This window comes from Streptomyces sp. MAR4 CNX-425 (assembly GCF_048656465.1).
In the GTDB taxonomy this organism is placed as follows: Bacteria; Actinomycetota; Actinomycetes; order Streptomycetales; family Streptomycetaceae; genus Streptomyces.
In genome coordinates this window covers 339,838-425,354 of sequence record NZ_JBMDLF010000007.1, presented here as the reverse complement: position 1 = coordinate 425,354, position 85,517 = coordinate 339,838, and the positions used below count along the sequence as shown (strand labels likewise).

62 protein-coding genes and 1 tRNA gene (1 of these 63 running past the window's edge) are annotated in these 85,517 nt (G+C 75.1%); 32 read left to right on the top strand and 31 right to left on the bottom strand.

Features of this window, described 5'->3' with window-relative positions; all coding sequences use genetic code 11:
• Positions 1 to 198 precede the first annotated feature (198 nt).
• Positions 199 to 678, top strand: a complete 480-nt coding sequence (locus ACHZ99_RS21935; protein WP_420306382.1) for a phospholipase — start codon at positions 199 to 201, stop codon at positions 676 to 678.
• Positions 679 to 825: 147 nt separating this feature from the next.
• On the opposite strand, the gene ACHZ99_RS21930 is transcribed toward ACHZ99_RS21935, so the two are convergent.
• Positions 826 to 2,598: a TIGR03767 family metallophosphoesterase gene (locus ACHZ99_RS21930; RefSeq protein ID WP_420306381.1), complete on the bottom strand. Its 1,773-nt coding sequence runs from the start codon at positions 2,596 to 2,598 to the stop codon at positions 826 to 828.
• A 376-nt stretch (positions 2,599 to 2,974) separates the two neighbouring features.
• Between ACHZ99_RS21930 and ACHZ99_RS21925 the strand changes: the two genes are divergently transcribed.
• From ACHZ99_RS21925 to pepN, 3 genes are all read left to right on the top strand, one after another.
• Positions 2,975 to 6,310 carry a S8 family serine peptidase gene (locus tag ACHZ99_RS21925; RefSeq protein ID WP_420306380.1) on the top strand — a complete coding sequence of 1,112 codons (3,336 nt, stop codon included), beginning with the start codon at positions 2,975 to 2,977 and terminating at the stop codon, positions 6,308 to 6,310.
• A gap of 233 nt (positions 6,311 to 6,543) precedes the next feature.
• The gene (locus ACHZ99_RS21920; protein WP_420306379.1) at positions 6,544 to 7,581 is read left to right on the top strand and encodes an aspartate-semialdehyde dehydrogenase; all 1,038 of its coding nucleotides are present in this window, start codon (positions 6,544 to 6,546) and stop codon (positions 7,579 to 7,581) included.
• A gap of 191 nt (positions 7,582 to 7,772) precedes the next feature.
• Positions 7,773 to 10,355 carry an aminopeptidase N gene (gene pepN, locus ACHZ99_RS21915; protein ID WP_420306377.1) on the top strand — a complete coding sequence of 861 codons (2,583 nt, stop codon included), beginning with the start codon at positions 7,773 to 7,775 and terminating at the stop codon, positions 10,353 to 10,355.
• 164 nt (positions 10,356 to 10,519) lie between these two features.
• Here pepN and ACHZ99_RS21910 read toward each other — a convergent pair whose 3' ends face one another.
• Entirely contained in the window at positions 10,520 to 11,302 is a 783-nt protein-coding gene (locus tag ACHZ99_RS21910; protein ID WP_420306376.1) for an SDR family NAD(P)-dependent oxidoreductase, read from the bottom strand.
• 332 nt (positions 11,303 to 11,634) lie between these two features.
• Between ACHZ99_RS21910 and ACHZ99_RS21905 the strand changes: the two genes are divergently transcribed.
• Positions 11,635 to 13,479 (top strand): DUF7507 domain-containing protein, encoded by a 1,845-nt coding sequence (locus ACHZ99_RS21905; protein WP_420306375.1) that lies wholly within the window; start codon positions 11,635 to 11,637, stop codon positions 13,477 to 13,479.
• Between the two features lie 55 nt (positions 13,480 to 13,534).
• Here the strand turns inward: ACHZ99_RS21905 and ACHZ99_RS21900 are convergent, their stop codons facing one another.
• Complete coding sequence (locus ACHZ99_RS21900) at positions 13,535 to 14,950, bottom strand: RNA polymerase subunit sigma-70 (RefSeq protein ID WP_420306374.1); 1,416 nt, start codon at positions 14,948 to 14,950, stop codon at positions 13,535 to 13,537.
• A 156-nt stretch (positions 14,951 to 15,106) separates the two neighbouring features.
• Between ACHZ99_RS21900 and ACHZ99_RS21895 the strand changes: the two genes are divergently transcribed.
• Positions 15,107 to 15,910: a VOC family protein gene (locus ACHZ99_RS21895; RefSeq protein ID WP_420306373.1), complete on the top strand. Its 804-nt coding sequence runs from the start codon at positions 15,107 to 15,109 to the stop codon at positions 15,908 to 15,910.
• A 97-nt stretch (positions 15,911 to 16,007) separates the two neighbouring features.
• Here ACHZ99_RS21895 and ACHZ99_RS21890 read toward each other — a convergent pair whose 3' ends face one another.
• From ACHZ99_RS21890 to ACHZ99_RS21875, 4 genes are all read right to left on the bottom strand, one after another.
• Positions 16,008 to 16,232, bottom strand: coding sequence for a hypothetical protein (locus ACHZ99_RS21890; RefSeq protein WP_420306372.1), 225 nt, complete (start codon positions 16,230 to 16,232; stop codon positions 16,008 to 16,010).
• Positions 16,233 to 16,279: 47 nt separating this feature from the next.
• Entirely contained in the window at positions 16,280 to 17,926 is a 1,647-nt protein-coding gene (locus ACHZ99_RS21885) for an alpha-L-fucosidase (RefSeq protein ID WP_420306371.1), read from the bottom strand.
• Positions 17,919 to 20,075, bottom strand: coding sequence for a 4-alpha-glucanotransferase (locus ACHZ99_RS21880; protein WP_420306370.1), 2,157 nt, complete (start codon positions 20,073 to 20,075; stop codon positions 17,919 to 17,921). The genes ACHZ99_RS21885 and ACHZ99_RS21880 overlap by 8 nt, the downstream gene beginning before the upstream one ends.
• Before the next feature lie 134 nt (positions 20,076 to 20,209).
• On the bottom strand, positions 20,210 to 20,431 hold the full coding sequence (locus ACHZ99_RS21875) for a hypothetical protein (RefSeq protein WP_420306369.1): 222 nt from the start codon (positions 20,429 to 20,431) through the stop codon (positions 20,210 to 20,212).
• 564 nt (positions 20,432 to 20,995) lie between these two features.
• Between ACHZ99_RS21875 and ACHZ99_RS21870 the strand changes: the two genes are divergently transcribed.
• Positions 20,996 to 24,133, top strand: coding sequence for a beta-N-acetylglucosaminidase domain-containing protein (locus ACHZ99_RS21870; protein WP_420306368.1), 3,138 nt, complete (start codon positions 20,996 to 20,998; stop codon positions 24,131 to 24,133).
• Positions 24,134 to 25,056: 923 nt separating this feature from the next.
• On the opposite strand, the gene ACHZ99_RS21865 is transcribed toward ACHZ99_RS21870, so the two are convergent.
• Together ACHZ99_RS21865 and ACHZ99_RS21860 are read right to left on the bottom strand one after the other, a co-directional pair.
• The gene (locus tag ACHZ99_RS21865) at positions 25,057 to 25,359 is read right to left on the bottom strand and encodes a hypothetical protein (RefSeq protein ID WP_420306367.1); all 303 of its coding nucleotides are present in this window, start codon (positions 25,357 to 25,359) and stop codon (positions 25,057 to 25,059) included.
• Positions 25,360 to 25,361: 2 nt separating this feature from the next.
• Positions 25,362 to 25,544 (bottom strand): hypothetical protein, encoded by a 183-nt coding sequence (locus ACHZ99_RS21860; RefSeq protein ID WP_420306365.1) that lies wholly within the window; start codon positions 25,542 to 25,544, stop codon positions 25,362 to 25,364.
• Positions 25,545 to 25,709: 165 nt separating this feature from the next.
• Between ACHZ99_RS21860 and ACHZ99_RS21855 the strand changes: the two genes are divergently transcribed.
• Complete coding sequence (locus ACHZ99_RS21855; protein ID WP_420306364.1) at positions 25,710 to 26,450, top strand: XRE family transcriptional regulator; 741 nt, start codon at positions 25,710 to 25,712, stop codon at positions 26,448 to 26,450.
• On the top strand, positions 26,450 to 26,947 hold the full coding sequence (locus ACHZ99_RS21850) for an NUDIX domain-containing protein (RefSeq protein ID WP_420306404.1): 498 nt from the start codon (positions 26,450 to 26,452) through the stop codon (positions 26,945 to 26,947). Before ACHZ99_RS21855 ends, ACHZ99_RS21850 begins: the two co-directional genes overlap by 1 nt.
• A 167-nt stretch (positions 26,948 to 27,114) precedes the next feature.
• On the opposite strand, the gene ACHZ99_RS21845 is transcribed toward ACHZ99_RS21850, so the two are convergent.
• The 7 genes from ACHZ99_RS21845 to ACHZ99_RS21815 all read right to left on the bottom strand — a co-directional run bounded on the left by ACHZ99_RS21845 (position 27,115) and on the right by ACHZ99_RS21815 (position 35,122).
• The gene (locus tag ACHZ99_RS21845; protein WP_420306363.1) at positions 27,115 to 28,152 is read right to left on the bottom strand and encodes an N-acetylglucosamine kinase; all 1,038 of its coding nucleotides are present in this window, start codon (positions 28,150 to 28,152) and stop codon (positions 27,115 to 27,117) included.
• Positions 28,143 to 29,408 (bottom strand): 6-phospho-beta-glucosidase, encoded by a 1,266-nt coding sequence (locus tag ACHZ99_RS21840; RefSeq protein ID WP_420306362.1) that lies wholly within the window; start codon positions 29,406 to 29,408, stop codon positions 28,143 to 28,145. The genes ACHZ99_RS21845 and ACHZ99_RS21840 overlap by 10 nt, the downstream gene beginning before the upstream one ends.
• On the bottom strand, positions 29,405 to 30,313 hold the full coding sequence (locus tag ACHZ99_RS21835; RefSeq protein ID WP_420306361.1) for a carbohydrate ABC transporter permease: 909 nt from the start codon (positions 30,311 to 30,313) through the stop codon (positions 29,405 to 29,407). The genes ACHZ99_RS21840 and ACHZ99_RS21835 overlap by 4 nt, the downstream gene beginning before the upstream one ends.
• Positions 30,313 to 31,260: a carbohydrate ABC transporter permease gene (locus ACHZ99_RS21830; protein ID WP_420306360.1), complete on the bottom strand. Its 948-nt coding sequence runs from the start codon at positions 31,258 to 31,260 to the stop codon at positions 30,313 to 30,315. The genes ACHZ99_RS21835 and ACHZ99_RS21830 overlap by 1 nt, the downstream gene beginning before the upstream one ends.
• A complete protein-coding gene (locus tag ACHZ99_RS21825; RefSeq protein ID WP_420306359.1) occupies positions 31,260 to 32,606 on the bottom strand; it encodes an ABC transporter substrate-binding protein in 1,347 nt (448 codons plus the stop codon). Before ACHZ99_RS21825 ends, ACHZ99_RS21830 begins: the two co-directional genes overlap by 1 nt.
• A 106-nt stretch (positions 32,607 to 32,712) precedes the next feature.
• Positions 32,713 to 33,918 carry an ROK family transcriptional regulator gene (locus ACHZ99_RS21820; RefSeq protein WP_420306358.1) on the bottom strand — a complete coding sequence of 402 codons (1,206 nt, stop codon included), beginning with the start codon at positions 33,916 to 33,918 and terminating at the stop codon, positions 32,713 to 32,715.
• A 175-nt stretch (positions 33,919 to 34,093) separates the two neighbouring features.
• Positions 34,094 to 35,122: a mechanosensitive ion channel family protein gene (locus tag ACHZ99_RS21815; RefSeq protein WP_420306357.1), complete on the bottom strand. Its 1,029-nt coding sequence runs from the start codon at positions 35,120 to 35,122 to the stop codon at positions 34,094 to 34,096.
• A gap of 354 nt (positions 35,123 to 35,476) precedes the next feature.
• Here ACHZ99_RS21815 and ACHZ99_RS21810 point away from each other — a divergent pair, with 354 nt between their 5' ends.
• From ACHZ99_RS21810 to ACHZ99_RS21740, 15 genes are all read left to right on the top strand, one after another.
• Positions 35,477 to 36,013: an HNH endonuclease gene (locus ACHZ99_RS21810; RefSeq protein WP_420306356.1), complete on the top strand. Its 537-nt coding sequence runs from the start codon at positions 35,477 to 35,479 to the stop codon at positions 36,011 to 36,013.
• 316 nt (positions 36,014 to 36,329) lie between these two features.
• Entirely contained in the window at positions 36,330 to 37,835 is a 1,506-nt protein-coding gene (locus tag ACHZ99_RS21805) for a hypothetical protein (protein WP_420306355.1), read from the top strand.
• Positions 37,836 to 37,903: 68 nt separating this feature from the next.
• The gene (locus ACHZ99_RS21800; RefSeq protein WP_420306403.1) at positions 37,904 to 38,875 is read left to right on the top strand and encodes a glutamate ABC transporter substrate-binding protein; all 972 of its coding nucleotides are present in this window, start codon (positions 37,904 to 37,906) and stop codon (positions 38,873 to 38,875) included.
• A 93-nt stretch (positions 38,876 to 38,968) separates the two neighbouring features.
• Positions 38,969 to 40,282: a hypothetical protein gene (locus ACHZ99_RS21795; protein ID WP_420306402.1), complete on the top strand. Its 1,314-nt coding sequence runs from the start codon at positions 38,969 to 38,971 to the stop codon at positions 40,280 to 40,282.
• Between the two features lie 28 nt (positions 40,283 to 40,310).
• Entirely contained in the window at positions 40,311 to 42,923 is a 2,613-nt protein-coding gene (locus ACHZ99_RS21790) for a tetratricopeptide repeat protein (protein WP_420306354.1), read from the top strand.
• Between the two features lie 11 nt (positions 42,924 to 42,934).
• A complete protein-coding gene (locus ACHZ99_RS21785) occupies positions 42,935 to 44,320 on the top strand; it encodes a protein phosphatase 2C domain-containing protein (protein ID WP_420306353.1) in 1,386 nt (461 codons plus the stop codon).
• A 122-nt stretch (positions 44,321 to 44,442) separates the two neighbouring features.
• Complete coding sequence (locus ACHZ99_RS21780) at positions 44,443 to 45,798, top strand: vWA domain-containing protein (protein WP_420306352.1); 1,356 nt, start codon at positions 44,443 to 44,445, stop codon at positions 45,796 to 45,798.
• Positions 45,799 to 45,826: 28 nt separating this feature from the next.
• Positions 45,827 to 46,846 (top strand): FHA domain-containing protein, encoded by a 1,020-nt coding sequence (locus ACHZ99_RS21775; RefSeq protein ID WP_420306351.1) that lies wholly within the window; start codon positions 45,827 to 45,829, stop codon positions 46,844 to 46,846.
• A 319-nt stretch (positions 46,847 to 47,165) separates the two neighbouring features.
• Complete coding sequence (locus ACHZ99_RS21770; protein ID WP_420306350.1) at positions 47,166 to 47,891, top strand: ABC transporter ATP-binding protein; 726 nt, start codon at positions 47,166 to 47,168, stop codon at positions 47,889 to 47,891.
• A complete protein-coding gene (locus tag ACHZ99_RS21765) occupies positions 47,888 to 48,955 on the top strand; it encodes an ABC transporter permease (protein ID WP_420306349.1) in 1,068 nt (355 codons plus the stop codon). Before ACHZ99_RS21770 ends, ACHZ99_RS21765 begins: the two co-directional genes overlap by 4 nt.
• A 132-nt stretch (positions 48,956 to 49,087) precedes the next feature.
• Positions 49,088 to 50,236 (top strand): epoxide hydrolase family protein, encoded by a 1,149-nt coding sequence (locus ACHZ99_RS21760; RefSeq protein WP_420306348.1) that lies wholly within the window; start codon positions 49,088 to 49,090, stop codon positions 50,234 to 50,236.
• An 87-nt stretch (positions 50,237 to 50,323) separates the two neighbouring features.
• A complete protein-coding gene (locus ACHZ99_RS21755; protein WP_420306347.1) occupies positions 50,324 to 50,728 on the top strand; it encodes a globin in 405 nt (134 codons plus the stop codon).
• A 133-nt stretch (positions 50,729 to 50,861) separates the two neighbouring features.
• The gene (locus ACHZ99_RS21750) at positions 50,862 to 54,293 is read left to right on the top strand and encodes an FtsX-like permease family protein (RefSeq protein ID WP_420306346.1); all 3,432 of its coding nucleotides are present in this window, start codon (positions 50,862 to 50,864) and stop codon (positions 54,291 to 54,293) included.
• Between the two features lie 59 nt (positions 54,294 to 54,352).
• Positions 54,353 to 57,199 carry a hypothetical protein gene (locus ACHZ99_RS21745; RefSeq protein ID WP_420306345.1) on the top strand — a complete coding sequence of 949 codons (2,847 nt, stop codon included), beginning with the start codon at positions 54,353 to 54,355 and terminating at the stop codon, positions 57,197 to 57,199.
• Between the two features lies 1 nt (position 57,200).
• Positions 57,201 to 58,247, top strand: a complete 1,047-nt coding sequence (locus ACHZ99_RS21740) for an ABC transporter ATP-binding protein (protein ID WP_420306344.1) — start codon at positions 57,201 to 57,203, stop codon at positions 58,245 to 58,247.
• Here ACHZ99_RS21740 and ACHZ99_RS21735 read toward each other — a convergent pair.
• The 7 genes from ACHZ99_RS21735 to ACHZ99_RS21705 all read right to left on the bottom strand — a co-directional run bounded on the left by ACHZ99_RS21735 (position 58,234) and on the right by ACHZ99_RS21705 (position 68,443).
• Positions 58,234 to 59,004, bottom strand: a complete 771-nt coding sequence (locus tag ACHZ99_RS21735) for a hypothetical protein (protein WP_420306343.1) — start codon at positions 59,002 to 59,004, stop codon at positions 58,234 to 58,236. The two genes, ACHZ99_RS21740 and ACHZ99_RS21735, sit on opposite strands and share 14 nt — an antisense overlap.
• A complete protein-coding gene (locus tag ACHZ99_RS21730; protein WP_420306401.1) occupies positions 59,001 to 59,447 on the bottom strand; it encodes an acyl-CoA thioesterase in 447 nt (148 codons plus the stop codon). Before ACHZ99_RS21730 ends, ACHZ99_RS21735 begins: the two co-directional genes overlap by 4 nt.
• A 43-nt stretch (positions 59,448 to 59,490) precedes the next feature.
• On the bottom strand, positions 59,491 to 61,155 hold the full coding sequence (ettA, locus tag ACHZ99_RS21725; protein ID WP_420306342.1) for an energy-dependent translational throttle protein EttA: 1,665 nt from the start codon (positions 61,153 to 61,155) through the stop codon (positions 59,491 to 59,493).
• A 376-nt stretch (positions 61,156 to 61,531) separates the two neighbouring features.
• Entirely contained in the window at positions 61,532 to 62,944 is a 1,413-nt protein-coding gene (locus ACHZ99_RS21720; RefSeq protein WP_420306341.1) for a Cys-Gln thioester bond-forming surface protein, read from the bottom strand.
• A 433-nt stretch (positions 62,945 to 63,377) separates the two neighbouring features.
• A complete protein-coding gene (ssb, locus tag ACHZ99_RS21715; RefSeq protein ID WP_420306340.1) occupies positions 63,378 to 63,887 on the bottom strand; it encodes a single-stranded DNA-binding protein in 510 nt (169 codons plus the stop codon).
• Positions 63,888 to 64,004: 117 nt separating this feature from the next.
• Positions 64,005 to 66,179: a GTPase gene (locus tag ACHZ99_RS21710; RefSeq protein ID WP_420306400.1), complete on the bottom strand. Its 2,175-nt coding sequence runs from the start codon at positions 66,177 to 66,179 to the stop codon at positions 64,005 to 64,007.
• A 479-nt stretch (positions 66,180 to 66,658) separates the two neighbouring features.
• On the bottom strand, positions 66,659 to 68,443 hold the full coding sequence (locus ACHZ99_RS21705) for a dynamin family protein (protein ID WP_420306339.1): 1,785 nt from the start codon (positions 68,441 to 68,443) through the stop codon (positions 66,659 to 66,661).
• A 294-nt stretch (positions 68,444 to 68,737) separates the two neighbouring features.
• Here ACHZ99_RS21705 and ACHZ99_RS21700 point away from each other — a divergent pair.
• Positions 68,738 to 68,810: transfer RNA gene (locus ACHZ99_RS21700), tRNA-Arg, on the top strand.
• Between the two features lie 85 nt (positions 68,811 to 68,895).
• Here the strand turns inward: ACHZ99_RS21700 and ACHZ99_RS21695 are convergent.
• Positions 68,896 to 69,927: an MBL fold metallo-hydrolase gene (locus ACHZ99_RS21695; RefSeq protein WP_420306338.1), complete on the bottom strand. Its 1,032-nt coding sequence runs from the start codon at positions 69,925 to 69,927 to the stop codon at positions 68,896 to 68,898.
• Positions 69,928 to 70,053: 126 nt separating this feature from the next.
• On the opposite strand from ACHZ99_RS21695, the gene ACHZ99_RS21690 reads away from it, so the two are divergent.
• The 4 genes from ACHZ99_RS21690 to ACHZ99_RS21675 all read left to right on the top strand — a co-directional run bounded on the left by ACHZ99_RS21690 (position 70,054) and on the right by ACHZ99_RS21675 (position 75,265).
• Complete coding sequence (locus tag ACHZ99_RS21690) at positions 70,054 to 70,920, top strand: helix-turn-helix domain-containing protein (protein WP_420306337.1); 867 nt, start codon at positions 70,054 to 70,056, stop codon at positions 70,918 to 70,920.
• Positions 70,921 to 71,052: 132 nt separating this feature from the next.
• The gene (locus ACHZ99_RS21685; protein ID WP_420306399.1) at positions 71,053 to 73,011 is read left to right on the top strand and encodes an FAD/NAD(P)-binding protein; all 1,959 of its coding nucleotides are present in this window, start codon (positions 71,053 to 71,055) and stop codon (positions 73,009 to 73,011) included.
• Positions 73,008 to 74,423: a lyase family protein gene (locus ACHZ99_RS21680; protein ID WP_420306336.1), complete on the top strand. Its 1,416-nt coding sequence runs from the start codon at positions 73,008 to 73,010 to the stop codon at positions 74,421 to 74,423. The genes ACHZ99_RS21685 and ACHZ99_RS21680 overlap by 4 nt, the downstream gene beginning before the upstream one ends.
• A 242-nt stretch (positions 74,424 to 74,665) precedes the next feature.
• The gene (locus ACHZ99_RS21675) at positions 74,666 to 75,265 is read left to right on the top strand and encodes a hypothetical protein (RefSeq protein WP_420306335.1); all 600 of its coding nucleotides are present in this window, start codon (positions 74,666 to 74,668) and stop codon (positions 75,263 to 75,265) included.
• Positions 75,266 to 75,336: 71 nt separating this feature from the next.
• Here ACHZ99_RS21675 and ACHZ99_RS21670 read toward each other — a convergent pair whose 3' ends face one another.
• The 3 genes from ACHZ99_RS21670 to ACHZ99_RS21660 form a co-directional block, all read right to left on the bottom strand.
• A complete protein-coding gene (locus ACHZ99_RS21670; RefSeq protein WP_420306334.1) occupies positions 75,337 to 75,753 on the bottom strand; it encodes a VOC family protein in 417 nt (138 codons plus the stop codon).
• 10 nt (positions 75,754 to 75,763) lie between these two features.
• Entirely contained in the window at positions 75,764 to 76,138 is a 375-nt protein-coding gene (locus tag ACHZ99_RS21665) for a helix-turn-helix transcriptional regulator (RefSeq protein WP_420306398.1), read from the bottom strand.
• 73 nt (positions 76,139 to 76,211) lie between these two features.
• The gene (locus tag ACHZ99_RS21660) at positions 76,212 to 78,593 is read right to left on the bottom strand and encodes an ATP-binding cassette domain-containing protein (protein ID WP_420306333.1); all 2,382 of its coding nucleotides are present in this window, start codon (positions 78,591 to 78,593) and stop codon (positions 76,212 to 76,214) included.
• Positions 78,594 to 78,813: 220 nt separating this feature from the next.
• Here ACHZ99_RS21660 and ACHZ99_RS21655 point away from each other — a divergent pair, with 220 nt between their 5' ends.
• Positions 78,814 to 79,839, top strand: coding sequence for a DUF3500 domain-containing protein (locus tag ACHZ99_RS21655; protein WP_420306332.1), 1,026 nt, complete (start codon positions 78,814 to 78,816; stop codon positions 79,837 to 79,839).
• Between the two features lie 101 nt (positions 79,840 to 79,940).
• Here the strand turns inward: ACHZ99_RS21655 and ACHZ99_RS21650 are convergent, their stop codons facing one another.
• Positions 79,941 to 80,963 carry a glycosyl hydrolase gene (locus ACHZ99_RS21650; RefSeq protein ID WP_420306331.1) on the bottom strand — a complete coding sequence of 341 codons (1,023 nt, stop codon included), beginning with the start codon at positions 80,961 to 80,963 and terminating at the stop codon, positions 79,941 to 79,943.
• A gap of 262 nt (positions 80,964 to 81,225) precedes the next feature.
• Here ACHZ99_RS21650 and ACHZ99_RS21645 point away from each other — a divergent pair, with 262 nt between their 5' ends.
• Positions 81,226 to 81,822: a flavodoxin family protein gene (locus ACHZ99_RS21645; protein ID WP_420306329.1), complete on the top strand. Its 597-nt coding sequence runs from the start codon at positions 81,226 to 81,228 to the stop codon at positions 81,820 to 81,822.
• 245 nt (positions 81,823 to 82,067) lie between these two features.
• A complete protein-coding gene (locus ACHZ99_RS21640) occupies positions 82,068 to 82,553 on the top strand; it encodes a pyridoxamine 5'-phosphate oxidase family protein (protein WP_420306328.1) in 486 nt (161 codons plus the stop codon).
• Positions 82,554 to 82,613: 60 nt separating this feature from the next.
• Here ACHZ99_RS21640 and ACHZ99_RS21635 read toward each other — a convergent pair whose 3' ends face one another.
• The 3 genes from ACHZ99_RS21635 to ACHZ99_RS21625 all read right to left on the bottom strand — a co-directional run.
• Positions 82,614 to 83,567 (bottom strand): phosphotransferase family protein, encoded by a 954-nt coding sequence (locus ACHZ99_RS21635; RefSeq protein ID WP_420306327.1) that lies wholly within the window; start codon positions 83,565 to 83,567, stop codon positions 82,614 to 82,616.
• Positions 83,568 to 83,675: 108 nt separating this feature from the next.
• On the bottom strand, positions 83,676 to 83,873 hold the full coding sequence (locus tag ACHZ99_RS21630; RefSeq protein WP_420306326.1) for a hypothetical protein: 198 nt from the start codon (positions 83,871 to 83,873) through the stop codon (positions 83,676 to 83,678).
• Between the two features lie 98 nt (positions 83,874 to 83,971).
• Positions 83,972 to 85,517, bottom strand: the 3' portion of a protein-coding gene (locus ACHZ99_RS21625) for a BTAD domain-containing putative transcriptional regulator (protein ID WP_420306325.1). The gene runs 1,013 nt beyond the window's last position; the window shows 1,546 of its 2,559 coding nt (coding positions 1,014-2,559); its start codon lies off the right edge, out of view; the stop codon is at positions 83,972 to 83,974.

The following is an 85,517-nucleotide window of genomic DNA, read 5'->3' as shown; positions in this document are numbered from 1 at the left end:
GCTCAAGACGGCGCCGCTAACGTCCCTGGCGTGCTGTCCGGGGCGCACGGCTCATGGGGGTGAAGAGTCGTACTCCCGCGATTCCCGGCGCATCAGTGAGCGGCGTCTGATGCGTGCGGCCGCAAGAGCGGAGGGTCGTTCAGCCGCCAACAGAGAGATGTGGCTACGGAAGGGAAGTCTGTGAGTAAAGTTCGCAAATTGGCGGGGGCCGCAATAGCCGGAGCGGTCACCCTCTCGGTGATTTCTCCGGCTGCGGCGGATTCCTCCGTCGCGGTAAGCGCATCCAAGAAGGAGAAGCTGAAGTATCTAGGCGTGTACACGCTCGCCGACAACGACGAGAGCCGGCAAATGTACTGGACTGCTCTGGACCGCTTCACGCGGCTAGGCAAGAACCCGTTCAAGTTCGACTGGTCGACCGACTACTGCTCAGGCTCTCCCGACAAGCCAGGCGGCTTCAATTTCAAGGACCCGTGTCGGCGTCACGACTTCGGGTACCGGAACTACAAGAAGCTCAGGGCGTTCTCGGAGAAGAACAAGGCGCGTGTCGACACGATGTTCCTCCACGACATGCGTCGTATATGCAGCGTACAGCCGGGCTTCTACAGTTGGCAGCGGGACGGCTGCCGGAAGACCGCCCAGAAATACTACTCGGCGGTCAGGGTCGTGGGCTATCTGTGAGGCGCTCGTCCTCGGGTGGCACTGTCGGATTCATGTGAGTGCCCCCGCCGTTGGGTCCACCGGCTTGTACCGCGACGAGTCTGACACCCTGCACCTGGACGGCAAGGCGGCCTGCCGGGAGCGTGACCCCGCGGGCCCCCCGCGGGGTCAACGGGCCCGTAGCAGCTCCGTGTTGCGGTCGGTCTCCGTGCCCGCCAGGGCGCGGCGGCGCGGGGAGTGGGGGGCGTTGAGCGCGAGTTCGCGGTAGAGGGACGCCAGGCCGGTCTGGTCCAGTTCGCCGGCGTCGGCGCGGTACGGGGCCGCCGACTCGATCAGCGTCGTGAACAGCGACAGCGTGCCGTCGCCGTTGTCCGCCAGCTCCACCACCCGGGCCAGCTGCGGGAAGTCCACGTGCGAGGCCGTGGTGATCTCCCAGAGGCCGCCGCCCTCGCCGCCGTGGGCGGTGATCTGGTTGCGGTGGCTGTGCCCGTTCACCCACGCGACCACGTTGCGGTGGGCCAGCAGCACGTCCAGCAGCTCCGGCCCGGTGTGCCGCTCGTCGTCCGGCCGGAAGGGGTCGGGCGTCGTGTTGTCCATCGACTTGCTGGTGTGGTGGCTGAAGACGATGACGTACGCGTCCCGGTGCTCCGTCAGCTTCCGCGCCAGCCAGCGCAGCTGCGCCGTGCCCACCGAGCCGCGGTAGTCGCCGCCCTGGTCGGTGGTGTCCAGGCTGATGCCGACGACGCCCGGGCCGGCCCCGCTCAGCGCGAAGTCGTAGTACAGCTCGCCGGACACGCGGTTGTCGTCCGTGTAGCCGTGGCCCACCGGCCCCGCCCCGGTGAAACGGTCCTGCAAGTGCGCGGCCACGTACTCGTGCGACGTGAACGGCACCCGCCGCTCGTCCGGCGTGACCTTGCGCATCAGGTGCCGCTTCGCCCGCAGCATCCCGGCGAACGCCTCGCCGCGCGGGTCGGTGTGCGACCGCAGGGCGTCGAACAGCGGCGCGGCGACCGACTCCGGCAGCGTCATCAGCTTCCGGTCGCCGACCGCGTACTCCGCGAAGAACGGCTGCCGCGCCGCGTAGCAACCACCGGGCAGCAGGTCGTGGTTGCCGACCGTGGAGTACCACGGCAGGTGCAGCCCCGGGCTGGTGACCTCCCGGATCGCCGCCCGGAGGTAACCGTCCACGCGGGGGAACCCCAGCGCCTTGTCGGCGTCGCGCAGCCGGCTCTCCGGGTGCCAGTAGCGGTCGACGCCGCTGTCCTGCACGCCCTCGTACGCGGTCGGGTCGCCGCTGTTGGGGACGATCCGCCCGCCGCTCATCGCGGTGAGGAACCACTCCAGCTCCAGCGAGCTGTTGTTGTCGGTGTTGTCGCCGGTGGTCACGGCGCAGCCGAGGGCGATCCCGGTGGCGGGCCCGACGGTCAGCGAGTTGACCCGCTCGATGAGCGCGACCGCGCCCGGCACGCTCAGCGCCTCCTGCGGGCGCCAGCCGTCGCCCACGCGCTCGCGGAAGTACTCGGAGCGCAGCGGCGTCTGCACGTCCACGATGTGCAGGTCGGTGAGCTGCACGAAGGCGGCGAGCGGGGTGCGGCGGTCCGCGCGGCGGGGGGCGGCGGGGCCCAGTTCGGTGCGGACGACCCGCGGCCAGCCCGCGCCCTCGGCCAGCCGCCGGTAGCTCCCGCTGCCCACGGCCGCCGCCGTCGTACGGACCGTGGTGCCCGCCGACGACGGCGCCGGCGGGCGGCCGGGCACCAGCCCGCGGGCGCCGGCGCGCGCGGCGAGCGCCGGCGGCCCAGCCGAACTCGCGGTCGCCCGCGGCTGGCCCGGGCCGAGGGCCAGGCCGAGCCCGGCGGCCATGCCCGTGGCACCCGCGGCGCCCAGGAGGACGGCGCGCCGGCGGGGGCCCGGGGGCCTGGGGGACGTGCTTTCGCGGTGCATCGGCGCTCCTGAGGGGGACGAGCGGGAGGCTTCGACGCGGGTGCAGAGCAGCGGGGCACCCGTACACTCGGAGCCTTGGCACGCCGGGTGACCTGCTACTTAACGCAACCGGAACGGCGGCGGCCGGGAAGCCCACAAATACCCCCACCGGCCGAAAGCACCGCGCAATGGACACGCGATCCTCGCCCGTTCGAGTGGCCACGGTCACCGTGGGTTCATCGCGGCGGAAACGTGCCGCGCACCCCCTCCTGGCGGCTTTCCGCCAACGCCGCAATCCGCCACCCGCAAGTCACCCCGCGCGCGCGTGACTTGCTGATAGATATGCGGACAGCCGGCACCGGATGCCGGTATCCACACAGGTGGGGGTTCACCAGAGATGACGATCTCTCCCAGACGTACACCCGGTCCCATACCGGGGGGCGGACGGCCACGGGCCGCCGCCCGAATAGCCCTCGCTGCCGGGCTGGCCGTCGCGCTCACGGCGACGGGCCAGTCGATGGCAGCGGCCACCCAGGCCGCGGAGGGCGACCCGGAACCGCACCGGCCGAAGGCCGGGGCGGACAAACTGGGCGCGAACGATGCCGAACTGCTCGCCGAGGCGCAGGCCGCGGGCGACAAGAACGTCACGCTGCTGGTCGCCGTCGAGCCGGGTGAGACGACCGAGGTCGCCGACACCTTCCGCGGCGTACGCGGCGCCTCCGTCGGCCGGACGCACGACAAACTCGGCTACGTCCGCGCCACCGTGCCCACGGGCCGCGCCGACGCCGCGATCGACAAGGCCGCGAAGCTGTCCTCGGTGCACGGCATCGATCTGAACGAGGAGATCGAACTGCCCGATCCGCGGCCGGTCGCCGACCGCGCCAAGGGCGACAAGGGCAGCACGGGCAGCGGCGCGCAGGGCGCGTACCCCGGGCCCGACCGCTCGACGCCCCGCAAGAACCCGTACCAGCCGGCCCACGAGACCGGCGCCGTCGACTTCGTGCGGCAGCACCCGAAGGCCGACGGCCGCGGCATCACCATCGGCATCCTCGACTCCGGCGTCGACCTCGACCACCCCGCGCTGCGCCGGACCACCACCGGCAAGCGCAAGATCACCGACTGGGTGACGGCGACCGACCCGATCGTGGACCGCGACGCCACCTGGCGGCCGATGGTCACCGACGTCTCCGGCCCGTCGTTCGTCTACCGGGACCGCGAGTACACCGCCCCGCGCGGCGACTACTCCGTCAGCATCTTCAGCGAGAACGCCACCCTCGGCGGCGAGATGCAGGGCGACCTGAACCGCGACGGCGACACCACCGACTCCTGGGCGCTGCTGTACGACGCGCAGGCCGGCACCGTCCGCGTCGACCTCGGCGACGACGGCAACTTCCGTAACGACCGGCCGATGGCCCCGTACGGCGAGGACCACAAGTTCTCCTACTTCGGCGCCGACGACCCGGCCACGGCGATCGCCGAGGCGATCCCGTTCGTCGTGGAGATCCGCCGGGACGTGCCGATGGACCCGTACGGCGGGGACTGGATCGGCAAGAAGGAGGACTTCGTCAACATCGGCGTCGTCGAGGGCGCGCACGGCACCCACGTCGCCGGCATCACCGCCGCCAACGGGCTCTTCGGCGGCCGGATGGACGGCGCCGCGCCCGGCGCCAAGATCGTCTCCTCCCGGGCCTGCACCTGGAGCGGCGGCTGCACCGCGGTCGCGCTCACCGAGGGCATGATCGACCTGGTCGCCAACCGCGACGTCGACATCGTCAACATGTCGATCGGCGGCCTGCCGCCGCTCAACGACGGCAACAACGCCCGCACCGAGCTGTACAACCGGCTCATCGACACCTACGGCGTGCAGCTCGTCATCTCCGCGGGCAACAGCGGCCCCGGCGCCAACACCATCGGCGACCCCGGGCTGGCCGACAAGGTCATCAGCGTCGGCGCGGGCGTCTCCCGGGGCACCTGGGCGGCGAACTACGGCAGCCGCGTGACGAAGAAGTACCAGATGATGCCCTTCTCCTCGCGCGGCCCGCGCGAGGACGGCGGCGCCACCCCGACGATCACCGCCCCCGGCGCGTCGATCAACACCATCCCCACCTGGCAGGCCGGCGCGCCCGTCCCCGAGGCCGGCTACGACCTGCCGCCCGGCTACGGCATGCTCCAGGGCACCTCGATGGCCTCGCCGCAGACCGCGGGCGCCGCGGCGCTGCTGCTGTCCGCCGCCGAGCGGGAGGGCATCGACGTCACCCCGAACGCCCTGCGCACCGCGCTGACCTCCACCGCCGACCACATCCGCGGCGTGCAGACGTACGCGGAGGGCGCCGGCCTGGTCGACGTCGTCGACGCCTGGGACTCCCTGGAGGACGGCGCCTCGGCGTACGAGTACAAGGTCGAGGCGCCCGTCGACACCGTGCTCGACGGCCTCCTCGAAACGCCCGGCACGGGCACCGGCGTCTACGACCGCGAGAGCGGCCCGGCGCGCGGCGAGTCCGAGACGTACGAGATCACCCTCACCCGCACCTCCGGCCCGGTCCGCGCCACGCGGCACGAGCTGGAGTGGCGCGGCAACGACGGCACGTTCCGGCTGCTCGGCGACGACGACGTCAGGCTGCGCCGCGGCAAGCCGGTGACCGTCGAGGTGAAGGCGAAGCCGCGCTCGGCGGGGCTGCACAGCGCGGCGCTGCTGGTCGACGCCAAGCGCACCGAGGGCATCGACCACCGGGTGCTGACGACCGTGGTCTCCGCGCGGGAGCAGGCGGCGCCGTCGTACGCGTACCAGGTGTCCAACAAGGTCCAGCGCAACGCCTCGCGCTCGTACTTCGTGCGGGTCCCCGAGGGGGCGAAGACCCTGGAGGTGGCGATGAGCGGGCTGCGGGGCGAGAGCCAGACCCGCTGGATCGCGATCGACCCGCTGGGCATTCCGGCCGACCCGACGTCGACGCCGTACTGCTACCCCCACTACGACAACCCGGACAACACCTGCCGTCCCGACCTGCGCTCGTACGAGAACCCGACGCCGGGCGTGTGGGAGATCGAGGTCGAGTCGCGGCGCACCTCGCCGCTGCTGAACAACCCGTTCACGGTCGAGGCGACCGCGTTCGGCGCGGACTTCGAACCCGGGACCCGGACGATCGACGAGGCGAAGGTCGGCACGCCCACCCCGGTGGAGTGGACCGTCACCAACGGGTTCGCCCCGGTGGACGGCAAGCTCGCCGGCGGGACCCTCGGCTCCGAGGTGTCGGAGCGCCCGAGCATCGCCCCGGGTGAGACGAAGACCGCGACGATCGAGATCGGCGAGGGCGTCACCCGGCTGGACGCGTCGATCGGCGCGACCTCCGACACCGGCGCGGACCTGGACCTGACGGTCTTCCGCGACGGCGAGCAGGTGGCCCAGGACGCCGACGCCGACTCGGAGGAGTCGGTCTCGATCGCCGACCCGGAGCCCGGGACGTACACGGTGGAGGTCTACGGCTACGACGTGCCGGCGGGCACGACGGAGTACGACTACCGCGACGTGTACTTCTCCCCGGACCTGGGCGAGGTGAGCGTCGGGGACGAGCCGGTGCGGCTGGACAACGGCGAGAGCGCCGAGGTCGCGGCCGAGGTCACGGTGGCGGCGCCCGGGCCGGAGGGCCGCGAGTTCTTCGGCGAGGTGCAGGTGCAGAACGCCCGCGGCACGACGGCGGGCGCGGGCAGCGTGCGCGTGGGGAAGGTGGTGCCGTAGCGCCGGCGCGTCCGGTGCGTACGTCCCGACCATGAACGGACCCGCGGGGGCGGGGCGCCGGGCTGCCGGTGTCCCGCCCCCGCGGCGTGTGCCGCGGGGGGCGCTGTGGCGTGTGTCTCAGTTCGCCCCGGGCGTGCGCCTGGGGCGGGCGGCTGGGCAGGGGAAACGATTGGAGCGAGCCGAACCGCGCCCGGCATGATGGAGGGCGCACCCGCAGCCGTGAACGGAGAGACATGAAGATCGGAATCGTCGGAGCCACCGGCCAGGTCGGCGGAGTGATGCGCGACATCCTCGCCGAGCGGGCCTTCCCGGTGGCGCAGCTGCGCCTGTTCGCGTCGGCCAGGTCCGCGGGGCGCACGCTGCCGTGGCCGGACGCCCCCGGCGGTACGGTCACGGTCGAGGACGCCGGCACCGCCGACTACTCCGGGCTCGACATCGTGCTGTTCTCCGCCGGCGGGGCCACCTCCAAGGCGATCGCCGAGAAGGTCGCGGCGCAGGGCCCGGTCGTGATCGACAACTCCTCCGCGTGGCGCCGCGACCCCGACGTGCCGCTGGTGGTCTCCGAGGTCAACCCGCACGCCGTGGCCGACCGCCCCAAGGGCATCATCGCCAACCCGAACTGCACGACGATGGCCGCCATGCCCGTGCTCAAGCCGCTGCACCGCGAGGCCGGGCTGGTCTCCATGGTCGTCGCCACCTACCAGGCGGTCTCCGGCTCCGGCCTGGCGGGCGTGGAGGAGCTGTTCCAGCAGGTCCGCGCGGCCGGCGAGGACGCGCCGAAGCTGACCCGGGACGGGGCGGCGGTGGACTTCCCCGAGCCGGCGAAGTACACGGCCCCGATCGCGTACAACGTGCTGCCGCTGGCCGGCTCCCTCGTCGACGACGGGCTCGACGAGACCGACGAGGAGCAGAAGCTGCGCCACGAGTCGCGCAAGATCCTGGAGATCCCGGAGCTGAAGGTCTCCGGCACCTGCGTCCGCGTCCCGGTCTTCACCGGGCACTCGTTGCAGGTCAACGCGCGCTTCGCCGAGCCGCTGAGCCCGGCGCGGGCGGCGGAGCTGCTGGCGGGGGCGGAGGGCGTGGCGCTCGCGGACGTGCCGACGCCGCTGGGCGCGGCGGGGCGGGACGTGTCGTACGTGGGGCGGATCCGGCGCGACGAGACCGCGGAGAACGGGCTGGCGCTGTTCCTGTCCGGCGACAACCTGCGCAAGGGCGCGGCGCTGAACGCGGTGCAGATCGCCGAGCTGGTGGCGGCGGAGCGCCGGGGCTGAAACAGGGTTGAGGCAGGGCTGAGGCAGGGCCGGGACCGGCCGGGGCGTGGGCGGCCCGGCCGTCCGGCCGGGTTGTCCACAGGCGGTACGGGCGGCGGGACCGGAGGGTGCCGCCGTCATCCACAGACCGCTCCGCGCAGGCGTCCGGCGTGCGAGGATTGCGGTCAGTCGTAGGGGTAAGGAGAGCGCAGGTGCCTGGCACGAATCTGACCCGGGAAGAGGCGCGGGATCGCGCGCGCCTGCTACAGGTGGACGCGTACGAGATCGACCTCGACATCTCCGGCGCCAAGGAGGCCGGGGAGGGGGGCACCTTCCGGTCGGCGACGACGGTGCGGTTCTCGGCCGCCGAGGACGGCGCGGAGACCTTCATCGACCTCGTCGCCCCCGAGGTGCGCGAGGTGGTGCTCAACGGCACCGCGCTCGACCCCGCCGAGGTCTTCGCCGACTCCCGGATCGCCCTGGCGGGACTGCGCGCCGGGGAGAACGAGCTGCGGGTCGTCGCCGACTGCGCCTACACCAATACGGGTGAGGGGCTGCACCGCTTCGTCGACCCGGTCGACGGCGAGACGTATCTGTACACGCAGTTCGAGGTGCCCGACGCGCGCCGGGTGTTCGCGAGCTTCGAGCAGCCGGACCTCAAGGCGACGTTCGCCTTCACGGTGACCGCGCCGGAGGGCTGGCAGGTCGTCTCCAACTCCCCGGCGCCGGAGCCGGCTGGCGGCGTGTGGCGCTTCGCGCCCACCCCCCGGATCTCGACGTACATCACCGCCCTGATCGCCGGGCCGTACGCGTCGGTGCACGGCACCTGGGAGGGCGACGGGCGGACGGTGCCGCTCGGCGTGTACTGCCGCCCGTCGCTCGCCGAGTTCCTGGACGCGGAGGCGATCTTCGAGGTCACGCGGCAGGGCTTCGACTGGTTCCAGCAGCGCTTCGACTACCCGTACCCCTTCGAGAAGTACGACCAGCTGTTCGTCCCGGAGTTCAACGCCGGCGCGATGGAGAACGCGGGCGCGGTCACCTTCCGCGACCAGTACGTGTTCCGCTCCAAGGTGACGGACGCGGCGTACGAGATGCGGGCCGACACGATCCTGCACGAGCTGGCCCACATGTGGTTCGGCGACCTGGTGACGATGGAGTGGTGGAACGACCTCTGGCTGAACGAGTCGTTCGCCACGTACTCCTCCACCGCCTGCCTCGCCCAGGCCCCCGGCTCGCGCTGGCCGCACGCCTGGACGTCGTTCGCGAACCAGATGAAGACCTGGGCGTACCGGCAGGACCAGCTGCCGTCCACCCACCCGATCATGGCCGAGATCACCGACCTCGACGACGTCCTGGTCAACTTCGACGGCATCACGTACGCCAAGGGCGCCTCGGTGCTCAAGCAGCTCGTGGCGTACGTCGGCGAGGACGAGTTCTTCCGCGGCGTGCAGGCGTACTTCAAGCGGCACGCCTTCGGCAACACCCGGCTGACCGACCTCCTCGGCGCGCTGGAGGAGACCAGCGGCCGCGACCTGGCCGCCTGGTCGAAGGCGTGGCTGGAGACCGCCGGGATCAACGTGCTGCGCCCCGAGCTGGAGACCGGCGACGACGGCGTGGTCACGTCGTTCGCCATCCGCCAGGAGGCCCCCGCGCTGCCCGCCGGCGCGACGGGCGAGCCGGTGCTCCGCCCGCACCGCATCGCCGTCGGGCTGTACGAGCTGAAGGACGGCCGGCTCGTCCGGACCGACCGGCTGGAGCTCGACGTCGACGGCGAGCTGACGGACGTGCCGCAGCTGGCGGGCCGCCCGCGCCCGGCGGTCATCCTGCTCAACGACGACGACCTCACCTACGCCAAGGTCCGCCTGGACCCGGCCTCGCTGGACGTCGTGACCCGGCACCTCGGCGACTTCGAGACCACGCTGCCGCGGGCGCTGTGCTGGGCGTCGGCGTGGGACATGACCCGCGACGGCGAGCTGGCCACCCGGGACTACCTGGACCTCGTCCTCTCCGGCATCGAGAAGGAGAGCGACATCGGCGTGGTGCAGTCCCTGCACCGCCAGGTGAAGCTGGCCCTCGACCTCTACGCCGCGCCCGACTGGCGCGAGACGGGGCTGGCCCGCTGGTCGGAGGCGGCGGAGGCCCAGCTGCACGCCGCCGGGCCCGGCAGCGACCACCAGCTCGCCTGGGCCCGCGCCTTCGCGGCCACCGCCCGTACGGACGGCCAGCTGGACCTCCTCGACGGCCTCCTCGACGGCTCCCGCACCCTCGACGGCCTCGACGTCGACACCGAGCTCCGCTGGGCCCTGCTGCACCGCCTGGCCGCCACCGGCCGCGCCGACGACGCCGCGATCGCGGCGGAGCTGGAGCGGGACAAGACCGCCGCCGGCGAACGCCACGCCGCCGCGGCCCGGGCGGCGCAGCCGACGGCGGCGGCGAAGTCCCGGGCGTGGACGGACGTGGTCGAGGAGGGCAACCTCGCCAACGCGGTGCAGGAGGCGGTGATCGGCGGCTTCGTCCAGACCGACCAGCGCGACCTGCTGGCGCCCTTCACCACGAAGTACTTCGACGCGATCAAGGACGTCTTCGAGACCCGCAGCCACGAGATCGCCCAGCAGATCGTGGTCGGTCTCTACCCTGCCTTGCAGGTCTCCCGGGCCACCCTGGACGCGACGGACGCCTGGCTCGCCGAGGCCCGGCCGGCCCCGGCGCTGCGCCGCATGGTCACGGAGTCCCGCGCCGGCGTGGAACGCGCCCTCCGCGCCCAGGCGGCCGACGCCGCGGCCGCGGCCTCCTGACCCCGGCGCCGTCCCCGCCCCCGCTCCGGCCGCCCGCCCGCGGCCGGAGCACCGGGATCCCCCGCCGAGGCCGGGTCCCGCACCTCCGCGCGCACGCCGGGCCGGGTATCGGGATCCCCCGGGCCGGGCCCGGCGGCGTGGCCGCCGGGCCCCGGGGGCGGGGCTCAGCTCGGGAACATCGCCGTGGCGTTGACCCAGCCGCCGGTGACCGCGGCCGCGCGGTCCGAGGCGAGAAAGGCCGCCAGTTCCGCGATCTCCGCCAGGCGCGGGGAGGCCGGGAGCATGCGGAGGTTGTCCAGCATGTCCAGGACGTTCTGGAGGGCCTCCGGGGTGCCCATCGAGGGGTTGACGGCGCCCAGCTTCTCCGGGGTGAGGGTCTCCGGGACGCCGGCCGCCCACAGGCCCACGGCGCGGACGCCGCGGGGGCCGAGTTCCTGGGCGAGGGTGCGGATGAGGGCGTCGATCGCCGAGTCCGCGGGGCAGGTGCCGCCCATCATCGGGCTGGTGTGGGACGAGCCGCTGTTCAGCGCCAGGATGACGCCGGAGCCCTGCTCGGCCATGCGCCTGCCCGCGGCGCGGGCGGTGATGAAGTTGGTGGTCAGGCCGCCGGTGACGCAGGAGACGTAGTCCGCGACGGACAGGTCGACCAGCGGGGTGCCCTGGACGTCGTTGCGGGTGATCAGGTTGAGGCTCACGTCGATGGAGCCCGCCTCCGCCGCCACCCGGGCCGCGTGCTCCTCCACCGCGTGCTCGTCCAGCGCGTCGACGACGGCCGCCTCCGCCGTGCCGCCGGCCGCGGTGATGTCGGCCGCCACCGCCTCGACGTTCGCCGCGTTCCGGCCGGCGAGGTGGACCCGGGCGCCCTCGCGGGCGAAGGTGCGGGCCACCGCGCCGCCGATGCCTCCGCCGGCGCCGTAGATGATCGCGTTCTTGTTCTGCAGCAGCATGGTCGCTCCTCGGCCGTCGTCATCAGGTGATGTCGGCCATTGAGACGCACGCGGGGCGCGGGAGTCATCGCTCCCCGCCGGACGCCGGCCGCGGGAGGGGGCGGCGTTCGCCCGGTTGCCTGCCGCGGTGCGCGGTCCCGGCGCCATCGGGGTGATCAAGCTGTGTGGCGGGAGCAGAGGCCGGTGGGCCGCGGGGCACGATGCCAGGGCACCCGTGCCCGCATCCCCACGTCGCCACGCACCACCGGCCGCCGGCCGCCCCGCACGGCGCGAGCGCACCGGGACGGGCACCGGCCGCCGCCACGTCCCCGCTCACGGAGGGAACACCCGCCATGCACGCCCGAGCGACCGCCGCACCCGCGCCGCCCCCGCCCGCGAGACCGATCCGCCGCGGCCGTCTGGCCAGGGCCGGGCTCGGGCTGCTGGGCGGGCTCGCGCTGCTGTCCGCGCTCCCCGCCGCCGTGTCCGCGGCGGAGTCCGCCGCCGCCCAGCCCCCGCCCTCGATCTACGTCGACGAGGACTTCACCGGCGCCACCGCGCCGGACTTCACCGGCTACGGCTCCGCCTGCCTGACCGGCGCCCCCGCCGACGACGACGGGCCGACGACCGGCGTCCACCCGCTCGGCGGCTGCCCCACGCCGTCGGCGGCGGGCGGGCCCGTACCGCCGCCGGGGGCGGACGGGAACGGCTACCTCCAGCTCACCGACGCGAAGACGGACCAGAGCGGCGCGGCCCTGTACGACCGGGCGATCCCGGCCGAGGACGGGCTGGTCGTCACCTTCGAGCAGTGGCAGTACGGCCCCACCGCCGAGTTCAACGGGGAGCGGCGGCCCGCCGACGGGATCTCGTTCTTCCTCGTCGACGGCGACGCCGCGCTGGACGCGCCGGGCGCGTTCGGCGGCAGCCTGGGGTACGCGCAGAAGAACGACCCCGCCGAGGCCGTCGTCCCGGGGGTCGACCAGGGGTACGTCGGCATCGGCCTCGACGTGCTCGGCAACTTCTTCAACGACGGTGAGGGCCGCGGCAGCGGCTGCCCCGCCGACCAGCGGTCCCCGGCCGGGACCGCGTTCCCCACCATCTCCAGCACGGGCCCGAACATGGTCACCGTGCGCGGGCCCGGCGACGGCCTGGAGGGCTACTGCTTCCTCGACGCCACGTACACCGGGGCGCACTCCGACGCGACGGGGTGGGAGTCCAGCCTGCCGGGCACCCTGCACGGGCCGACCACGGCGGTCTCCGACGACCCGGTGCAGGCGGAGGCGGACCTGGAGCCGTCCCGGCGGACGGTGACCGTGGAGATCACCCCGGCGCCGGACCCGGTGCTGACCGTCTGGATCGACTTCCGGGACGGTCAGGGCCCCCGGCAGGTGCTGAGCAGGCCGGCGCCCGCGCCGGTGCCGGGCACGTACAAGTTCGGCTTCGCCGGCTCCACCGGCGTCTGGTCCAACGTCCACCTCATCCGGAACGTCGTCGTCGGCAGGCCGGCGCCGGCGCTCGGCCTCGTCAAGTCGGTGCCGGACGACCTGCCGCTGCCGCTGGAGGAGGGCGACACCGTTCCGTACACCTTCACCGTGACCAACACCGGCAACACCGAGCTGGACGACGTCGCCGTCACCGACGACCGCCTCGGTCCCGTCTCCTGCCCGCGGACCACGCTCTCCCCCGGCGAGAGCGTCGCCTGCACGGGAACCGGCACCGTCACCGCCGAGGACGCCGCACGCGGCGAACTGCCCAACACCGCCACCGCCACCGCCACCCACGACGGCGAGCGGGTCGGCCCCGAGGAGGACAGCCTCACCCTGCCGGTACGCACGCCGGATCCGGGTGAGCGCGGCAGCATCACCGTGCACAAGGTGGACGCCCACAGCGGAGAGCCGCTGGCCGGCGCGGTCTTCGAGCTGTGGCGCGAGACCAACGGCGTGCCGGGGTTGCAGACCCGGGGCGCCGGCCCCGACACCAGGACGGGCGCCGGGTGCGCCACCGACGCGGCGGGCGTCTGCACCTTCGCCGACTTGGAGAGCGGCACGTACTACCTGCTGGAGACCGAGGTCCCGGACGGGTTCCGGCTGCCGCGGCCCCCTGTCACCGGCCCCCTCACGATCGAGGGCGACGAGCACCTGACGGAGCGGATCGGGAACCCGCGCGGCGACCCCTGCAAGGGCAAGCACTGCGCGTAGTCGCGCGTACGGGCGCGGGCGCCCCGGCTCTCCGCCGGGCGCCCGCGCCGTCGTGTCAGAGCGTCATCGGCAGCCCGAAGGCCGGCAGCAGGTGGGGCTCGAACGTCGTGATCTCGGCGATGCGCGAGTCCTCCACCCGCAGCACCTCCAGGGTCTGCGCGCGGTACACCGTGGTGCCCGGGCGGCGTACGTAGCCGGCGAGGGCCGGGCGGCCGTTGGCGCGGGTCGGGACGTGGTGCCAGTCGCCGAAGAAGGCGGGCAGGGACGGGTCGAGGGACTGGGAGACGAAGTCGACGACGGCGCCGCGGCCGACGAACCAGAACGGGTTCGGCGGCATCGTCAGCTTCGCGTCCTCCGTCAGCGCCGCCGCCATCGCCGCCATGTCGAGCCGCTCCGCCGCCGCCCGGTAGCGCTCGACGGCCGCCAGCTCCGCCGGCGTCGGCGGCGTGAGCGGGGCCCACTCGGCGCGCTTGCCGGCGGGGAGGTGGGCGCGGAGGGCGGGGCGGGCGCGTTGCAGGGCGCTGTTGACGGCGGCCGGGGTCAGGTCCAGCAGGCCGGCGGTCTCGGCGGCGGGGAGGCCGGCGACGTCGCGGAGGACGAGCACCGCCCGCTGGCGCGGCGGGAGGTGTTGCAGGGCGGTGAGGAAGACCAGGTCGACGGTTTCGCGGGCGACGGCCTGGGCCTCCGGGCCGGCGTCGGCGGCGGGGACGTCGGCCAGCAGCTCGTCGGGGTAGGGCTGGAGCCAGGTGAGGCGGGTGGGCGGCTCGGCGTCGCCGTGGGCGGTGCCGGGCAGGCGCTCGTAGCGCGCGGGGGCGCGGGAGTGGCGGCGCAGGTGGTCGAGGCAGGTGTGGGTGGCGATGCGGTAGAGCCAGGCGCGGACGGGGGCGCGGCCCTCGTACGTCTCGCGGCGGCGCCACGCCTTGAGGAACGTCTCCTGGACGAGGTCCTCCGCCTCGTCGTACGAGCCGGTCATCCGGTAGCAGTGGACGTGCAGCTCGCGGCGGTACGTCTCCATCACGACGGCGAAGTCCGCGCCGTCCGGGGCGGCGGGGTCCGCGGCGGCGTCCGGCGCTGTGGCGTCCGCGGTGGCGTCCGGCCGTTCTTTCGTCACGGGCCGCGGCGTGACGTTTTCGGCCGTGCCGTCTCCGGCCGGGCCGTTTCCGGGCGCGGGCGTGACGCCTTCCGCCGCGTCCCGCGCCGTCCGGGCGATCCGCCGCAGCCGCCCCACCGACGACGCCAGCTCGGTCACGTCCGCGTAGAACACCCCCGGCGGCTGCGGCGTGAGCCGCCCGGCGCGCTCGGCGACGTCGGAGATCAGCTCCCGCACGGCACCGGCCCCGGGGGCCCGGCGCTCGCGGTAGGCGCGCTGGCGGCAGGCGGCGGAGCAGTAGACCGACGTACGCCCCCGCCGGCCGGCGCGCGGCGGCAGCGTCCGGCCGCAGATGGCGCACTTCTCCTCCTGCTCGGCCACGGAACCCCCCTGCTCAGCGTCACGGCCTCCCCGCGTGACGCAATTCTGCCAGCGGCCACCGACACCCGCGTCCGCGCGCGAGCCGCGGATCACGGGGCTAGCGTGAGAGGTGGACAAATCCACGCATGACACCAGCCTCAGAGGAGGCGACCCATCATGACCGCACGCCCCGAAGGCGCACCCTGCTGGGCGGACGCCACCTTCCCCGACCTGGAGTCCGCGAAGAGCTTCTACGCCGACGTCTTCGGCTGGACCTTCGAGGACGGCGGCGAGGCCGCCGGCCACTACACGCAGGCGTCGTCGGAGAGCGGCGTCGCCGCCGGGCTGGCCCCGCCCATGCCGGGTGCGGCGGACGACTCCCCGACGGGCTGGACGCTCTACTTCGCCACCCCCGACGCCGCCGCCACCGCCGGCCACATCGGCGAGCACGGCGGCCGGGTCGTCACCGGCCCGATGGAGGTCGGCCCGTACGGCACGATGGCCATCGCCGAGGACCCCGACGGCATCCGGTTCGGCCTGTGGCAGCCGGGCAGCCACGAGGGCTTCGCCGCGATCAACGACGAGCACGGCACCTACTGCTGGGCCGAGGTCGACACCCGCCACCCCGAGCGCGCCGACGCCTTCTTCCCCGGGGTGTTCGGCTACCGCGTGCACAAGATGCGGGACAACACGATGGACTACGCCGTGTGGAGCGTCGGCGACGGCGACCCGCTGCTCGGCCGGGCGGAGCTGAGCGGGGACGTCTTCCCCGCCGGGACGCCGCCGCACGTCGGCATCTGCTTCGCGGTGGACGACTGCGACCGGGCGGTGGAGACCACGCGGCGGCGCGGCGGCGACGTGTCGTTCGGGCCGCAGGACTCGCCGTTCGGGCGGATGGCGACGCTGCGGGACCCGCAGGGCGCGACGTTCACCGTGATCGACGTCGACCGCACGGTCGGGGAGATGCCGCAGTTCAGCTGAGCGGCGGCAGGCCCGGGGGGCGAGGGCGTACGCGCGCGAAAGGCGCCGCCCCGGCGTGCGGAGCAGGCGCCTTTCGTGAGCGTACGGCCCGGGGGCGTCAGCCCTTCTTCTTCTCGGCGGCGACCACCAGACCGGCGATCACCGCGAAGGCCACGAGCGGCGTGAGCACGAAGAGACCGAGGGTCTCCGCGACGCTCAGCCCGGGGCCCGGGTCGTCGCCGTCGTCGGGGTTGAGCGCGGAGGCGGCGGGGGACGACATCAGCATGATCAGCGCCGTCCCGGCGGCGAGTGCACCGGCGCGCAGGGTCTTCTTCCTGTCCACGTGCAAACCGTAGCGAACACCGCCGCCGCCCGCGCGTCCGGGGTCGCCTAACGTGCCGCGGGCGCCGTGCTCAGATGCGCCGTCACCGGCAGCAGCCGCGGCTCCGCCCGCGCCTCGTCCACCCGCACCCGCAGCCGCTCCGCCGTCACCGGTTCGGGCAGCGGCAGGATCCGGTACGCGCCGATGGTGGTGCCCGCCGCGATCTCCCGCCACTCCCCCGTCGCGGGGTCCGCCGCCTCCACCGCGAAGCGCTCGACGCGCTGTCCGTGCCGGATGTCCTCCGCCAGCCGGACCCGGTCGAACGGCTGCGGCCCGCCCCGCTCCAGCACGTTCGTGCCGTACACAGCCCGCACCCGGTCCCCGAAGGCGTGCAGCTCGCGCACGTCCTCGGCGGCGATCCGGCCGTCGCGCGCGGGCGGCACGTTGAGCAGCAGGGGCGCGTTGCGGCCGACGCTCCGCTCGTACAGCGCGAACAGCTCGTCCGCCGTCTTCGGCCGCTCGCCGGGGTGGTGGAACCAGCCGGGGCGGTGGGAGACGTCGGCCTCGGCCGGATACCACTGGAGGTACTTCACGCCGTCGGCGAGGAGCCGGGCGCGGGAGCCGATGTCGGGGCCGGTCGAGTCGTCGGGCAGCGCGCCGTGGGTGGACCGGGGGTCGACGGCGTGCGGGGTGACGCTCCACTCGGTCTCGCGCGCGACGCCGCGCTCGTTGCCGACCCAGCGGACGCCCAGCGGGCCCTGGAAGACGACGGTGTCCGGGGAGAGCGCGTGGATCAGCTCGTACCACTGCCGGAAGCCGTACTCCTGCGTGACGCCGGCGTCACGCCACGGATTGGCGCCGTCGAGCCACAGCTCGTCGATCGGCCCGTACTCGGTGAACAGCTCGTAGAGCTGGTTGAGGAAGTACGCGTCGTAGTCGTCGGCGCGCACCGTGAAGGCGGGCAGCCGCCCGGCGGCGACGTCGTCGGCGCGGTCGTCGCCCTCGACGAGGGTGGGGACGGTGTGCGTGCGCACGGGGCTGCCGTTGCCGTAGCGGCCGTGGCCCGAGGGCGGGCCGCCGTCGGCGAGCGCGGTGCGCTCGACGTCCGTCAGCGGCTCGCCCGCCTCCCGCTTCGCCCGCAGCCCGGCCAGCCAGTCCGCGTGCCAGGCGTGCGGCAGCTCGGCGCCGTCGGACGGGGAGAGGTAGACGCCGACGCCGAGACCGGCCCTGCGGGCCTCCCTGACGTACGTGCCGAGGAGGTCGCGGCTGTGCGGGGAGGCGGCGACGGAGTGGTCGGAGTAGCGGGTGGGGTAGAGGCTGAAGCCGTCGTGGTGCTTGACGGTGAGCATGGCCGTCTCGGCGCCCATCGCCCGGTACGTGCGCATCCACTGGGCGACGTCGACGCGGCCGGGGTCGAAGAGCGCGGGGTCCTCGGCGCCGGAGCCCCACTCGCGGTCGGTGAGGGTGTTCATGCCGAAGTGGGTGAAGGCGGTCACCTCGCGCCGCTGCCAGGCGAGCTGGGCGGGGGTGGGGACGATGTGGGCGGCCTTGGCGACGACGCGCTCGGGGGTGTCGCCGTCCTCGACGGCCATCCGGGAGGCGGGCACGACCGGCCGGGTGCCCCCGGCGGCGGCCGCGGGCGCGGGGGCGACCGGCGGCGGGGCCGCCGTCGTGGCGGTGCCGGCGGCGGCTTCCGTGCCGGCCGCGCTATGCACGGGGGGCCTCCTCCGCGGCGACCGGGCCGCCCGGCTGCCCGCCGCGGATCTCGTCCAGGACCTCCGCCAGCAGCCGGTGCGTGCGCGGCGAGTCGGCCAGCTCCTCGAAGAGCACCGCGCGGCCGTCCGGGTCGGCGACCGGCAGCCGCCAGTTCGGGTACTGGTCGCCGCCCGTGCCCGGCACGTGCTGCGGGCGGCGGTCGCCGGCCGCGTCGGGCAGCCAGACGGCGACGAGCAGCGCCGGGGTGCGGGCCAGGAACCGGTACAGACCGGTGATGACGGACGCCTCGTCGGCCCGCCCGCCGGGCAGCAGCCGGAGCCGGTCGAGCAGGTCGAGGTACGCGCCGACCTCGACGGCGTCCGCGGCGCGGGCCGCGGGCAGCGGGGCGTCGACCAGCCCGAGCTCGTGGCGTACGGCGAGGTGGGTGCCGCTGAGGCGGGCGGCGGTGGGCGGCAGGTCGTAGGTGGTGACGGCGGCCAGGGCGGCGGCCCGCCAGCGCTCCGGCGGCAGCGGCCGCGGCACGGCGGCGGTGGCCTCGGGCTCGGGTTCGCGCTCGGCCCACAGCACGGAGGTGTCCAGCACGCCGCGCGCCGCCAGCGCGTCCCGTGCCGCCGCGTCCCGTACGCCCCCGCCGCCCGCGCCGCCCGGGTCCGCGCCGATCACCGGCGTGCCCGCCCGGTGCGCCTCCAGCGCCAGCACGGCGAGCATCGCCTCCGCGTCGTACGACACGTACGTGCCCTCCGCCGGCGGCCGCCCCGCCGGCACCCACCACTGCCGGAACAGCCCGCCGGCGCCGCCCACCCGCAGCGCCCCCGCCCGCCGCAGCGCGGCCCGCAGCACCGAGCGGTACGGCCCGTACCCGGTGACCGCCAGCCGGTCCGGCCGCCACGGCGGCACGCCCAGGTCGGCGCCGCGCGCGTCGAGGTCGTCCGGCGGGACGCCGACCGTGCAGCCGGCGGCGAGGACGGCCTGCTCCGCCCAGGCGTCGGCGCCCGAGGGGTGGACGCCGGGCGCCAGGTCGTGCACGACGCCGACGGCCATGCCGGCGTCCCGGGCGATGCGCTGGGCCCGCCAGAGCTGGTTGTCGGTGAGCCAGGCCAGCCGGCAGTGGAAGTCGATGCGGTCGAGCAGGTCGTGCCGGGCCCGGGCGGTGGCGGTGGAGCGCGGGTCGGACAGGCCGCCGGGCCAGGAGCGCCAGTCGGGGCCGTGGATCTCGGCCAGCGCGCACCAGGCGGCGTAGTCGTCGAGGGGCTGGCCCTGTTCGGCGAGGAAGTGGTGGTAGGCGACGCGGCGGCCGGGCGTCAGCTCGACGCGGAGCAGCAGTTCCAGCGCGGCCCGCTTCAGCTGCCACACCGCGTCGCGGTCGACGAGCCCGCCCTTGGCGCGCACCGCGTCGCGCAGGGCGGCGGCGCGGCCGGTCAGCTCGGCCGCGGCGGCGCGGTCGGCGGGGTCGAGGTAGCGGTACTCCGGCACGTCCTCGATCCGCAGGTGCACGGGGTCGGTGAAGCGCCGGGAGGAGGGGCGGTACGGGGACGGGTGGTCGGCGGACGGACCGGCCGGCGCGTCGGCGGACGGGTCGCCGCCGGGGACGGCGGCGTGCAGCGGGCCGAGCTGGACGAAGTCCATGCCGTGCGTGCGCGCGGACCAGGCGGCCAGCTCGGCGAGGTCGCCCAGGTCGCCCATGCCCCAGGAGCGGCCGGACAGCAGCGTCGGCAGTTGCAGGGCCAGCCCGGCGCCGCGCCGGCGCGGCCGCGGCACCCGCGCGGGGGCGACGACGACCGCGGCGGTGCCGGTGCGCCCGTCGGGCGCGGCGGCGCTGAGGGTGTGGTGGCCGAGGGGCAGCGGGTCGCGGGGGTCGAGCCGCTCACCGTCCTCGCCGGCGAGGACGGTCTCGGTGCCGGCCGGCAGCGGGCCGGGGTCGAGGAGGGTGCCGGCGGTCGGCACCAGGGTCGCGGGCAGGAGCCGGTCCCGCCGGGCCGTCTCGCACGCCGCGAGGGCCGCGGCGACGGCGGCGGGCCCGGAGGCGTCCACGCCGAGGGCGGCGAGGACGGCGGTGACGGTGTCCTCGGGGACCGGGACGGAGCGGCCGGAAGAGCGTTCGTACGAGGTCGCGACTCCGTGCAGCGCAGCTAACCGCGCCAGAGACATGCCACCCCCAGGTGGTATGTGACGTCATCGGCTCCGGCGTCACCCACGTCCCCGGTCGCGGGCCCGGAAGGTCCCCGCCGGGGTGAGCCGGCAGGCTGATCGTACTGCGGCAGACGCGCGGCGTCAGCAGGCCGTCACGTGAAGTGAACGGGCGGCAGCGGCTCGCTGATGAGGTTGTCGTCGGCGGCGAGCGGCGGCTCGCTGGTCAGCGGGGAGCCCGCGGCGAGCGGGGGTTCGCTGGTCAGCGGCAGCTCGGCGCAGGAACAGGAGCCCGCCAGGCCGTAGTCGGGGTCGGCGCCCTCGACGGGTTTGTGGTGGTGGTCGTGGCTGACTTGATACGGAGCGGGAGCGGCCACCGCGGGTCCTCCTCGTTCGACGGCTGGTCACGTCCGCCGCTACCCGATCAAGGGCCCGGCAGTCGTGGCGGCACGCGTTCGTGCCATACGTCACAGTACCCGCAACGGGCGAATTCGCTGCAACGGGGCCTGTGGAACGCAAGAGCTGGGGCGCGCGGGCCCTTGGCACCTGATTTTTTCCGGCGCGGACCGGAAGGGAGGAGGCGCCCGGGCGGACTCGGGGGACCCCGCGCGCCCGCGCCGCCCGCCGGACCGGGGACGGCAGGCGCGTTGACAGCGGCGGTGCCGCGGTGGTGGGCTCTCCGCTGCGCCCCGCGCGCGGGCGGGCGGCGCGCGTGCCCCGGCGCGGCAGCCGCGTACGCGACGGAATGCGCAACGGCGGTGCGGAACCGGGGCGGTGGGCTGCCGGAGCCGTTGGCGTTACGGTCGGAGAGCCGGCCGGGACACCGGCGCACGGCACCGGGGCCGGGCGACGGAGACGGGCACCGGACGCGGGCGACGGACGGACGGCAGGCGGACGAGGGGCGGAGGGCGGCGGAGTTGGGCGGAGCTGCCAGGCGGCGGGTGGCCACGGCGACGGCGCTGTCCGCCGCCGTGATCGGCGGGCTGCTCGGCGGCCGGGCACCGGACGCCGCCGCCGAGCCGCGGCAGCCCGACGGCGGCGCCGCCGGATCGGCTGGTTCCGCCGAGGCACCGGCCGCCGAGGCGGCGCTGCGCGACGCGGTGTGGCCGCGCCCGCAGCAGTTGCAGGCCCGCGACGGCGAGGTGCACGCGGGCGAACAGGCCGTGCTCGTCACCCCCGAGGGCGCCGACCCGCGGGCGCTCGCGGAGCTGCGCGAGGTGCTGCGGGCCGTCGGCGTACGGGAGTTCACGCAGATACGCCCCGACGCCGCGCTCCCCGCCACCGGCCTGGTCGTCTACGCCGAGGAGTCGCCGTCCGGCCCCGCCGGCGTCACCGGCCCGCCGCCCCGCCGCTCCGCCGCCGACACCGCGCTGCGCGCCCTGGGCGCCGGCGAGCAGGCCGACCTGCCGGCCGGCGGCTACCGGCTGGCCGCCGGGCAGCACGCCGGCCGCGACGTCGTCGCCCTGTCCGGCACCGACGCCGACGGCCTCTTCCACGGCGTGCAGACACTCCGCGAGGTGGCCCGCGCGGCCCGTACCGAGGGCACGCTGCCCGCCGTGTCCGTACGCGACTGGCCCGGCACCGCCGTCCGCGGCATCGCCGAGAACCACTACGGCCGCCCCTGGACCCACGAACAGCGCCTCGCGCAGCTCGACTTCATGGGCCGGACGAAGCTCAACCGCTACCTCTACTCCCCCGGCGACGACCCGTACCGCCAGACCGGCTGGCGCGAGGCGTACCCGGCCGAGCAGCGCGCCCGCTTCCGCGAGCTGGCCGAGCGGGCCCGCGCGAACCACGTCACGCTCGCCTGGGCGGTCGCGCCCGGCCAGAACTTCTGCTTCTCCTCCGGCCGCGACCGCAAGGACCTGCTGGCCAAGGCGGACGCGATGTGGGCGCTGGGCGTACGGGCGTTCCAGCTGCAGTTCCAGGACGTCAGCTACCGCGAGTGGGCCTGCGACGAGGACGCCGACGAGTACGGCACCGGCCCGGAGGCCGCCGCCCGCGCGCAGGCCGAGACCGCCAACGCGCTCGCCGCCCACCTGTCCCGCCGGCACCCGGGCGCGGCCCCGCTGTCGCTGCTGCCGACCGAGTACTACCAGGACGGCGCCACCGACTACCGCTCCGCGCTCGCCGGCGAGCTGGACGAGCGGGTGGAGGTGGCGTGGTCCGGCGTCGGCGCGGTGCCCGCGGAGATCAGCGGCGTCCAGCTGCGCGAGGCGCAGGCCGCCTTCGGCGGACACCCGCTGGTCACGCAGGACAACTACCCCGTCAACGACTACGCCCGCGACCGCGTCTTCCTCGGCCCGTACGACGGCCGCGACCCGGCCGTCGCCGCCGGCTCCGCGGGCCTGCTGGCCGGCGCGATGGAACAGCCCGCCGCCTCCCGCATCCCGCTCTTCACGGTCGCCGACTACGCCTGGAACCCGCGCGCGTACGACCCGGACACCGCCTGGCGCGCCGCCGTGCGGGACCTCGCCGCGGACGCCCCCGACCCCGCGGCCGCGGGCGCCGCGCTCGCCGCGCTGGCCGGGAACTCCGCGTCGTCGGAGCTGGGCGCGCCGGAGTCGGCGTATCTGCGGCCGCTGATCGCGGACTTCTGGCGGGAGCGGGAGCGCGCGTCGGGTGGCCGGTCCGGGGGTGCGGAGCGGGCCGCGGAGCGGCTGCGGGAGGCGTTCACCGTGATGCGTCGCGCGCCGGAGGAGCTGGCGCCGCTCGCGGGCGGGACGTTCGGCGAGGAGGTGCGGCCGTGGCTGACGCAGTTGTCGCGGTACGGCCGCGCCGGCGAGCAGGCGGTGGACATGGTCACCGCGCAGGCCGACGGGCGCCACGGGCAGGCGTGGCAGGCCCGGCTGGAGCTGCAACGCCTCGCCGGCGAGGCGGGCCGGGGCCGCGGAGTGGTGGGCGCGGGCGTGCTCGACGCCTTCCTCAGCCGGGCGCTGACGGACTCGGACTCCTGGCTGGGCGCGGGCCGCTCCGCGGGCGGCGCGTCCGCCTCCGGCGGTGCGGAGCCGCGGCCCGGTTCGTCGGTGGCGGCGGCGGCCGACGGGCGCGCGGAGACGTCGTACGAGGCCGCCCGCCCGCCGTCGCCCGGCGCGTACGAGGCGCTGGTGGTGGAGTTCGACGGCCGCCGGCCGCTGGAGGCCGTCACGGTGCTGACCCGGCCCGGCACCGGCACCCGCGCGGAGGTGCAGCTCCGGGTACGGGACGGGGACCGCACGGCGTGGCGCCCCCTCGGCGAACTCGACGGCGGCGGCTGGACGGAACTGCCCGCGAAGCGCGCCGAGGCCGACGCCGTCCGCCTGGTCTGGGCCGCCGACACCACGGCGCCGGTGGTGCACGAGGTGGTGCCGTGGTCCGCCGACGAGCCGGGCGCACGGCTCGCGCTCTCCCGCGACGAGGCGGACGTGACCATCGGCGGCGACCCGGTCGTGGTCGATGCCGAACTGTCGGCCCGGCAGCCGGGAGACGCGGACGGCACGGTGACCGCGAAGGCCCCGGAGGGCCTGAGGGCCGAGTCCCCCGGCGAGGTGCGGATCCCCCGCGGGACGACCGCCCGGGCCCCGATCGAGATCCGCGCGACGGACGACGTGGAGCCCGGCACGTACGAGGTCCCAGTACGGCTGGAGGACGGCGACTCCACCCAGATCCGCACGGTCACCGTGCACGCCTACCCCCCGGTGGGCGGCCCCGACCTGGCCCGGGCCGGCCGCGCGACGTCGTCGGCGGACGAGACACCGGACTTCCCCGCGGCGGCGGTGGCCGACGGCGACCCCGAGACCCGGTGGTCGTCGCCGGTCGAGGACGGCGCGTGGGTGCAGGTCCGCCTGGCGGAGCCCGCGCGGGTCGGCGAGGTGACACTGGCCTGGGAAAGCGCGTACGCAAAGCGCTACCGGGTACAGGTCTCCGCGGACGGCCGCCGCTGGCGAACGGCGGCGTCGGTGGACGACGGCGGGGGCGGACGCGAGTCGGTACGGATGGACGAGCGCGGGGTGCGGTACGTGCGGGTGCAGGGAGTGGAGCGGGCGACGGAATTCGGGTATTCGCTGTACGCGCTGGAGATCCGCGCGGTACGCGACTGACGGGTGGCGGGGGGCGGCGTCGGGGCCTGCGACGTCAGGGCCTGCGACGGGGGGCCTGCGTCGGGGGTGCCGGGGGCGTGGGGTGGCCCGGGCGTCGGGGGTGGGGTCCGGTGCCGGGGTGGACGGGCGTGCGTGGCGGACGCGGCGACGGGGGTGTGGAGCATTTGTCCCCCGGGGCCCCACTGCCCGGCGTGTCAGGAGTGCCAGGCGTCGGGCTTGGCCAGCGATCTGTGCGGAGCTGGGCCGCGATCGGCCCTCGTATCGCGTCCGCGCCGCAGGGCGCCCCACTGGCGCCGCCGCCCGGCGGCGCTGCGTCTTCTACGGCTCGCCGCCCCCGGAGGGAACGCGCCGTGAGTCACAACCCGCGATAACTCCAGACCCAAACCAGGGCAAATTACCCACCCAGGCCGGGTTTTGACCGCTCACGCGCGCGCGTGCGCCAGGCACGCACGTGGCGGTGACGAACCCGCGGTAACCTACCCGTCAAACCGGCCCGAATCGCCCACCGAGGCTGAGTTTTGACCACTCACGTGCGTGCGGGCGCTCGGGCGCACGCGGCGGTGACGAACCCGCGGTAACCCACCGTCTAAACCTGGCCAAATCACCCACGGGGGCTAAGTTTCGCCCGCCGACGTGCACCCCGGCGGGCACTGGCCGCGCCGGGCCCCGTGCGGACCCCGGAGGGCGGTGCGGGCGGGCGCCGCGAGGCAGGAAGCGGCCCCGGGCAGCGGCGCGGACGCGATACGAGGGCGCATCGCCGCCAGCTCCGTGCCCATCGCCGACCAGGCCCGGCACCCGCACTCCTGACACGCCGGGCAGTGGGGCCCGGGGGGACAAATGCTCCACACCCCCGACGCCGCGCCACCGTACGCACGGCCACCCACCCCGACACCGCCACCCCGTCAGCCGGTCCCGCACGGGCGTCAGTGACCGGGGTGTCGGCGGATGAGGACGTTGGCGTCGCTGACGGCCGAGTAGTCGCCTGCCGCGCGGGCCGCGGTCCGGTCGTCGGCCAACTGGGCGCACCGGCCGCAGCCGGGGACCGGAGCGGGGTCGGGGTCGGGAAACAAGCCGGGCGGGTGCACAGGGCCGGGCGGATAGCCCCGCCATTCCGGCGCCTCGCCCAGTCCCGCCAGCGCCGGCCGCTGGTTGAACGGCGCGGGCCGGCGCCGTCGCCGGTCCACCGGGGGCAACCGGCGGATCCGGGGTTTCTCGTCGGCGCTCACGGTCACCGCCCGCGGCAGCGGCGGCACCGGCACGGCGGCATGCCGAGGGTGTCGAGCGGTTCGCAGTCGCGGGCGTAGAAGCGCTTCTGACGCCCCCAGGTGCGTCCGCCGTCGCGGGATACGCGCAGGGTTATCAGCGGCCGCTCGGTCGCCGGCGTCGACACGGAGGTACTCGGCTCGGGCATGCGGACGCTCCAGGAGGCGTTGGCCACGCCCTCTGGCCGGCGGTGCGGTCGCGAGGGCCTTGCGACGAGATCATCGCGTTCCGCAACGGACACCACACCGACACGGTGAGACATCTACGGACATCTGCCTGTCCGCACTCGCGGGTTGCTGTCATCCTGTGCGGTATGGGCACGAACGAACGCCTGCGCAGGGCAATGCACCGCGCCAACCTCGACATCGGCGGCCTCGCCGCCGGCGCCGAGGTCTCGACCAAGACCGTTGAACGCTGGATCGCCGGCACCGCCCCGTACCCGCGCACCCGTTACCGGGTGGCTGCGATCCTCCACGAGGAGGAGTCGTATCTGTGGCCCGAGTCCACGAACACCGCGTCACTCGCTGGCGCCGAAGTGGTTGCCACGTATCCGCGGCGCAGCGAGGTCCCGCGGCACCTATGGATGGAGTTGCTGCGGGCCGCGCAGCGTGACGTCGACCTGCTCGCGTTCGCGGGGCTGTTCCTCACGGAGGAGCATCCCGAGTGGCTGGACACGCTGGCTGCGAAGGCAAGCGCCGGCGTGCGGGTGCGCCTCCTCCTCGGCGACCCCGACGGCACGCAGCTCGCCGCGCGGGACGGTGAGTACCGGATCGGGGGCGGTGTCGCCGGGCGGGTGGCCGCGGTGCGGTCCGCGTACGAGCAACGTATGCCGGACTCGGCGGAGCTCCGGCTGCACGACACCCCGCTGTACAACTCGATCTACAGATTCGACGACGACATGATCGTCAACGTGCACGCCTACGGTGTGCTCGCCGCGCACACCCCGGTACTGCATCTGAGGCGCATCGACGGCCGGTACTTCCACACCTACGTCGAATCGTACGAGCGGGTGTGGGCGTCGGCCCGCCCGGCTCCGACCACGGTGGAGGCGTAATCGTGGCCAAGAGGACGAAGCGCGTGGACTACTGGCGGGATCCGCAGGCGCCGAAGCCGACCAGTCGCAAGACGAGTGCGTCGGTGTTCGTGCAGGACGACGACGGCCACGTGCTCCTCCTTCGCCGCGTCGACAACGACTTGTGGACCATCCCCACCGGCGGCGTGAAGAAGGGCGAGACCGTCGGCCACGCCGGTGTACGTGAGTGCCGGGAGGAGACCGGTCTCGACGTCGAGGTGACCGGCCTCGTGGGGGTGTTCTCCACACCCGACCACGTGATCGTCTACCTGCACGATGACCAGGTGGACGAGGTGCGGCAGCCGATCAATATCTGCCTGCGCGCCCGCGTGGTCGGCGGCAGCGTCCAGCCGGAGCCGTCCGAGGCGCAGGAGGTGCGCTGGGTCGCCCCGGGCGCGCTGGACGACTACCCGATCCATCCGGCACTGCGCATGCGCATCGACCACGGCCTGGCCCACACCGATCCGTACGTGAGCTGACGAGCCGCCGCGGCGGGTGGCTTGCCAGGCACGACGGATCCGAAACCGCGCGTTTGCTCGGGGCGTTCCTGCCCGCGTACGCGCAATCTACGTCGCGCCGGCCCGAGCGCCCGCCGCCACCGGCGCCCCGGGGCCGGGGCGGCTCGCGGGGCGCCTCTCGACAGGGCTCAGTCGTAGTGGGCCCGTGTACGGGACTTCGCCGCCTCCGGGGCCTCCGTTCGGTCCAGGCCCAGCAGCGCCGCGCCCAGGACCGGCGGGGCCGTCACCACTCTCGGGACCGCCTTCGGGGCGCGGGCCGTGAGCAGGGTTCGGATCCGGTCGTCCAGCTGCGCGTGGCCCGCGGCCAGGACGCTGCCGCCGAGCACCACCGGCACCTCCTCGTCCAGCAGGCCGAGCCGCTCCAGCGCCACCGCCGCCAGGGCGACCACCTCGTCCGCCTGCCGGTCCACGAGGGACCGTGCCACCGCGTCGCCCGCCGCTGCCACCGCGAAGAGCAGGGGGGCCAGCCGCTGGGTGCGGGCTGCCGGGACGGTGCCGAGGTGGACGCCTTCGATGAGGTCGTACATCGTGGCCAGGCCGAAGTGCGCGGGCAGCGCCGTCGCCAGGGCGGTCGGCTCGCCGCGGCCGTCCTCGGCGCGGGCCGCGTACCAGATCGCCTCCGCCGCCAGGCCCGCGCCGCCGCCCCAGTCGCCGGAGAGCTTGCCGAGGGCGGGGAAGCGGTGGGTGCGGCCGTCGGGGAGGAGGCCGGCGCAGTTGATGCCGGCGCCGCAGACGACGGCGACGCCGCGTGGTTCGGCGCCCGCCGGGAGGCCGGCGCGGAGCAGCGCGAACGTGTCGTTGTGGACGGTGACCGTACGGCCCCACCCGCGCGCCTCCAGCGCCGCGGCCATGGTGCGCTCCTCGACCGGCAGGTCGACGTTGGCCAGGCACGCGGACACGTGCGCGGCGACGGGTCCGGCTTCGGCCGAGGGTCCGGCACCGGACCCGGGGCCGCCCGGCGTACCCGGCCCGCCGCCGGCGTTCCGTACCGCCCCCGCCACCGCCTCCGCCAGCACCTCGACCGCCGCCGTCACCCCCGTCGCCGGCGGCCGGAAGCCGCCGCTGCGTGCCTGGCCCAGCACCGTGCCGTCCGCGGCGACCAGCGCCGCGTCCGTCTTGCTGTTTCCCGCGTCGATCGCCAGCACGGCGGCCGCGGTCACGCCCACGGCAGGTGCTCCCGGTTGTGCCCGATCAGCGCGTCCGTCAGCCGCTCGGCCCGGTCGTACTGGCCGACCAGCGGGTGCGCGAGCAGCGCGCGGAACACGCGTTCGCGGCCGCCGTGGAGGGCGGCGTCCAGCGCCAGCCGCTCGTACGCCGTCGTGTGCGCGACCAGGCCCGCGTAGAGCGGGTCCAGCGCCGGGACCGGCAGCGGGCGGGCGCCGTCGGCGGTGACCTCGGCCTGGACCTCGACGACCGCGTCGTCGGGCAGGAACGGCAGGGTGCCGCGGTTGGCGGTGTTGACGGCCTGGACCGCGCCGGCCGCGTCGCCCAGCAGCGACGCGGCGAGCGCGACGGCGGCCTCGGAGTAGAACGCCCCGCCGCGCTGCGCCAGCAGCTCCGGTTTGGTGTCGAGCGCCGGGTCGGCGTACATCCGCAGCAGCTCGGCCTCGATCTCGGCAACCCGCGCGCCCCGGGAGGGGCCTTCGCGCTGTTCGCGGACGACCTCGTCGTGGGCGTAGAAGTAGCGCAGGTAGTACGAGGGCACCACGCCGAGCCGGGTCAGCAGCTGCGGCGGCAGGTGCAGGTCTCCGGCGATCCGGTCGCCGTGCTCGGCGATCAGCTTCGGCAGCACGTCGGCGCCGCCGGGGCCGCCGAGGCGTACGCCCAGCTCCCAGGTGAGGTGGTTGAGGCCGACGTGTTCCAGATGGAGGTCTTCAGGAGACGTATCCAGCAGCGCGGCGAACTTCCGTTGCAAATGGATCGCCACGTTGCACAGGCCCACCGCGCGGTGGCCCGCCTGGAGCAGCGCGCGCGTGACGATGCCGACGGGGTTGGTGAAGTCGATGATCCAGGCGTCCGGCGCGGCGCGGCGTACCCGTTCCGCGATGTCCAGCACCACCGGCACCGTGCGCAGCGCCTTGGCCAGCCCGCCCGCGCCGGTGGTCTCCTGCCCGACGCAGCCGCACTCCAGCGGCCAGGTCTCGTCCTGCTGCCGCGCCTCCTGCCCGCCGACGCGCAGCTGGACCAGCACGGCGTCGGCGCCCTCGACGCCCTCCTCCAGCCGGCCGGTGGTGACGACGCGCCCGGGGTGGCCCTGCCGGGCGAACATCCGCCGCGCCAGGGCGCCGATCAGCTCCAGCCGTTCGGCGGCGGGGTCGACGAGGACCAGCTCGTCCACGGGGAGGGTGTCGCGCAGTCGCGCGAAGCCGTCGACGAGCTCCGGGGTGTAGGTCGATCCGCCGCCGACCACCACGAGTTTCAACCTTTGACTCCTGTCAGGGTGACGCCCTCGATGAAGGCTTTCTGGGCGAAGAAGAAGACCACGATGACCGGGGCCATGACCAGAACGGTGGCGGCCATGGTGAGGTTCCAGTCGGTCTGGTGGGCGCCCTTGAACGACTCCAGCCCGTAGCTCAGCGTCCACCACCCCGGGTCCTCGGAGGCGTAGATCTGCGGGCCGAAGTAGTCGTTCCAGCAGTAGAAGAAGTGGAACAGGGCGACGGCGGCGATGGCGGGTTTCGCCATCGGCACGACGATGCGCAGCATCGTGCGCAGTTCGCCGCAGCCGTCGATGCGCGCGGCCTCGGTGTATTCGCGCGGGATCGTCAGCAGGAACTGCCGCAGCAGGAAGACGCTGAAGGGGTTGGCGAAGGCGAACGGGATGATCAGCGGCCACAGCGTGCCGGTCAGGTCCATCTGCCGGGACCAGAACAGGTACATGGGCACGATGACGACCTGCGGGGGCAGCATCATCGCGGCGATGACCATCATCATCGCCAGGTTCCGGCCGCGGAAGCGGAACTTGGCCAGCGCGTACGCCACCGGGAGGCTGGAGCCGACGGCGAGCAGGGTGCCCAGGCCCGCGTAGAGCAGCGTGTTGCGCCACCAGGTGAGGAAGCCGGGGGTCTCCCAGACCGTGCCGAAGTTGCCCCACTCCCAGGTGCGCGGCCACAGCGCCCGGGTCAGCGCCTGGTCGTCGCTCATCACCGCGGTGAGGAAGACGAACACGAACGGCAGCACGAAGAACAGCGACGCGGCGATCGCCAGGGCGTGCACCGCGACCCAGTTGAGCAGTTCCCGGCGGCGCGCCCGGGCGTTCGCCCGCCGCGCCGGCGCCTGCCGGGCCGGCGCCGGGCGCTTCCCCCGGGCCAGGTCTGCCGTCGCCATCAGTCGTCCTCCTTGAGGAAGCCGCTGCCGCGGCGCATCAGTACATAGGTGAACGCCATCGCGAGGGCGAAGAGCACGAGGGCGACGACGCACGCCGCGCCCGTGTCGAACCGCTGGAAGCCGAGGTGGTAGACGCTCTGCGGGACGGTGAGGGTCGACTTCTCCGGGTAGCCGGGCTCGAAGTGCTGGCCGGAGCCGCCGATGACGCCGCTGGCGACCTTCGCGGCGACGATGGGCTCGGTGTAGTACTGCATCGTCGCGATCACGCCGGTGACGACGGCGAAGAGCACGACGGGCCGGATGTTCGGCAGCGTGACGTACCGGAACCGCGCCCACGCGCCGGCGCCGTCCAGCTCGGCGGCCTCGTACTGCTCCTTCGGCACGTCCAGCAGCGAGGCCATGAAGATGACCATGAGGTCGCCGACGGTCCACAGCGCGAGGATGGTCAGCGCGGGTTTGGACCACTGCGGGTCGTTGAACCAGGCGGGTTCGCCCAGGCCGATCCGGTCGAGGATGGTGTTGACCGGTCCGGTGCCGGGGTTCATGAGGAAGACGAAGGCCATGGTGGCGGCGACCGGCGGGGCCAGGAACGGCAGGTAGAACAGGGTGCGGAAGAGGCCCGCGCCGGTCTTGACCTTGGTGATGAGCAGGCCGATGCCGAGACCGAAGATCACCCGGAGGGTGACCATCACGGCGACCAGCCACAGGGTGTTGGTCAGGGCGGGCCAGAAGAAGGGGTAGTCGAACAGGACGTAGCGCCAGTTCTTCAGGCCCACCCAGACGGGGTCGGTGAACCCGTCGTACTTCATGAAGGAGAAGTAGACGGTGGCGCCGAGCGGGTAGGCGAAGAAGACGCTGAAGCCGATGAGCCAGGGCGAGAGGAACCCGAAGGTGCGCAGCGCCGCGCGGCGGCGCCGCGCACCCAGGGTGGAGACGGCGGCGGGCATCAGCCGGCCTGCGCGTTGTCCTTGTCGATCTGCTCGTCGGCCTGCTCCAGCAGGGCCTGCAGATCGTCCTCGGCGCCCTTCTCGTACTTCAGCCCGTAGTCCTGGAGGGTGAGCAGGAAGGCGCCGCCGTTCTTCGAGGGCGGCGCGTGGCTGGACTCCGGGTGCTGGGCGATGTCGACGAACGTGCGGTAGACGGGGTCGTCGTTGAGCTTCGGGGACTTCAGCGCCGCCAGCGTGGAGGGCACGTTGTGGATGGCGTTGGCAAAGCTCACGACGGCGTCGGTGTCGGTCGTCAGGTACTTCACGAACTCCCAGGCGGCGTTCTTCTTGTCGCTGGTGGCGGCGATGCCGGTGATGGTGCCGGAGAGGTAGCCCTTGCCGTACGAGTCCACCTGGTCGTCGGGTACGGGGAAGGGCGCCGCGCCCATCTCGAAGTCGACGCCGGCGTCGGCGGCCATCTTGCCGCGCCACTCGCCGTCCATCTGCATGGCGACCTGGCCGGTGTGGAACGGGTGCTTGGCGCCCCACTCGTCGCCGAAGGTGTTCCGGTACCTGCGCAGCTTCTCGAAGCCGCCGAGGGAGTCGACCATGCTCTTCTGCCACTCGAACAGCTCGGTCATCCTGGGGTCTTCGGCGGCGTTGGCGTTGCCCTCCGCGTCGAAGTAGGTGACGCCGAACTGGCCGCCGTAGTGCTCGACGGTGGTCTCGTAGCCCTGGTAGTTGGGCATGAAGCCGAGCTGTTCGTAGCCGTCGCCGTCGGGCTTGGTGAGCTTCTTCGCGACCTTCTCGAACTCGGAGAGGGTCTTCGGCGGGGCGTCGATGCCGGCCTCGGCGAAGGCGTCCTTGTTGTAGTAGAGGCCGTACGCGTCGCCGAGGAGGGGCAGGGCGCAGCGCTTGCCCTCGTACTGGGTGTAGTCGAGCATCGGCGCCGGGAAGGTCTTGTCCGGGTCGATGCCGGACTTCTCCAGGAACGGGGCGAGGTCGGCGAGGACGTTCGAGGAGCAGAAGCGGCCGACGTTGTCGGTGGTGAACGAGGACACGACGTCGGGCGCGTTGTCGCCGCCGGCGCGCAGGCCCTGGTTGAGCTTGTCGTCGTTGACGCCCTTGACGGCCTCCACGGTGATGTTGGGGAACTTCTTCTCGAACGCCTCGATGTTGGCCTCGATCGCCTCGACCTCCGACGGCGCGCTCCAGCCGTGCCAGAACGTGAGCGTGACCTCGGCGTCGGGGTCGTCGTTCGCGGCGCCGGAGTCGTTGCTTCCGGTGCAGGCGGCGGCGAAGAGGGACAGCGCGGCCCCGGCGGCGACCGCGGTGACGGCGCGGGCGCGTGGGCGGGTTGCGGGCATGGTGGACGTACCTCCTGGCGGGAAGACGGAGCCGGGTGGGTGGTGGGCGGTACGGGCGGGACGGGCCGGGCGCACTCCGGCCGGGGGTCGTCGGGGTCGGCGGGGGTCAGCGGACGGTGGTGTCGAAGACCTCGTCGCGGGTGGCGGCGAGCGCGCTCTCCAGCGCGCCGGTGAGGACGGGGTGCCGCTCGACCGCACCGGTCACCAGGCGCGGCCGGGGCGCGGCCAGCTCGGCCAGCTCCGCCTGGACGAGCCCGCGCAGCCGGTCGCCGCCGGCGGCCAGCACGGCGCCGGAGAGCACGATCAGCTGGGGGTCGAGGACGGCGACGACGGAGGCGAGGCCGACGGCGAGGCGCTGGGCGAAGCGGTCGAGGAGTGCGGCGTGGCGGGGGTCGTCCGGGTCGGCCGCGGCGCGGGCGACGAGTTCGGCGGCGACCTCGGCGTAGGGCCCCCGCTCGGGGACGAGGTCCAGCTCGCGGGCGAGCGGGGCGAGCGCCTGGGCGCCGGCGAGCTCCTGGAAGCCGCCGCTGTTGGCGCGGGTGACCTGGCGTACGAGGGTGGCGCCGGGCACCGGCAGGAAGCCGACCTCGCCGGCGCCGCCGGTGCCGCCGCGGTGCAGCCGGCCGCCGATGACGACGGCGGCGCCGAGGCCCTCCTCGTTCCAGAGCAGCACGAAGTCGTCGTGGCCGCGGGCGGCGCCGCGGCGCTGCTCGGCGACGGCGGCGAGGTTCACGTCGTTGTCGTACGCCAGCGGCATGGGCAGGGCGGCGGCCAGCTCCTCCAGCAGCGTCGGGGAGTGCCAGCCGGGCAGGTGGGAGGCGTAGCGCAGGCGGCCGGTGCCGGGGTCGAAGGCGCCGGGGGTGCCGATGACGGCGCGGTGCAGCTCGGCGCGGGTGAGCCCGGCGTCCTTGGCGGCGCCGTCGACGGCGCGGACGACGCGGCGCACGGTCCCCTCCGCCGCGGCGCCGCCGGCGCGTTTGCCGGTGGTCAGCTCGTACGAGCCGACCGTGCGGCCGGTGACGTCGGCGACGGCCGCGCGGATCCGGGCGGCGCTGACGTCGAGCCCGACGACGTGCGCGACGGCGGGGTTGAGTGCGTACAGCTGGGCGTTGGGGCCCGGGCTGCCCTCGCTGGTGCCGGTCGCGATCACCAGCCCGGCCGCCTCCAGCCGGGCGAGCAGCTGCGAGGCGGTCGGTTTGGACAGCCCGGTGAGCTTGCCGAGCCGGGTGCGCGAGAGCGTGCCGTGCTCCAGCAGCAGGTCCAGCGCCGCGCGGTCGTTCATCGCGCGCAGCGTCCCCGGGCCACCGGCCATGGGCGTCACCTCTCACCGATCCGGATCCGTGCCGTACAGCTTGCCGCTACGGGATGGTTAGGAAAGTTTCCTATCGGAGTGCGGCGAAACTAATGCCGCGGACGGAGCACGTCAAGAGGGTGGGCGCGATACGGGTCACGGCCGGGCCGCCGCCGGCCGGCGGCCCGGGGGCGGGCTACTCCCCGCCGCCACCACCGCCACCGCCACCACCGCCGCCGGAGCCCGGCTGCTGCCGCGGCACCGCGGAGTCCGCCGGCCGCGGCGCCATCACGGTGCCCGGCGGCAGGTCCGACATCACGATCCCGGCCGCCAGCAGCGTCTCCCGGATCCGCCAGCGCAGCTCGCGCTCGACCCCGAGGGACTTCCCCGGCGCGGTCCTGACCTGCGCCTGGAGCGTCGCCGTGCCCTGCGCGACGGAGGTCAGGCCCAGCACCTCGACCTCGCCCCACAGCTCCTCGGTCCACGGCTCGGTGCCGCCCAGCTCCTCGCCGGCCGCGACGACCGCGGCGCGCACCCGGTCCAGGTCCTCGCCGGCCGGCACCGGCACGTCGACCGAGGCCGTGGCCCAGCCCTGGCTGAGGTTGCCGATGCGCTTGACCTCGCCGTTGCGCATGTACCAGATCGCTCCGTTGTCGCCGCGCAGCTTGGTCACCCGCAGCCCGACCTCGATCACCTCGCCGGTGATCTCGCCGACGTCGATGGTGTCCCCGACCCCGTACTGGTCCTCGACGAGCATGAAGATCCCGGAGAGGAAGTCCATCACCAGGTTGCGGGCGCCGAAGCCGATGGCGACGCCCGCGACGCCGGCGCTGGCGAGCAGCGGCGCCAGGTCGATCTCCAGCGCGGAGAGGATGGTCAGAGCGGCGGTGCCGAGGATCAGGAAGGAGGCGCCGCTGCGCAGGATCGAGCCGAGCGCCTCGGACCGCTGCCGGCGTCTCTCGTGGTTGACCAGCAGCCCGCCGAGCGCGGTGCCGTCCACGGCGTCGGCGGTGCGCGTCATCCGCGCTATCAGCCTGGTGATCATGCGCTGGACCACGCGGCGCAGCACGTACGCGATGACGAGGACGAGGAGGATGCGCAGGCCCACGCCGAGCCACGACGTCCAGTTGTCCTGGATCCAGCCGGCCGTCTCCTCCGCCTTCTCGCGCGATTCCTCGAACGACGGGGCGGGGCTCGCGGCAGCCGGAAGGCGGGTGGCGGGCACGGGCGTGGAACCTTCCGTTCACAGGCGGACGCTCCCCCTGCGTCCCGCGGCGTGGGGTACCCCCCGACCCTACCCGGCGCTCCGGCCTGCCCCTTCCCCGTCCCGGCGGCGCCCGGCCCGGGGGGCGCGCGGGGCAGTGCGCCGCCCCGTGTCCCGGTCCGGTCACGCCCCCGGTGGCCAGGCGTAGGGCGGGGCCGGCGGGGGGATCACCTTCTCGGGGGCGGCCGTGGAACCTTGCCGGGCGGTTGGCCCGTTTACCTGATCGTGGCTGGCGCGCAGGCGGGGGTGCAGGACACACTGTTGACCAGATCGTCCCGGCGCAAGCCACGCGCCGCCGGCGTACAAGGAGGCCCCGTGCCGCACGTCCTCGTCCTCAACGCTTCATACGAGCCGCTCGGCGTCGTGCCACTGCGCCGCGCACTCATCCTGGTGCTGAACGGCAAGGCCGTGAGCCTGGAGAATTCCGGAGCATTCCTGCACAGCGCCACAAGGGTGATAGCGGCGCCAAGCGTGGTGCGGCTGCAGAGGTTCGTACGGGTCCCCGTCCGGGGGCCCGTTCCGCTCACCCGCCGGGCGCTCTTCGCCCGCGACGGCGGGCGCTGCGCGTACTGCGGCGCGGTGGCCACCAGCGTCGACCACGTCATCCCGCGCAGCCGCGGCGGCCAGCACCGCTGGGACAACGTCGTGGCGGCCTGCCGCCGCTGCAACCACGTGAAGGCCGACCGGCCGATCCACGAGCTGGGCTGGCGGTTGCGCCATCAGCCGGCCCCGCCGTCCGGACTGGCGTGGCGGATCATCGGCACGGGGCATAGGGACCCGCGCTGGTTGCCCTACCTGCAGCCATACGGCGCGGACGAGGCCCTGGCCCGGATCGACGGCATCTCTGCCTAGACCCGGGCCTTTGTTATGCCCGGCGCACCCCCGGCGCCGCCCCCGAGCCGCCCCGGGCGGCGCCCGCGCCCCGTCCCTCCCCCGGGGGCGCGCAAGCCGGTCGGAACCGGAACCGAACGGGTGCGCCGCGCGTGAAGAAGGGCAGGATGGGGGCCGGACGCCCGCTCGGCAGCGCGCTACGGTACCGATCCGAACAAGATCCCGGGAATCGCGGTGTGACGGTCGGCACGGGCCGCCATACTTGCCGACGGTGCCCGGGACGGACTGGACCCGCCCACGCACCGGGCGAACAGCCAGCGACCCAGGGGGAGGTCACGTGACGTACCCGCCGCCGGCCGGCAGCGCCGCGCCGCCGGAGCACCAGAGCGCGCCCGCGTTTCCCGCGCAGGTCGCGCCGGACGGCCCGCCGCGGCCGGCAGCGGGCTCCCCCGCGGGCGGCTCCGCCGCACCGCCGCCGCCCGCCGTGCCGCCGGCCCGGCGCTCCGCGTTCGCCGAGGGCTTCGACCGGCTGCGCGCCGCCGCGACCACCGAGCCGGGGCGGCTGCGGATCATCGGCGCCGTACTGGCGGCGCTGGTCGTGCTCTTCGGCGCGCTCACCGCCTGGCAGGTGTCCGCCCGGTCGGCGGCGGCCGACGACGTCGTCCACCGCAGCCAGCCGCTGAGCGCGGACGCCGCCGAGATCTACCGCTCCCTCGCCGACGCCAACACCACCGCGGCCACCGGCTTCCTGGAGGGCGGGCAGGAGCCGCGCAAGGTGCGCGAGCGGTACGACGCGGACATCGAGCGGGCGTCGGAGCTGCTGGTGCGGGCCGCGGCCAACTCCGAGGGCGCCGGGGACGCGCAGGAGGAGATCGAGCAGCTGAACAAGGCGCTTCCGGTCTACACCTCGCTCGTCGAGACCGCCCGCGCGAACAACCGCCAGGGCCTCCCGCTGGGCGGCGCGTACCTGCGCTACGCGGACGAGCAGATGCGCGACAAGCTGCTGCCCGCCGCCCGTGACCTGTACCGCGCGGAGACCGCCCAGCTGGAGCAGGACTACGCCGACGCCCGGGGCTGGCCGTGGGCGGCGCTGGTCAGCGGACTGCTCGCGGTCGGGGTGCTCGGCTGGGCGCAGCACCGCCACTTCCGCCGGACGAACCGGGTGTTCAACCACGGCATGCTGGCGGCCACCGCCGCCACCGCGGCCGTGCTGCTCTGGCTGGCCGTCGGGCACTCCCTGGCCCGCTCCGGCCTCGGCGACTCCGACCGGCACGGTGCCCAGTCGCTCCACGCCCTCAACGAGGCGCGGATCAACACCCTCAAGGCGCGGGCCGACGAGAACCTGACGTACGTCAACCGGGGCTCCGTCACCAACGACGAGGGCGTCGACACGTACGAGGCCAGCTACCTCACGAGCATGAAGGAGCTGGCCGGCAAGAACGCCGGCGCCGAGGCGGCGCCGGCGGGCAGCATGCTCGGCCGCGCCATGGAGCTGGCCGACGACGACGAGGGCGAGAAGCCCGTCGTCGAGGCCATGGCGAACGTACGCGAGTGGCGGCAGATACACGACGAGGCGCAGGACAAGAACGTCGCGGGCGACTACGAGGCCGCGAAGGACATGGTCATCGGCGGCGGCGGGGAGGAGTCGACCAGCGAGTTCTTCGACCAGGTCGACGACAGCCTCGTCGCGGCCCTGAAGCACGAGCAGCGGGAGTTCACCCGGGCGGCCGAGGACGGCCGCGGGGCGCTCTCCGGCCTGTGGATCGGCGCCGCGGTGCTCGGCGTGCTGGGCGCCGCCGGCGCGGTGTTCGGCATCGGGCGCAGGCTCTCGGAGTACCGGTGACGGCGGAGGGGGAGGCAGCTGTGCGGACAGCGGGAGCACCGAAGACACGGCGGACGAGGCGGCGGAGCCTGCGCGGCTGGGGCGGCGTGGCCGGGACGGCGGCGGCCGTCGCCCTGACCGCCGCCCTGCTGCCCGGCCTCGCCGGCGACGACCGGCAGGACCCGCGGGCGGACGACCGCGCCGCCGGCGGTGCGGTCGCGGCTCAGCCGGCGAAGGCGGCCAAGGCGGACCAGGAGGAGTGCGAGACGCCGGAGGCGAGCCTGCGGCCGTCCGCGACCGCCTCGGGCGACGGCGTCCAGCGGATCAGGGACCGGGAGCCCCAGCGCCTGATCGTGGGCGTCGACCAGAACAGCTTTCAGTGGGGCTACCGCAACCCGCTCACCGGCAAGCTGGAGGGCTTCGACATCGACCTGGCCCGGGCCATCGCCGGGGAGATCCTCGGCGACGAGAGCAAGGTCGTCTTCCGCTCCATCCCCACCAGCGAGCGCATCCCGGCGCTGGAGGACAAGCGGGTGGACATGGTGGTGCGCACGATGACCATCAACTGCGAGCGCATCGAGCAGGTGGCGTTCTCCACCGAGTACTTCACCGGGGACCAGGCGGTGCTCGCGCCCGAGGGCTCGGACATCACCGGCTTCGACGAGAGCCTGGACGGCAAGCGCGTCTGCACCGCCGAGGGCTCCACGGGCCAGGGCGCCCTGGAGGAGGGCGGCTACGGCGCGGACGTCAAGCTGGCGCCGAACCAGCTCGACTGCCTGGTGCGGGTACAGCTCGGTAAGGCCGACGCGGTCGTCACCGACAACGCGCTGGCGGCCGGCCAGGCCGCGCAGGACCCGTCGATGAAGCTGGTCGGCACCCTGAACCGCCCCGAGCCCTACGGTGTGGCGATGAACATCGACGACCACGACCTGGTGCGCAGGGTCAACAAGCTGCTGGAGGACTACCGCAAGGACGGGCGCTGGCAGGACGCGTACCAGGAGTGGCTGGCCGACGACATGCCGGGCATCGACGGTCCGCCGGCCCCGAAGTACAAGGACTGAGCGGACGCGGGCAGAGACAGGCGACAACAGAAGTCAACGGGCAGAGCACGGCAGCACGGAGGGAAACAGATGCCGCTCCCGCCACGGGGTTCGATGGACCGCGAGGAGGTCGATCGTGCGCTTGCGCGTCTGGGAGCCGAGCACGAGGCGGTCGAGACCTCGCTGCTCGCACTCCAGGACCACGCGGGACGCCGGCTGCTGGAGGGCGCCGAGCTGTCCGGTACGACCAAGGAGCGCTGGGCCGCCGCCGAGCAGGCGATCTCGCTGCTGTGGGCGCACTTCGACGCGTACACCGGCGCGCTGGCCACGGCCCGCGAGATCCGCGCCCGCCGGCGCTCCCCCGGCGCCGCGGAGCTGGCCGAGCTGACGGCGCTGCTGCGCGACCACGGCGTGACCATCGCGCCCGGCGCCGCCCAGGCGTCCCCCGGGGCCGCCGGCGGCTATCCGGCGTCGCTGACGGGCGGCCCGGCCCGGCTGGCGGAGTCGCTGAAGCTGGACGAGCTGGTGGAGCGGATGAACCGGTGGTACGCGGAGGTGATCGACGTCGTCGCGGCGGCGGACTCCGTGTGGTCGGCGCTGCCCGCGCGCATCGACCTGCTCGCCGCCGAGCTCCAGCGCACCCGGTCGCTGGCCCAGTCCGTCGGCGTCCGCCCCGGGGAGCACCCGGCGGGCGACGACCTGGAGCGGATCACCGCGGAGCTGTCCTCGCTGCGCGACGAGGTGGTCCGCGACCCGCTGGCGTTCTGGTCCCGGCCCGCGGGGCGCAGCCGCGGCGCGGCGCCCGGCGGCGGCACGCCGGACACGGCGCGCTACGACGCGGCGGCCCGCGGCCTGGAGGACGTGCGCCGGGAGATCGACGCCGTGCTGCACGTGCGGCAGGACGCGGAGGAGCGGCTGATCCGGGTACGGGACGTGCTGTCGCGCGCGGACCGTACGCTGGGCGAGGCCCGCCGGGCGCGCGGGGAGGTGCTGGCGAAGATCGCGGCGTCCGAGGTCCCGGCGGTCAGCGGCCCGCCGACCGCGTTGAACGAGCAGCTGGCCAACGCGGTCGACTTCCGCCGGCGGGCCCAGTGGCACCGGCTGTCGCCGCTGCTGGAGAGCCTGGAGCAGCGGGCCGAGGAGGAGTTGCTGCGGGCGCGGGAGTCGCTGACCGCGGTGACCGCGCCGCTGGCCGTCCGCGCGGAGCTGCGCGGCCGGCTGGACGCGTACAAGGCGAAGGCGGCCCGGCACGGCTTCGCCGAGGACCGCATCCTGGTGGAGCGGTACGACGCGGCGCGCCGGCTGCTGTGGTCGGCGCCCTGCGACCTGATCGCGGCGGAGCAGGCGGTGCTGCGCTATCAGCGGGCCACGGCGGAGGTGCTGGCGGGCCCGGTCGACCGCCCCGGAGGCCCCGGAGGCACGGCGTGAGGCTGGACGGAACGGAGTTGGGGGAGTCATGAGCAACGCGCAGGCATGTCAGCGGCCGGGCTGCGGGGGCACGTACGAGGACGTCGGCGGCGGCGAGCTGTACTGCGACACCTGCGGCCTCGCCCCCGTCGTCTCGCCGGACGGCGTCGTCGGCTCGGCGCCCACCGGGGTCACCGGGCACCGTCGCGGCAGCCGGGGCAGCTCGTCGAGCGGCTCCAGTGCGTCGGGCCGGTCGGGCAGCACGTCCCGGAGCAGTTCGCGGGCGTCGCGCCGGTCGGTCTCCGGGCGGCTGTCGCGCGCGCTGACGGGCGAGTCGACGGGGCGTTCCGTCTCGGTCAAGAGCTCCCGCACGTCCGCGGTCGCCTCCCGCGGCAGGCTGGGCGCGGGCCTGGTGTCGGTGCCGGAGGTGCCGCGGCCCGACCCGCGCACGGCGGTGCTGGAGAACCCCGAGGTGCCCGAGCGCAAGCGGTACTGCAGCCGGAGCGACTGCGGCGCGCCGGTGGGCCGTTCGCGGAGCGGGCGGCCGGGGCGTACGGAGGGCTTCTGCACCAAGTGCGGCCAGCCGTATTCCTTCGTGCCGAAGTTGCAGGAGGGCGACATCGTCCACGGGCAGTACCAGGTCGCCGGCTGCCTCGCGCACGGCGGCCTGGGCTGGATCTACCTGGCGATCGACCGGGCGGTCGCCGACCGCTGGGTGGTCCTGAAGGGCCTGCTGAACACCGGCGACGAGGACGCCATCGCCGCCGCCGTCTCCGAGCGCCGCTTCCTCGCGGAGATCGAGCACGCGGGCATCGTGCGCATCTACAACTTCGTCGAGCACCTCGACCAGCGCACCGGCAGCCTCGACGGCTACATCGTCATGGAGTACGTCGGCGGCAAGTCGATGAAGGAGATCGCCAACGAGCGGCGGACGCCGGACGGCAAGCGCGACCCGCTGCCGGTCGAGGTGGCGTGCGCGTACGGGATCGAGGCGCTGGAGGCGCTCGGGCACCTGCACAGCCGCAACCTGCTGTACTGCGACTTCAAGGTCGACAACGCCATCCAGCAGGGCGACCAGCTCAAGCTGATCGACATGGGCGCGGTGCGCCGCATGGACGACGAGGAGTCGGCGATCTTCGGGACCGTCGGCTACCAGGCGCCGGAGGTCGCCGACGTCGGCCCGTCCGTCGCCTCCGACCTGTACACGGTGGCCCGCACGCTGGCCGTGCTGACCTTCGACTTCCAGGGCTACACCAACGTCTTCGTCGACAGCCTGCCCGACCCCGACTCGATCGACGTCTTCCACCGGTACGAGTCCTTCTACCGCCTGCTGGTCCGCGCCACCGACCCCGACCCGGCCCGCCGGTTCGCCTCGGCCGCGGAGATGTCCGAGCAGCTGACGGGCGTGCTGCGGGAGGTCGTGGCGCTGCAGACGGGCAAGCCGCAGCCGGCGCTGTCCACCCTCTTCGGGCCGGAGCTGCGGGTGGTGGACACCGAGCTGTTCCCGCCGGCGACCGGCGAGACGTCGCAGCTCGGCGCCCGGGCGGTCGGCAAGCGCGCACGCGCGGCGCGGGCCGCGGCCGGGAACGGCGCCCCGGCGCTGCCGCCCGCGCAGGGCGTACCGGCGCAGCTGCCGCCCGGCGGCCCGGGAATGGGCACGCAGGTGGCGCTGCCCGCGCAGATCGCCGACACGCTGCCGCTGGACTCCCCCGCGGCGGCGCTGGCGCTGCCGGTGCCGCGGGTGAACCCGAACGACCCCAACGCCGGCTTCCTCGCCGGTCTGATGGCCTCCGCGCCGGCGGAGCTGACCGCCGCGCTGGCCAACGCGCCGACCGACTCCGTCGAGCTGCAACTGCGCCGGGTGCGCGCCCTCCTGGAGCTGGGCGACCTGGCGGCGACCGGCTCGGCGCTCAGCGAGCTGGGCGAGCAGCACCCCGACGACTGGCGGATCGTCTGGTACCGCGGGCTCCAGGCGCTGGCCACCCGCGACTTCGAGACCGCGGCGCTGTCGTTCGACGCGATCTACGACGCCTTCCCCGGCGAGCCGGCGCCGAAGCTGGCGCTGGGCATCTGCGCCGAGGTGCTGGGCCAGCTGGACAACGCCACCGAGTACTACCGGCTGGTGTGGACGTCCGACCCGGCCTACGTCAGCGCCGCGTTCGGACTCGCCCGGGTGCGGCTCGCCGCCGCCGACCGGCCCGGCGCGGTACGGGCGCTGGAGTCCGTACCGGAGGCGTCCATCCACTACACCGCCGCGCGGGTGGCCGCGATCAGAGCCCGGCTGCGGCAGCGGGCCCCGCAGGAGCCGCTGCTCAACGACCTCCAGGCGGCCGGGGCGCAGGTCGAGCGGCTACAGGACGTGGGCCTGGACTCGGGCCGCCGGGCGAAGCTGTCCACCGAGGTCCTGGGCAGTGCGCTGGACTGGGTGCTGACCGGCAGCACCGGGGCCGGTGCGGGTACGGCCGGGCCGGGCGGCCCGGGCGCGCCCGCCGGCCCGTACGGTGGGCAGCAGCCGCTGCTGGGCTGCGCGCTGGACGAGAACGGACTGCGGCTCGGTCTGGAAAACTCCTTCCGGGTGCTGGCCCGGCTCGCGCAGCACGGTCACGAGCGGATCGACATGGTCGAACGGGCCAACCGCTACCGGCCGAAGACCTGGGTATGAGAGGAAAGCCCATGGCGAACACACCTCCCGTATCCCAACTGAGCGCGTGCCCCTCGTGCGAGGAGCCGCTGGAGGCGGGTGACCTGTTCTGCGGGGCGTGCGGCGCGGATCTCGCCGCGCCCGCGCCCGCCCCGGCGGCGGCGGAGCCCGCGGCCGGGTCGAACGGCGCCGGTCCCGCGGCGGCCCCGGCGGGTACGCCGCCGGGCGCTCCGGCGGGGACGCCGCCCGTGCCCGGGGAGCCGGCGGCCGGGCCGGACGGCCCCTCGGCGGCGCAGCGCACCGGCAGCTACCGCATCGCGGGCCCCGGGGACGTACCGCAGGGGGCCGGCGACAGCGGCGAGTTCCTGCTCGACGCGCCCGAGGAGGACCCCGAGCACTACCGCATCGCCGAGCCGGCCGCGCCGCAGGGCGCCGACCCGCGGGCGGCCCTCGGCACGGCCGCCGGGGCGGCCGACCCGGCGCAGTCTGCCGGGGCCGCCGGGCCGGTGCCGGCCGGGCGGCGCTGCATCGCGTGCCGTACGGGCGCGATCGACACCGACGGCTACTGCGAACGCTGCGGCCACGCACAGCCGCGCGAGCGCGACCACATGGAGCAGGAGGCCGAGGGCGTCGCCGCGGTCACCGACCGGGGCCTGCGCCACCACCGCAACGAGGACTTCTTCGCCATCGCCGGGGCGGCCCTGCCCAACGGCGCCCCCGCGACCGTCGCCGTCGTCTGCGACGGCGTGTCCTCCGCCAGCCGCCCGGACGAGGCGTCCGCCGCCGCCAGCGGCGCCGCGGGCACGGCGCTCAAGGGCACGCTGGGCCGCGGGCTGCACCCGCAGCAGGCGATGCACGAGGCGCTGCTCGCCGCGGCCGGTGCGGTGAACGAACTGGCCGCGCAGCACTCGCCACTCAGCCACCAGAACGCCCCCGCCTGCACGATCGTCAGCGCGGTGATCGCCGGCGGCATCCTGACCGTCGGCTGGGTCGGCGACTCGCGCGCGTACTGGGTGCCGGACGACCGCGCCGCGCCCGCCGCCCGGCTCACCGAGGACGACTCGTGGGCGGCGCAGATGGTCGCCGCCGGGCTGATGAACGAGGCCGACGCGTACGCCGACGAGCGCGCGCACGCGATCACCGGCTGGCTCGGCGCGGACGCGCACGAACTCGACCCGCACACGGCGTCCTTCAAGCCGGACGGGCCGGGCGTGGTGATCGTGTGCACCGACGGCCTGTGGAACTACGCCGAGGCGGCGGCCGAGCTGGCCGCCGCGGTGCCGGCCGACGCCGCGGCCCGGCCGCTGCACGCGGCCCAGGTGCTCGTCGGTCACGCGCTGGACGGCGGCGGCCACGACAACGTAACAGTGGCGGTACTCCCGTTCCCCGGCCCGGCGGGCGGGGCAGGCCCTTCGTGATGGAAGGGGGGCGCGGGGTGGCCTGATCCGCCATGGGGGGCGGCGCAAGGAACGTGTTCAGCCTCTCTTGCCCGATGAATTGTCTACATAGATTCTCATCACCATCAGTGGGAGGGGACGAGATGGCCAACTTCTCGAAGTCGAACGCGCCGGAGTTCTCGGTCGAGGTCTACCAGAACGAGTACCTGCCCGAGGGCGGCCGGGAAGTGAGCGCGATCGTGACCGTCGCCTCGACCGGCGGCGGCACGACCGGCGGCATGCCGTTGCCCGCCGCCGCCCCGGCGGGCGCCGGGTCCGCCGCCGGCGGCGCGGACGCGGGCGTGGTGATCATGGTCGACTGCTCGGGCTCGATGGACTATCCCCCCACCAAGATGCGCAACGCCCGCGACGCCACCTCCGCCGCGATCGAGACGGTACGCGACGGCGTCGCGTTCGCCGTCGTCGCCGGCACCCACGTGGCGCGCGAGGTCTACCCCGGCGGCGGCCGGCTCGCGGTCGCCGACGCCACGACCCGTACCGAGGCCAAGGAGGCGCTGCGCAAGCTGAGCGCCGGCGGCGGCACCGCCATCGGCACCTGGCTGCGGCTCGCGGACAAGCTCCTCGGCTCCGCCGACGTGGCGATCCGGCACGGGATCCTGCTCACCGACGGCCGCAACGAGCACGAGTCGCCGGAGGACCTGCGCGCCTCCCTCGACGCCTGCGCCGGCCGCTTCACCTGCGACGCCCGCGGCGTCGGCACGGACTGGGAGGTCAAGGAGGTCACCGGCATCGCCTCGGCGCTCCTCGGCACCGCCGACATCGTCGCCGACCCGGCCGGGCTGGCCGCGGACTTCACGCAGATGATGGAGACCGCGATGGGCAAGGAGGTCGCGGACGTGGCCCTGCGGCTGTGGACCCCGCAGGGCTCGGCGATCAAGTTCGTCAAGCAGGTCGCGCCCACGGTCGAGGAGCTGACCGAGCGGCGTACGGAGGCGGGCCCGCGGGCCGGCGACTACCCGACCGGCTCGTGGGGCGACGAGTCCCGCGACTACCACGTCTGCGTGGAGGTGCCCCCGGCCTCGGTCGGCCAGGAGATGCTCGCGGCCCGGGTTTCGCTGATCCTGCCGCAGCCCGACGGCAGCGCGCAGACGCTGTCGCAGGGGCTCATCCGGGCGGTGTGGACGGACGACATGGCGGCCTCGACCCGGATCAACCCGCAGGTCGCGCACTACACCGGGCAGGCCGAGCTGGCCCACGTCATCCAGGAGGGGCTGGAGGACCGCAAGGCCGGCGACATGGACGGCGCCACGGCCAAGCTGGGCCGCGCCGTCCAGCTGGCGAACGACTCCGGCAACGAGGACACCGCAAAGCTACTGTCGAAGGTGGTGGACGTCGTCGACGCCGCGAGCGGTACTGTGCGTCTGAAGCCCAAGGTCGCGGAGGCCGACGAGATGACGCTGGAGACGCGGTCGACGAAGACGGTCCGCGTCAAGAAGTGACGAGAGCGAGACAGGGGGATCCACCGAGATGGCGACCTGCCCGAACGGTCACCCGTCAGGAGCCGAGGACTGGTGCGAGGTGTGCGGCATCCGCATGCCCGGCGCCGTCCCGCCGCCGGCCGCCCAGGTCCCGCCGCCGGGCCCGGGGGGCTACGGCTACCCGGGTCCCCCGGCCGGCGGGCCGGCCCAGGCCGCCCAGCCCTGCCCGTCGTGCGGCACGCCCCGGGAGGGGCAGGCGCAGTTCTGCGAGGAGTGCCGGTACAACTTCGTCACGCAGAGTGCCCAGCCGTACGTGCCGCCGGCGACGGCGGCCGGCTTCTCGCAGGGCTTCCACCCGCAGCACCCGCAGGGGCTGCAGTACCAGCCGTCGGGCTCCTCCCAGGTCCAGCGCGGCTCCGAGCCGCTCGGCCCGGACACCGGCGCGGCGCAGGCGCCGCCGCCTCCGCCCCCGCCGCCCGGTCCGGGTACGGTGCCGGGGCCGGGCCCGGGCGCGCCTCCGCCGGCGCAGCCGGACCCGCGGGTCGGCGGCGGCGACTTCGTGATCACCCCGCCCAGCTCGGCGCAGCCACCGCCGCAGCCGCCTCCGCAGCAGGGGCAGCAGCAGGGGCAGCACTTCCCCGGGCAGGGGCCGCCGCAGCAGCCGGTGGGCTGGGTCGCGGTCGTGGCGCCGGACCGGGAGTACTTCACTGCGATGATGACCCGCAGCGGACCCGAGGCGCAGGGGCTGAACCTCCCGGCGTACTCGCCGGAGCAGAAGGTGCCGCTGGTCGGCCCGCAGATCGCGATCGGCCGCAAGCGGCAGTCGACCGGCGAGGTCCCGGACATCGACCTCGCCCGCCCGCCGGAGGACCCGGGCGTCTCGCACAAGCACGCGGTGCTCGTCGAGCAGCCGGAGGGCGGCTGGGCGGTCGTCGACCAGAACAGCACCAACGGCACGACGGTCAACGGCGCGGCCGACCCGATCCAGCCCTTCGTCCCGGTGCCGCTCCGGGAGGGCGACCGGGTGCACGTGGGGGCGTGGACGACGATCCGCATCGAGCGCGGCTAGCGGCCCGCCCGTACGACCCGCACCACCCGGTACGACCCGCACCACCCCGCACCACCCGGCCGCCCCGGCGCTGAAACGTTCCGGAACCGGCCGGCCGAGGCGATGCCGTACGGACCCCATCCCGTACGCCACCGCCGCCCCCGGCGCCGTACGCCCTCGTACGCCCTTGAAGACGAGGCGTCAGCGCCCCACGGCCACCCCCGAGGCTGAGCCGGACGCCGCCGACGCGGTGTCACCCGAAGCGGCGGTTCCCGCCCGGGCCGCGCTGCCGGCACCCCACCCCTGCCGAAGCGACCGCTCCGGAGCTAGGGTCGCCCCCATGACCGCCGCGATCTCCGTCCACGACCTGCGCAAGCGCTACGGCGACGTACCCGCGGTCGACGGCGTCAGCTTCGAGGTCCGCGCCGGCGAGTTCTTCGGCCTGCTGGGCCCGAACGGCGCCGGAAAGACCACCACCCTGGAGATGGTCGAGGGCCTGCGCCGCCCCGACGAGGGCCGCGCGCTGCTGCTCGGCGAGCCGTCCTGGCCGCGCAACCCGGGGCTGCTGCGGCGCATGGGCGTCCAGCTCCAGGCGTCGGCGTTCTTCGAGAAGCTGACGGCCCGCGAGCAGATCCTCACCTTCGCCTCCCTCTACGGCGTGAGCGACGAGCGCGCCGACGCGATGCTCGCCGAGGTCGGCCTCACCGAGAAGGCCGGCACCCGCGAGGACAAGCTCTCCGGCGGCCAGGCGCAGCGCCTGTCGATCGCCTGCGCCCTGGTGCACGACCCCGAGCTGGTCTTCCTCGACGAGCCGACCACCGGCCTCGACCCGCAGGCCCGGCGCAACCTGTGGGACCTGCTGCGCGGCATCAACGCCGCGGGCCGCACGGTCGTCCTGACCACGCACTACATGGACGAGGCGGAGGTGCTCTGCGACCGGGTGGCGGTGATGGACGCCGGCCGCATCCTGCGCATCGGGCCGCCCGCCGAGCTGGCCGCGCAGCTGGAGGTGGACTCGCTGGAGGACGTGTTCCTCCAGCTGACCGGGCGGGAGTACCGCGAGTGAAGCCGTTCGTCAGCCTGTCGAAGGCCATGGCGCTGGGGCTGCTCCGCGACCGCGCGTCGGTGTTCTTCATCCTGATCTTCCCGCTGATGTTCCTCGCCCTCTTCGGCGCCCTGTTCAAGGACGCGGGCGTCTCCCGCGCCACGGTGGTGCAGGTCGGCGCCGTCGAGGTCTTCGACGACATGCCCGCGAAGCAGCGCGCGGACCTCGACGAGGTCCTGGAGATCGAGAAGACCCGCGACCGTGCGGAGGCGCTGACGAAGGTACGCGACGGGGACGCCGACGCCGCCGTGTGGGAGGAGCCCGGCGGCCGGGTCCAGATGCGCGTCTCGGCCGCCGACCCGGTGCAGGCGGGCAACGTCGGCGGCCTCCTGCGGTCCGTCGTGGACCGCGCCAGCATCGCGGCGACCGGGCAGCCGCCCGCGTACACGCTGACCGGCGGCCAGGTCGAGGACGAGTCGATCCAGGCCATCCAGTACTTCACCCCCGGCCTGCTGGGCTGGGCGGTGGCGATGGGCGGGGTGTTCAGCGCCGCGCTCGGGCTGGTCAACTGGCGCAAGAAGCGCATCCTGCGGCGCCTGTGGCTGGCCCCGGTGCGCGCCGGCCCGGTGATCTCCGCCCGCCTCGGCGTCAGCATGCTGCTGGCCTTCTGCCAGACCGCCATCTTCCTGCTGGTGGCCACCCTCCCGTACTACGGCCTGAAGCTGACCGGGAGCTGGTGGCTGGTGATCCCGCTGGTCGCCTGCGGCAGCGTGGCATTCATGTCGATCGGCTTCGCGATCGGCGCGTGGGCGAAGACCGAGGACGCCGCCAACGGCCTCGCCCAGATCGCGGTGCTGCCGATGGCCTTCCTGTCCGGCTCGTTCTTCCCCCTCGACGGGGCGCCGCCGTGGGTGCGGTCGATCTCCGAGGCGCTGCCGCTGAAGCACCTGGTGCAGGCGATGCAGGACGTGCTGACCCGCGGCGGCGGCTGGTCGGACGCGCTGCCGGCGATGGGCGTGATGCTGCTGACGGCGGCGGTGTTCACGGCCCTGGCCCACCGCCTGTTCCGCTGGGACGCGACGTAAGGGGCGGACCGGCGTCCCGGCTTGAGTGCCTGTACTCAGGACCGGCGCGGCGCAGGTGGCCAACACGCGGGCCCGGCCGTCCCACCCCGGGCGGGGCGTCGTGCCGTGGACGCGGCGGGTGAGAATGCCCGGATGCGTGCGTTCACGATCACTACGTCCGACGAGGCTCTGGCCGATCTGCGCGAGCGGCTCGCGCGCACCCGGTTTCGCGACGACCTGCCGGGCGAGGACTGGGACCGGGGAACGCCGCAGCCGTGGTTGCGGCGGCTCGTCGGGCACTGGCTGCACCGCTACGACTGGCGCCGCACCGAGGCCGAGCTGAACGCCCTGCCGCAGGTCGCCGGCGAGTTCGCGGGGCTGCGGGTGCACGCCTTCGTGGTGCGTTCGCCGCACGAGGGCGCCACGCCGCTGCTGCTGTGTCACGGCTGGCCCGGCTCGGTGGTGGAGTTCCTCGACTGCCTGCCCGCGCTGACCGACCCGGTCGCGCACGGCGGCCGGGCCGAGGACGCCTTCGACGTGGTGCTGCCGTCGATGCCGGGCTTCGGGCTGTCCGGGCCGACCACCGCGCCGGGCGCCGGCGTCCCGGCGATCGCGGAGGCGTTCGCGGCGCTCATGGAGGCGCTCGGGCACCGCCGCTATCTCGCCCAGGGCGGGGACTGGGGTGCCTTCGTCATACGTCAGTTGGGCCTGGCCCACCCCGGCCGGCTGCTCGGCGCCCACATCAACTTTCCCTGGGCGGTGCCCCCGCCCGGTCTGGACGACCCACTCGCCGAGGCGACCCCGGCGGAGCGCGAGGCGCTGCGGCACCACGCCCGCGTCCACGGCGCCGACAACGGCTACTACCTCCAGCAGGCCACCCGGCCGCACAGCGTCGGCCCGGCGCTGGAGGACTCCCCGGCCGGGCTGGCGGCCTGGCTGCTGGAGAAGTTCCACACCTGGTCGGACACCCGCGAGGGCCTGCCGTTCACGCTCGACCGGCTGCTGGACAACGTCATGCTCTACTGGCTCACCGGCACCGCCACCTCCGCCGCCCGGCTGTACGCGGAGTCGGAGGCGTACGGCTCCGACCCGGCCGTGTGGGACCGCCGGGTGGAGGTGCCCACCGGCATCGCGCTCTACCCGTACGAGAAGACCCGGTCGCCGCGCCGCTGGAGCGAGCGCCAGTGGAACGTGGTGCACTGGGCCGAGCAGCCGCGCGGCGGCCACTTCGCGGCCTTCGAGCAGCCCGGCCTGTTCACCGCCGACCTGCGGGACTTCGCCCGGAAGCTGCGGCCGCGCTGACGGCGGCGCCTCCCGCCCCCGCCCGCCGGCGGGGTCCGGGTCCTACGACTTCCGTCCTCCGCCGGGCGGGATGAGACCATGGAGGCGATGACAGAGATTCCAGTGGGACCGCCGCCGCCAGGGACGTTCTACGAGCAGGTGGGCGGCGAGGACACGTTCCGGCGCCTCGTCCGCCGGTTCTACGAGGGCGTGGCGGAGGATCCGCTGCTGCGCCCGATGTACCCCGAGGAGGACCTCGGGCCGGCGGAGGAGCGGCTGACGCTGTTCCTCATCCAGTACTGGGGCGGTCCGCGCACGTACAGCGACCAGCGCGGCCACCCGCGGCTGCGGATGCGGCACGCGCCGTTCGCCGTGGACCGCGCGGCGCACGACGCCTGGCTGCGCCACATGCGCGCGGCGGTGGACGAGCTGAAGCTGCCCGCGGCGCAGGAGAAGCAGCTCTGGGACTACCTCGTGTACGCCGCCGCCTCGATGGTGAACACCCCCGGCTGACCGCCCGGTTCCGGCCCGCGGGCGGTTTCCGGCGGGCCGGTCACGATCAGGTCAAATCCCCCTCCGCTCGCTACCGCGTGCGAATGCACTCTGACAGCATCCGGAAAGATCGACGGTGGTGTCAGGGGGTTGGGTGACGGGGTTCGTTCTGCTGCGGGCGCGCGCCCACCGGCTGCTCCTCGCCGCCGCCCTGCTGGCCGTCGTCCTCACCACCGCCGTGCTCGCCACGCTCGCCGCCTTCTCCGGCACCGTCGGCGACGCCGCGCTGCGGCGCACGCTGGCGGGGGACGCGGCGGCCGACGCGGCCCTGACCCTCGAAGCGCCGTATCTGACGGGCGCGGACCGTGCGGCGGCGGGCAGGGCGGTCGAGGCCGGCGCGCGGGACGCGTTCGCGGGGATGCCCGTACGGGTGCAGAGCCTGGACCGCTCCGGGCCGTACGAGCTGCCGCGCCGGCTGCAACCGCCGGCGGCGCGGGCCGGGGAGGACCCGGACCTGACGCATCTGGGGGCGCTGGAGCGGTCGGAGGTGACGCTGGCGGCGGGGCGCTGGCCGGAGGCCGCCGAACGGGCAGGCGCTGAGCGGGCGGGGGGCGCCGTGCAGGTCGCCGTGCCGCAGGTCGCCGCCGACCGGCTCGGCCTCGCCCCCGGCGACGGCCTCACCCTCGCCGGCCGCTCCGACGGCGACCGCCCGCTCCCCGTCGCGGTCACCGGCGTCTACCGCCCCCGCGACCAGGAAGCCCCCTACTGGCTCGCCGACGAACTCCGCGGCAAGGGCGTGGAGAAGGGCGGCTACACCACCTACGGCCCCCTGCTCGCCGACCCCGGCTCCTTCGCCTCCGGCCGCGTCGCGCAGGCCGCCGGCGCCTGGGTGCTGCGCGGCGACTTCGACGGGATGACGGCCGGCCGCGCCGACGAACTCCGCGCCTCCGTGAAGAAGGCCGCCGGCGCCCTCGCCGGCGCACCCGTCTTCGACGGCCGCGCCGTGGCCACCACCCGGCTCCCGCAGCTCCTCGACGGCACCGAACGCGCCCTGCTCGTCAGCCGGTCGACGCTCCTGATCGTCGCCCTCCAGCTGGTGCTGCTCGCGGCGTACGCGCTGATGCTCGTCGCCCGGCTGCTCGGCGCGGAGCGCCGCGGCGAGACGGACCTGCTGCGCGCCCGCGGCGGCTCGCGCCGCCGCATCGGCGCGCTGACCGCCGCCGAGTCGATGCTCCTCGCGCTGCCCGCCGCGATCGCCGCGCCGCTGCTCGCCGGGCCGCTGATCCGGCTGCTGTCCGCGCGGGGCCCGCTGGCGCGGGCCGGGCTCAGCCCGGACTCCGCGGCGGGCGACGGCACGTGGCTGGTCGCCGCGGGCTGCGCGCTGGGGTGTGCGGCGGCGGTGGTGGCGCCGACGCTGCTGCGCGGGGGCGGCGACGGGGTGCTCGCCCCGGGCCGTACGGTACGGGCCGGGCCGCTGCCGGCGCCGCTGCGGGCGGGCGCCGACGGGGCGCTGCTGGTGGTGGCGGCGGTGGCGTACTGGCAGCTGGACCGGCAGACCTCCGGCAGCGGCGCCCTCAGCGGCGACCGCTCCGGCACCCTCGGCGTCGACCCGGTGCTGGTCGCCGCGCCGGCGCTGGCGCTGCTGGCCGGCACCGTGCTGACGCTGCGCCTCCTGCCGCCCGTCGCCCGCCTCGCGGAGCGCCGCGCGGCGGCGGGGCGCGGGCTGCCCTCGGCGCTGGCCGGCTGGCAGCTGAGCCGCCGCCCGCTGCGGGGCGCGGGGCCGGTGCTGCTGCTGGTGCTGGCGGTGGCGATCGGGATGCTGGCGCTGGCGCAGGGCGCGTCGTGGGAGCGTTCGCAGCGCGACCAGGCGGACTTCCACGCGGGCACGGACGTACGGGTCCTGGCCAGCCGGATCCCCGAGCTGGGGCAGGGCGGCACGATGGACCGCGTCCCGGGCGTCGACGCCGCCGCCCCGGCGGCGCGGTGGGGCATGAGCCTGTCGGGCGGCGCGTCGGCGGAGGTGCTGGCCCTGGACACGGCCCGGGCGGCGGACGGCCTGCGGCTGCGGGACGACCTGGCGGACGGGACGGGCGGCGCGGAGCTGCTGCGGGGCCTGGCGCCGCCGGAGAACGGGACGCCGGACGCGCCGGGCGCGGGCGGCCCGGGCGGGGAGCGCGCCGCCGGGCCCGGCGGGCTGGAGCTGCCCGGGACGCCCGGGGAACTGCGGGTCGTGGCGCGGCTCGCCACGGACGGCGACGCCCGCGGCGGTGCGGCGGTGACCGCCCTTGTCGAGGACCGGTACGGGGCCGCGTACGAGCTGCCCGCCGGGGACCTCCCCGCGGACGGCCGTACCCGCACCCTCGTCGCGGACATCGCCGCCGCGGCCGGCGCCCCCGACGGCCGGCCCGCCGGGCCGCTGCGCCTCACCGGGCTCCGGCTCGTCCACCCGCAGCCGGCGAAGGGCGGGGTGCGGCGGCTCGACGTCGAGCGGATCGAGGTCGCGAAGCCCCTCGGCGGCGACGGCGAAGCGGGGGCGGACCGGGCCCGCGAGGTCCCCGTACCCGACCGGTTCACCTGGCACGGCGAAGCGGCCTCCGAGCCCGAGGCGCTGCCCGAGGAGTCGTCCCCGGGGCTGGTCGAACGGCCCCGGGCCACCGGCCGGTCCGCGCTCTCCCTCCGCTACGACACCGGCGACCAGGCGTTCGACCCCTGGACCGGCCCGCCGCTGGTGACCGTCGAGGTCGCCGCCCCCAGCGGCCCGGTCCCGCCGCTGACCGCCCTCGCCACCGACGAACTGCTGCGCGCCACGAACGCCGGGGTCGGCGACACCCTGAGCGTCCCCGTGCCCGGCGGCAGCCTGTCCGTGAAGGTCACCGGCTCGCTCGCCGGGCTGCCGACCACCGGGCCGGGCTCCCCCGCCGCCCCCGCCGAGTCCGCGCGCGCGGAGTTCGGCGGCGCGCTGCTGCTCGACCTGCGCGCCGCCAACCACACGCTGGCCCAGCGCGGCCTGGCCTCGCTGCTGCCCACCGAATGGTGGCTGACGACCGCGCCGGGCCGTACGGACGCCGCCGTCACCGCACTGCGCGGCCGCGCCGACACCGACCCCGCCGACGTCCTCGTACGCGACGAACTCGCCGCCGAACTCGGCGGCGACCCCCTCGGCGCCGGGCCGCAGGCCGCGCTCGCCGCCACCGCCGTCGCGGCGGCGGTGCTGGCGGCGCTCGGCTTCGCCGTCAGCGCGGCGGCGTCCGTGCGCGCACGCACGCGGGAGTTCGCCGTGCTCCGCGCCCTGGGCGCCCCGCAGCGGCAGCTGGCCCGCACGTTCGCCGCCGAACAGGGGGTGCTGATCGGGCTCGCGCTGGCGGCCGGGGCGCTGCTCGGCTGGGCGCTGGCGCGCGCCGTCATCCCGCTGATCACCCTCACCGGACGGGCGGCGCGGCCGGTGCCGCCGGTGGTGGTGGAGCTGCCGGCGGGGCCGGTGCTGGGGCTGCTGGCGGCGGTGGCGGCGGTTCCCGTCCTGGTCACCGTGCTCGTCGCGGTGCGCCGCGGCGACCCGGCGACGGCACTGCGCCTGGGAGGCGAGTGAGATGGCCCCCGCGCCCGCCGCGGTCCCGCGGGGCCCGCAGACACCGGGAGGTCGGTGACATGCCCGCCGCGCAGGACCCGCCGGAGCCGCCCGGCGCCCCGGACACCGCCGCCCGCGCCCCCGGCGCCGCTCCCTGGGTGCGCACCCGCCTGCGCGCCGCGCCCGGCGGCGCGGTCGCGCTCGCGCTGCTCGTGCTCGTCACCGCCTTCCTCGCCGCCGCGTTCCCGCGCGGCGTCGACACGTACGAGGACCGCGAGGCCCGCCGGCTCGTCACCGGCGCCGGGGCCGCCGAGCGCAACGTGGCGGTGACCGTGCCGCCCGACCCCGAGGTGCTCTTCGAGGACCGGGTGGAGTCGATGTCCGCCGCGACCGTCGCGGTGGACGCGCGCCGGGTGCTGCGCGAGTTCCGCGACCCGCTGCGGGCGGAGGCCGGCCAGGTCTCGTACGGCGTACGGACCCGGCCCGTGCTCGTCACCGACGACCCGTGGCTGCCGCGCACCGACGGGCAGCGGCCGGAGGTGCAGCTCGACGCCCGCGCCGGGGTCGGGGCGCGCGCCCGCGTCGTCGACGGCCGGCTGCCGGAGCCGACGCCGTACGGGGACGGGACCCGTACCGGCGAGGTCGTCTTCGAGGCCGCCGTCACCGCCGCCACCGCCGGGAAGCTGGACATCCGCGTCGGCTCCCGCCTCCACCTCCCGCACACCGAGGGCACCCTCGTCGTCCACGTCACCGGCATCGTCGAGCCGAAGGCGCCGCGCAGCGACTACTGGTCCGTCGACCCCCTCCTGCGCACCCCCGAGCTGCGCCAGCGGCCGTCGTCGATGGAGCCGCAGCGCTACTGGACCGCCGCCCTCCTCCTCCACCCCGGCAGCGGCCCCGCGCTCTACGCCGGCACGCAGACGTTCGAACTCGCCGCCGAGGAGCCCGGCACCGGCCCGTACTGGAACGTGCCCCTGGCCGGCGGCTCGATCACCGGCCGCGACGTGCCCGCCGTCCTCGACGCGCTGGCGGGGCTGACCGAGGGCCCCGCGTACCAGCGCCTCGGCGAGCGGCTCGGCGCGACCCCCGACATCTCCACCGAGGCCGCCGGGCTCCTCGACGGCTACACGGGCCTGCGCGACGCCGTCACCCCCGTCGTCGCGGTCGCCGCCTTCGGCGTCGGCGCCGTCGCCGCCGTGGTGCTGGGCATGGGCGGCGGCCTCGCCGCGTCGCGGCGGCGCGCCGAGCTGGCGCTGCTCCGCGCCCGCGGCGGCTCGCTGCGGGGCATCGCCGTACGCCTCCTCGCGGAGAACGCCGCCGCCGTGCTGCCCGCCGCGGCGGCCGGCTACGGCCTCGCCGTACTGCTGCTGCCGGACGGGCGGCACGGGCCCGCGCTGCTCGCGGCCGGCGGGACGGCGGCCCTGGCGCTGTGCGCGCTGCCGGCGCTCGCCGTGGCCGCCGTGCGGCGCCCGCGGCCCCCGGCCCGTACCGACCTGGTCCGCGCGCGGCCCTCGTGGCGGCGGCTGACGGCGGAGCTGACGGCGGTGGTGCTGGCGGTCGGCGCCATCGTCGTGCTGCGCCGCCGGGGCAGCGCGGAGGGCGGCGCGGACGTGCTGGTCAGCGCGGCGCCGGTGCTGGTCGGGGTGGTCGCGGCGGCCGTGTTCGTACGCCTCTACCCGCTGCCGCTCCGGCTGGCCGCCCGGCCGGCGGCGTGGGCACGCGGCGCGCTCGGCTTCCTGTCGCTGGCCCGCGCGGGGCGGGCGCCGTCGGCGTCCGCGCTGCCGCTGCTGGCGCTGCTCGTGGCGCTGACCACGGCCTCGTTCGGCGGCTCGGTGCTGGCCGGCGTCGCGGACGCGCGCGCCACCGCGTCCCTGCGCGCCGTCGGCGGCGACGCCCGGCTCACCGCGGCCGCGCCGCTGCCCGACGGGATCGCGGCGCGGGCGGCGCAGGCGGGCGGCGTACGGCACGTCGCCGCCGTCGGCACCGAGAGCGGACTTCAGGTCATCGGGCTGGGCGGCGACCTGACGCTGCTGACGGTCGACGCGGGCACGTACGCGAAGCTCAGCGCGGACCTGGGGCTCGGCGCGTTCGAGGCCGGGCTGCTGCGGGACGCGAACGGCGGCCGGGCGCTGCCCGCGCTCGTCTCGCCGGGCGTCGCCGAACTGATCGGCGACGGCACGCTGGGAATGCAGTCGTCGCGCGGCCGGATCACGGCCGAGGTGGCGGCGGTGCGGCGGGTGACGCCCGCGCTGACGGGCGGCGAGTTCGCGGTGGTGGACGCGGCGAGCGTGGCGCGGCAGCTGCCGGGCACCGAGTCGCTGCCCGAGGCGCGGCCGGACACGCTGCTGCTCTCCGCGGACGGCGGCGGCCTGGACGGCGCCGCGCTGCGCGCGCTGGCGCGCGACGAGGCGCCCGGCGCGAGCCTGCTGCTGCGCGCCGCGGTCGCGGACGACCTGGCCGCCTCGGAGCTCCAGCGCGGCGCGGAGCGGCTGTACGCCGTGGCCGCGGTCGCCGCCACCGCCTACGCGCTGCTCGCCGTGCTGCTGTCGCTGCTCCGGGCCGCCCCCGAGCGCGTCGCGCTGCTGGCGCGGCTGCGCACCATGGGCTTCAGCCGGCGGCACGGACGCGGGCTGCTGGTGCTGGAGGCGCTGCCGCAGCTGGTGGCGGCCGGGCTGGTGGGGGCGCTGGCCGGGCTCGTCACCGTACGGCTGCTGGGGCCCGGCATCGACCTGGGCGCGCTCGCGCTCGGCGACGAGAGCCCCGACCTCCTCGGCGGCGCCGACGCGGAGCTGCGCGCGGACCCGCTGGCGCTGGCGGTGCCGTCGGTGGCGGTGCCGGTGCTGGCGCTGGCGGCGGTGCTGGTGCAGGCGTGGTGGGGCGGCAGGCGGGGGGCCGTACAGGAACTGCGGGCCGGGGAGAGGGAGTGAGATGGCCCAGACGCACGAGAGCACGGACGGTACGACGGGTGGTGGCCGGGCGACGGGCGGCCGGGCGGCCGGCACGACGCTGGCGGACCTGGAGCGGCGCGCGGCCGAACAGCGCGACCGGCCCGCGTACGGCCACGACGCGCTGATCTCCTGCGACCAGCTCGTCCGCATATTCCGCGCCGACGGCGTGGAGGTGCAGGCGCTCCAGGGCCTCGACCTGCTGGTCGCCGAGGGCGAGCTGATGGCCATGGTCGGCGCCTCCGGCAGCGGCAAGTCGACGCTGCTCGGCATCCTCGCCGGCCTCGACGTGCCCACGGCGGGCACGGCGAGCGTCGCCGGCTTCGACCTGCTGGCGATGGACGCGCGGGCGCGGCTGCGCTACCGGCGGGAGATCGTCGGCTTCGTCTGGCAGCAGACCGGGCGCAACCTGCTGCCGTACCTGACCGCCGCGCAGAACGTCGTGCTGCCCATGCAGCTCAGCGAGGGCGGCGGCGGCCGCCACGCCCGCCGGCGGCGGGTGGCGTACGCGGAGGACCTGCTGGCCCTCATGGACCTCGCCCACTGCCGCGACCGGCGCCCGCGGGAGATGTCCGGCGGCGAGCAGCAGCGGGCGGCGATCGCCGTGGCGCTGGCGAACTCGCCGGCGGTGGTCCTCGCCGACGAGCCGACCGGCGAGCTGGACTCGGCGACGGCGGAGCAGATCTTCGCCGCCTTCCGGACGGCGAACGAGGAGCTGGGCACGACCATCGTCGTCGTCACGCACGACCAGGCGGTGTCGACGCAGGTCCGGCGGACGGTCGCGATACGGGACGGGCGGATGGCGTCGGAGGTGCTGCGCCGCACGGAGGTGGACGCGAGCGGGGCGGAGCAGGTGGTGGCCCGCGAGTACGCGGCGGTCGACCGCACGGGGCGGCTCCAGCTGCCGCAGAAGTACACGGAGGCGCTGGACATCCGCGAGCGCGTGATCCTGGACCTGGAGGAGGACCACATCAGGGTGAGCCCGGACCGGGAGGCGGGCGGGGAGCGGGGACGGCTCAGAGAGGGGTGACGCCCAGGCGGCCCAGGCCGCCGGTGCGGCGGACGGCCACCGAGCCGTACGGGGTACGCAGCCGGAGCCAGTTGCCGGCGGCGAGGAGGGCGGGCTCGGCGGCGGACCCGGCGGACGGCCCGGCCGCGGGCGCGGCCGGTGCCGGTGCCGGTGTCCCCGGCGGGGCCGGGGGCGGCGGGAGCAGGCCGAAGACGCGCGCGGCGTGGGCGGCGCGCAGCGGGAGCGGGGTGCCGTCCAGCGGGCGGCTCCAGATGTCGCCCCCTATGCGGTCCACCTCCGTGCGCGTCCGCTTCTCCTCCGGCAGCGCCTCCACCCGGGCCTTGAACTCCGCGACGCCCGTCGCCACCGCGACGTACAGCTCCGCCGGGCCCGGCAGCCCGGCCACCGGCTCCCAGCCGCCGCGCGGCGGCAGCAGCCCGGCCCACCCGGGGCCGCTCACCGGGCCGGGCAGCGCCACGGCGACCTCCGCGGTGTCCCCTGTGCCGGCGGCGGCGTCGACCGCCTCCGCCAGCTGTCCGGCGGACACCGTCTCGTCCAGCTCCGCCGCCTCCGCCGCGGCGAGCAGCACCGTACGGACCACGATCACTTCCAGCGCCGGCGCGTGCCCGAAGACGGCCAGCGCCGCTCCCCCGCCGGCGGTGCCGGGAGCCGCCCGGAGCCGTACCGCCGCGCCCCTGTCGTACCGCAACAGCCGCCCCAGGAACGCCACCAGGCCCTCGGCCTGCCGTTCCCCGGCAAACACCAGCCGTCGCGTCATGCCGCCACAGCCTCCCCCGAACCGCCCGGACCGCCCAGCCCACCCGGACCGGCCGGGTCCGCGGGCGGCGCCAGGTACTTCTCCAGGAACGTCCGCTCCTCGGGCGTGAGCCGGCGGGGGCGGGCGGCGTCGAAGTCGTAGGGGACGATGACGGTCGACGCGCGCGCGTACACCGTGGCGTCGTCGCCCGGGCCGTCCTTCACCTCGTACGCCAGCCGCGCCGACGACGCCCGTATCTCCGCCACCCACACCTCGACCGTCACCGGCTCGAACCGGTGCACCAGCGGGCGGCGGTAGTCGATCTCCTGCCGGGCCACGACCGAGCCGCCCTCGAAGGATGTGCCGCCACCGCCCTCGCCGGGCAGCCGGAACATGAAGTCGATCCGGGTCTCCTCCAGGTAGCGGAGGAACTGCACGTTGTTGACGTGGCCGTACGCGTCCATGTCCGCCCACCGCAGCGGGCAGAGATAGACGTGCCTGGCCCCGTCAGCCACGGGTGAGCTTCTTGTACGTCGCGCGGTGCGGGCGCGCGGCGTCCGGGCCGAGCCGCTCGATCTTGTTCTTCTCGTACGACTCGAAGTTGCCCTCGAACCAGAACCACCTGCTGTCGCCCTCGTACGCCAGGATGTGCGTCGCGATGCGGTCCAGGAACCAGCGGTCGTGGGTGATGACCACGGCGCAGCCGGGGAACTCCAGCAGCGCGTTCTCCAGCGAGGACAGCGTCTCGACGTCGAGGTCGTTGGTCGGCTCGTCGAGCAGCAGCAGGTTGCCGCCCTGCTTGAGGGTGAGCGCGAGGTTGAGGCGGTTGCGCTCGCCGCCGGAGAGGACGCCGGCGGGCTTCTGCTGGTCCGGGCCCTTGAAGCCGAACGCGGACACGTACGCGCGCGAGGGCATCTCTACCTGGCCGACGTTGATGTAGTCGAGGTTGTCGGAGACGACCTCCCACAGCGTCTTCTTGGCGTCGATGTTGGCGCGCGACTGGTCGACGTAGCTGACGGAGACCGTGTCGCCGACCCGGATGCTGCCGGAGTCCGGCTTCTCCTGGCCGAGGATCATCTTGAACAGGGTCGTCTTGCCGGCGCCGTTGGGGCCGATGACGCCGACGATGCCGTTGCGCGGGAGGGTGAACGACAGGTCGTCGATGAGGAGTTTCTCGCCGAAGCCCTTGCTGAGGTTCTCGACCTCGACGACGACGTTGCCGAGCCGGGGGCCGGGCGGGATCTGGATCTCCTCGAAGTCCAGCTTGCGCATCTTCTCGGCCTCGGCCGCCATCTCCTCGTAGCGGGCGAGCCGCGCCTTGGACTTCGCCTGCCGGCCCTTGGCGTTGGAGCGGACCCACTCCAGCTCTTCCTTGAGGCGCTTCTGGCGCTTGGCGTCCTTCTGGCCCTCGACCTTGAGGCGGGTGGACTTGGTCTCCAGGTACGTGGAGTAGTTGCCCTCGTAGGGGAAGGCGCGGCCGCGGTCGAGCTCCAGGATCCAGCCGGCGACGTTGTCGAGGAAGTACCGGTCGTGGGTGATGGCGACGACGGTGCCCTCGTACTGCGCGAGGTGCTGCTCCAGCCACGCGACGGACTCGGCGTCGAGGTGGTTGGTGGGCTCGTCGAGGAGGAGGAGGTCGGGGGCCTCCAGCAGCAGCTTGCAGAGCGCGACGCGGCGGCGCTCACCGCCGGAGAGGTGGGTGACGGGCCAGTCGCCGGGGGGGCAGCCGAGGGCGTCCATGGCCTGCTCCAGCTGGGCGTCGAGGTCCCAGGCGTTGGCGTGGTCCAGCTCCTCCTGGAGCTTGCCCATCTCCTCCATCAGCTCGTCGGTGTACTCGGTCGCCATCTGCTCGGCGATCTCGTTGAACCGGTCGAGCCTGCCCTTGGTGTCGGCGACGCCCTCCTGGACGTTCTCCAGGACGGTCTTCTCCTCGTTCAGCGGGGGCTCCTGGAGGAGGATGCCGACGCTGTAGCCGGGGGAGAGGAAGGCGTCGCCGTTCGACGGCTGCTCCAGGCCGGCCATGATCTTGAGCACGGTCGACTTCCCGGCGCCGTTGGGGCCCACGACACCGATCTTGGCGCCGGGCAGGAAGTTCAAGGTGACGTTGTCAAGGATGACCTTGTCACCGTGCGCCTTGCGTGCCTTGCGCATGGTGTAGATGAACTCAGCCAAGAGAAACCGTCCGGCAATTCCGAGGTGGGCAGATGCACCCATCTTGCCGCACGTCCCGCCCCGCACGAAAACGGCCCCGGTCGCGCCCGCCGCCTGCGGCGGCCGCGGACGGCGGGGCGGGACGAGGGAGGCGCAGGGGCGCGCCGGGGGCGCGGCGGTGAGGCGGCGCGCGGCGGGGACGAGCGGCCCCCGGGCAACCACGGCCGGGCGGCACGGGCGCTGGAAGCCGCCGTCGGCCGCGGCCTTCGCGCGCGGGCACGCGAAGGGGCCGGGCCCCGCGGGACCCGGCCCCCTCTGTCGTGCGGTCCGTCCGTCAGCCGACGTCCGCCGGCCGGCGCTCAGCGCAGCGCGTCACGCGCCGGCCGGAGGGCCGTCGTCAGGCGGCGTCGGCGCCGCCGCCGGCGCGCCGGCGGAGCAGGAAGACGGTCGCGCCGCCGACCACGACCAGACCGATCGCGACGCCCGCGATGATCGGCGTGGCGCTGCTGCCACCGGTGTTCGCCAGGTCGCCGCCGTCGTCGGTGTCACCGCCGTCGGAGCCGCCCGCGGAGGCCGGGCTCGGCTCGCTCGGCGCCGGAGTGTCGTTGCCCGCGGTCTCGCAGTCGAGCACGCCGGTGAACTTCTCGCTGAAGCCGTCGTCACCGTTGATGGTGATCTCGTAGGCCTGGTCCTCGGCGACCTCGACCAGCACGGTCTTGGACTCGCCCGGAGCCACGGTGTGGGACTCACCCGCCAGCTCGAAGGAGAAGGGCTGGTCGCCCTTGTTCTCCGCGGTCACGTCCACGCCGCCCTTGGCACAGTTCTTCTCGGCGGAGAGCGCCGGGATCGGGCCCTTGCTCGCCCACGTGGCGGTGGCCTGCGCGGAGACCGTGGTGTCGCTGGAGCCGGCCAGGATCTGGGTCTGGCTCTGCGCGTGCTCACCGACGCCGGCGAAGGCGCGGCCGACGGGCACCTGGGTGGTGGCCTCGGCGGTCAGGGTCGCCGAGCCGTCGGGGGTGCCGGCGGGCACGTCGAGGAAGACCTCGGTGCCGTCCGCCGCGCTCGTCAGCGCCTCGCCGTTGGCGTCGACGACCTTGACGCCGGCGCTCTCGGCCTCCGGCGACAGCGAGAGGCCGGCGCTGGCGGCGTCGGTGTTCACCGTCACCGGGCCGAGCTTCTCACCGGACTTGCCGGAGACGGCCGTCGGGCCGAGGTTCAGCGACGCGGCGGGCTCCTCGATCGCCTCGGCGCTGGCCTCCAGGTAGTCGGCCAGCTTCTCGGCCTCGGGGTCCTTGGCCTCGACGTCGACGTCGTCGGAGAAGCGCCAGATGGCGATCTGGGTGCCGGCCGCCGCGGTGTCCTCGGTCAGCGTGCCCGCACCGGCCTTCTCCGCGAGCGCGGACAGGTCGTTCATCTGCGGGTAGGAGTTCTGCAGAATCCAGTTGATCTTCCCCGCGTCGGGGTTGTTCTGCAGCGAGGAGGAGCTCCAGGGCACCTCCTGGTACTTGGCCTCCGGCTGGGTCGGGTTGCCGAAGTCGATGCAGTAGGTCTGGATCGAGCCGCCCTGGTCGACGGCCATCTCGAACAGACCGGCCGCCATCTCCTGGTCACCGCCGTCCCCGTGGACGATGGCGGTGTCCTTGATCGTGAGTCCGCCCAGGGTGGCGGTGGCGCCGTTGGCCGGCGGCGCTTCCTGCGCAGCCGCGGGGCCGGCGCCGGCTATCGCACCGGCGGTGGCCAGGCCCGCGGCCAGCGCGACCGCGGTGAGCCGAGCAGACCGTCGGTGTGACGGCCTCCGAACAGAAGTCATGGTCGAAAATCCCCTCCGGGCGGGTTGGTCAGGGCTCGGATGCCCCCGCCGTAAGAACGCCTGTGCTCCGGGCTCGTCGAGCCGCTCGGAATCCTATGGACTCCCCCCGACCCGCGAACCTCAAATGCCCCAAGCGGACGGGGTTTTAGAACGCAATCGTTACATCGAGCAACGACTATTTCGGGCAGACCCCTGCGGACCGGCAGAAGTTTTCGCACAGCGATCGAACCGCTCGTCCCGAATCCGTCACCGCCCGGCCGCCCCCCGGCAACCCGGGGCCCGGAGCCCCGGGGCCGGGCCCCGGGGGCGCGACACCGGCGCCCTTCCGCCGCGGCTGCCGGGGCGCGGGGTCCAGGGTCCCCCGCCCCGGCGCCGTCGACGCCGGGCCGTGTGGTTCGGGCCGTACGGTGTCGGGGCGTACGGCTCGGTAGCCTCAGCCCAGGTCCGGTGTCAGCACCGGCTGCCGCTCCCCCGCCTCCCCCGCGTCGGGCGCCCGGCCCGCCGCCGCGCCGCCGGGGTCCGTCCGACGCGGGTCCGTCCTACCCGCGTCCGGCGGGCCCGGGTCCGCGAACGACGGCTTGAGCCGCGACATCCGGTGGAACGCCGCCGTGCCCCAGCCGAGGTCGTGCCCCACCGCCGTCGCGTCGATCGTCGGGTCCAGGACCCGCGCGCCCTCCTTCTCGTACTCCCTGACCCGCAATCGGCCCCGCACCAGCAGCGGTTCACCGATCGACACCGACGCCGCCACGTTCTCCGCGAGCTGGCGCCAGGCCCACACGGTGAAGAAGTTCGTATACGCATCGGTCCAGCTGCCGCTCGCCTGGTCGAACCGCCGCACCGTGGCCGCGAGCCGGAAGCGGACCGCCGGCACCCCCGACTGCGTCGTGCGGTAGTCCGCGCTCGTCGCGGCGTTCCCCACCACGGTCACCATCGTCTCGTTCATCTCCACGCACCTCCCCCGTCCGGGCACGTCACCTGCCCGCTGACCTCCATGCTGCACGCTCCCACCTCCGCTCGCGACCCCTGTGGAAAACCCCGGCCCGAGCCACGTCACAGCAGGTCAAAGCCGTGCGTCACCGCCCGACGCAACGGCGTACTGCTCCCGCACCTCGCGGTAGCGCAGCAGCTCCGCCGCCATCGGCTCCAGCACCCGGGCCCGCCCGCTCGCCGCCGCCGACTCGCGCAGCCGCCGCTCCGCCTCCTCGCCGTACCGCCGCGCCGGGCCGCGCGCGGCGAACCGGCAGGCCAGCGCCACCCCGGGGCCGCCGCCGGCGGCGACGGCCAGGAGGGCCAGCGGCAGCAGCCACGGCGCCCCGGTGACCCCGAACAGCGCCGCGACCAGCCACAGCGCGGCGAGCGCCTGGAGGCCGAGCAGCCCGCTCTGCACCGCGCCCGCCACCGACCACCACCGCGGCCGCGGCACACCCCCCGGCCGCAGCCGGCCGCCCGCGTCCGCCCCGGCGGCGGTCTGCTCGTCCCCGCCCGCGTCACCCGCGGTCAGCTCATCCCCGGCCGGGTCGCCCCCGGCCTCGTCTCCGGCATCCGCGCCACCGGCGCCCGCCTCGGCCGCTCCCGGCCCACCCGGGTCTGCCTCGCCCGTCCCGGCATCCGCCCCGGCACCCGCACCCGGCGCCGCCTCGGCCGACGCGCCGCTCTCCGGCCCGTCCTCGGCCGGCGACCCCGCGCCCCCGCCCGCCCTGTTCTCCGTCAGCCCGTCCGCGAGCCCCGCCGCGCCGCGTACCCCCGCCTCGCGCACCGCCTTCGCCCACGGCGCCGGCAGCCCGGCGCCCGCCTCGTCGGCCACGGCCCGTACCGCCTGCTCCACCACCGCACGGGCGGCGACCCACCCCGGCTCCCCGGCCCGCGGCTCCGGCATCAACGTGCCGACTCCCGCGGACGTCCCGTCCGCGTCGCCGCCGGCCGCGCCGTCCGCGGTCGCCGCCGCCCCCGCACCCGCCCGCCGGCGCCGCCACAGCCGTACCAGCCGCGCCCCGCACGCCTCTTCCGCCTCCCGCAGCCACAGCTGCTCCGCCGCCTGCCCGGTCGCCGCCGCGCCCACCGCCTCCGCCAGCCGGTCCTCGAACTCGGCCGTGACCCGCTCGTTCAGCCCGCCCCCGCCGCCCGGCCCCACGTACACCTCGCGCAGCCGCGCCATCGCCCCGTCCACGTCCGCGGTCAGCCGCCGCTCGGCCGCCCTCCGCTCCGCGATGAACGCCACCAGCTCCGCGCGCAGGTCGGCCACGCCCTCCCCGGTGAGCGCGGACAGGGACAGCACGCACGCGCCGGGCTCGCCGTGTTCGCCGAGCGCGAGGCCGTCCTCGTCGAGGAGCCGGCGCAGGTCGTCGAGCACCTGCCCGACGGCGTGCGCGGGCAGCCGGTCCACCTGGTTCAGGACGACGAACGTCACCTCGGCGTAGCCCGCCAGCGGTTGCAGATAGCGCTCGTGCAGCGCCGCGTCGGCGTACTTCTCCGGGTCCACCACCCAGATCACGGCGTCCACGCGCCGCAGCAGTTGCTCGACACGCGCGCGGTGCTCGTCCACCGCCGAGTCGTGGTCGGGCAGGTCGACGAGGACGAGCCCACGCAGCCCCAGGTCGTCGCGCACCGGCCGGGCGGCGCGCGGCGGGAGCCCGAGGCGTTCGAGGAGCAGCGTCGGGGTGTGGTCACCGGCGCCGCGCCAGGCGCACGCGGCGGGCAGGGAGGTCGTGGGCCGGCGCACCCCGACCTCCGAGAGCGCGGTGCCCGCCAGGGCGTTGAAGAGGCTCGACTTGCCGCTGCCGGTGGCGCCGGCGATGGCGACGACGGCGTGGTCGAGGGAGAGCCGCTGCCGGTCGGCGGCTTCGTCGAGTACGCGCCCGGCCTCGGCGAGCGTGCGCCCGTCGAGCCGCGTACGGGAGAGGCCGACGAGCTCACGCAGGGCGTCGAGGCGCCCGCGCAGGGGGCCTTCGGCACGCGGTACGAACACTCCCGGCACCCCGCCGTCCGCCCCGTACCCCGCGCGGGCCCCGCCGCGACCCCGCTCCGCGGCACGCGGCGCGGCACCGTCCCCGTCGTCCGTATCGCCGCGCCCGCCGCCATCCGCGAGGTCGCCGTCGCCCGGCCCACCGCCCGCCCTCTCCGACGCCCCCGCCGTATGCAACGGCTCCGGCGTCTCCGGCAACCCCGACGACGGCGACGCCCCCGCCGCCGCCACGCCCGGCCCGCCGTCCGTACCCGCCTCCGTCTCCGTCTCCATCTGCGCGACTCCGTCCGCACGTCCGTCGTCCGTCCCGCCCGAAGACAGAGGCTCCGACTCCGGCCCCGGCTCCTCAGGGGAAACCTCTACCGCCGCCCCGTCCCCCGCGGCCGCCTCCCCGGAGCCACCGGACGCCTCGGCCGTCACCTCCCCGCCCGGCTCCGGCACCGCGCCGGCCACCGCGCCGCCGTCCTCCCGTACCGCCTGCCGCCGCCCCGCGAAGCCGCCCCGCGCCGCCCGCCGCGCGATCAGCCCGTCGTCCCACATCCCCGCCGGGCCCGGCTCGTGATCGCGCCCGCCGGGTCCCCGGTCCGGACCGTCCGGGCCCTCGGCGACCCCACACAACTCGGCCACTTCGTCTCCCCGATCCGCCCCGCCCGCCGCCGCCACCGGCTCCGTGACCTCCCCAAACGGAAGCGGAACCTCCGCCGACTCGCGTCCCGACGTCTCCTCCGAGCGCACCCCGCTCACCTCTCCCGTCACTTCTCCCGCTGGAGCACGGACATCGCCGCGATCAACTGAGCCTGCTGGCCGGACCGCGCTTCCAGGGCGTCGATCGCCGCCAGCCGGCGATCCCGCTCACTGTCGAACACCCGCTCGAAGTACGTGCCGAGCAGCCGCCCGCCCCGCTTCCGCAGCCGCAGGCCGCCCTTCGCGCCCAGCAGCCCGGCCAGTTCGTCCGCCGCCCCGTGCCCGTTCGAGCCGTCCAGCAGCGCCACCGCCAGGAGCGCCGCCGTCTCCTCCGGGTCCGCGTCCGGCCCGTGCCCGGCGGCGCGCAACGCCTCGTCGGCCAGCTCCTCCAGGCACCGCCGCCAGCGCCGCACGAGCACCCCCACCCGCCCCTGCGCCCCCGCGCCGGCGTCCGCGAAGGGCACCGCCGCCACGGCGGGTTCGCGGCGCAGCTCGGCGGTGAACCGCTCGTCCGCGGCGGCCACCGCGCAGCCCAGGACGGCGGCGACGCTGCCGGTCAGGGCGTCGAGGAGTTCGGTGGAGGCGCCGGTGAGGGCGCGGTTGCGGTAGTGCGCGAGGGCGTCGCCGGCGAAGGCGGCGCCGCCGACGAGTTCGGCGTGGGCCTTCTCGGCGGCCTCCTCGTACGCGCGCTCCACGCGGTGCGCCATCCGCGTCGCCGCCGCGTGCTGCGCCGCGCACGCCCCGGCCAGCGACGTGACCCGGGAACGCAGCGACGCGAGCACACCGTTCGCGGTCCGTGCGGCGGCCTCCGCGCGCGCCCGGGGGTCCTGGGCGCGGTGCGCGAGCCAGTCGCGCAGCTCCCGCACCGCCGTGGCCGGCAGCAGCCCGCTGCCGCCGCCGGCGGACTCGGGGAGTTCGGGGACGGTGAAGCGGGGCACGTCGCCGAGGCCGGCGCCGCTCAGCAGCGTGGCGTACTGCAGGGAGATCTCGCCGGCGACCTGGTGCGGCACCCGGTCGAGCACGGTGACCAGGCTGACGTCGTACTCCTTCGCCGTACGCAGCAGGTGCCACGGCACCGCGTCCGCGTACCGCGAGGCGGTCGTCACCAGCACCCACACGTCCGCGGCGCACACCAGCTCGGCGGCCAGCTCGCGGGCGTGCCCGGCGAGGGAGTCGATGTCGGGGGCGTCGAGGAGGGCGAGGCCGCTGGGCACGTTCTCGTCGACCTCGATCCGCAGCAGCGTCCCGTCCGGGCCGCGGCCGCCCTCTCCGAAGGTCGCGGGCCCGCGCGTCAGGCCGCCGCGCCGGACGCCGTACGGATACGGATCGCGCCCGCCGTACGCCCCGGAGACCCGCCCGCCGTCCCCGCCCCGACCGCCGCCTCCGCCGTCCCCGTACGCCTCCTCGGCCTCCTGGGCCTCGTACGCGCCGTACGACTCGTACGCCTCCACGCGCCCGTGCGCGGCGTCCTGCCGCGGCATCCACACCCGCGTCAGATGCGGCAGCACGCGCTGCCCGGAGAACCAGGACTGGTCGTCGGGGTGGCAGACGAGCACGGGCATCCGCGTCGTGGGCCGCAACACGCCCGATTCGCTCACACATCTGCCCACAAGCGAATTGACGAGCGTCGACTTCCCTGCCCCGGTCGACCCGCCGACCACCGCGAGCAGCGGCGCGTCGGGGCGGTGCAGCCGGGGAACGAGATAGTCGTCGAGCTGAGCGAGCAGTTCCGCCCGGCTCCGCCGCGCCCCGGCCGCCCCGGGCAGCGGAAGCGGGAAGCGCGCGGCGGCGACACTCTCGCGGAGGGCGGAGAGTGCGCTCAGCAGGTCAGGCCGTACGTCCGAGGTCGCCACATGCGAAGAATGCCCGCTTCCATCCGAATTTGAAAGCGTTTAGCCCCACAGCGCGCCTTCTTCAACCCAGAAGCTCCCGCCACCCCGGCATAACGACTGCACAACACCACCGCCGCCGCGCGGAAAAAAGCGATGCGCGAATCGCACTCGACTGCGATTATCAGGACGCTTCACTGAACCTCCACAAGGTGGTGCCGGAGTGAAGCTACCGGGTGTGGCTCAACGGAGCCCTATCCTTGACCCCTGGCAAGGTCACGGATCCGCCGAGCCCGGCCACCGTTCCACGCCACACCGGCCCCCGTAGCTCAGCGGATAGAGCAGGTGCCTTCTAAGCACTTGGTCGCAGGTTCGAGTCCTGCCGGGGGCGCAGGGCTGCCCTCCTCCCCCAGGGAGGGCCCTACCGCTCCCCTTCCCCACCCACCCGCCCGCATGCGTACCTGCCCGCGGCGGGGTCAGCGCAGGGGTACGAACGGCCGGTTCAGGTGCGCCGTGGCGAGCACCGCGTGGCACTCCTCGGCGCGCTCCAGCAGCATGCGGCGGGAGAGCCGGGCGAGGTCCGGATCCTCCTCGAAGAAGTACCGCACGGAGGGGTCGACGAGCTGCACCGCGTGCACGACCACGTCCCCGGCGATGACGATCTGCCGGCGCCCGCCGTCGACGACCACCGACTGGTGCCCGGGCGTGTGGCCGGGGGTCGGGACGAGCGTGACGGCGTCCCCGCCGCGGTGGGCGACCAGCCGGGTGCCGCCGTCGACGACGTGCAGCCGGCCGGCGCGGCGCAGCGGGGCGACGGCGTACGTCGTCGCGGCGTCGCCGGGGGCGAGGGCGGCGAGTTCGGCGGCCTGGACCACGTAGCGGGCGCGGGGGAAGGCGGGCGCGCCGTCGGGGGTCACGGACCAGCCGTAGTGGTCCTCGTGCAGATGGCTGAGCACGACGGTGTCGACGTCGTCCGGCGCGATGCCGGCGGCGGCCAGCCGCGCGTGCAGCGCGCCCGGGACCGGTGCCCAGCTCGCGGCGGGGCTGTCGGCCGGGCCGATGCCGGAGTCGACGAGGACGACCCGGCCGCCCGGGCGCCGTACGGCGAAGCAGCGGAAGTCCAGCTCCCAGGCGCCGTCCGGCCCGAACGCCCGCGGGTCGACGCGCCGCGCGCCCGCCCACGCGGCGGCGGAGGCGCCGGGGAAGGCCTCCTCGCGGGGCATCGGGAACGTACCGTGCGCGTCCAGCAGCGCCACCACCTCGAACCGCCCGGCCCGGCACACGGCCACCCCGGCCGGGCCCCCGGCCGGGCCGCCGGCGGCGCCCTCGGCGCCGACCCCCGCGGCGTCCGGGCGGGGCGCGGCGGCCGCCGTGCCCGCCACCGGGCCCGCCGCCGACGCGACGACAGCGCCCGCGGCCACCGCCCCGGCGCCCCGCAGCACCCGCCGCCGCCCCCACACGGCCGCCCCGGTGCCCGGCTCCGCGCTCTCGTCGTACGTCCGTCCCATCTCGGCTCCCTCCTCCGGCCGGCGGCCCACACACCGCCCGCACGGGAGCCCACGTTGCCGCCCCCCGCCGGCGCCGTGCTTGTAAGTTCGTGCGCGATCTCCGGCCTCCTGTGCAAGGCTCGGCCCATGGGCGTGACCCGGCACGCGATCCTCACCGACGACGACCTCGCCGTCACCGACGTGCGCTGCGGCGACCCGCCCGCCGGGTGGACGCGGCCGCGCGCCGCGGAGGTCTTCGGGCTCGTCCTCGTCCGCGACGGTGTCGTACGGGCCCGGGTCGACGGCGTGGAGCAGACGATGGACCCCGCGTCGGTGTACGTCGAACGGCTCGGCAGCGAGCAGCAGTTCGCGCACCCGCACGGCGCCGACCGCTACACGGAACTCGTCCCCTCCGAACCGCTGCTCGCCTCGCTGCTGGGCGGCGATCCCACCGTGCCCGCGGGGCTGGTGTTCACCACCCCCGCGATGGCGCTGCGGCACCGGCTGCTGTGCGCGGCCTCCGGCCGCGGTCCCGGGGACGTGTTCGGCGCCGCCGAGGCGGCCGTCGCGCTGGCCGCGGCGGCGCTCGCGCAGCTCGACGCGCGCCGGGTGGCGACGGGCGCGCCGGCCACGGCCGCGGCCCGGCGGCGGCTCGCCGACGGGGCCCGGGAGGCGCTGACGGCGGACCCGCGGCTCGGGCTGCTTCCGCTGGCCGCCGAGCTGGGCTGTTCGCCGCACCACCTGAGCCGGGTGTTCCGGGCGGCGACCGGCGCCACGCTGAGCCGCTACCGCAACCGGCTGCGCGCCGCGCGGGCGCTGGAGCGGCTGGCGGGCGGCGAACGCGACCTGGGCGGTCTCGCGGCCGAGCTGGGCTTCGCCGACCAGGCGCACATGACGCACGTCGTACGCGCCGAGTCCGGGCTCCCGCCGGGCCGCCTCCGCGCCCTCCTCGCCCCCTCCCCCGCTTCCTCCCGCGGCCCCGCCGGGCGGCGGGCCCCGCGTTCTCCGCGGTAGAAGTAGCAGGTCAGCACCCCTTTCCAGGGCTTTCGGGCGCGTACCTCACAGGAACTTGTCATCGCTGTGAGGTCGGACATCGTGGAACTCTTCCCTCGCAAGGGCCTTGTCCCCTCCGGGAAGCGGGTGTCCATGTCCAACGGGCGGTTGAACGTCTGTGTCGTCGGCGCCGGGCCGCGAGGTCTGTCGGTCCTGGAGCGGATCTGCGCCAACGAGCGCAAGTCCCCGTCCCACGAGGACCTCCGCATCCACGTGGTCGACCCGCACCCGCCGGGGGCCGGCCGGGTCTGGCGGACCGACCAGCCGGACCTGCTGCTGATGAACACCGTCGCCTCCCAGGTCACGGTCTACACCGACGCCAGCGTGGAGATGGAGGGGCCCATCGAGGCCGGGCCCGGCCTGCACGAGTGGGCGCGGTCCGTCGTACGGGGCGAGGACGCCGCGCCGTCGCTGCCGGGCGGCGTGCTGGCCGAGGCGCGGCAGCTGGGCCCGGACGACTATCCGACGCGGGCGTTCTACGGGCACTACCTGGAGCACTGCTTCCGCCGGGTGGTGGCCGGCGCGCCGGCGCACGTGACGGTGCGGGTGCACCGGTCCGCGGCGGTCGCGCTGGACGAGGAGGAGGACGGCACGGCCGGCCAGTGCCTCACCCTCGACGACGGCGGCCGGCTGCGCCACCTCGACGCCGTCGTCCTCGCGCAGGGGCACCTCCCGGCGCGCGCCACCGAGCAGGAGGAGCGGCGGGCGCGGGAGGCGGCCGAGTGCGGGCTCGTGCTCATCACCCCCGTCAACCCGGCCGACGCCGACCTCTCCGCGATCAAGCCCGGACAGAACGTGGTGCTGCGCGGGCTCGGCCTGAACTTCTTCGATCACCTCGCCCTGCTCACCACCGGTCGCGGCGGCCGGTTCGAGCGCAGCGGCGACCGCCTGGTGTACCGGCCGTCCGGTCGCGAGCCCCGGCTCTTCGCCGGCTCCCGGCGCGGTGTCCCGTACCACGCCCGCGGACACAACGAGAAGGGCGCGCACGGCCGTTACGAGCCGCGGCTGCTCACCCCCGAGGTCGTCCGCCGGCTGCGCGAACGCGGCACCGCGGGCGGGCGCGTGTACTTCGCCGTCGACCTGTGGCCGCTGATCGCCAAGGAGGTCGCCGGCGTCTACTACGGCGCCCTCCTCGCGGCGCGCGGCCGGGAGGCCGGGCGGGAGGCGTTCGTCGGGCGGTACCTCGCCGCGCCCTCCGCCGAGGCGGAGGCCGCGCTGCTCGACGAGCACGGGATCCCCGCGGCGGACCGCTGGGACTGGGCGCGTATCGACCGGCCGTACGCGACGCGCGAGTTCCACAGCCGCGAGGAGTTCCGCGACTGGCTCCTGGGCCACCTCGCCAACGACGTGCGGGAGGCCCGCGAGGGCAACGTCAGCGGCCCGCTCAAAGCGGCCCTCGACGTGCTGCGCGACCTGCGCAACGAGATCCGCCTGGTGGTCGACCACGGCGGCCTGGAGGGCGTCTCGTACCGCGACGACCTCCAGAACTGGTACACCCCGCTGAACGCCTACCTGTCGATCGGCCCGCCGCCCTCCCGGATCGAGGAGACGATCGCGCTGGCCAACGCGGGCGTCCTGGAGTTCATGGGCCCGGAGCTGCACGTACGCATCGACCGTACGGGCGGGGAGCCGGCGTTCACCGCCGAGTCGAGCCGGGTGCAGGGCCCGCCGGTGCGGGCCACGGCGCTGATCGAGGCGCGGCTGCCCGAGCCCGACGTCCGCCGCACCGCCGACCCGCTGCTCACCCACCTCCTCGCCACCGGCCAGTGCCGCCCGTACCGCATCTCCAGCGACTCCGGCACCGACGTGGTGACCGGCGGACTGGCCGTCGGCGAGCGCCCCTACCCCCTGATCGACGCCGCCGGCAACCCGCACCCCCGCCGCTTCGCCTACGGCGTGCCGACCGAGGCCGTGCACTGGGTCACCGCCGCGGGCATACGCCCCGGGGTGAACTCCGTGACGCTCGGCGACTCCGACGCCATCGCCCGCGCCGTCCTCGCCCTCACCCCCGCGGGCGGACCGCGCCCCCACACCACCGAGGAGCACTCGTGACCCGGTCCCCCGGAACCGGCCCCGGCGCCGACCCCGACGCCGGCCTCCTGTCCCCCGTACGGGCCGGCACACCCGTCGAAGCCGCCGTGTCGGACCGGGCGTGGCTCCAGGCGATGCTGGACGCCGAAGCGGCGCTCGCGCGCGCCCAGGCGCGTACGGGCACCGTCCCCGCGCCCGCCGCCGCGGCGATCACCGCCGCCGCCCGCGCCGACGCGCTCGACCTGCGCGCGCTCGCCTGCGCCGCGCGGGAGACGGCCAACCCGGTCGTCGGCCTGGTCAAGGCCCTCACCGCGGTCGTGGGCGAACGCGACCCCGCCGCCGCGGAGTACGTGCACCGCGGATCGACCAGCCAGGACGTCTTCGACACCGGCGCGATGCTGGTGTGCGACCGGGCGCTGCGCCTCGTCCACGCCGACCTGCTGCGCACCGCGCGGGCCCTGGCGGGGCTGGCGGCCGAGCACCGCGACACGCTGACGGCCGGGCGGACGCTGACGCTGCACGCGGTGCCGACGACGTTCGGGCTCAAGGCCGCCGGCTGGCGGGCGCTGGCGCTGGACGCCGCCGAGCGGGTGGGGCGGGTGCTGGACGGCGGTCTGCCCGTGTCGCTCGGCGGCGCGGCGGGGACGCTGGCCGGGTATCTGGAGTACGCGGCGCTCGACGGCGCCGGACCGGCGGACGCCGGCGCGTACGCCGAGCGGCTGACCGACGCGTTCGCGGACGAGACGGGGCTCGCGCCCGCCGCGCTGCCCTGGCACGTCCTGCGCACCCCGGTCGCGGACGTCGCCGCCGCCACCGCCGTCGTCACCGGGGCGCTCGGCAAGATCGCCGTCGACGTGCAGTCCCTCGGCCGGACCGAGGTCGCCGAGGTGGCCGAGCCCGCGGCGGCCGGCCGCGGCGGCTCCTCCGCGATGCCGCACAAGCGGAACCCGGTCCTGGCCACCCTCGTGCGCAGCGCCTCCCTCCAGGTCCCCGCGCTGGCCGCCGCGGTGACCCAGTGCATGGTCACCGAGGACGAGCGCTCCGCCGGCGCGTGGCACGCCGAGTGGCACCTGCTGCGCGAGTGCCTGCGCCTGGCGGGCGGCGCGGCGCACACCGCGGCCGAACTCGCCGAGGGGCTCCAGGTCAGGCCGGAGCGCATGCGCGCCAACATGCGGCTCACCGAGCACCTGGTCACCTCCGAGCGCGTCGCGGCGACGCTCGCTCCGCTGCTCGGCAAGGCGCGTGCGAAGCAGCTGCTCACCGACGCCGCGGCGGAGTCGGAGCGTACGGGACGGGGGCTGCCGGCGATCCTCGCGGCGGTGCCCGAGATCGCCGGGCACTTCGACGAGCCCGCCCTGGCGGCGCTCCTCGACCCCGCCTCGTACACCGGCGCGGCCGGCGCACTGGTGGACCGGGCGGTCGGGAAGGCGTAACCGCACGCCGGGGCACGGGACTTGCCGCAGCGCACGCACCCGCGGGCGGGCGGGCCCGGGCCGCCGGGCGGGGTCATCGGCGGTGCGCACGCGGCGAGTTCGGCGCGCTCCGTCGTCGCCGCTCCCGCCCGCGTCCCCCCTGCGAGTGATCAACACTCCAGTCCGGGGCGGCTCGTGACGATATGGAGTGGGTGACCGTCATGGATGAGTGCCTCCAATTCGTCTGTCCGCCGTGGTGCAACATGGCCGACTCACCGGAAGACCATTTCGGGGCTCTCGGTGACGACCTGTCCCGGGTGCTGCACCTGGGCTGGAATGCCGGGGCGAAATACCAGGGGCGGGGCGACCCGCGCCAGACAGTGGGGTTCGATGTGGATCTGTGCGCGTACTCGTTGACCGACGGCCGCCCGGGGCGGCCGTTCCTGCGCGTGTCCGACGAGGCCGACAGCGCGAACAACTTCGAGGTGCACGACGTGGCCTCGGCCGCGTATCTGTTGCAGCAGATGGCCGGCGCGGTGCGGAACCTGGCCGGTTTCCTGGAGATGCTCAGCGCCCGGCAGGAGGCCGAGGAGGCGCAGTGGCAGGCGGTCCGGCTGGACGGCGACCTGCGCCAGGCCGAGCAGCAGCAGGCCCGGGCCGAGGCCGGGCTGCACCAGGCGCAGGAGTACATCGCCGCCCTGGAGCGGGAGATGGAGGCCGCCGGCGCGGCGCGGGACGCGGCGCTCTGGCAGGTGGAGAAGGCCCGCGAGCGGGTGGCGGACACCGAGCGCACCGCGCGGGAGAGCCGCCGGGTGGCGGAGGCGGCCGCGGCCCGGTCGGCCCGGCTGGAGGGCGCGCGGTAGCGGGCGCGCCCGGCGGGGCGCCGGGTGAGCGGTCAGCCGGGCGGGGGCGCGGTCGGGCGGGCGGGGCGCGGTCAGGCGGGGCGCGGCTGGTTGAACCGGAGCAGGTTGCCGGACGGGTCGCGGAACGCGCAGTCCCGTACGCCGTACGGCTGGTCGATCGGCTCCTGCACCACCTCCGCGCCCGAGGCGGCGATGCGCGCGAAGGTCGCGTCGCAGTCGTCGGTGGCGAAGATGATGCCCGGCAGCAGGCCCTTCGCGAGCAGCTGCGCCATCGCCTCGCGGTCCGCGGGCGCGGCGTTCGGGTCGGCCAGGGGCGGTTCGAGGACGATGTTGACGTCGGGCTGGGCGGGCGAGCCCACGGTCACCCAGCGCATGCCCTCGAAGGAGACGTCCGCGCGGACCTCCAGGCCGAGGACGTCACGGTAGAAGGCGAGCGCCTTGTCGTGGTCGCCGACGGCGATGAAGCACTGCGACAGCGCGATTCCCATGCGCCGCACGCTACCGGAGCAGGCTGCCCTCCGGCGCCTGGCGACGCACCGGCCGCGTGTGGATCTTGGCGATGCACGCCGGGATGGCGGCGCCGTCGTCGTGGCTGCGGGCCCGGTAGGCGCGGGGGCTCTCGCCGACCAGCTCGGTGAAGCGCGAGCTGAAGGACCCCAGCGAGGAACAGCCGACCGCGAAGCACACCTCGGTCACCGTCAGGTCGCCGCGGCGCAGCAGCGCCTTGGCGCGCTCGATCCGGCGCGTCATCAGGTAGCTGTACGGCGTCTCCCCGTACGCGGCGCGGAAGCTGCGGGAGAAGTGCCCCGGCGACATGAGCGCGACCCGCGCCAGCCCGGCGATGTCCAGCGGCCGCGCGTAGTCGCGGTCCATCGCGTCCCGGGCCCGGCGCAGCCGGGCCAGCTCCTCCACTCTCACGTCACCACCCTGCCACAGCGCCGCGCCGCTACGCCCCGACGTATTCCGCGAGGTGCTCGCCGGTGCGCGTCGACCGGGCGGCGACCAGGTCGGCCGGGGTGCCCTCGAAGACGACCCGGCCGCCGTCGTGCCCCGCGCCCGGGCCGAGGTCGATGATCCAGTCGGCGTGGGCCATGACCGCCTGGTGGTGCTCGATCACGACGACCGACTTCCCGTCGTCGACGAGCCGGTCCAGCAGCCCGAGCAGCTGCTCGACGTCGGCCAGGTGCAGGCCGGTGGTCGGCTCGTCCAGCACGTATATCCCGCCCTTGTCGCCCATGTGAGTCGCCAGCTTGAGCCGCTGCCGCTCCCCGCCGGAGAGGGTGGTGAGCGGCTGGCCGATGCTGACGTAGCCCAGGCCGACGTCGGCGAGCCGGCGCAGGATCCGGTGCGCGGCGGGCGTGCGGGCCGCGCCGTCGGCGAAGAACTCCTCGGCCTCCGCCACCGGCATCGCCAGCACCTCGCTGATGTCCTTGCCGCCGAAGCGGTAGTCGAGGACGGCCGCCTGGAACCGCTTGCCGTCGCACTCCTCGCAGGTGGTGGAGACCCCTGCCATGATGCCCAGGTCGGTGTAGATGACACCGGCGCCGTTGCAGGCGGGGCAGGCTCCCTCGGAGTTCGCGCTGAACAGCGCCGGCTTGACCCCGTTGGCCTTCGCGAACGCCTTGCGGATCGGCTCCAGCAGCCCGGTGTACGTCGCCGGGTTGGACCGCCGGGACCCGCGGATCGGCGCCTGGTCGACCGCGACCACGCCCGCGCCGGGTGGGAGGGAGGCGTGGATCAGCGAGCTCTTGCCGGAGCCGGCGACGCCGGTGACGACGGTGAGGACGCCGAGGGGGATGTCGACGTCGACGTCCTGGAGGTTGTTCGCCCGCGCGCCGCGGATCTCCAGCGCGCCGGTGGCCTCGCGGACGGTGTCCTTGAGGGCGGCGCGGTCGTCGAGGTGGCGGCCGGTGACGGTGTCGCCGGCGCGCAGACCGGCCACCGTGCCCTCGTAGCAGACGGTGCCGCCGCCGGTGCCGGCGCCGGGGCCGAGGTCGACGACGTGGTCGGCGATGGCGATGACCTCCGGCTTGTGCTCCACGACCATCACCGTGTTGCCCTTGTCGCGCAGCCGCAGCAGCAGGTCGTTCATCCGCCGGATGTCGTGCGGGTGCAGCCCGACGGTGGGCTCGTCGAAGACGTAGGTGGTGTCGGTGAGCGAGGACCCGAGGTGGCGGATCATCTTGGTGCGCTGCGCCTCGCCGCCGGACAGGGTGCCGGAGGGGCGGTCCAGCGACAGGTAGCCGAGGCCGATCTCCACGAACGAGTCGAGGGTGCCGCGCAGCGTCGTCAGGAGCGGCGCGAGGGAGGGCACGTCCAGCTTGCGGGCCCACTCGGCCAGGTCGTTGATCTGCATCGCGCAGGCGTCGGCGATGCTGATGCCCGCGACCTTGGACGAGCGGGCGGCCTCGCTGAGCCGCGTGCCGTCGCAGGCGGGGCAGGCGGTGAAGGTGGCCACCCGGTCGACGAAGTCGCGGATGTGCGGCTGCATCGACTCGCGGTCCTTGGACAGGAAGGACTTCTGCACCCGCGGAACCAGACCCTCGTAGGTCATGCTCATGTCGCTGATCTTGATCTTGACCGGGGCGTGGTGCAGGAAGTCGTGCAGCTCCTTCTCGGTGTACTGGCCGATGGGCTTGTCCGGGTCGAGGAAGCCGGAGGCGGCGAACATGCGCACCATCCAGCCGCCGGGCTTGTACCCGGGGATGGTGATCGCGCCCTCGGCCAGCGACTTGGTCTCGTCGTACAGCTCGCGGAGGTCGATGTCGGAGACCCGGCCCATGCCCTCGCAGTGCGGGCACATGCCGCCGGTGCTGGTGAAGGCCACCTTGACCGTCTCGGCGGCGCCCCGGTCGACGGTGACCGCGCCGCTGCCCTGGGCGGAGGCGACGTTGAAGGAGAAGGCGTTGGGCGGGCCCACGTGCGGCTCGCCGAGGCGGCTGAAGAGGATGCGCAGCAGCGCGTTGGCGTCGGTGGCGGTGCCGACGGTGGAGCGGGCGTTGGCCCCCATCCGCTCCTGGTCGACGATGATCGCGGTGGTCAGCCCTTCGAGGACGTCCACGTCGGGCCGGGCGAGCGCGGGCATGAAGCCCTGCACGAAGGTGCTGTACGTCTCGTTGATCATCCGCTGCGACTCGGCGGCGATCGTGTCGAAGACCAGCGAGCTCTTCCCCGAGCCGGAGACGCCGGTGAAGACCGTCAGCCGCCGCTTGGGGATCTCCACGTCCACGTTCCGCAGATTGTTCTCCCGCGCGCCGTGCACGCGGATCAGATCGTGGCTGTCGGCGGCGTGCCGCGCGGGCGCCGGCGTGTCCTTCCTGCTGGCCATACTCGTCTCTCTCCGTGTGTCGGGCGGCGGCAGTCCGTGCGGGACCCCGTGTCGCACCACCCTAGAACCCGCCTCTGACAACCCGGCCCGGCCGCCGGCGGCGCGAACCGGAAGCGGACGCCCCCTGCGGGGTGAGCCGCGGGCGTGCCCACCGTACGTGCTGCACCATGGGTCCGCGGGGGCACAGCTCCCGGGGATCCGGCGACGGGCGGAGGAACGGGTGGGCGGCTCGGAGGAATCGACGGAGGCGGCCGGTACGGAGGCGGCCAGTACGGAGGCGGCCGGTACGGAGGCCGCGGAGGCGACGGCGGCGCGGATGCGGGAGGCCGCGCGGGCGCTGCTGGCCGTGCTGGAGCCGGCGCAGGTCCGCGAGCTGCGTGACGTACCCGCCCGGCTGGACGCGCCCGAACTGCGCGAGTGGACGTACCTGCCCGGCCCCCGCCCCGGCCTGTCCACCGAGGAGCTGGGCGGCGAGCAGCGCGCGGCCGTCGACGCGCTGCTCGCCGCGGCGCACAGCACGCACGGCGGCAGGCTGGCGGCCGGGGCGATCGAGGTGGAACGGCACCGTCGCGAGCTGGCCGGCCGCCCCGGGCCCGACCGCTACTGGCTGCGGCTGCTGGGCGACCCGGACGGCGACGGCCCGTGGGGCTGGCGGATGAACGGGCACCACCTGGCCGTGCACGTGCTGCTCACGGCCGGCGGCCTGCGGGTCACCCCGCACTTCGTCGGCTCCGAGCCCGCGCTCGTCCCGTACGGACCGCGGGCCGGCCGGCTGCTCGGGCCGGAGGAGGACATGGCCCGCGAGCTGGTCACCGACCTCGGCGCCGCCGCCCGCGCGACGGCGGTCTTCGCCGCCGAGCCGCCGGACGACATCCTCACCCGCGCCGACCCGTTCGCCGACCCGGACCTGCTGCCGGCGGGCCTGTCGTACGGGGACATGACTGCGGGCCAGCGGCGGCTGCTGGAGCGGCTGGTGCGCCGCTACCTGGACCGGGCGCCCGACGCGTACGCGCGCGAATGCTGGGCGGACACGGTCGCGCAGGGGCTGGACACGCTCTCCTTCGCCTGGGCGGGCGGCCCGGCCCCCGGCGAGCGGCACTACTACTGCGTACGCGCCCCGGACTTCCTCATCGAGTACGACAACACCCAGGACGACGGCAACCACGCGCACTCCGTATGGCGGCACGTGCGCCACGACTGGGGTCTGGACCTGCTGCGGGCGCACTACGAGGACGGGCACGGGTAGCGGGGCGCAGCGGAGGGCCGGCGCGGCGCCCCGTACGGCACCGCGCCGGCCCCGGCCCGGCGCAGCCGGCGCCGGGCGCCGGGCGCCGGGCGCCGCTCAGGTCAGGGAAGCCGGACCTCTCCCTGGTTGAGCGTGCGCGGGTGGAAGTACGCGGCCTGGATCTCGGCGTTGGAGTTCTCGCCCCGCAGCTGCTCGGACCAGACCATGAAGTAGCTCCAGCGCGGCTGGCCGTCGAGCAGCGCGGCGTCGGGCACCTTGCCCATCTCGCCGATGGCCATCGGCTTGCCGCCCGCGATGTCCCGCATCTGCCGGTAGTCGGACGGGCCGGGGTGGTTCTTGTACCAGACGTCGAGGGACACGACGTCGGCGTAGTCGTCGCCGGGGTAGTAGGCGCTCCAGCCGCCGGCCGGGTTGTCCTGCACGTTCCAGACCCAGATGAGGTTGTCGAGGCCCTTGGTGCCGGCGAGGTAGTCGCGGGTGAGGCGGAACAGCCGGGAGCTGCCGTCGGCGCCGGGGCGGTGGCCCCACCAGTTCCAGGACTCGTTCATCTCGTGGAAGGGGCGGAACAGCACGGGCACGCCCGCGTCCTCCAGCTGCTGAAGGTACGGGACGACGGAGTCGAGCCGTCGCTTCCAGACGGTGTTGAGCGCGGTGCCGTCGGTGACCAGCTCGCGGAACCGGTCGTCGGGGATGTTCGACTTCACGCCGCCCTCGAACGCGCAGGACCCGGGTCCGGTCGGCGGGCAGGCGTGCCAGGTCAGGGTGACGAGCGAGCCGTTGTTCCACTCGGTCCGCGCCTGGTCGACGACGCGCTGGCGGTCGGCGATGTCCTCGGCGCGGAACATCAGGTCACCGCCCCAGAGCCCGGGCCACTGGCCGGTCACGTCGTGCACCTGCCGGGTGTACTGGCCGGGCCGGGAGGCGGGTTCCTTGTTGTGCTGGCCGGAGACGATGTAGTCGCCGGTGAGGGAGCGCAGATAGTCGAGCACCTGCTGTCGGGTACCGGGCGGGAACGCCTCGGCCTCCTCGCCCGGTACGGCGAGCAGGGCGGCCGCCGCGGCGACGGCGGTGGCGCACGCGGCGAGCGTCGCGCCGAGTCTGCGGCGGGGACGGACGACATGCATCGTTCTCTCCTTTGTGGGGGGGGCGTCCCGGCGCAAGCTAGCGCTCCGGAGGAGAGGTGTCCATGAACCGTTCAAGTTTAGTTTGTTCAGTGATTTTTCCCGTCGATCGGCCGCGGGATGGGTTGTTTCACTAAACCGATATAGCAAACGGGCTCGCGGGACCCGGACCGACTCCACCCGCACCGCCGACGACAAGCCCGCGGCAAGTCGCCGCCAAGTCGCCCACTAGCCCCAGCCAACCCTCGCGGCGGATCCTGGCCGAATGGACAGATCGCCCAGAATCTCGGTCGCCTACCACTCGCGACGCGGACACACCCGGCTGCTCGCGGAGGCCGTCAGGTCCGGCGCCGAGGCCGAGGGCTCCGACGTGACCATGGTGCCCGTCGAGGACATGCGGGAGACCGACTGGGAGACGCTGGACGCGTCGGACGCGATCGTGTTCGGGGCACCGACGCTCATGGGCTCGGCGTCCGGGGCGTTCCACGCCTTCGCCGAGGCGACCAGCGTGCGCTGGAGCACGCAGTCCTGGAAGGACAAGATCGGGGCGGGGTTCACGCACTCGTCGTGCAAGGCGGGCGACAAGCACATCACGCTCGGGTACTTCTCGACGCTCGCCGCCCAGCACCAGATGCACTGGGTCAACCTCGGGCTGGCACCGGGCTGGCACCTCAGCCACGAGAGCGAGGACGACCTGAACCGGCTCGGGTACTTCAACGGCGCCGCCGCGACCACGATGGGCGACCTGGGCACCGACTCGGTGCACAAGGCGGACATCGCGACGGCCGAGCACCTCGGCGGGCGCGTGGCCCGCCACACGGCGGTGGTCCTCGCGGGGCGGGCGGCGCTGGGCATGGGCTGACCCGGCGGGCCGTCGCCGCGACGACGGTCTCTGCGCAGGTCAACCGGCACATGCGGCGGGTGCCGCGGGCAGCTGCGCGGAGTTTTCCACAGGGGATGCCGGGGAGGCGGGGGCGGCCTTAAGCTCCCGGGCATGGAAAAGAACTTGGGGTACGTGGTGTTTCCCCCGGTCGTCGCGGCCGTCGACGCGCGCCGGCGGCCGTGGGCAGGGCCGCGCGGGTGCGACTCCGGGGAAGGGGCCCGGTCATGACGCTCCCCGACGACCTGGCGGGACTGGCGCGGACCGTCCTCGACACGAACCGGTACCTCACCCTGGGCACGACCGAGCCCGACGGACGGCCGCGGGTGTCCCCGGTGTACTTCACCCACGTCGGCTACTCCACCTTCTACTGGGTCTCCTCACCGCACTCGCGGCACTCGGCCAACGTCGCCGCCCGGCCCGAGGTCGCCTTCGTCGTGTACGACTCCACCGCGGCGATCGGGGCCGGCCGCGCGGTCTACGTCGGCGCGACGGCGGAGCAGGTCCCGGAGGAGCAGCTCGCGGCGGCGTGCGACGAGGCGTTCGGGGGCGAGATCGACGCCGCGGCGCACCGGTTCCGGCCGGAGGAGGTGAGCGGTGCCGCGGAGTTCCGGCTGTACCGGGCGCGGGCCACGAGCTGGGAGGTCCACATACCCGGCCGCGACCCGGCGTACGGCACCGGCGTGGACGCGAGCCGCGCGGTCCGCCCCTGACACGGCGAGGCGACCGCCCTCGTCGCTGCCCTCACCGAGTGGTTGTGACGGACACCCCATTCAGGCGCTGAACACGGTGTTATGTCGGAGCTGTTCTGCGCACCACCGGAAGTGCCCGTCGCGGTCGTCCATGCCGAAAAGGTCGTAGGTGGTGAGTGCGTAGGCGGCCTGATAGACGGTGAGGGTCTCTGGCGCATACCCGAGTTCGCGGGCGAAGAGCGCGGTGAGTTCCGCGGTGTGCTCCTTCGCATGCGGCCCGTACATGTCCCAGACGGCAGCGGTGACGGCGGCCTCGAAGGCCGGATCGCCTGCGGTCGTGTAGAAGCCGAAGTCGAGCACGGCGACTGGCCGGCCGCCCTCGTCGATGTGGATGTTGGGCGGGATGAGGTCGCCATGGATCACTGTCACCGGGGCGTCAGGGAGCGAACGCAGTGCCTCTTGCGTGGCTTCGACTCCCGCCTCGAAGCCCGGCACATGGGCGGCCAGGACAGCACCGTGCCGGGCTGCGGCCCGGGTGACCAGGGCCCCGAGCGCGTCGCGGAAGCAGTCATGACCACGCCACAGCGGACGGTCATCACCCTGCACGGTCAACTGGCGCATGGCGTCGGTGCCCGGCACGGAGGCCAGACCACGCAGAACGGCAAGGACCGCGTCGTTGTCGCGGGAAGGCAGCTTGCGCTCGTAGGCCACCTGTGCGGAGTCGGCCCGCATCGGGCCGCCGGGCAGCTCACGCTCGTAGGTCACCACGACGCCCTCGTGGTCCTCGACGGCGAAGACCTCCGGGGTGGAGAACGGCGGTGGGTGACGCGCGAGGTCCGCGTACACCTGGCGGAGCAGATCGAAACCGGGGGGCGGCCGGCGGTTCCATACCTTGGCCGCCCGGCCCTGGCCCAGCCCGTAAACGACGCCCTCGACGCCAGCACCGATCCGGCGGACACCTGTGTGCCCACGGTCGACGAAGTACGCAAGCCATGGGTCGGAGGGCGAGGCTTCCGTGTTCGGGATGTTCTCCATCCCGTGATTAGACCAGCAGCCGCACTGACCTCATCAGGCGTTTCGGGCCATGCCTCGGCGGCACCCGAGGAAGGGTGGGAGTGAGCACACGGACTTTCGATACACGGCCTAGCTGCCCCACGCCAGGTTTGCCAGGGCCACGCACACGACGAGGACGATCCCCACGCCACGGGCGGTCTTGGCCCAGCCCGGTACCGGGTCGTCCCCGAGGGTGGTCGGACGCTTCGCGGTAAGGGAGGCCAGGAGCAGGACGACTCCGACGGAGCCGAACACGATGGACAGCCAAGAGACCTGAACGGGGGTCACAGGGGTCTCCTTTGCACCAGCTCGGGGGCAGTGTGCCCATCGTCGGTGAGACTGCCGGGGACGGGTCCCGGGCGGCCGCGGCGGGGCCGGGAAACCGGTCAGGCCGGGGGCGGCGTGCCCAGGGCGGTGGCGAGCGCGGCGAGGTGGGCGGCGACGGGGCCCACGGTGAGCAAGCCGGTGCCGGCTCCGGCCAGCTCGTTCGCCGCGGGGGCGAGGCGATCCCGGGCGCGCGCCATCGCTTCGCGGTCGCCGAGTTCGAGTGCCGCACGGGCGACGAGGCACCACGCGGTCTCCAGCATCAGGTCGCGCGGCGGCTCGGGGACGGCGCGCAGCGCCTTCGCGGCCTCGGCACGGCGCTCCTCGGCCAGCAGCAGGAGGGGCCGCACCCACGGCTCGTAGGGGCCCCAGTCGGTGCCGGTGGGGGTCGGGGTGGCGCCCGCGACGGCCTCGGCGACGGGCACGGCGAGGCCGGGCCGCAGGCGGAGGCAGAGCAGCGCCAGCGGCAGCAGCCCGCGCTCCAGCCCCGGCATGCCGGCGCCGTCGAGCAGCGCGGCGGCGTCCCGGAAGGCGGCTTCGGCGGCGGAGGTGGAGGCAGCGGAGGGGGGTGGGGGTGGGGGTGGGGGTGGGGGCCCGGGAGGCTGGAAGGGCTGTGGGCCCGCCGTCCCGGCACCCGTTGGCTCGGTGTTCCTCGGCTCGGGGTTCTCCGGCTCGGTGGTCCCCGACTCGGTGGTCCCCCGCTGGGGGCCTGGCGGCTCGGGGCCGCGCGGGGCGGGGTGGCGGGGGCTTCCCGGCCGGGGCGGGGCGGTGGGCTCGGCCACCCGGAGCGCCGCGTACCAGCGCGTGAACACCGCGACCAGCGGCAGTTCGTGGCGCTCGGAGAGCTCGTCCGCGGCGGCGGCGTGCGCGTCGGCGCCCGGAAAGTCCGCCAGCGCGCCGCGGGCCTGCATCCGTACGAGATGCCCCAGCACCTCGTACGTCACCAGCCCGTGCCGGGCCGACAGAGCGACCAGTTCGGCGCCGACCCGGTCCCGTTCCGCCGCCAGGCCCGTCCGCTCGAAGGTCTGCATGAACACGCCGTTGAGCGCGAACGCGAGCAGCGCCGGGTCGTCGAGTCCGCGGGCCAGCTCCTCGGCCTGCCGCGCGGCCTGCGGTCCGCGCGCGGAGCGGGTACCGCGCGACTCGACGGCGACGGTGGCCAACAGCCGGGCCCGTGCGGCGGCGTGCTCGGTGGGCGGGAGGGTGGCGAGGGCGCGTTCGGCGGCGGCCACGACGCGGGCGGCCTGCTCCGGGTCGTCGACGCGGGTCCAGATCGCGGGTACGTCGTACGCGCCGATGACCCGCGCGGTCAGCACCGGGTCGCCGAGTTCCTCGGCCGCCACGACGGCGTCCACGCGGTGCCGCCGGGCGGCCTGGAGACCGCCGCCGCCGGTGACGGCGAGGCTGCGCAGCAGGCCGACGGTGGATTCGAGCCGGGCGCGGGCTCCGGCCGGGGCGGTACGGTCGTACGCGGCCGCCGCCTCCGCCCAGACCCGCCGCGCGCCCTCGTCCCCGTTGCCCTCGCCGCCCTCGCCGCGGTCGCTGCCTTCGCTGCCCTCGCCGCGTTCGCCGCCTTCGCCGCCTTCGCCGCCGGGCGCGCGGTGCCCG

Bases quoted from the DNA above. Each gene is read 5' to 3' on its own strand.
- ACHZ99_RS21755 (WP_420306347.1), top strand. From the start codon at position 50,324: ATGACAGAGATTCCAGTGGGACCGCCGCCGCCAGGGACGTTCTACGAG.
- ACHZ99_RS21675 (WP_420306335.1), top strand. From the start codon at position 74,666: ATGGCCGACTCACCGGAAGACCATTTCGGGGCTCTCGGTGACGACCTG.
- ACHZ99_RS21745 (WP_420306345.1), top strand. From the start codon at position 54,353: ATGCCCGCCGCGCAGGACCCGCCGGAGCCGCCCGGCGCCCCGGACACC.
- ACHZ99_RS21930 (WP_420306381.1), bottom strand. From the start codon at position 2,598: ATGCACCGCGAAAGCACGTCCCCCAGGCCCCCGGGCCCCCGCCGGCGC.
- ssb (WP_420306340.1), bottom strand. From the start codon at position 63,887: ATGAACGAGACGATGGTGACCGTGGTGGGGAACGCCGCGACGAGCGCG.
- ACHZ99_RS21895 (WP_420306373.1), top strand. From the start codon at position 15,107: ATGACCGCACGCCCCGAAGGCGCACCCTGCTGGGCGGACGCCACCTTC.
- ACHZ99_RS21910 (WP_420306376.1), bottom strand. From the start codon at position 11,302: ATGCTGCTGCAGAACAAGAACGCGATCATCTACGGCGCCGGCGGAGGC.
- ACHZ99_RS21735 (WP_420306343.1), bottom strand. From the start codon at position 59,004: ATGACGCGACGGCTGGTGTTTGCCGGGGAACGGCAGGCCGAGGGCCTG.
- ACHZ99_RS21635 (WP_420306327.1), bottom strand. From the start codon at position 83,567: ATGGAGAACATCCCGAACACGGAAGCCTCGCCCTCCGACCCATGGCTT.
- ACHZ99_RS21820 (WP_420306358.1), bottom strand. From the start codon at position 33,918: ATGGCCGGTGGCCCGGGGACGCTGCGCGCGATGAACGACCGCGCGGCG.
- ACHZ99_RS21665 (WP_420306398.1), bottom strand. From the start codon at position 76,138: ATGGACCGCGACTACGCGCGGCCGCTGGACATCGCCGGGCTGGCGCGG.
- ACHZ99_RS21650 (WP_420306331.1), bottom strand. From the start codon at position 80,963: ATGCATGTCGTCCGTCCCCGCCGCAGACTCGGCGCGACGCTCGCCGCG.
- ACHZ99_RS21670 (WP_420306334.1), bottom strand. From the start codon at position 75,753: ATGGGAATCGCGCTGTCGCAGTGCTTCATCGCCGTCGGCGACCACGAC.
- ACHZ99_RS21855 (WP_420306364.1), top strand. From the start codon at position 25,710: ATGGGCACGAACGAACGCCTGCGCAGGGCAATGCACCGCGCCAACCTC.
- ACHZ99_RS21785 (WP_420306353.1), top strand. From the start codon at position 42,935: ATGGCGAACACACCTCCCGTATCCCAACTGAGCGCGTGCCCCTCGTGC.
- ACHZ99_RS21690 (WP_420306337.1), top strand. From the start codon at position 70,054: ATGGGCGTGACCCGGCACGCGATCCTCACCGACGACGACCTCGCCGTC.
- ACHZ99_RS21645 (WP_420306329.1), top strand. From the start codon at position 81,226: ATGGACAGATCGCCCAGAATCTCGGTCGCCTACCACTCGCGACGCGGA.
- ACHZ99_RS21825 (WP_420306359.1), bottom strand. From the start codon at position 32,606: ATGCCCGCAACCCGCCCACGCGCCCGCGCCGTCACCGCGGTCGCCGCC.
- ACHZ99_RS21775 (WP_420306351.1), top strand. From the start codon at position 45,827: ATGGCGACCTGCCCGAACGGTCACCCGTCAGGAGCCGAGGACTGGTGC.
- ACHZ99_RS21830 (WP_420306360.1), bottom strand. From the start codon at position 31,260: ATGCCCGCCGCCGTCTCCACCCTGGGTGCGCGGCGCCGCCGCGCGGCG.
- ACHZ99_RS21835 (WP_420306361.1), bottom strand. From the start codon at position 30,313: ATGGCGACGGCAGACCTGGCCCGGGGGAAGCGCCCGGCGCCGGCCCGG.
- ACHZ99_RS21685 (WP_420306399.1), top strand. From the start codon at position 71,053: ATGTCCAACGGGCGGTTGAACGTCTGTGTCGTCGGCGCCGGGCCGCGA.
- ACHZ99_RS21905 (WP_420306375.1), top strand. From the start codon at position 11,635: ATGCACGCCCGAGCGACCGCCGCACCCGCGCCGCCCCCGCCCGCGAGA.
- ACHZ99_RS21660 (WP_420306333.1), bottom strand. From the start codon at position 78,593: ATGGCCAGCAGGAAGGACACGCCGGCGCCCGCGCGGCACGCCGCCGAC.
- ACHZ99_RS21730 (WP_420306401.1), bottom strand. From the start codon at position 59,447: ATGGACGCGTACGGCCACGTCAACAACGTGCAGTTCCTCCGCTACCTG.
- ACHZ99_RS21640 (WP_420306328.1), top strand. From the start codon at position 82,068: ATGACGCTCCCCGACGACCTGGCGGGACTGGCGCGGACCGTCCTCGAC.
- ACHZ99_RS21770 (WP_420306350.1), top strand. From the start codon at position 47,166: ATGACCGCCGCGATCTCCGTCCACGACCTGCGCAAGCGCTACGGCGAC.
- ACHZ99_RS21860 (WP_420306365.1), bottom strand. From the start codon at position 25,544: ATGCCCGAGCCGAGTACCTCCGTGTCGACGCCGGCGACCGAGCGGCCG.
- ACHZ99_RS21780 (WP_420306352.1), top strand. From the start codon at position 44,443: ATGGCCAACTTCTCGAAGTCGAACGCGCCGGAGTTCTCGGTCGAGGTC.
- ACHZ99_RS21880 (WP_420306370.1), bottom strand. From the start codon at position 20,075: ATGTCTCTGGCGCGGTTAGCTGCGCTGCACGGAGTCGCGACCTCGTAC.
- ACHZ99_RS21925 (WP_420306380.1), top strand. From the start codon at position 2,975: ATGACGATCTCTCCCAGACGTACACCCGGTCCCATACCGGGGGGCGGA.
- ACHZ99_RS21790 (WP_420306354.1), top strand. From the start codon at position 40,311: ATGAGCAACGCGCAGGCATGTCAGCGGCCGGGCTGCGGGGGCACGTAC.
- ACHZ99_RS21695 (WP_420306338.1), bottom strand. From the start codon at position 69,927: ATGGGACGGACGTACGACGAGAGCGCGGAGCCGGGCACCGGGGCGGCC.
- ACHZ99_RS21795 (WP_420306402.1), top strand. From the start codon at position 38,969: ATGGACCGCGAGGAGGTCGATCGTGCGCTTGCGCGTCTGGGAGCCGAG.
- ACHZ99_RS21920 (WP_420306379.1), top strand. From the start codon at position 6,544: ATGAAGATCGGAATCGTCGGAGCCACCGGCCAGGTCGGCGGAGTGATG.
- ACHZ99_RS21740 (WP_420306344.1), top strand. From the start codon at position 57,201: ATGGCCCAGACGCACGAGAGCACGGACGGTACGACGGGTGGTGGCCGG.
- ACHZ99_RS21720 (WP_420306341.1), bottom strand. From the start codon at position 62,944: ATGACTTCTGTTCGGAGGCCGTCACACCGACGGTCTGCTCGGCTCACC.
- ACHZ99_RS21710 (WP_420306400.1), bottom strand. From the start codon at position 66,179: ATGGAGACGGAGACGGAGGCGGGTACGGACGGCGGGCCGGGCGTGGCG.
- ACHZ99_RS21760 (WP_420306348.1), top strand. From the start codon at position 49,088: ATGCGTGCGTTCACGATCACTACGTCCGACGAGGCTCTGGCCGATCTG.